This window comes from Nocardioides agariphilus (genome assembly GCF_015352445.1).
In the GTDB taxonomy this organism is placed as follows: Bacteria; Actinomycetota; Actinomycetes; order Propionibacteriales; family Nocardioidaceae; genus Nocardioides; species Nocardioides agariphilus.
Window position 1 is genome coordinate 1 of record NZ_JADKPO010000016.1, and the last position, 110,996, is coordinate 110,996.

Below are 110,996 nucleotides of genomic sequence, written 5' to 3' on the forward strand. Positions count from 1 at the left end.
CGGCAAGGTCGGCCGCCACCTGGTGCGGCACCTCACCGACGACGGTGCCCGCGTCGTGGTGACCGACGTCAACGCCGGGGCCCTGCTACGGGCCAGCGAGGAGCCGCGCGGCTGCCATGACCGTCGGTTGAGGAGGTTGCGCTAGCAACCTCACTCGTTACCCGGGCAAGCGCCCGTCAGACCCGTCTGTCTGCACACCTGGCTTCGAGACAGGCGCCAGCGCGCCTTCCTCGACCAGCGAGGAGCCGCGCGGCTGCAATAGGCTGGAGGCCTCGCACGTGCCTGCGATCCAGGACGGCGAGACCACCACGGACCGACTGCCGCCCACCCGACGCGGCTCCCACGAGAAAGTGGCCCTATGAGTGACGTCTTCGAGCTCGGCTCCGAGCATGAACAGGTCGTCTTCTGCAACGACCCGGCCAGCGGACTCCGCGCCATCATCGCCTTGCACAGCACGGCCCTGGGCCCCGGACTCGGCGGCACCCGCTTCTACCCCTACGGCTCGACCGACGAGGCTCTGCGCGACGTGCTCAACCTCGCGCGGGGGATGACCTACAAGAACGCGCTGGCCGGCCTCGACCTGGGCGGCGGCAAGGCGGTCATCATCGGCGACCCCTCGACCGACAAGTCCGAGGAGCTGCTGCGCGCCTACGGCAGGTTCGTGCAGTCGCTCAACGGCCGCTACCTCACCGCCTGCGATGTCGGCACCTACTCGGTCGACATGGACGTCGTAGCTCGCGAGTCGCGCTTCGTCACGGGTCGCACGGTCGCCAACGGCGGCGCCGGCGACTCCTCGGTGCTCACCGCGTACGGCGTGTTCCAAGGCATGCGCGCATCCGCCGAGGCGGTCTGGGGCGAGCCCACCCTCGCCGGCCGCACCGTCGGCATCGCCGGCGTCGGCAAGGTCGGCCGCCACCTGGTGCGGCACCTCACCGACGACGGTGCCCGCGTCGTGGTGACCGACGTCAACGCCGAGGCCCTGCTACGGGTCAGCGAGGAGTTCCCTGACGTCAAGGGCGTCTCGTCCACCAAGTCCCTGCTCGCGGAGCGACTCGACGTCTACTCCCCCAACGCCCTGGGCGGCGCACTCACCGACGAGGTCGTCGAGACGCTGACGGCCAAGATCGTGTGCGGCGGTGCCAACAACCAGCTCGCGCACGCCGGCGTGGAGAAGCGGCTCGAGGAGCGCGGAATCCTCTACGCGCCCGACTTCTGCGTGAACTCCGGCGGGGTCATCCAGGTCGCCGACGAGCTGCACGGCTTCGACTTCGAACGGGCCAAGCAGCGCGCCAGCGGCATCTTCGAGACCACCCGCAAGGTCTTCGAGGTGGCCCGCACCGACGGCGTACCTCCCGCCATCGCTGCCGACCGTCTCGCCGAGCGCCGGATCCGCGACGTGGGTCGGCTGCGAGGGCTCTACCTCCGCTGAGCCACGCCTGAGCAGTGCCTGCCCAGCAGTCAGGGAGGGTCAGTCGCGCCGGGGCTCGGCGTAGTCAGCCCACTGATCGAGGTCAGGACCGTCGTCCTGCTCGTCGGAGCCCGGGTCGTCGCCGTGTAGCTCCTTGGCCAACGCCCCGAAGTCCGTCTCGTGAGTGCGGTACTTCAGGTCGCGGGCGACCTTCGTCTGCTTCGCCTTGGCACGGCCGCGCCCCATAGGGTCGACCCCCTCGCACTTGGCCGGGGCTCACGCTCGTGCGGGCACACCGGTCTGATCGGTATCTGTCGTGGCCCCAACGCTACCTGGTGCCGGGCTGTTCCTGCACATAGACGTCCGCGAAATCGCTCACAGCCGACTCGCCGCTCGCTGGTCGAGGGCGCCGGCCTACCAACCCGGGTGCTGACCTACCAACGAAACGGTGCCACCGGAGTCACGGTCGGGCGCGGAGGCGACCTCGCCGGCGACCCAGGCGCGTACGTCGTGCTCGGCCAGCGCGGCGACAGCGGCGTCGGCGGCGTCCGGGGCGACGAGGGCCACCATCCCGACGCCGCAGTTGAGGGTGGCCTCGAGGTCGGGCTGGGGTACCTCGCCCACCTGGCGCACCAGGTCGAAGACAGGGCCGGGGGTCCAGGTGGCGCGGTCGATCGTGACCGCGACCTCGACCGGGAGCACGCGGGCGAGGTTGGCGGCCAGGCCACCGCCGGTGACGTGCGACATCGCGTGCACCTGCACCCTGTCGGCGAGGTCGAGGCAGGCCTTGGCGTAGACGCGGGTCGGCTCGAGGAGCTCCTCGCCGAGCGTGCGGCCGAGCCCGGGCACATCGCGGTCGAGGGCCCAGCCAGCACCTGCCTCGGAGAGCAGCACGTGCCGCACCAGGGAGTAGCCGTTGGAGTGGAGACCGCTGGAGGCCATGGCGACCACCACGTCGCCCGGACGCACCCGGTCGGGCCCGAGCAGGCGCGAGGCCTCGACCACTCCCGTCGTGGATCCGGCGACGTCGTACTCGTCGGGCTCCAACAGCCCGGGGTGCTCGGCGGTCTCTCCTCCGATGAGGGCGCAACCCGCCTCGACGCAGGCCTCGGCGATGCCCTTGACGATCGCGGCGATCCGCTCGGGGACGACGCGACCGGTGGCGATGTAGTCGGTGAGGAACAGCGGCTCGGCGCCGCACACCACGAGGTCGTCGACGAGCATGCCGACCAGGTCGAAGCCGATCGTGTCGTGCTTGTCCATCGCCTGGGCGATCGCGACCTTGGTGCCGACGCCGTCGGCGGAGCTCGCGAGCAGGGGCCGGTCGTACTTCTTCAGGGCGCTGGCGTCGAAGAGCCCGGCGAACCCGCCGATGCCGCCGACCACCTCGGGCCGACTGGCCTTCTCGACCCAGGTGCGCATCAGCTCGACGGCCTTGTCACCGGCGGCGATGGAGACCCCGACGGCGGCGTACGAGTCGGTCACTGGCCCATCCTCACGATCAGCCTCACGGGTTGTTGAGCACGGGGAGCGCCGCGGTGTACGACGGTGACACGGACGGGGCCTCCAGCAGGTGCTTGCCCAGCAGCCGCTCGTCGGGCAGCTCGATCGGGTAGCGGCCGGTGAAGCACGCCGAGCAGAGTCGGTCCTCGGTCTGGCCGGTCGCCTCGATCATGCCGTCGAGCGAGATGTAGCCGAGCGAGTCGGCGCCCACACTGGCGGCGATCTCGTCGACGTCGAGGCCGTTGGCGATCAGCTCGGCACGGGTGGCGAAGTCGATGCCGTAGAAGCACGGCCACTTCACCGGCGGTGAGGAGATGCGGACGTGCACCTCGGTTGCGCCTGCCTCGCGGAGCATCCGCACCTGGGCGCGCTGGGTGTTGCCGCGCACGATCGAGTCGTCGACGACGATGATGCGCTTGCCGCGGATCATGTGCTCCAGAGCGTTGAGCTTGAGCCGGATGCCGAGCTGGCGCAGCGTCTGGCTGGGCTGGATGAAGGTGCGGCCGACGTAGGCGTTCTTGACGAAGCCTTGCCCGTAGGGGATGCCGGACTCCTCGGCGAACCCGACGGCAGCCGGCGTGCCGGACTCGGGCACGGGGATCACCAGGTCTGCCTCGACCGGGTGCTCGCGGGCCAGCCGCCGACCCATCTGGACGCGGGCCTCGTGCACGTTGCGGCCGCTGATGGTGGCGTCGGGCCGGGCGAGGTAGACGTACTCGAAGACGCAGCCCTTGGGCTCGGGCTCGGCGAACCGGTGGGAGCGGAGGCCGTTCTCGTCGATCACGAGCAGCTCGCCAGGCTCGACCTCACGGACGACGCTGGCACCGACGGTCGCCAGGGCGGAGTCCTCGGAGGCCACGACCCAACCGCGGGCCAGGCGGCCGAGGACGAGCGGACGAATGCCCTGCGGGTCGCGGGCGGCGTAGACGGTGTCCTCGTTCATCCAGACGAACGAGAACGCACCCTTGAGCTGCGGCAGCACCTCGAGCGCTCGCTGCTCGAGGGTGGTGTCGGGGTGGTGGGCCAGCAGCGCGGTGACCAGGCCGGTGTCGTTGGTGGAGGCGTCGCCGCCCTGTCGCAGGTGCAGGTCCAGCTCGTCCTGCTCCTTGGGCAGCAGCTCGACCATCTGCTTGAGCTCGTGGGTGTTGATCAGGTTGCCGTTGTGGCCGAGCGCGATCGAGCCGCCGTGGCTGGCGCGGAACGTCGGCTGCGCGTTCTTCCAGGAGCTCGAGCCGGTCGTGGAGTAGCGGCAGTGGCCGATGGCGATGTGGCCCACCAGGCTCGACAGCGTGGACTCGTCGAAGACCTGCGAGACCAGCCCCATGTCCTTGTAGACCAAGATCTGCCTGCCGTTGCTGACCGCGATGCCAGCCGACTCCTGGCCCCGGTGCTGCAGCGCGTAGAGCCCGAAGTACGTGAGCTTGGCGACGTCCTCGCCCGGGGCCCAGACCCCGAACACACCGCAGTGGTCCTGGGGCCCCTGGTCCTGCGGGTCGAGTGCCAACGTCAGCCGTCCGTCGCCGCCTCTGCGGCCGGTGGGGTGCACGCGGTCAGTCTAGGCGCCGATACGCGTCGTACTGCATTCGCCACTGCGAGCCCCGTCGACGATGAGGGCCTGGACGCGCAAGGACACCCCGCCACGATGTCTGGTTGTCTGGGCAGGTGCACGCGAATTCCCGGCGACACAGCTACCAGTGCCAGCTCAGGCGCGCCGACCTCCACGGCGACGGCACCGTCGGCAACGTGTTCTACGTCGACTACCTCCAAGAGGCGCGGCTCGCGCTGCTGCGCCACCACGACACCTCCCCGACTCCCAATCCCGGGGAGGGCCTGGTCGTGGTGCGCACGGTGGTCGAGTACGTGCGACCGATGCGGCTCGACGACGCGCCGGTGACCGTCGAGACGTGGGTGACCGAGATCAAGGCCGCGTCGTTCACGATGGGCTACGAGGTGAGCACCGCGGCGGGCACGCACGCGCTGGCGACCACGACCCTGACGCCCTTCGTGTTCGCCGAGTCCCGCCCCCGTCGCCTCGCCCCCGACGAGCGTGAGCGCCTGGCCTCACACCTTGAGGACGCTCCGTTCGAGGACAGCCGCCGTCGGCCCGACCCGTGGAGCGGACCGTCCCACCAGCGGCCGATCCACGTGCGCTTCTCCGACATCGACCTGCTCGGTCACGTCAACAACGTCCGCTACTTCGACTACGTCCACGAGGGCTACGCCGAGGTGCTGACCGGCGTCTTCCAGGAGGCCCGGGTCGAGGGCACGGTCGAGACCGTCGTCGTGCGCAGCGAGATGGACCACCTGCGCCAGGTGGACCTGCGCCCCGAGCCGTACGCCGTGTGGTCGCGGATCGTGGCCGTCGGCCGCACCTCGGTGACGCTGGAGTCCGAGGTCCGCGACGGCGACCAGGTGATGGCCAGGTCTCGCGTCGTCGAGGTCAACGTCGACGCGCAGGGCTCCCCCACCCACTGGCACCCACGCCACCGCGAGCTGTTCGAGGCGCGGCTCAGCCGGTCGGCCTGACCGTGGGGAACGCGCCGCCGTGGGTCGCCAGGACCACCTCGGTGAGGGTCTTGTGCAGGCGGGCGACAGCCTGCGTGCCGACCAGGTTCGCCCACTCGCCCTCGAGCTCACCGTAGATGCCCTCGACCGCGGCCAGGAGCTCGCGGCCCCGCGGCGCGAGGGCGATGGTGCGCTGCCGAGCGTCGGAGGCGGGGGCGACGCGCGTGACGTAGCGGCCTTCGACCATCTGGTCGATCAGCTTGGACGTGGCCTGCTTGCTGACGCCCAGGAGCGCAGCGAGGTCGGTGACCTTGGCATCGGCGTCGCGCAGGGCCAGCAGGACGAAGCCGTACGCCGGTCGGACGTCGTCCCAGCCCCGCTCCGCCAGGCGCCGATGGAGGCCGTCGATCAGCTGCCGGTAGGCGACCGCCAGCAGCCGTGCGATCGGGACCTCGTCGACCGGGTCGCTCATCGAGCCCACGGCGGGGTGAAGCGGCCTTCGGCCGTGACTGCCTCGCCACCGACGGGCAGGCAGCAGAGAAGGCGCAGGACGTGCTCGCCCTCGTTGGCGATCTCGAACGGCACGTCGGGAGGTACGACGATCGCGTCACCGACGCCGGCACGGCCGTGGACTCCGTCGACCGAGGTGGCCGCAGCCCCGTCGAGCACCACGAAGACCTCCTCGCGGGTCAGCGAGTGAGGAGTGGCAGGGACCCCGGGATCGATCTCCACGATCCACACGGAGGTCTCGCTGCTGCCCCGACTCGGCGTCGCCAGGGAGGTGAAACGGGTGCCGCCCAGGTCATGGGTCGGCTGCTCGGGTGCGGTGATGACGCTCATCACGATCCTTTCGTCAACTTGGTTGACGAAAGGCTAGGTGCTCCTCGCGCAATCGTCAACCAAGTTGACGATCGGTCAGCCGAGGTTGCGCAGCAGGAGCGCTTCGGCGAGCAGCACCTTCTCGAACTCCGCGAGGTGCAGGCCCTCGTTGGCGCCGTGGGCACGGGTGTCGGGGTCCTCGACTCCCGTCACCAGCACCGACGCCTGCGGGAACGTCTCCAGGAACTCCGCGATGAACGGGATCGACCCACCCACGCCCATGTCGACCGGCGCGGTGCCGTCCCAGGCCTCGGTGAACGCGGCGCGTGCGGCGTCGTACGCCGGGCCCGTTGCGTCGATCTGCGTGGCCTCGCCGGTGTCGACGGTGGTCATCGACAGCTCGGCGCCCCACGCGACGTGCTTCTCGAGGTGCTCGCGCAGTCGCGCCTCGGCGTTGGCCGTGGTGTCACCGGGCGCGATCCGCATCGAGATCCGGCAGCGCGCAGCGGGCACCAGCGTGTTGGATGCGCCTGCCACCTTGGGGCCGTCGAGTCCGGTGATCGACAGGGCCGGCTTGGTCCAGAGTCTCTCCACGGTCGAGCCGTCACCGATCCACTCGATCGACGCCACCGCTCCGGACTCGGCGCGCAGTCGTGCCTCGGGGTAGTCGACGTCGGCGGCCGGGCCGGAGTGCAGCCCCTCGACGGCCACGTTGCCGCGGTCGTCGTGCAGCGTCGCGATCAACCGGGCCAAGGTCATCAGCGAGTCGGGCACCAGACCGCCCCACATGCCGGAGTGGACCGCGTGGGTCAGCGTGCGGACCTCGACGTCCATGCGCACCAGCCCGCGAAGCGAGGTGGTGAGGGCCGGCTCGCCGATGTCCCAGTTGCCGGAGTCGGCGATCACGATGACGTCGGCCCGCAGGTCCTCGAGGTTCTCGCGCAGCAGTGCGGGCAGGGACTCGGAGCCGATCTCCTCCTCGCCCTCGATGAAGAAGGCGAGGTTGACCGGCAGGTCGTCTCCGAAGATCCGCAGAGCGGCGACGTGCGTTGCGATGCCGGCCTTGTCGTCGGCGGCGCCGCGGCCGTAGAGCCGGTCGCCGCGCTCGGTCGGCTCGAAGGGCGGGGAGTCCCAGTCGGCGTGGTCGTTCTCGGGCTGGACGTCGTGGTGCGCGTAGAGCAGCACCGTCGGGGCCCCGTCGGGACCCTGCTTGTGCGCGATCACCGCAGGGCCGCCACCCTCGGCCGAGGTGATGCGCGCGGTGCAGCCCTCGGCCTCCAGCAACGCGGCCACGGCCTCGGCCGACCGGCGTACGTCGGCTGCCCGCTCGGGGTCGGCGCTCACCGACTCGATGCGCACCAGGTCCTCGAGGTCTCGGCGTACGCCGGGAAGTACCTGCTGCACGCGGGCGCGAAGCTCGTCGATCGTGGGAGTGGTCGCCATGCACCGGACCCTAGCGAGGGCAGGAACACGCCCAGACTTTGTCAGACAATGTTTTGTCTTCCGGGCCGTGCGTGAGCGAGGATGCAACCATGACGAGCACGACGACCGCCCAGTCACTTGCCGGGCGCACGCAGCAACACATCGCCCTCACCGAGCAGTACGCCGCTCACAACTACCACCCGCTGCCCGTCGTGCTCGCCGAGGGCCACGGTGCCTGGGTCACCGACGTCGACGGCAAGCGCTACCTCGACTGCCTGGCCGGCTACTCGGCCCTCAACTTCGGTCACGGCCACCCGCGCCTGCTGGCTCGTGCCCACGAGCAGCTCGACAAGCTGACGCTGACGAGCCGGGCCTTCTTCAACGACCAGCTCGGGCCGTTCGCCCAGGCGCTGGCCGAGCTGACCGGCAAGGACCTGATCCTGCCGATGAACTCCGGCGCCGAGGCCGTCGAGACCTCGATCAAGGTCAGCCGCCGCTGGGGGTACGACGTCAAGGGCGTCGCGGAGGCGCAGGCCTCCATCGTGGTGATGGAGGGCAACTTCCACGGCCGCACCACCACGATCGTCAGCTTCAGCAACGACTCCGACGCGACGGTGGGCTACGCGCCCTACACCCCCGGCTTCCGGATGGTCCCCTACGGCGACATCGCCGCGATGCGCGCCGCGATCGACGAGACGACGGTCGCCGTGCTCCTCGAGCCGATCCAGGGAGAGGGCGGCGTGATCATCCCGCCGGAGGGCTTCCTGCGCGAGGTGCGTGCGCTGTGCACCGAGACCAACGTGCTGATGGTCGCCGACGAGATCCAGTCGGGTCTCGGCCGCTCCGGCACCACGTTCGCCTGTGACCACGAGGGCGTCGTCCCCGACATCTATGTGCTCGGCAAGGCGCTCGGCGGCGGCATCTACCCCGTGTCCGCGATCGCGGCCGACCACGACGTGCTCGACGTGATCACGCCCGGCAGCCACGGCTCCACCTTCGGCGGCAACCCGCTCGCTGCGGCCATCGGCCACGAGGTGGTCGCGATGCTGCAGACCGGCGAGTTCCAGGCAGCCGCCGTGCGCCTCGGTGAGCGCCTCGAGGCAGGCCTCGCGCCGCTCGTGGGCAACGGCTTCGACGCGGTGCGCATCCGGGGACTGTGGTGCGGCATCGACATCACCGACGGCGTGGCCACTGGCCGCCAGGTCACCGAGGCCCTGTTGCAGCAGGGCGTCCTGGCCAAGGAGGCCCACGGCCAGACCGTTCGCCTCGCCCCGCCGCTCGTCGCCACCGACGACGACATCGACACCCTCGTCGAGGCCTTCAAGACGGTGATGGCCGAATTCCGAGCTTGATCCACGCGTGATGTCCGAGTCTGCGGCGCACCTGGTGCGCCTCAGACCCGGACATCCTTGCTAGTCCGAGCCGTCGTCGAACTTGCCGTCGTCGAACATGCCCATCAACACTCCGACGCTGTCGAGACCGAGCTCCGTCACTCTGACGCGATCGCCGATGACCCGGAACAGGCCGCAGTCCTCGAAGTGGAACATCGCGAGATCGAGTCGCTCCTGCCACCCGAGTGCACTCAGTCCACGCAGGCTCGGAGGGCACCGAGAGTCCCACCACTCCCGAACCTCAGCCACGGGGATGGCGTCGTCTGCCAGGGCAGGCATCGCGATCAGACCCAGGAGTGGCTCCACGCGGTAGCTGCCCAGTCGCCTGCACAGGCTCGCGACCAGTGTCAGCCCGAACACCACCCACTCCTCATCCTCCCTCGGCCGCTCCCATGCGGAGTGGGCACGCCGTGAGCCGACCGAGACCATCCCCGTCTCGACCATCGGCCACCACAAGCGGTCGAGTGGCAGACAGTCCCCAGCGCTGTGCCAGGAGTGCAACGCAGCTTCCGCCCTGACGCGGTCAATCTCGGCATCGTCGGGAGTCTGACGCTCGCCGTACGTGAGCCGATCCCACTCGCGTTCCCAGGGCCAGAGGTCGAGCGCGCCGTAAGCCTCGCGCGCGACAGCCGGACGCAGCAGCCCCGCTTGGGTGACGTCTCGTCCAGGTTCCAGCCACTCGGCGAGAGCCAGGCACTGACGTAGGAACGACGACCCCCGCACATCGCGAGCAGACTCTGCGACCACGCCCCGTCGCAACGGGGGCTCGTCGTAGTCATCGTCCGGCAGGTTGTTGACCATCCGGGTCCAGTCCTGACCGCGCGCACTCTTGGGGGAGGCATCGGGCATCAGCCGGAAGCGCTCTTCCTGGGGCAATGCGTTCCAGGCCTCCTGGACCGCGTCCAGCCGTCGCCGCAGTTCGTCGAGGTCGGCGGCGCCGTCGAGCTCGATACCGATCGAGCGCCCGAACTCACCGAGCACCCGGCCTTGCGAGTGCCGCGACGGGTCGTCGTAGGCCTGCGTCATCTTCGGCAACGCCCGTTTCATCTCCTTGCGAAGCTCGGCCGGGCTCGCCGAGCCTGCCGACATCCGACCGGTGGCCCTCAGGAATCCCCACAGGCAGTCCAAGGTCTCGCCGAGCAGCTGGCCGTCCGGAGGGGGCGAGCCGTACGCCGGCCAAGTGACGAGCAGCAGTCGCTCCGCGGCGCCAGGTGGCCAGTCGCCTGTCGGAAGCTCGTCATTGACCCAGCGAAGGTCCAGGATCTGTTCCAGGACGCCCGCATCCAACGGTCGCTTCTTCTTCTCCGCCCAGGCGATCGCGTGCCGAATGAGCAAGTCGTGCTCACCCACGGGTCTGTCCGCTCACCAGGTTGCCGAGAGGCCGGCCGGCGACGTAGCGCTCGAGCTGGTCGCGCAGCAGGGTGCCCATCCGGGGCAGCATCGCCGTCGTACCTCCCGCGACGTGCGGGGTGACGAGCACCCCGGGTGCTGACCAGAGCGGGTGGCCGTCGGGGAGCGGCTCGGGGTCGGTGACGTCGAGCGCGAACCGCAGGCGGTCGGCCTCGGCGATCACCGCGGAGGTGTCGAGCAGTGGCCCGCGGCCGACGTTGACCACCAGGCAGCCGTCGCAGAGACGCGCGAGGAACGCTGCATCGACCAGGTGGTGCGTGGCAGAAGACAACGGGAGTACGACGACCACGACGTGCTGCGCAGCCCAGTCGACGTCGGCGTCGGTGACGACCCGGCCGACGAGGTCGTCGTCGCGCGGAGAGGTCGCGACCGCGGTGACGCGCGCACGGCAGGCCAGCAGCCGAGCGGCCAGCGCGCGTCCGATCGAGCCATAGCCCAACACAGTCACGTTCGAGTCGGCGAGCGAGCGCGTCTCCCGCCCGCGGTGCCAGTGCCCGTGCTCGCGGACCGCCCGGTCGATGCCGCGCAGGGACGCGATGGTCAGACCCAGCGCGAGCTCGGCGGTCGCGTCGTCGTGGACCCCGCGGGCGTTGGCGAGCAGGACCCCGTCAGGCAGGTGCTCGGCGATGCCGTCGACGCCTGCGGTCTGCGTCTGCACGACAGCCAGGGCTGGCAGCGCGTCGAGGCGATCGAGCGTCATCTTGGCGTTGCGGTAGTCGAGGACGACCAGCTCGATGTCATCACGCAGGGGCGACTCGCTGCCGTCCCACACGACGTACTCGACTCCGTCGACTTCTCCCGCCGTCTCGGCGAGGCGGGCGAACGGAACGCTGACCACGACCATCTCAGGCCCCTGACGTCAGCGGGAGGTACGGCGACAGGTCGGCCCGCTCCCCGCTCGCGCGCAGCAGTCCGGCGGCCTCTGCCGCGGTCCAGGACAGGGAGCCCGTCGCCAGCGCTATCCACGTGGAGGCGTCGGTCTCCACGACCGCCGGGGGGGTGCCGCGGGTGTGGCGGACGCCCGGGATCGCTTGCACGGCGGCGTAGGGCGGCACGCGCACCTCGACCGACCTCCCGGGCTCGCGCGCCTCGAGCACCGCCAGGTAGTGCTTGACGAGCAGCCGCGTCTGCTCGTCGCTGCGGGGCGAGGCCGACAGGGCATCGCGAACGGCCTCGGCCGGAGCAGGTCGCAGGCGGGCAGGCACCGCCCCAGCCTAGGACTCCACCTCGGGAGCCGGCTGGAGCACCCAGAGCACCTCGTAGGTGCGGCCCGACTTGGCCTGCTTCTTCTCGCGCCACTCATCGACGAGGTCGTTGATCTCGCCCGCGAGCGCCTTGGCCTCGGCCTTGGTCAGCCGGAGTGCGTGGGTGCTGACCGCGACCGTGACGTCCTTGCCCTTCTCGGGCTGGTCGGCGCGGTCGATCGCAGCGTGGGCCGCGGCGGTCCACGAGCGACGGAACACCGCGACCGCGGCCTTGCCTCCTGACTGTCCCTCGAGGTCCTCGAGGTTGACGCTGAGCCCGCTCTCGTGGACCACTCGCCAGACGCGGTCGCGACCGTCGCGGGCGAGCTCGGGGGCCTCCTCGACCAGCCCGTACTTCGCCAGCTGACGCAGGTGGAAGGACGCCTGGTTGGCCGGGATGCCCAGCCGCTCTGCCACGTCTGCTGCGCGCATCGGCCCCCCGGCGCTCATCTCCTCGAGGATCCGGTTGCGCATCGGGTGGGCGATGCCGCGCAGCATCCGGACGTCGGTGAGCCTGGGGATCTCCCGTGGGGATGCCATGCGCCCATCCTAGCCAGTCCCGCACGATTCATTGCGCACGTGTTCTTGCGCATATGTAGTTGCGCACGTATCGTTGCGCATATGACCGGCTACCGCGAGCTCTCCAAGAACCGCGACTTCACGATCCTCTGGACCGGCCAGACGATCAGCGACCTGGGCAGCCAGGTGAGCTTGTTCGCCTTCCCGCTGGTGACCTACGCGCTCACCGGCTCGGCGCTGTGGGCAGCAGTGGTCGAGGCGGCCTTCCTGATCGGGCTGTGCGGCGCGCTGCTGCCCGCTGGCGTGCTCGCTGACCGGGTCGATCGCAAGCTGCTGATGCGCGCGGCCAGCGGTGGCGGCGCGCTGCTCTACGCATCCTTGGCCGTCGCCGGCCTCCTCGGCACCCTGACCATCCCGCACCTCGTCGCGGTCGGCCTGCTGACCGGTGTCGCCACCGGGCTGTCGGGTCCCGCCGAGATGTCGGCCGTGCGGTCCGTCGTACCCCGCGAGCTGCTGCCCACCGCGTTCAGCCAGAGCCAGGCCCGCCAGCACGTCGGTGCGCTGCTCGGCGGTCCGCTCGGCGGCGTCCTGTACGGCGTCACCCGCTGGCTGCCGTTCGCCTTCGACGCCGTCACGTTCGCGGCGTACTGGCTGCTCGCCGGCCGCCTGCGCACCGACCTCTCGGCGCCCGCCGACCAGCCGCGCCGCAGTCCCCGCCAGGACATCGCCGAGGGCTTCCGGTTCGTGCTGTCGTGGCCCTACTTCCGGGCCCTCATCGTCTGGTCGGCCTCGATCAACCTGCTGGTCAACGCGATGTTCTTCGTGGCGCTGCTACGGCTGGTACAGGAGGGCTTCGACCCGAAGGCCATCGGCCTGGTCTCCACCGCGGCTGGCGTGTCGGGCATCCTCGGCGCCCTGGCTGCTCCCTGGATCATCGACCGGATGGCGACCGGTGCGCTGTTGGTGACCGTGGCGTGGAGCTTCGTGCCGATCGTGGTGCCGATGGTGCTGTGGAACAACCCGGCCGTCGTCGCCGCGGCGCTGGCCTTCGGGCTGTTCCTCAACCCGGCCGGCAATGCGGGCGGTCAGACCTACCGGATCGCGCACACCCCGTCCGAGCTCCAGGGCCGCGCCGCCTCGGCCTCGTCGTTCATGTCTACCTCGGTGATGTGGCTGGCGCCGCTCCTGGGCGGCGTACTCCTCGAGACCGTCGGCGGCCCTGCAGCCGTCGCCGTCATCGGCGGTCTCGTCGCCCTCGTCGCGCTGGTTCCCACGCTGTCCACCAGCATCCGCTCGGTCCCCCGCCCAGCCGTCTGGCAGGCCGAGCTCGCCGGGAGGGACGCCGTCCGTGACGAACGTGCTGTCTCGACGGCCGTTTGACGACACGTTCGTCACTGACGGCGAGGGCAGGTCTCCCGGTACGGCTCGGACGTGAAGGCGTTGCTCCACTCCTCCTGATCGAGGTTGCGGCCGGCGACCCGGCAGGCGTAGGCCAGCCAGGCGCCGGGATCGGTGTCCCAGCGGAACATCTGCCCGCTGGTTGAGGAGGTTGCGCTAGCAACCGTCTCGAAACCAGCTGCCAGCGCTCTCACCTCGACCCCGCTGCTTGACGCCCGTCAAGCATTGCTTTGACGTCTGTCCAGCAGGGTCTGTTCGGGCGCTACCCTGACGCCCGTGACCGCCGCCGTCGAAACTGCTCGGGGCACTCGTCGTACCCCTGCCGACAAGTACGACGAGCGCCGCACCCAGCTGGCGATCTCCGCCCTCGAGACCCTCGGCGAGCTCGGTTACGCGCGCACCTCGCTGCGCGAGATCGCCAACAACTCCGAGTTCTCCCACGGTGTCGTGCACTACTACTTCGCCGACAAGTTCGAGCTGATCACCCACTGCGTGCGCCACTACAAGTCCCAGTGTGTGACGAGGTACGACGGCCTGGTCGCCGAGTCCCGCACGGCCGAGGAGCTGCTCGCGAGGTTCGCCGACAAGCTCGTCGAGACCATGACGACCGAGGCCCCGGTGCACCGCCTGTGGTACGACCTGCGCACCCAGTCGATGTTCGAGGAGCAGTTCCGCCCCGACGTGCTGCTGATCGACGCGACCCTGCAGGAGATGATCGGCCGGGTCGTGACGACGTACGCCGAGCTGGCCGGCCGGCCTCTCACCATGGACGTCGCCACGATCTATGCCCTGCTCGACGGCGTCTTCGAGAAGGGCCTGCTCGCCCACCTGGTCGGCGACCGTGGCGCCTCGTCCGACCTGCGAGCCAGAGTCAGCGACCTCCTGCCGAGGCTCCTGGGTTGACGATCGGCGACTGGCTGAACCAGAGCTCGGGTGACCCCGGCGAGGTAACGGGCCGCTACGACCGGTGGGCGCAGACCTATGACACCGACCTCGCGTCGTGGTCCTACCAAGCACCGGCTCGGGTGGCCACGACCGTGCTCACCCGGCTCCCCGATGCCGAGTCGGTGCTCGACGTCGGCTGTGGCACCGGACTCGTCGGCAGGGAGCTGCGCGCCCGCGGATACGCGGGCCGCCTCGTCGGCCTCGATCTCTCGCAAGCCTCCCTCGATGTCGCCCGCGAGCGCGGCGGCTACGACTCCCTCGAGCGCGCGGATCTCCAGCAGCCACTGGCCCTTGACGACGACGGGTTCGACGCAGTCATGTGCGTCGGCGTGATGACCTACCTCCCGGACGTCGAGTCCGCGTGGCGCGAGTTCGCCCGGCTGGCACGACCCGGCGGCCTCGTGATCGCCACGCAGCGCGAGGACCTCTGGCCGGAGCGGGACTGCCAGGCGATCGTGGATCGGATGGTCGACGACAGCGTGCTCGCGTCCTACGAAGTCGTCGGCCCCGCGCCGTACTTGCCGGATGGGTACGGCGGGACGCCTGCGGTCAGCTGCTACTACCTGGCAGCGGTTGTCAGCTGAGGCGGCGGGATCAGGCCTCGGACTCGTCGCGTCCCGCGGGGTCGTTGAGGCCGTGTCGTCGCAGCAGTGGCTCGATTACGGCGTCGCGTCCGCGGAACTCCCGGTAGGACGCGAGCGGATCGCGCGACCCACCGATGCCGATCACGTACGTCCGGAACCGTTCCCCGTTGGCGCGGGTCAGGCCGCCGTTCTCGGTGAACCACTCGACCGTGTCGGCGTCGAGCACCTCGCTCCAGATGTAGGCGTAGTAGCCCGCGCTGTACTCGGCGCTGGCGAAGATGTGCGCGAAGTACGGCGAGGAGTAACGCGGCGGGACCGCCGCGATGTCCAGCCCGACCGCGGCGAGGGCAGCCGCCTCGAAGGCCGCGACGTCCCCGATGTCCGCGTCGGCAGGGATCTCGTGCCAGGCCAGGTCGAGCAGCGCCGCGGCCAGGTACTCGGTCGTGTGGTACCCCTCGTTGAACGTGCGAGCGGCCTCCAGCCTCTCGACGACGGCGGCCGGGAGCTGCTCGTGGGTCTCGACGTGGACGGCGTAGTTGGCCAGGACCTCGGGCCACAGCATCCACATCTCGTTGACCTGGCTCGGATACTCGACGAAGTCGCGGAAGACCGAGGTGCCGGCTGCCTTCGGGTACCTGACTCGAGCGAGGAGACCGTGGAGGGCGTGGCCGAACTCGTGGAAGAGCGCCTGCGTCTCGTCGTAGGTCAGGAGGGTCGGCTCCCCCTCGGCAGGCTTGGGGACGTTCAGGTTGTTCACCACGACCGCAGTCGGCATGTCAAGCAGCGCGGACTGGTCCACCAGGCTCTCCATCCACACCCCGCCGCTCTTGGAGTCCCTGGTGTAGAGGTCCAGCAGGTAGAGACCCACCGGGCTCCCGTCCTCTTCGCGGACCTCGAAGACCCGGACCTCCGGGTGGTAGCCGACGAGATCGGAGCGTTCGGTGAAGCTGATGCCGAACAGGCTGGTGGCGGCGAAGAAGACGCCGTCGTGCAGCACCCGCTCGGCCTCGAAGTAGGGCCGGATCGCCGCGAGGTCCACGTCGTACTCCGCCTCGCGGACGCGCTCTGCGAAGAACGGCCAGTCCCAGGCCTCGATCGGGAAGCCTGCCTGGCCTTCGAGAGCCCGCTGCTCGGCACGCGCGTTGCGAGCGGCTGGCGCCGCCAGCCGATCCAGGAGATCGCGGACGGCCCGGGGCGCGCCCGCTGTGTTGTCGGCAGTTGTCACCGATGCGTGGTTGGCGAACCCGAGGATCCGAGCGCGCTCGGCGCGCAGGCGCACCATCTGGAGCAGGGTGCCTCGTGTGTCATGGTCGTTGCCTCTGCTGCCCCGCGCCCGCTGCGCCTCGTAGAGGCGGCGCCGGGTCTCACGACTCGTGAGTGCGCCGAGGTAGGGGTGGGCGGTCGGCAGCTGGAGAGTGACGACGTACTTCCCGTCCAGACCACGGTCCCTCGCCGCGGTGGCCGCGGCTGACAGCTCGCCCGCCGTCAACCCATCGAGGTCGGCCGCGGCGTCCACCACCAGCGCCAGGTCGTTGGTGTCGGCGTTCAGGGCCTGCTCGAAACGGGCTTGCAGCGTGGAGAGCTGGGCGTTGATCTCCTTCACCGACTGCTTCTGTTCGGGCGAGAGTCCCGCTCCGGCCAGGGTGAACTCGGTGTGGTACCGCTCGACGAGGTACTGCTGCTCGGCATCGAGCGTCGCGCGATGCTCGTGCACGACGCGGATGCGCTCGAAGAGTGCCGGGCTGAGCCTGATGGCATCCTCGTGTGCAGCGAAGAGAGGGGCGTACGTCGTCTGCAGCTCCTCGATACGGCTGTTGCTGTCCGCCCTTGCCTTGTTGAAGAACACCTTGGTGGCGCGCCGCAGCAACTGCCCGCTGCGCTCCAGCCTCTCGATGGTGTTGGCGAAGGTCGCGCTCTCGGGATCGCCCACGATCGCTTCGACTTCGGCGGCCTGTTCGGCCATGCCGCGGTCGAAGGCAGGAGCGAAGTGCTCGTCGGTGATGTCGTCGAAGGGCGGCAGGCCGAACGGCAGCCCACTGGGAGTGAAGAAGGGGTTGCCCACCCAGCGACTCTAGGCAGCGGAGACGGGCGCGCCTAGGTGGATCCAGCGGCGTCCATCTCGGCGGTGTCCATCGCGCGGTCGCTGACGGCGCTCATGCCGAGCAGCAGGCTGACGCTGGCGAGGGTGCCGATCGCGAACACCCAGCGAAGGCCGAGCGTCTGCCCCAGGACACCTCCGATGGCCGCACCGATGGGCATGCTGCCGTAGGCCACCAAGCGATACCCGGCGTTCACTCGTCCGATCAGGTGCTCCGGAACGATCCGCTGTCGCAGGGAGACCGTGATGACGTCCCAGCACATCTCACCGATGCCGGCGACCGCGAGCACACCGACCACCAGGATCGGCTGGGTGAGCAGCGGCGCCGCGCAGGTCGCCGCAGCCGCCAGCACGCCCAGCCGCAGGAGCCAGGCCCGCCCCACCTTGCGCTGTAGCCGCTGGACGCTGAACGCCCCGATCACACAACCGACCGCCCCGGCCGACAGCAGGAGTCCGAACGCGAACGGTGACAACCCCATCGGTCCCGGATCCACCGCGAACACGGGCAAGACCGAGAGGGCGGCAAACACCGAGAGGTTCATCCCGCCGACCAGGAGGGCCAGGGTTCGCAACAGAGGGCTGTCCCACAGATATCGCAGCCCCACCTGGATGTCGGTGAGCAGCCTGCTCCTCGGGGAGTCGGCGGGCCTCGCCAGGAACCGACCCGTCATCAGCGCGATCGCGAGTGCCGCCAGGAGGTAGCAGACAGCGCTGCTCAAGAACGCGAGCGTGATGGCGATCCCGACGAGGAACCCGCCTACTGGTGGGCCCGCGAACCGGTTGAACAACACCTCCGCCGCGAACAGCCGACTGTTGCCACGAGACAGGCCGGCGCCGGAGACGAGCATCGGCAACGTCGATCCGGCGGCCGTGTCGAAAAGGGTCTCGCAGATCCCGAGGGCGAAGGCCGCGACGTAGAGGACCCAGATCTGCTCGGACTCGTAGGCGGCGATGACGGCGAGCAGCCCGATGAGCGCGAACCGGCCGAGGGAGACGTTGAGCATGATGCGTCGCCGATCGAGCCGGTCGGCCAGCGCGCCCGCGTGGAGCGCGAAGACGAGCCAGGGCAGTCTGGCCGCCAGCACCACGCCCGCGATCGCAGCCGGCGACCTGGTGATCTGCAGGGCCAGCAGGGGCAGGGCCACGACGAACATGCCGTCCGAGAGGTTCGACAGCGCTGTCGCGCTCCACAGGCGCTGGTAGTTGCGACCGAGCGTCATCGAGGCTCTTCGGGGTTGTTGCCGGCGTTCACCCCGGGCATGGCGACACCGTAGCGGCGTCCTCACGGCACGCGGAACACTCACTGAAGGGCGGTGCGCCAGTACGCCCTCGGCGTGGGATAGTTCGCCGTGGCCAGATCGAGGAAGTCCTTGGCGGCCTCGGCCGGCGGATGGTTCCTCGTGGCTCTCCTGGCCGCGGTGGTCGGAACCATCACTGACGGCACGGATGCAGACTGGCTGTCGGAGCTGATGGTCTACCCGGCCGGCTTGGGCGTGGGTTGGGGACTGGTCAACGTCGTCCGGGCGCTGCTGCCGGACCGATGGCGCACAGCCCGGTCTCGACAGGCGCCTGAACATCGGGGATCCGACCCGGGCGAGAACTGACGCAATTCCCCTCTCGGCCCGCCGGCTTCGCTGTGGCATCCTGACCCGAGTCTCGGCCGATCGGGGGAGAAGGTTGATGACGTAAGTACGTGTGGCGGCTGTGCAGGCCACCAATGAGCTCATGGACCGCGAGGCGACGAGATGCCGACTGGTTCGAGCTGTTCGCGGAGAACGCCGTCGCCGTACCCAGCGCGGCGACCGACCGACTCGGCGCCATCGCCAGGGAGCACGGCGTCTGGATGGTCGTCGGCGTCTCTGAGCGCGAGCCCGGCGCCGGCACGATCTACAACACGCTGCTCTACTTCTCCCCCGAGGGGACTCTGGTCGAGAAGCACCGCAAGCTCGTGCCGACGGGGTCCGAGAGGACCGTCTGGGGCATGGGCGACGGGTCGACGCTGCGGGTCGTCGAGACGCCGTTCGGCCGGCTCGGCGGGCTGATCTGCCCTGGGAGAACTACATGCCCCTGGCGCGGTTCCACCTCTACGCCCAGGGGGTCGACATCGGGGTGGCGCCCACGCTCGCCGGCGGGGACGCCTGGGTCGCGACGATGCGCCACCTGGCCCGCGAGAACCGGATGGACGTCGTGGGCGTCAACCCGGTCCTGCACGCCGACCGCGTGCGCGCCGACTTCCCGCACCGCGACCGGCTCCTTCCCGACGCCTACGTCGCCGACTGCAACTCATGGGTCGAGCCCGGCAACACCGTGATCGTCGGCTCGGACGGCGGTGTCGTGGCCGGTCCCGTACGCGAACGGGAGGAGACCCTCATCGCCGACCTCGACGTCGGCGCCGTACGGGCCGCCCGGCGGATGCTCGACCCGGTCGGTCACTACAACCGGCCCGACGTCTTCCGGCTCCACGTCGACACCTCGCCGCGGCCACCCGTCGTCGTGGAGTCGTTCTGACGCTACGGCCCCACGACGTGCCGCCCGGTCAGCCGAGCAGTCCGACCAGGTTCAGGGCGAGGAACCCACCCGCGATGACGAGGGCCACGATGACCGGGGTGCGGCCCTCGGGGTGCCCGTGACCTTGGGCCCGGTGCCCGAGATGCCACACGAGCAAGGTCGGCAGCGCGAACACCAGAGTCGCTGGCAGCCCAGCCATCAAGGCCGTCGCCACCGGTGGGGACGGGTCATCGATGTGTCCCATCGCGGCGAGCAGTCCCTCACCGATGACGAACGCCGCGACCAGGGACGGAGCGAACAGCGCGATCGACCACCAGGCGCGACGCACGTCGCGGTCGTGAGCAGCGGGCGGAACGTGGTGAAGGGACATCGTGCCCACCTCCACTCCCACCGTTCTGCGGCCACGTCGCGACGGCTAGAGGAGTGGGCGGGCAGCAGTCAGGACGTTGGTCCCGGACCTTGCGTCACCCCAGGAGGAGCGCAGGTCACGACTCCGCGTCGTACATGATCTCGCGTACCTCCTGGGCGCACCGGCACGCTGCCGCGATCTTCGCCGCCCAGTCGAGCGCCTCCTCGCGGGTGTCGACCTCGATGATCGAGAAGCCGCCGACCACGGCCTTGGTCTCGGGGAAGGGGCCGTCGGTGATCGACCCGTCGGGTGCTGCGATGCCCGCCTGCTGGCGCTGCACGCCGCCGCCCCAGATCCACTTGCCCTGGTGCTTGAGCTCGCGGACGACAGCACGCGACTCGACGCCCGCCTTGCCCCAGTCCTCCTCGGGGATGTGGTCCATCGAGCCGTCGTCGAACGAGATCAGGTATCGCGGCATGTCTTCCTCCTGGTTGCTGCTCTACGGTGGCGGACGCCGAAGGTCCGTTGAGTCAAGGAGTCCTCATGGTCGAGCCTCGCCCGCCTCTGCCGCCGTTCACCGCTGAGACCGCTGCCCGGAAGGTGCAAGCCGCCGAGGACGCATGGAACACCCGCGACCCCGAGCGCGTCGCGCTGGCCTACACACCCGACTCGGTGTGGCGCAACCGCGACACCTTCGTGCAGGGTCGGTCCGAGATCGTCGCGTTCCTGACGGCGAAGTGGGACAGGGAGCGGGAGTACGCCCTCCGAAAGGCCCTGTGGAGCTTCACCGACAACCGCATCGGCGTCCGCTTCCAGTACGAGTGCCGCGACGCCGACGGGCAATGGTGGCGCAGCTATGGCAACGAGCTGTGGGAGTTCGACGCGAACGGCCTCATGGCGCGCCGCGAGGCGAGCATCAACGACTTGCGCATCGACGAGTCGGAGCGGCGCATCTTCGGGCCCCGCCCCGAGGCCGAGCACGGCGTCGACTTCCCGCTGCACTAAACCTCGGCGCGCACGCGGTTGTGCGGGAACTTGTGGACCTCTTGCGGCCAGCCGACCGCGACCGCGATCCGGCCCGCCCAGTACTTCGCCCGCTCGTCGTCGGCCACGTCGACCACGCAGAAGCCGCCGAGGTGCTCCTTGGTCTCCGCGAACGGTCCGTCGGTGAAGACCGGCTCCCCGCTGCTCGGGTCGACACTGCAGATCGCGGTCGAGGCGTCGATGCCACCGTCGCTGAAGACGAACTCGCCGGCAGCCGTGATCTCCTCGATCACTGCCCGCGCGGCCCTGCCCCGCTCGCGCAGGTCGTCCATCTCCATGATGGGCGTCCACTCGTCGTTGAACATGATCAGGTAGGTCGCCAAGACGGATCCTCTCCTCATGGGCGGCCTTCGTGGCTGCCCGTCATCTCCTCCACGAACAGACCTGCTCCGATCCGACAGGTCCACGGAAGGAATTTCACTCCCAGCCTCCCTGACGACCCTGCTTGGTCGCTCCCCGCCGCTTCTTCTCGGCGAGCCGGCGCTCCTGGCTGCCACGTGTGGGCTTGGTCGGACGGCGCTTGCGGGGCGGCGCCTTGGCTGCCTCTCCGAGAACCTCCACGAGACGCTCGCGCGCGGCTCGGCGGTTGGCCAGCTGCGTGCGGTGCTCGCTGGCGACGATCGTGAGCACGCCGTCGACCAGACGGCCGCTCAGCCGCTCGAGCAACCTCGCTCGCAGGGTCGGTGAGATGCCTGGCGCCTGCGCGACGTCGTACGACAGCTCCACGCGGCTGTCGGCGGTGTTCACGCCCTGGCCACCGGGTCCGCCCGACCGGCTGAACCGCTCGGTCAGGTCCCCCGCCCTCACGACCAGCGAGCTGCTGATCACCAGGTCGTCCACATCCCCATTGTGGACGGCGGCGGGGTACTCCCGTGCGGTTGACGGGTCTACAGGGCGATTTGACCCGTCAACCGCACGGGACTACCCCAGCGCGGCAGGAAGGGTCGAGGTCCAAGCAGTACGTAGCTCATCGAGCGGGATCGAGAACGCGCCCTCGACGGTGAAGGCGTCGCCGCCCGTGGTGCCGATGCGGCGGATGGGCACGCCGAGTGCACCGGCCATGGCCTCCAGTGCGCCCTCCTCGTCGGGGCGGACCGTGACCACGCATCGCGATGCCGACTCTGAGAACAGCTGGACGAACGAGTCGTCGGAGGGGCCGATCGTCACGCCGACGCCGTGGCGCAGCGACGCCTCGGCGAGGGTCTGCGCCAGGCCGCCCTCGGAGATGTCGTGGGCCGAGGTCAGCAGGCCGACCGCATCGTGCAGCAGCGTGGCCAGGGCCCGCTCGGCCATCAGGTCGAGAGCCGGCGGACGTCCGCCGAGGTGGCCGTGCACGACATGGGCCCACTCGGAGCCGGACAGCTCGTCACGGGTCTCGCCGAGCTGGTAGACGGGCTCACCCTCGACCTCGAACGCCGACGGTGTGCGCCGGCGTACGTCGTCGACCACGCCGAGCACGGCGACCACCGGAGTGGGCAGGATCGCCGTCGACCCGGTCTGGTTGTAGAGCGACACGTTGCCGCCGGTCACGGGGATGCCCAGCTCGAGGCAGCCGTCCTTGAGCCCACGGCAGGCCTCGGCGAACTGCCACATCACCGCGGGGTCCTCGGGCGAGCCGAAGTTGAGGCAGTCGCTGACGGCGATCGGCGTCGCGCCGCCGGTCGCCACGTTGCGGTAGGCCTCGGCGAGTGCCAGCTGCGCGCCTGAGTAGGGATCGAGCTTGGCGAAGCGGCCGTTGCAGTCGGTGGCCACCGAGACACCGAGGCCGGTCTCCTCGTCGACGCGGATCATGCCGCTGTCACTGGGCTGGGCGAGCACGGTGTCGCCGCGGACGTAGCGGTCGTACTGGTCGGTGATCCAGGACTTGTCGCACAGGTTCTCGGAGGCGACCATCCGCAGCACGGTGTCCCGCAGGCCGTCGCCGTCGAGAGGACGGGCGAGAGTCTCGGCCGCGTCGGCCTGGAGCGCGTCCTGCCAGTCCGGGCGCTCGAACGGCCGGTGGTACGTCGGGCCGTCGTGCGCCACCGAGCGCGGAGGTACGTCGACCACGCGCTCGCCGTGCCAGTCGATCTGCAGGCGTCCGGTGTCGGTGACCTCGCCGACGACGACCGCCTCGACGTCCCACTTGCGGCAGATCGCGAGAAGGGCCTCGACGTCCTCGGGCTCGACGACGGCCATCATCCGCTCCTGCGACTCGCTCATCAAGATCTCCTCCGGAGCCAGCGAGGAGTCGCGGAGGGGGACGCGGTCGAGCTCGACGTGCATACCGCCGTCGCCGGCACTGGCGAGCTCGGAGGTGGCGCAGGAGAGCCCCGCGCCGCCGAGGTCCTGGATGCCGGTGACGATGCCCGCGGCGAACAGCTCGAGCGTGCACTCGATGAGCAGCTTCTCCATGAACGGGTCGCCGACCTGGACGCTCGGTCGCTTCGCCGGCCCCGTCTCGTCGAAGGTCTCGCTCGCCAGGACGCTGACTCCGCCGATGCCGTCGCCGCCGGTGCGCGCGCCGTACAGCACGACCTTGTTGCCGACGCCGGTCGCCTTGGCGAGATGGAGGTCCTCGTGGCGGAGTACGCCGACGCAGAGCGCGTTCACGAGTGGGTTGCCGAGGTAGGAGGCGTCGAAGACCGCCTCGCCGCCGATGTTGGGCAGGCCCAGGCAGTTGCCGTAGCCGCCGACGCCGGCCACGATCCCGGGCAGCACGCGGTGGGTGTCGGGCTCGCTGAGCGGGCCGAAGCGCAGCGGGTCCATCACCGCGACCGGCCGCGCACCCATCGCCAAGATGTCGCGGACGATGCCTCCGACTCCGGTCGCTGCGCCCTGGTACGGCTCGACGTACGACGGGTGGTTGTGGCTCTCGATCTTGAACGTGACGGCGTACCCCTGGCCGATGTCGACCACGCCGGCGTTCTCGCCGATGCCGGCCAGCATCTTGCCGACGCCCTGGGTCCCGTCGGCGTTGGCCAACGGCGTCTCTTGCGGGATCTCGGCGAACTGTCTGAGGTGCACCTTCGAGGACTTGTAGGAGCAGTGCTCGCTCCACATCACCGAGTACATCGCGAGCTCGCTCGACGTCGGCCGCCGGCCGAGGATCTCGATGATCTCGGCGTACTCGTCGGCCTTGAGCCCCAGCTCCGCCCACGGCTGCTCGCGATCGGGGTCCTTCTCGGCCAGGCCGACGGTGTCCAGCACAGTGCCCAGGCTATCTGTGCGGTTCGTCAGGCCTGTGGAGGGAGCCGCCCGCCGGGATAGTCCCCGACGATCGGAACCCTGATCGGCGCGTTTCGGGGTTCGGTTCGTACCGGACTATCCGGAGGGGCGGACAATTACAACGATGTAGTTACCAGCAACCGGTGTTACTGGTGTGATTGATGTGGTTATGGTGACGTGGCCCGCCCGTCTTCCCCCGGGAGTCCACCATGTTGCACACCCCCCGCGGCTCGTCCCGCGAGATCCGTCGTCGCCCCCCGGCGATGGTGTTCGCGACGGCTGCGCTCATGGTGATGACCAGCTGGGGAGCGGCCGGGATGTCGCTGGGCGCCGCGTCGGCATCTGCAGCCGGCGCGGCGCCAGCGGCGGCGGCAGCGGCCCTTCGCGACGCGAACCCGGTCACCCCTGGCGACTTCACGGGCTACGGCTTCGACCAGTGCCTCGCGCCCACCCAGAGGGCCATGAACCGCTGGTTGTCGTACTCGCCGTTCCTGGCCGTCGGCATCTACATCTCCGGTAACTCCCGCGCCTGCCGCGACCAGCCCAACCTCACGCCGACGTGGATCAGCAAGCAGCTGGCCAAGGGCTGGCGACTGCTGCCGATCACCCTCGGTCCGCAGGCGTCGTGTCAGCCGCGGTTCCCGCGCTACGACGACGACCCCAAGATCAACCCGCAACGCGGCACCAACGGGCTCTACGACAAGGCCCGCAAGCAGGGCACCGCCGAGGCCAGCAAGACCGTGGGCGATGCCCAGGCGCTGGGCATCGTGCCGGGCAGCACGCTGTGGTACGACCTCGAGGGCTTCGACGACACCAACCGCGACTGCCGCGAGTCGGCGCTCGCCTTCCTCTCCGCTTGGACCGACCAGCTCCATGCCCTGGGCTACGTCTCCGGCGTCTACTCCAGCGCCGGGTCGGGCATCGAGATGCTCGACAAGGCCCGCCTCGAGCGACCCGGCAAGTTCACGCTCCCGGACATGATCTGGATCGCCCGCTGGGACCTCAAGGCCGACACCTCGACGAGCTACATCGCCGACGACGGCTGGCTCCCCGGTGGCCGGATGAAGCAGTACCAGGGCGGTCACGACGAGACCTGGGGTGGCGTGCGGATCAACATCGACCGCAACTACCTCGACCTCGGCCTGGGCTCGGTCGCCTCCCGCGAGACCCACTGCGGCGGCGTGCGGATCAGCTACTTCCGCTACCCCCCGCTGGCCCCCGGCTCCACGCACAAGACGGTTCGCGCGCTCCAGTGCCTGCTCAAGGAGAACAACGCGTACGACGGCAAGATCACCGGCGTGTACGACGACGCCACCGTCACCGCGGCCAAGGCCTGGATGCAGGCCCGAGGTCTCGACGTCCAGGCCAGGTTCGCACCGCGGCACTGGGTCTCACTGCTGAGCCAAGGCGCCGCGCCGATCGTGAAGATCGGCTCCGCCGGGCCCGCCGTACGTCGCGTGCAGCGCGCCCTTGCGGCCGCCAACAGCTCCACCCGGCTCAAGGCGACCGGCGTCTTCGACCGGGCGACCGACCAGGCGTTGCGGGACTGGCAGGAGAAACTCGGCCTGCAACGTACGGGCGTGGCCGCGCCCTACGTCTGGCGCAGGCTCGCGATGGGCATGCGCTAAGCGGTTGCCCCTACGAGCGAGGTGAAGAAGCCCAGCCCGTCAGTGCCCGCCCCCGTCAGCGCCTCGACGGCGTGCTCGGGGTGGGGCATCAGGCCGACGACGTTGCCGCGCTCGTTGGTGATCCCGGCGATGTCGTGCAGGGAGCCGTTGGGGTTGACGTCGAGGTATCGAGCCAACACGCGGCCCTCGCCCTCGAGCCGGTCGAGGGTGTCGGCGTCGGCGACGTAGCCGCCCTCGCCGTTCTTCAGCACGATCGTGACCTCCGCGCCTTCGTCGAAGGACGACGTCCACGGCGTGCGGTTGTTCTCGATGCGCAGCCGCTGGTCGCGGCACACGAACTTGCGGTGGTCGTTGCGGATCAGCGCACCGGGCAGCAGGTGGGACTCGCACAGGATCTGGAAGCCGTTGCAGATGCCGAGGACAGGCAGGCCCTGCTGGGCAGCCGCGACGACCTCGGTCATCACCGGCGCGAACCGCGAGATGGCCCCGCACCGCAGGTAGTCGCCGTAGGAGAACCCACCGGGCAGGATCACCGCGTCGACGCCCTGGAGGTCGTGGTCGCCGTGCCACAAGGCGACGGCCTCGTGGCCGACGATGCGTACAGCGCGGCGGGCGTCCTCGTCGTCGAGGGAGCCGGGGAAGGTGACGACGCCGACCCTCACTGGTCACTCCCCTGGGTCTCGAGCTCGACCACCGACACCGAGTAGTCCTCGATCACCGGGTTGGAGAGCAGGGTCTCGGCCATCTTGCGTACGTCGGCGAGCGTCTGGTCTGTCGGCTCACCGTCGACCTCGAGCTCGAACCTCTTGCCCTGACGGACGTCGAGCACCCGGTCGAAGCCCAGCCGGGGCAGGGCCCCGAGGACCGCCTTGCCCTGCGGGTCGAGGATCTCGCGCTTGGGCATCACGTCGACGACATAGCGGGCCACGGCCGAAGTCTTTCACGGCACGTCACCCGGGGCGCGGACGGCTCAGCGGCGTGGTCGCGTCACCACGATCAGCAGCGCCACGCCCAAGCCGGCGACGGCCGGACCGATGACGGCCCAGGTCTCCTCGCCGGTCATCGCGCTGCCCTCCCAGTAGCCCAGGCCCTGGAAGGTCCAGATCAGGCCGACGACCATCAGGGCGAGGGCGAACAGGATCAGTGCGGGCTTCCTGGTCACGCTTCCTCCGGTGGTGGAGCGGCGAGGGCGGCGCTCGCACGTAGGAGATCGGCCTTGATCGTGGCCGGGGCCAGGCGGCCCGCAGCTGCCGCGGCCAGCGCGAAGGCACCACTGCCGCGCACCTTGCCCTCGGCGGTCACCCGGGTGCCGTCACCGACCTTGACGAACCGGAGAGTGAGCAGCCCGTCGACTCCGTGCCAGGTGCCGATCTCCGAGAGGACCCGGTAGGGCACCAGCTCGGTCAGCCGCATCTGCGGCTTGACCCCGACCTTGGTGACGTCGCGCCACCGCATGCCCTCATGGGGCTGGCCCGGATCGACATCGACGACCGCCTTGAGGCTCGACTGCCACTCGGGCCGGTTGCGCGGCTCGGCCAGGTAGCGAAACAGCACCTCCGGCGCGTGCGGCAGGTCAAGAGTCACCGAGAACGTGCCCATGGTCGGCTACCCCTCACCAGGTCTCGCCGGTGAGCAGCTCGTAGGCCTCGATGTAGCGGCTACGCGTGCGGTCCACGACCTCGTCGGGCAACGACGGCGGCGCCTCGCCCGAGGCGCGGTCCCAGCCGGACTCGGGCGAGAGCAGCCAGTCGCGGACGATCTGCTTGTCGTACGACGGCTGCGAGCGGCCGGGCTGCCACTGGTCGGCCGGCCAGAAGCGCGACGAGTCGGGCGTCAGCACCTCGTCGGCGAGCACGGTCGTCCAGTCGGCGCGCCGGCCGAACTCGAGCTTCGTGTCGGCCAGGAGGATGCCGCGCTCGCGGGCGATGGCCTCGGCCTTGCCGTAGACCGCGAGCGTCAGCATCCGCAGCTCAGCGGCCGCGTCGTCGCCGACCTGCTCGGCGACGGTCTCGTAGTCGACGTTCTGGTCATGCTCCCCGAGGGCCGCCTTGGTGGCGGGCGTGAAGATCGGCTCCGGCAGCCGGCTGCCGTCCTGCAGGCCCGCCGGCAGCGGGATGCCGCACACCTCGCCGTACGTCCGGTAGTCGATCAGCCCCGTGCCGGTCAGGTAGCCGCGCGCGACGCACTCGACGGGATACATCTCCAACCGCTCGCAGACCACCGCGCGACCGCGGACCAGGTCCGGCACCTCGGTGGAGACGATGTGGTTGCTGACCAGCCCGGAGAGCTGGTCGAACCACCACAGCGACATCCGGGTCAGGATCTCGCCCTTGTCGGGGATCTCGGTGTCGAGCACGTAGTCGAAGGCGGAGATGCGGTCGCTGGCCACCATCAGCAGATGGCCGTCGGGCAGCTCGTAGAGGTCGCGGACCTTGCCGCTGTGGAGGTGGCTCGCACCCGCGATCTCGGGAGCCGACGGGATGTTGAGGTCCTGGGCAGCCACGCGACGAGCCTATCCGGGGCGGAGCAGGTTGTCGGTCAGCCCGTGATCTCGAAGCGCGTCGACCCTGCCGGCGCCGCCTCACGCACAGCGCAGTCGCGCACGATCGACCCAGGCGGGCCCTTGCGAAGCCACGCCACCATCAGATCGACCGCGGGGGTCTCGCCCTCGACGTGTGCCACCACGCTGCCGTCGGGCTCGTTGCGCACCCACCCGGTCACGCCCAGCCTCAGCGCCTCGTGCTGGGCCTGCCAGCGGAAGGCCACGCCCTGCACGCGACCCGTGACGCGAACCTGCACCGCCGTCACAAGATCCCGCCGGGTGAGTACGCCGCAGCGTCCGGATCGGCTGCGACGACCTGCTCCACCCGGCGTACGACGGCCTCTGTCTGGGCGACCGCCGCGCCGGTGAAGGACAGCGGCTTGGACATCAGGCCGGCGATCTGGTCGTGGGTGAGGCCGAGCCGGTCGTCGGCAGCGAGCCGGTCGACGACGTCGTTGACGGCCGCACCCTGACGCAGGTCGAGGGCCGCACCGACGGCGGCTTCCTTGATCGCCTCGTGGGCGACCTCGCGGCCGACGCCCCGGCGTACGGCCGCCATCAGCACCTTGGTCGTGGCCAGGAACGGCAGGTAGCGGTCGAGCTCGCGCTGGATGACCGCGGGGAAGGCGCCGAACTCGTCGAGCACGGTGAGGAAGGTACGGAAGAGACCATCGGCGGCGAAGAACGCGTCGGGCAGTGCCACCCGACGGACGACGGAGTCGGAGACATCCCCCTCGTTCCACTGGTTGCCAGCCAGCTCGGCGACCATCGAGAGGTGACCGCGCAGCACGACCGCGAGGCCGTTGACCCGCTCGCACGAACGCGTGTTCATCTTGTGGGGCATCGCGCTGGAGCCGACCTGGCCTTCGGCGAAGCCCTCGGTGACCAGCTCCTGGCCGGCCATCAGCCTGATGGTGGTCGCCAGGTTGGCAGGACCGGCCACCAGCTGGACGAGTGCGGAGACGACGTCGAGGTCGAGCGAGCGCGGGTAGACCTGGCCGACGCTGGTCAGGACGCGGTCGCCGAAGCCGAGGTGGTGCGCGATGCGCTCCTCGAGCTCGTGCAGCCGCGCCGAGTCTCCGTCGAGCAGGTCGAGCATGTCCTGGCTGGTGCCCATCGGACCCTTGATCCCGCGCAGCGGGTAGCGGGCCAGCAGGTCGTCGAGCCGCTCGAGAGCGACCAGCATCTCGTCGGCGATCGTGGCGAACCGCTTGCCCAGCGTGGTGGCCTGGGCGGCGACGTTGTGGGAGCGGCCGGCCATCACGGTGGTCTCGTGCTCGGTGGCCAGCCTGGCCAGGCGGGCCAAGGTGGCGACCGCGCGGGCTCGGAGGATCACGAGCGACTGCCGGACCTGGAGCTGCTCGACGTTCTCGGTGAGGTCGCGCGAGGTCATGCCCTTGTGGATGTGCTCGTGCCCGGCGAGGGCCGCGAACTCCTCGATGCGGGCCTTCACGTCGTGGCGCGTCACGCGCTCCCGAGCCGCGATCGACTCCAGGTCGACCTTGTCGATGACGTCGCGGTAGGCCTCCACGACCCCATCGGGTACGTCGACACCGAGATCGCGCTGCGCCTCGAGCACCGCGATCCACAGCCGCCGCTCCAGCACGATCTTGTGCTCCGGCGACCAGATCGCGGCGAGGTCGTCACCGGCGTACCGGGTGGCCAGGACGTTGGGGACCGTCACAACCGGAAGTCTCCCACGCGCCCGACCACCCGCTGGTTGAGGAGGTTGCTAGCAACCGTCTCGAAACCCCGTGGGCCAAGGGTTGACTCACCTGGTTTCGAGACAGGCGCTAGCGCGCCTTCCTCAACCACCGAGAGACGCGCCTTCCTCAACCACCCGTTGGTTGAGGAGGTTGCGCAGCAACCGTCTCGAAACCATGGGGCTGGCATGGTCTGGTTTCGAGACAGGCGCTAGCGCGCCTTCCTCAACCACCGAGAGACGCGCCTTCCTCAACCACCCGTTGGTTGAGGAGGTTGCGCAGCAACCGTCTCGAAACCCCGTGGGCCAAAGGTTGACTCACCTGGTTTCGAGACAGGCGCTAGCGCGCCTTCCTCAACCACCGAGAGACGCGCCTTCCTCAACCACCCGTTGGTTGAGGAGGTTGCGCAGCAACCGTCTCGAAACCATGGGGCTGGCATGGTCTGGTTTCGAGACAGGCGCAAGCGCGCCTTCCTCAGCCACCCAGCGCAGCGATGTCCGTACGCCACTGGGCGCCCGGGAAGGAGATCGAGGCGACTCCCTCGTAGGCCTTCGCGCGGGCGTCGGCGACCGACGTACCGACGGCGGTCACGGCGAGTACGCGGCCGCCGGCGGTGACCAGGCGGCCAGACGCGTCGCGCGCCGTGCCGGCGTGCAGGACCTCGACGTCGGACTCGACGTCGAGGGTCTCGGTGCCGACGATCACGTCGCCGCTCGAGGACGACTCGGGGTAGCCCCGCGAGGCCATCACGACAGCGACCGCAGCGCCGGGCTTCCACTCCAGGGCGGGTACGTCGGCGAGGCTGCCCGCGGCACACGCGAGCAGCAGCGGCGAGAGCGGCGCGTCGAGAAGAGCCAGCAGGGGCTGGGTTTCCGGGTCGCCGAAGCGGGCGTTGAACTCGACCACGCGCACCCCGCGTGAGGTCAGGGCGAGGCCGGCGTAGAGGAGTCCGCGAAACGGCGTGCCCCGTCGCGCCATCTCGTCGACGGTGGGCTGGAGGACTGTGCGCGTCACCTCGTCGACCAGGTCGGCAGGCGCCCACGGCAGCGGCGTGTAGGCGCCCATGCCGCCGGTGTTGGGGCCCTCGTCGCTGTCGTGGATGCGCTTGAAGTCCTGGGCCGGTTGCATCGGCACCGCCGTGGTGCCGTCGCAGAGGGCGAAGAGCGAGACCTCGGGCCCGTCGAGGTACTCCTCGATCACGACCCGGTCGCAGGCGGCCGCATGAGCGAGCGCCTCGTCGCGGTCGGTCGTCACCACGACGCCCTTGCCGGCGGCCAGGCCGTCGTCCTTGACGACGTACGGCGGGCCGAACGCGTCGAGGGCAGCAGCGGCCTCGTCGGGCGTGCGGCACAGCCGGGCCTCGGCGGTCGGCACGCCGGCCGCCGTCATCACGTCCTTGGCGAAGGCCTTGGAGCCCTCCAGCTGGGCGGCCTCGCGCGAGGGTCCGAAGCACGCGATGCCAGCAGCACGGACCGCGTCGGCGACACCGGCGACGAGCGGCGCCTCCGGACCGACGACGACGAGGTCGACCCCGAGCTCGCGCGCGAGCGAGGCCACGGACTCGCCGGACATCGGGTCCACTGCGTGGAGCGTGGCGACCGCGGCGATCCCCGGGTTTCCCGGAGCCGCGTGCACCTCGTCGACCGCTGGGTCTCGAGACAGCGCGAGCGAGAGGGCGTGCTCGCGGCCGCCGGTGCCGATGACGAGAGCCTTCACGTGAGAGGACTCTAGGGGTGGGGTCGAGACCGCCGCTCGATGGAGACGCTGTAGGCGGCCGGGCGGTAGCGCAGGATCGGGTCGTCGCTGAGCTCGATGCCGTCCACGATCCGCGTCGGGTCGAAGACCACGATGTCGCCCTGCTTCTCGCGGTCCTCCTCGATGGTGGTGATCTCGAACCAGCCCGCCACGAACTCGCGGCTGCCGCGCCAGACCGACATCGGGTCATGGGGGTCGTCCTTCGCGCCGGCGACGGTGACGACGAGGTCGTAGCGCACGGGGCCTTGGGCCAGTCGCGCCGCCAGCTCCTCTCGCAAGCGATCACGCCCACTGAAGCGCCCCTCCGGCCGGTCGTGCGGCGTCGCCTTCGGCACCAACCGGTAGCGCACCCAGGTGCCATGGCCGGCGAGCGACTCCCAGAGATACGCGTGGATCGGGTAGTACGTCGCCTCGGCATAGCTGCGCGGCGGCTTCAGCGCCTTGACCCTGGCGTTGTAGGCCAGCGCGATCGCGGTGCTCGGCCTGGTCGCGAGGAACCTCAGGAGCGCTCGCCGGTCGCGGGCCACCTCGGTGAGCCGCACGAAGTCGTCGGGAGTCCGGACCGGGAACCTCGGGACCGTCTGCCCCAAGATGTCGGTCGAGGTGCCGTCGGGCAGCACGAACGACACCGACATGCCGCGCACGTAGGGACGGTTGTCGTTGGCGTCGTGGCGGCCGCTGCCGTGCGACCAGCGGACCAGAACGGGGATCGTGTCGCCTTGCAGGTGCAGGGCCCGACTCAACGGTCGCGCATCGGGGCTGGCGTTGAACGTGCCGGAGCAGAAGACGCCTTTGGCGTGCAGCGTGCGGTGACCCGGCTCGGCCTTCATGACGGCTGCGAGACGGTCGATCGCCTCCTCGGGGGGCAGCATGCAACGACGGTAGGCGTCCGGCGCCGCGCGGGGATAGAGCCGTTCGGCTAATGATCTTCTCGGTGGTCGAGCCCGAGACCCTCTCGGTGGTCGAGCCTGTCGAGACCACGCAGCCGCAGCGACCGGTAGCCCACGCCCAGCGCGAAGACGGCCACCCCCGCCACGACCGCCTCCCACGGCAGCGTCGCGACCAGGACCAGACAGCCCGCGCACCCGGCGTACTGGAGCCAGCGTGGGAACCTGCGCTGTGCCTGCGGTTGCTGCCGAGCGGCGGCGTTGGCGACGAAGTAGTAGAGCAGCACGCCGAAGGACGAGAACCCGATGACCCCGCGCAGGTCGACGAGCAGCACGAGCACGACGACGACGGCCGCCGTGGTGAGCTCAGCGCGGTGCGGCACCTGGAACCGGGGGTGTACGGCGTCCAGCCAGCGCGGCAGGTCCCCCTCGCGCGCCATCGCCAGGCTGGTGCGGCCCAGACCCGCGACGAGCCCGAGCAGCGCACCGGCCGCAGCCAGCGCCGCGCCGACGCGGACGACCGGCTCGGCCCACTGCCGGTCGCCGGCCGCCACCGCATCGGCGAGCGGCTGGGTCGAGGCCGCGGTCGCGTCGGGACCGAGCGCGACGAGGACGGCCACGCCGACGACGGCGTACACGGCGATCGCTCCCGCGAGCGCGCCGACGATGGCGCGCGGGATCACCCGCTCGGGATCGCGCACCTCCTCGCCGAGGGTCGCGATCCGGGCGTAGCCGGCGAACGCGAAGAACAACAGCCCGGCCGACTGCAGGACGCCGTAGACGCCGTGGGGAGCGGCCCAGTCGCCCAGCCCGTTGCTCTCGCCTCCGCCGAGCGCTGCGGCGACCGCGACGGCCAGCGCCACGAGGACCAGGGCGACGATGACCCGCGTCAGCCCGGCGGTCCGGGTAATGCCCGCGCAGTTGACCAGCGCGAGTACGGCGACGACCGCAGCGGCGACGGGCCGGTGCCAGCCGTCTGGCACGGCGTACGCGGCGAACGTCATCGCCATCGCCGCGCAGCTCGCGGTCTTGCCGACCACGAACCCCCAGCCGGCAAGGAAGCCCCACCACTCCCCCAGCACCTCGCGGCCGTAGAGGTACGTGCCGCCAGCGCGCGGGTACGCGGCCGCGAGCTGCGCCGACGCGGTGGCGTTGCAGTAGGCCACGAACGCCGCGAGGGCGAGGCCGACGAGCAGCCATGCACCGGCCGCACGCGCCGCCGGCGCGAACGCCGCGAACACGCCCGCCCCGATCATCGACCCCAGCCCGATCACCGTGGCATCGCCGAGCCCCAGACGCCTCGCCAGCCCCCCGTCGGTCGAGGAAGGCGCGCTAGCGCCTGTCACGAGACCACCGCACTGCACTCACGATGGTTGCGAGACGGTCCGCGGCGCAACCTGCTCAGCCGGCAAGTGGCGGCACTTCCAGGGTCTGCTCGCGCCCGGGGCCGACGCCGACGCCCCAGATGCGGGTGCCGGACATCTCCTCGAGGGCGCGCACGTAGGCCTGGGCATTGACGGGCAGCGAGTCGAACGTGCGGCAGGCCGAAATGTCCTCCCACCAGCCGGGCAGCAACTCGTAGATCGGCTTGGCCCGCTCGAACTCCGACTGCGTCATCGGCATCTCGTCGTGGCGCACGCCGTCGACGTCGTAGGCGACGCAGACAGGTACGCGCTCCCAGGACGACAGCACGTCGAGCTTGGTCAAGAACAGGTCGGTGAGGCCGTTGACGCGCGAGGAGTAGCGCGCGATCACCGCGTCGTACCAGCCGCAGCGCCGGTTGCGTCCGGTCGAGACGCCGACCTCGCCGCCGACCTTCCAGAGCTTCTCGCCGTCCTCGTCGAACAACTCGGTGGGGAACGGCCCCGAGCCGACTCGTGTCGTGTAGGCCTTGATCACACCGATCACCCGGTCGATGCGGGTGGGGCCGATCCCGGCTCCGGTGCAGACACCACCGGCGACCGGCGAGGACGACGTGACGAAGGGGTAGGTCCCGTGGTCGACGTCGAGCATGGTGGCCTGCGCTCCCTCGAAGAGCACCGTCTTGCCGTCGTCGAGGGCGCGGTTGAGCAGCAGCGAGGTGTCGGCGACCATCGGCCGCAACCGCTCGACGTACGACAGCAGCTCCTCGACGACGGCGTCGACCGAGATGGCACGGCGGTTGTAGACCTTGGCCAGCACCTGGTTCTTGACGTCGAGGGAGGCCTCGACCTTCTGACGCAGCAGCTCCTCGTCGAACAGGTCGGCGATGCGGATGCCGATCCGGTTGATCTTGTCGGCGTACGTCGGCCCGATGCCGCGCCCGGTCGTGCCGAGCTTGGCGTTGCCGAGGAAACGCTCGGTGACCTTGTCGATCGTGGCGTGGTAGGACGCGAGCACGTGCGCGTTGGCACTCACCACCAGTGGAGCCAGGTCGACGCCGCGGGCCACCAGCGCGTCGAGCTCGCGGAACAACGCCTCGGGCGAGACGACCACCCCGTTGGCGATCACGCAGACCGAGCCCGGCGTCAGGATGCCGCTGGGCAGCAGGTGGGTCGCGAACTTCTCGCCGTTGACCACGATCGTGTGGCCGGCGTTGTGGCCCCCGCTGGTGCGCACGACGTAGTCGATGGTCTCGGTGGTGGCCAGGAGGTCGGTGGCCTTGCCCTTGCCCTCGTCGCCCCACTGGGCGCCGAGGACCACGATCGCCGGCATGTCGTCTCCGCTCTAGTCGAACCGGTCAGGTCGGGTCGACGTCGCGCCAGAACGCTACTGCAAGGTGTCTTCGCTGGTTGAGGTGCGAGCTTGCGAGCCTCGAAACCGGGTTCGTGGCCGTCCGCTAGTGTCCGCCACGATGGACCCCCTCCTCGTCATCACCAACAAGGACGCCGGCACGGCGGATCAAGAGACGCTCGACGTCGCCTTGGAGATCCTGCGATCCCGGACGTCGGTCGAGGTGGCCGCCACCTCGGACCCGGGTGAGCTCGACGGGGTCCTGCAGCGCGCGGGTAGCCGCCGGATCGTGGTGGCCGGCGGCGACGGCAGCCTGCACGCGGTGATGTCGGCCCTCTACCGCCGCAACCAGCTGGGCGATGCGGTCGTGGCGCTGTTGCCGCTCGGGACGGGCAACGACTTCGCACGCAGCGTCGGGATCCCGCTCGAGATCGAGGACGCCGCGCGCCTGGTCGTCGACGGAGAGGTCCGCAAGACCGACCTGATCATCGACGAGGTCGGTGAGATCGTGGTCAACAACGTGCATGTCGGGGCAGGGGCAGAGGCCAGCCGCAAGGGCCACACCTGGAAGACGCGCCTGGGTTCGATCGGCGTCGGCAAGCTGAACCTCGGCAGGCTGGGCTACCCCATCGGCGCGATCCAGTCGGCGTTCAACAGCGGCGAGCTCCACCTGCGCGTCGAGATCGACGGCAAGGTCGTCAACGACCTGGACCGTCCGGTCCTGATGGTCGCGGTCGGCAACGGCGCCAACATCGGCGGCGGCACCGAGGTGACGCCGCACGCGGATCCGGAGAGCCGCCAGGTGGACGTGATGGTGTCCCGCGCGACCTCGCCGCTGGCCAAGCTCGGCTACACCCTCAAGATGGCGCGCCAGGGCTCGCACCTCGAACGCCCCGACGTCGACTACTACCGCGGCCGGTCCGTGTCGGTCTCCGGCGAGGAGTTCTACTGCTCCGCTGACGGCGAGATCTACGGGCCGGAGCGGCAACGTACGTGGCACATCGAGCCCGCGGCGTACCGCTTCGTGCTCCCTGCCTAGAGCCAGCCCCTCCGCGCCGCCTCGACCCCGGCCTGGAACCTCGTGTCAGCGCCGAGCTCGATCATCACGTCGGCGACCCGCCGGCGTACGGTCCGCAGGCTCAACCCCAGGGTGCGGGCGATCTGCTCGTCCTTGGCACCGGCTGCCAGCTGGCGCAGCACGGAGCCACGTACGTCGACTCGTGGCAGCAGGGCGTCGAGCGCCGGGAGGGCCGTGGCCTGCTCCCAGTACCTCTCGAACAGCAGCGTGAGCGCACCGACGATCGCCGGCTGCCGAACCAGCAGCCGGGGCTCATCGGCGAAGCCGAGCGGCTCGGGCAAGACCGCGTGCGAGCCCTGGATGACGAGCAGGCGCGTGGGCATCTCGTCGATGACGCGCACCTGCTCTCCTTGGCGGGCGCGGGCCTGCAGGACCTCGGGCGCCTCATGCAGGGCGCGAAGCGGGTAGATGGCACGTGAGCGTCGCCCCGATGCCACCGCGCGACCGACGACCACGGAGATCGCACTCTCACGCGGCAGCAGCCACGCGTCGGGGCGCCACCACAGCAGGTCGCCCTTGCTGGTCTCGATCAGCTCGGTCAGCAACGCCAGCGCGTTGCCGCCGGCACTCAGCTCGCCGTCGAGGCCGCCGAGGTTCTCCATCTGGCCGGCGCCCGGTTGGAAGGCGGCTGCGACCAGGTACGGGACGGCGGCCGCCAGCGACCGCAGCTGCTCGCGCGACCGAGCTGCCGCGTCCGCCTCCTCCTGGAGCAGGTGCGCCACGAGCGCCGGGATCGTACGGACCACCAGGCGGTCGCCCTCGACCTCGACCAGGCCACGTCCAGCCAACGGCGAGAGACTCGCCCACAGCCGCGCCTCGGTCAGTCCGACGGCACGCGCGACGTCGGCCAGCGGACCGCCCGAGAGTGGCAGCAGCTGCTGGTAGCGGCGTTCGTCCTCGGTGCTCATGCCGAGGGCCGACAGCACCGAGGTGACGCCGCGTCGGGTGGACCGGGACATGGGTGGCACCTTAGTGCCACCGTCATTCCTTAACCAGGTGGCACGGACCGGACAATGCAACGATGAAGCACGACGTCAGGTGCCTGGCCCTCCCGGGGGCTCGGCACTGGCAGCCCACCCATTGCGGGGGTCGGGTCGGCCGACGTCGACGAGCGCCGGAGTGGTATCAGGGGACAACTCCGGCGCTCTGTCATTTTCGCCTCGCTGCGCTCGGCATGTCGCGTCGCTCTGCAATTTGGCTCGCTCCGCTCGCATGTCGCGTCGCTATGACCTGCGTCCTTCCTCCTCGACTCGCTCGCTGCGCTCGCTTCGCTCGTCGTGCAGGACGCAGGACGCTCCGCGACTTCGCTCAGCCGATGGCTCACTTCGCGACTTCGCTTCGCTCGTCGCTGTTAGAGCAGGGCGTCGGCGGCGGAGGGGCTGGAGTCGCGCAGGAAGCTGGAGCAGCGCTCCCACTCCTCGTGCTCGCCGATGGCGCGTGCGGCCAGCGCCAGCAGGGCAAGGCTGCGCAGGAAGCCGCGGTTGGGCTCGTGCTCCCACGGGACCGGGCCGTGGCCCTTCCAGCCGTTGCGGCGCAGCTGGTCGAGGCTGCGGTGGTAGCCGACGCGGGCATAGGCGTAGACGATCAGGTCATCGGCATCCGCGTCATGCGCCTGCTGGGCCAGGGCCGCCCATGCTGCAGGGGACGCGGGATGACGGCGTACGACCTCTCCGGGTGTCGCTCCACCAGCCAGCTCGGCGTCAGCGGGGTCCTCGGGCAGGCGGGTGGGCGGCGGGCCGGCGAGCAGGTCGGTCATGGCGCCAGCCTAGGCCGGGGCCCCGCCGGGGAATCGCTGTCGGTGGACGGGTGTTGACTGCCGACGTGTCCGAACCCACCGACGACGTCCGCCCCTGGCCCGCTCTGTTCGCGTTGTGCCTCGGGTTCTTCATGATCCTGGTCGACACCACGATCGTGACGGTCGCGACGCCCGCGATCATCGCCGACCTGCATGCCGACGTGAACGAGGTCGTCTGGGTGACCAGCGCCTACCTGCTCGCCTACGCCGTTCCGGTGCTGATCACGGGTCGGCTCGGCGACCGGGTCGGGCCGAAGAAGATCTACATGGTCGGACTGACGATCTTCACCTTGGCCTCGCTGTGGTGCGGTCTGACCTCGTCGGTCGAGATGCTGATCGTGGCGCGGGTCGCGCAGGGCGTCGGCGCCTCCTTGATGACTCCGCAGACGATGGCAGTGATCACCCGCATCTTCCCGGCCACCGAGCGCGGCAAGGCGATGGCGCTGTGGGGCGCGACCGCCGGCGTGGCCACCCTGGTCGGCCCGATCCTCGGCGGCGTGCTGGTCGACGCGCTCGGGTGGGAGTGGATCTTCTTCATCAACATCCCGGTGGGCCTGGTGGCGCTGGTGCTGGCCCTTCGACTCGTCCCTGACCTGCCGACCCACTCCCACAAGTTCGACTGGCTCGGCGTCGCGCTCAGCGGGCTGGGCATGTTCGCGCTGGTCTTCGGCATCCAGGAGGGCCACCAATACGACTGGGGCACCATCACCGGCCCGATCTCCGTATGGGGCCTGATCATCGTCGGGCTGCTCATCCTGGTGGCCTTCGTGGTCTGGCAGGCCCGCAACCGCCAGGAGCCGCTGGTGCCGCTGGGCCTGTTCCGCGACCGCAACTTCTCGGTCTCCAACTTCGCCATCTCCACCATGTCGTTCACCGCGACCGCCATGGGCTTCCCGCTGATGCTCTACCTCCAGCTCGTCCGCGGCATGTCGCCGACCACGGCGGCGCTGACGTTCGTGCCGATGGCGCTGGTCTCGATCGTGATGGCGCCCATCGTCGGTCGCTACACCGACCGCGTCCACCCGCGCACCCTCACCGCCGCCGGCTTCGCGATCACGGCCCTGGCCGTGTGGTGGGTCTCGCTCGAGGTGCGCCCCGAGAGCGCGCTGTGGCAGATCCTGGCTCCGATGGCTCTGCTCGGCTTCGGCATGGCCGGCATCTGGGCTCCGCTCGCAGCCACTGCCACACGCAACCTGCCGCCGCAGTTCGCCGGCGCCGGCTCGGGCGTCTACAACGCCACTCGCCAGGTCGGCGCGGTCCTGGGAGCGGCCGGCATCGCCGTCCTCATCGACTCCCGCCTCGCCGCCAACGGCCTCGGGTCCGGCGGTTCACCAGAGACGGCAGGCGGCCTGCCCGCCTCGGTCTTCGACCCCTTCAGCACCGCCATGTCCCAGGCGCTGCTGCTCCCCGTCGCCGTCCTCGCTCTCGGCTTCCTCGCCTGCCTGTTCTTCGAGCAGATGCGTCACATGGTCGTGCGGCCTGCCGCCGTCGAGCCCGAGGTTCAGGCGGCCGGCTGACCGCTAGGGTGCAGGTTGGTCCGCACGGCGACGCCTCCCCCGCCCAGCCCCGCGCCTGCAGCAGAAGTCCGAGGCGCCCGGCTGTCCTACATGCGCGGTCGATGACCTGGCCATAGCCCAGAGCCGTCCGCCGAGGTCCACCTCCAACTCCCCGTAGGCGACATCCCGGTAGGTCACGCCCAACGTGGCCTGAGCCTTTCGCTGCCGCTCACCTCTCGGAAGACCGTGAGCCCGCTCGACGCGGGCCGCCAGCGCGACATCCAGCACCGCTTCCTCGAACCGGACGCGCGGAGGGCCGAGATTCCATAGGGTCCGCTCGTCGAGGTGCGCCATCCTGCGCACCCCGACGCCAGCCCGGCTTGCGACCTGGCGTCCGATGGCCACAGCAACCTCGATGGGCGACGAGTCGTCTCTCCTGCCCGGACCCTCAGCGATCCGCAGCGCTGACTCGCCGCACAACGCAGCAGGCCAGGCATAGAGCACCGCAGCCCACGCCCGCTGCAACCAGATCGCCAGCCCCAACGAGACGGCTGTGGAGAAGGTCCGGGCCAGCCGGACCGTCAGCCGATCGAGTGACCGGTAGAGCGCAGGTTCGCGCAGGCCTCGAGGACACGGGCGGCCATGCCCGCCTCGGCAGCCTTGCCCCAGGCACGCGGGTCGTAGGCCTTCTTGTTGCCGACCTCGCCATCGACCTTGAGCACGCCGTCGTAGTTGGTGAACATGTGGCCGACAACAGGGCGGGTGAAGGCGTACTGGGTGTCGGTGTCGACGTTCATCTTCACCACGCCGAAGTCGACGGCCGCGCCGATCTCCTCGGCCGTCGAGCCCGAGCCGCCGTGGAAGACCAGGTCGAAGGGCCGCTCGCCCTCGGCCAGCCCGAGCTCCTTGACGATGGTCTCCTGCGCGGTCTTGAGCACTTCGGGACGAAGCTTGACGTTGCCGGGCTTGTAAACACCGTGCACGTTGCCGAACGTCAGGGCCGTCAGGTAGCGACCGTGCTCACCGGTGCCGAGCGCCTTGACCGTCGCGATGGCGTCCTCGGGGGTCGAGTAGAGCTTGTCGTCGATCGCACCGACGACGCCGTCCTCCTCGCCACCCACCACGCCGACCTCGATCTCGAGGATGATGTGGGCCGCCGCGCACTTGGCCAGCAGGTCCTCGGCGATCTCGAGGTTCTCGGCGAGGGGTACGGCGGACCCGTCCCACATGTGCGACTGGAACAGCGGCGCCTCGCCCCGGGCCACTCGCTCCGCGGAGATGTCGAGCAGCGGACGGACGAAGCCGTCGAGCTTGTCCTTGGGGCAGTGGTCGGTGTGGAGCGCGACGTTGATCGGGTAGGACTTGGCGACCTCGGCGGCGAACGCCGCGAAGGCGACCGAGCCGCTGACCATGTTCTTGACGTTGGGGCCCGAGAGGTACTCGGCGCCACCGGTGGAGACCTGGATGATGCCGTCGGAGCCGGCCTCGGCGAACCCGGCGAGGGCAGCGTTGAGGGTCTGCGACGACGACACGTTGATCGCCGGGAAGGCGAAGCCCCGCGACTTCGCGGTGTCCAGCATCTCGGCGTACTTCTCGGGGGTGGCGATGGGCATGTCCGTGCTCCTCGAACGACGTGGGTGAGGCTGAATTCACCCTAGTGCCATCCTCTGGATCGATCGAATGACGCCCAAAGGGGTCCGCTGGTCTCAGCGTGCTGGATGCGGTGCTCGGCGACGCGGCGGGCGACTAGCCTCGCCAGGTGAGCGAGTACCAAGTGACGTACTGGCGCGACCTGCCCTCGATGGTGGTCGCGCGCGATGGTGATGCGGTGACCAAGGGACCGTTGGCCCCGCGGTTCCAGGAGGCCATCGACGAGGCCGCGATGCGGCTGGGGGCGGTCGAGAGCGAGGCCTACCTCGACGGTTGGACCCGCGGCGACTGGACGCCCGCGCAGGGAGATCCGGCCGAGGTGTGCGACCGCGTCGTGGCCGAGCTGGAGAGCCAGTGGCCCGAGGATCGGCTGACCGCCTACCTCGATGCGATCGGCCCCGCCCAGGACCCGGCGTGAACCGGCTGCGACACCTCCTGGGCGACCTGCCCGACGGGCACACCGTCCTTCTCGACGGCGGCATGGGCACCCTGCTCCAAGACAGCGGCCTGGACGATGGCGGATCCGGCGAGCTCTGGAACGTCGAACGGCCCGAGGTGATCGCCGGCATCCACGAGGCGTACGCCGAGGCGGGTGCTCGCCTCCTGACCACGAACACCTTCGGCGGTACCCGCCCCCGGCTCGACATGCACGGCCTCGGCGACCGGGTCCACGAGCTCAACCGGGCCGGCGCCGCGATCGCCACCGAGGTCGCACGTCGCCACGGCGCCCTCGTCGCCGGTGACCTCGGCCCCACCGGTGAGCTGCTCAGCCCGCTCGGCACCATGGAGCCCGACGAGGCTCGCGCGCTCTTCGCCGAGCAACTGACCGGCCTGGCCGACGGGGGCATCGATGTCGTCCTCATCGAGACGATGAGCGACCTCGGCGAGGTGGCGGCAGCGGTCGAGGCCGCACGCCAGGTCGTGCCGGAGCTCCCCGTCATCGCGACGCTCAGCTTCGACACCAACCTGCGCTCCATGATGGGCGTGCGCCCCGCCGACGCCGTGACCGCGCTGGCCGAGCTCGGCGTCGACGCCGTCGGCGCCAACTGTGGGCGTGGCCCGGAGGAGATGGAGGCCATCGCCGCGCAGCTGGCCCAGGCGCGCACCGACGACCTCCTGATCGTGGCGCAGTCCAACGCCGGCCTGCCGGTCCTCGTCGGCGACCGGTTCGCCTACGACGCCCCGCCCGACGAGCTGGCTGCTCACGCCCGCGCCCTGCAGGACCTGGGCGTCGACCTCGTCGGCGCGTGCTGCGGCTCGACGCCCGCCCACATCGCCGCGATGGGTCGCGCGCTGCTCCCCGCTGGTTGAGGAGTGCTCCCCGCTGGTTGAGGAGGTTGCGCAGCAACCCGCGCCCCCCGCTGGTTGAGGAGGTTGCGCAGCAACCGTCTCGAAACCAGGTGAGGACATTCAGTGCTCCTCCGCTGGTTGAGGAGGTTGCGCAGCAATCCGCGCCCCCCGCTGGTTGAGGAGGTTGCGCAGCAACCGTCTCGAAACCAGGTGAGCACATCGGTCGCCGGGTTTCGAGACAGGCGCTAGCGCGCCTTCCTCAGCCAGCGGCTACGACAGGCCGCGCCTTCCTCAGCCAGCGGCTACGAGAGGCCGCGCCTTCCTCAACCAGCGGCTACGACAGGCCGAGGATCGTCCCGTCGTCGGCCAGGTCGATGCGCCGGGCCGCGGGGTCGCGCGGGAGGCCGGGCATCGTCATGATCTCGCCGCACACGGCCACCACGAACCCGGCACCGGCCGAGAGCCGCACCTCGCGCACGTGCAGCTCGTGGCCACTGGGGGCTCCGACCAGTGAGGCGTCAGTGGAGAACGAGTACTGCGTCTTCGCGATACACACCGGCAGGTCGGCGAACCCGTCGCGCTCGAATCTCTGCAGCCGACGCCGGGCCTTGGAGTCCCAGGTGACCTGGCGGGCGCCGTACAGCTTCGTGGCGACGGCCTCCACCTTCTCGGTGAGCGGGAGCTCGTCGGGGTAGGTGAAGGAGAACTCGTACGGCGAGGGCTCGTCGAGGGCTTGCAGCACGCCCTTGGCCAGCTCGAGCGCACCGGCCCCGCCGTCGGCGAAGTGGGTCGCCGGATAGGCCTGCACCCCTTCGGCCGCGACCAGCTCGACGACCTTGTCGATCTCGGCGGTGGTGTCGGTCGGGAAGCGGTTCACGGCGACGACGCACCGGACGCCGTACACGTGACGGATGTTGTGGAGGTGGCGGCGCAGGTTGGCCATGCCGCGCTCGACCGCGCCGAGGTCCTCGGTGCCGAGGTCGGCGAGGGCGACTCCGCCGTGGTACTTCAGGGCGCGGACCGTCGCGACCACTACGGCCAGGTCCGGACGCAGACCCGACTTGCGGCACTTGATGTCGACGAACTTCTCCGCACCGAGGTCGGCGCCGAAGCCGGCCTCCGTCACGACGTAGTCGGCCAGCCGCAGGCCCGCGCGCGTGGCCATGACCGAGCTGCAGCCGTGGGCGATGTTGGCGAACGGCCCGCCGTGCACGAACGCCGGGGCGCCCTCGAGGGTCTGCACCAGGTTGGGTGCGAGCGCATCGCGCAGGAGCACCGACATCGCGCCGTGCGCGTCGAGCTCACGAGCCGTGACCGGGTTGCCGGCGCGGTTGTACCCGATGACGATGTCGCCGATCCGCCTCTTGAGGTCGCCCCACGACTCGGTCAGGCAGAAGATCGCCATCAGCTCGGAGGCGACCACGATGTCGAAGCCCTCGGAGCGGGGGAACCCGTTGCCGTAGCCGCCGAGTGCGACCGTGGTGTCGCGCAGCGCGCGGTCGTTCATGTCCAGCACGCGCTTCCAGGTGACGCTGCGCACGTCGATGTCGAGCTCGTTGCCGTGGTGGATGTGGTTGTCGATGAGTGCGGAGAGCAGGTTGTTGGCCGCCGCGATCGCGGCGAAGTCGCCGGTGAAGTGCAAGTTGATGTCGGTCATCGGCACGACCTGGCTGTAGCCGCCGCCGGCAGCTCCGCCCTTCATGCCGAAGACCGGGCCCATGGAGGGCTCGCGCAGGCAGGCCATGGACTTGTGGCCCAGGCCGAACAGCGCATCGGTCAGCCCGACCGTCGTGGTGGTCTTGCCCTCACCAGGCGGGGTCGGCGACAGCGCCGTCATCAAGATCAGCCTGCCCATCGGGCGGTCGGCGAGCGAGGCCAGGTAGCCGATGTCGACCTTGGCCTTGTAGTGCCCGTAGGGGACCAGGTGGTCCTCGTCGATCCCGAGCGTCTCGGCAGCCACGTCCCTGATCGGGCGCAGCGTCGCGGCGTTGGCGATCTCGATGTCCGACAGCAAGACTTTCTCCCCTCCGTGGCCGAGGCTCGTCACTTTCCCGGGGGCACGCTAGCCTCCCGGGACACGTTGCGGAAGACGCGCCGCGTTGCGTCAGCCGCGCAGCTCAACCTCGCCAGGCATCGCTGCCCGGTGTCAGGTCGGCATGGGTCCGGATCCAGGCGTGCATCGCGATAGCCGCCGCCGCGGAGGCGTTGATGGACCTGGTGGAACCGAACTGCGCGATGGAGAACGTGCCGTCACACGCCTCCCGCGCGGCTTCGGACAGTCCGGGCCCCTCCTGGCCGAACAGGAAGCAGACCCGACGCGGCACCTCCATGGTCTCCAGGTGGGCCGAGCCCGGCAGGTTGTCGATGCCGAGGAGAGCGACGCCAGTGCCTCGCAGGTACGCCGCGAGGTCGGCGACCGAGGCGTGGTGGCGCAGGTGCTGGTAGCGGTCGGTCACCATCGCTCCTCGCCGGTTCCATCGTCGGTTGCCCACGATGTGCACCTCGGCCGCCAAGAAGGCGTTGGCCGAGCGGACGATGGTGCCGATGTTGAAGTCGTGCTGCCAGTTCTCGATCGCGACGTGGAAGTCGTGACGCCTGGCATCGAGGTCGGCGACGATCGCCTCCATCGTCCAGTAGCGGTAGCGGTCCACCACGTTGCGGCGGTCGCCCTCGGCGAGCAAGCGGGCGTCGTACTCGTCGCCCTCGGGCCACGGGCCGACCCACGGGCCGACCCCGACCTCCGGCGGGCCGTGCGGCATCGGGTCGTACGGCGCCCTGGCCGGTTCTGCGGACTCTGCCACGCGCCGACCGTAGCCATCAGTTCACCTGGCGGTCATCATTGCCCAGGTACGCTCACGCCGTGAGTCCGTCAGCCCTCATGGTGCCGCTCCTGTTCGGCATCCAGTGGCTGGACCCCAACTGGCTGCTCGGCCAGTTCGGCACCGCCTTCTTCTGGGTGAGCCTGGTCATCATCTTCATCGAGTGCGGGCTGTTCTTCCCGTTCCTGCCGGGTGACACCCTGCTGGTCGCGATCGGGCTGTTCGTGGCGGGCGAGAAGGTCTCGATCGTGCCCGGCGGCCCGCTGGTCAACCTGATGTTCTCACTGGTCGTGCTGACCGCTGCGGCGTTCGCCGGCAACGTGGTCGGCTACGAGATCGGCCGCAAGATCGGGCCACCGCTCTACGAGCACGACGGCCGGCTCCTCAAGCGCGCGTACTTCGAGAAGACCGAGGCGTTCTTCGAGAAGCACGGCCGCAAGGCGCTGGTCATCGGCCGGTTCGTGCCGTTCGTGCGCACCTTCATCACGGTCGTCGCCGGCGCGACCCGCATGCACCGCGCCAAGTTCATGGTGTGGAGTGCCGTCGGCGCCATCGTCTGGGTGGCCAGCATCGTGTCGCTCGGCTACTTCGTCGGCAAGCGCGTGCCCTGGCTGGCTGAGAACATCGACTACGCGATCCTCGGGCTCCTCGCCCTCTCGGTGCTCCCGCTGGCCTTCGAGTGGTGGCGCCACCGCGGCGCCGACGACGCCGAGACCGAGAACGAGAAGGGCGCGCAGGCGCGGGCCTAGGACCGCACGCCGTCGAGGTCGGCCTTGGTCAGCACCGAGCGGATCTCGAGGCCTACGTCGGCGAGCGGGTTGCCGCCCGCAGGTGACCGGTCGATCGCGCAGATCACCAGCTCGACGTTCGCACCCGCATCGCGCAGCGCGCGGGTGGCGTCGCGTACGGCGCCGCCCGTCGTGATCACGTCCTCGATGAGGACGACGGTGCGGCCCGCCACGTCCGGACCCTCGGCGAGCTTGTTGGTGCCGTAGTCCTTGGCCTGCTTGCGCACGAACAGGGCCGGCAGGCCGGTGTGCGCGCTCAGCGCGGTGACCAGCGGGATGCCGCCCATCTCGAGTCCGCCCAGCAGCTGACCCGCCTCGTCGGGAAGCAGCGTGGCCATCTGGGCAGCCACGCGCGCCAGCAGGGTCGGGTCGGTCTCGAAGAGGTACTTGTCGAAGTACTCGTGCGAGACCTGGCCGGACCGCAACGTGAACTCGCCTGTCAGGCGGCAGCGGGAGTCGACGTCGCGGGCGAGATCAGGATCGGCGGTCACGGGGATCAGTTCAGCATCGCTCGCAGGTCGGGGGCGAACCGGGTGGCTATCTCGTAGCCGCCGAGGGTCCGCTCGTGGCGCGCGTGGGCGTACGTCGCCTCCCAGTCCGCCGGGCGCTCGACGAAGGACTCTGCAAATGCCTCTGCCTGGCGCGCCGCCGTGTCCATGCCGAAACCGGCGAAGGGATCCTGACCGGTGCCGGCGTCGCCCACCAGCGCCCACCCGGGCCCGGCAGGCTGGCGCAGGTAGCTGTCGGTCGGCCTCCCGGTGAACGCCTTGCCGCACCAGGTGACCGACTCGATGCGCTGCGAGAGGCTGGCGTGCTCCCGCAGCCGGCGCGAGAGATGGCCGGCCGGGTCATCGCCGTGGGCCTCGTGGTCCGCGAGCGGGATGCTGATGGCGATGCAGAACAGGTCATCGTCACTCGGGAACACGTAGGCCAGCTCGTCGCCCACCAGCGAGAACTCGGCGCCGACCTCTTCCGGCGAGCGCCAGTCCCTCGCGTAGCGGTAGTACATGGCTCGGGCAGCAGGGTGACGCTCTTGCGTCGAGGCGCCGACGAGCGCGGCCACCCGAGACCGGCGACCGTCAGCGCCGACAACCGTTCCTCGGTGCATCTCGCCCGAGTCGTCGAACACGCCCATCACGTGGCCTTGCTCGCGAACCAGGTCGACGACGCGCGCTCCCGTCCTGACGTCGACGCCGACCTCGGCGCAGCGCCGCAACAGGATCGAGTCGAGCGTGATCCGCCGCACGGACAGGCAGAACCCGACCTCACCGGGATCTTGGGGTGGGCCGGGAGCGGCCGACTCGTCGTCTACGGCGAAGTACTCGCATCGCAGGGGTGGCGCCCCCGTTGCCAGTACCTCGTCGAGCACTCCTACCTCGGCCAGCGAGCGCACCAGGCCATCGCCGCGGAAGAAGTGCGTGGACAGCGTGTCCGACGGGAAGTGGCGCGCCTCCAGGACCCGCACGGCCACCCCGCGGTCGGCGAGCCTGAGGGCGGTCAGCGACCCGGCGATCCGACCGCCCACCACGACGACGTCTGGGCCAGACCTCACCGTCGGAGGATAGGCCCCGACGGGGGAGGGATGGCTACCCTCCTACGGTGCCCGCCCGATCGAATGGCCGCCGCGCGGCTGCCCGCCTCGACGGCATCCCGCCGACCATCTTCTCCACGATGTCCGCACTCGCGGTGCGCACGGGAGCGGTGAACCTCGGCCAGGGCTTCCCGGACGTCGACGGTCCGCCCGAGGTGATCGCGGCCGCCGTGCACGCACTCGAGTCGGGAGCCAACCAGTACGCACCCGGGATCGGCGTACCTGCCCTGCGCCAGGCGATCGCCCGCCACCAGCAGCGTCACTACGGCATCTCGCTCGACCCCGACACGCAGGTCGTGGTGACGACCGGGTGCACCGAGGCGATCGCCGGCGCCCTGCTCGGCCTGGTCGACCCGGGCGACGAGGTCGTCGTGCTGGAGCCCTACTACGACTCGTACGTCGCGATGATCCAGATGGCAGGCGGCGTACGACGGCCGGTCACCCTGCGAGCCCCCGACTTCCGCCTCGACGTCGAGGAGCTGCGCGCCGCCGTCACCGACCGCACCCGCTTCGTGCTGGTCAACAGCCCCCACAACCCGACCGGCACGGTGCTGACGCGCGAGGAGCTGACCGCGATCGCCGAGCTGGCGGTCGAGCACGACCTGGTGGTGATCACCGACGAGGTCTACGAGCACCTGGTCTTCACCGGCCACGAGCACGTCCCGATGGCGACGCTGCCCGGCATGGCCGAACGTACGTTGACGTTGTCGAGCGCTGGCAAGAGCTACAGCTTCACGGGCTGGAAGGTCGGCTGGGCGACGGGCCCGGCCGAGCTGGTCGGTCCCGTGCTCGCGGCCAAGCAGTGGCTGACCTTCACCTCCGGTGCGCCGCTGCAGCCGGCCGTGGCGACCGCACTCGACGAGCTGCCCGACTGGCCGGCCGCGCTCGCCGCCGAGCTGGAGGAGAAGCGAGACCTGCTGTGCAACGGACTCGACACGGTCGGCCTCACCGGCCGGCCGCCGTCCGGCACGTACTTCGCCACCTCCGACATCAGCCACCTGGGCTGGCCCGACGCGATGTCGTTCTGCCTCGCCCTGCCCGAGCGCGCGGGCGTGGTCGCGATCCCGACCCAACCGTTCTACGACGACCCCGACGCCGGCAGGCAACTGGTCCGCTGGGCGTTCTGCAAGCAGCGCCCGGTGATCGAGGAGGCCCTGCGCCGGTTGGCTTCCGCCGACCTCACCTATCGGTAGGCGGCGTCAGTAGCGGTCGCGGAACCACTGGCTGGCATCGCCGAGGCACAGCAGGATGACGACCAGCACGCAGGCCAGGAGCCACAACACCATGAAGAACGCCCCGCCGATCGTCATCAGGAGGCACAGCAGCCCGGCGACGACGGCGGAGATGATCAGCAGGATCCGGGCGACCTTGCCCCGCCGTAGGACCATCACGCCGAGCACGGTGGCGATCACGCACCAGATGGTGAAGACCAGCATGATCGCCACGAACACACCGAAGGCAGCCTCGGCGTCGAAGTCGCCCGTGGCCCCCTGCTCGGCGATGGCCTTGTCGACCTCGGTGAGCACGTCGTCCTTGGCCACGATCAAGGCCAGGGTGAGGAACGCGAACAGCGCGCCGGTCAGGCCGGAGAGCACGATGGTGATCCAGCCGGCCGCCGTCACCGTGCCGGGACGGCCGTCGCTGACGCCGCGGGTGAGCGGGCGGCCGTACATGTCCAGCCCGTCTCCGAGCGGCCCTGCGGGTGGCAGCTGCTGACCGTAGGGCGAGGTGTACTGCCCGTACGGCTGCTGGGGTTGCTGGGGTTGCTGGGGCGCCGCCTGATAGGGGTTGGTCGCCGGCGGCTGGCCGTAGGGGTCGGGCTGTTGCGGCTGCTGGGCGTAGGGGTTCGGCGGGGCCGGCGGTGTGCCGTAGGGGCTGTCGGCCGACGGCTGGCCGTAGGGGTTGTCTGCGGGCGGCGGGGACGCGGGCTGCTGGCCGTAGGGGGTCTCACCCGAGGAGCCACCGTAGGGATTGCTGGGCGGAGGCCCGCCCTGGCTGCTGTCGCTCACGTGAACATCACATCATGCTGCCGCGCTGCCGCGCCTCAACCCGCGCGAGCCAACGCTGGGAGGACGGCTGCAACAACAGCACCGCAGCGGCGGCCGCCAGGACGCCTGGCACCACCAGGGGCGGGGAGACCACCGACCCCGCGATGCAGAACACTGCGACCACGCCGGCCGAGGCAACCAAGGACACCGCTGCCCATCGCATCCGGTTGAACGCGAGCACGGCCAACACACCCGATGCCAGGGCCCACACCAGGCACCCGATGGCGATCGTCCAGGTCAGCGACTCGAGCGTCGACGCCGAGACACCCTGCTCGGCGAGCTCCGGGTTGCGGCGCTGCAGCTCGGCGAAGAGGCCGTCGGCGTCGGTGACGAGAGCGGTGATGAGCGTGAGAGACAGCAGGGCCGTCAGCGCGCAGCAGACCCAGGTGATGGCGCACGCGACGGTGACCGGCGTCGGACGTCGGACGCGACGCGGCGCGTAGGTCACGGCGTACGGCTGGCCGAGGTGGGTGACCGGTGCGCCCCACGGCGTCGGCCCGGACTGCGGAGGCCACGGCGGTGGCTGCTGTGCGGCTGGAGTCGGTGCCACGGGCGGCTGGACGGGCGGCTGGACGGGCGGCTGGACGGGCGGCTGGACGGGCGGCTGGACGGGTTGCTGGGTGGGCGCCTGGGGCGCGGCACTCGCCCAGGGATCGCGCCGGCCCTCGGGCGCGACGCGCGGGGTGGTGCCGGCGAACCAGTGGCGCGACGGCGCCAGCCACAGCATCGCGACGCTCGCCAGCACCACGCTGGCCAGGAATCCGCCCGAGACCAGGCCGCAGAGGAACAGGGGAACGGCGAGGACGCTGAGCCCCACGCGTGCTGCGCGGTTGCGCTTGAGCACGTGCCAGCCGAGGATCCCCGCGGCGGTGGCGAGGCCGGCGGCGGCCATCGACACCGTGCGGATGATCCGCAGCGCCGACTCGTGCCCGAGCCCGAGCTGGCTGCCGGGCGGCTCGCTGAGGAACTGCTCGATCGCCGACCGGGTCTCGAGCGAGCGCAGCTGTCCGAGCTGCTCGAAGACCGAGAGCACCAGCATCGAGGACGCCGCGATCACCAGCCACCCGGCCAGGGTCACCTGGCGCGGGCGCTGGGCTCCCGACTTGTCGGGACGTTCGCCTGGCGCGCTGCTCACGTGGCCAAGTGTCTCAGGCGGGCGTGAGCACCAGCCCGTCTTCCCCCTGGTCGACGCGCACCGTGCCGCCGTCGACGACGTCGCCACTGAGGAGCAGCCTGGCCAGCGGGTCGCCGATCGCACTCTGGATCAGCCGCCGCAGCGGGCGGGCGCCGTACGCCGGGTCGTAGCCGGTGTCGGCCAGCCACCGTCGGGCCGCGTCGGTCACCTCGATCTCGATGCGCCGGGCTGCCAGCCGCTGCTCGAGCAGGCCGAGCTGCAGATCGACGACCTGGGCCAGGTCGTCCTTGGACAGCGCATCGAAGATGACGATCTCGTCGAGCCGGTTGAGGAACTCCGGCTTGAACGAGGCACGCACGACGGAGAGCACCGACTCGCGCTTCTTCTCCGGGTCCAACATCGGGTCGACCAGGAACATCGAGCCCAGGTTGCTGGTCAGGATCAGCAGGGTGTTGCGGAAGTCGACCGTGCGGCCCTGGCCGTCGGTGAGCCGTCCGTCGTCCAGCACCTGCAACAAGATGTCGAAGACCTCGGGGTGGGCCTTCTCGACCTCGTCGAGCAGCACCACCGAGTAGGGACGTCGGCGCACCGCCTCGGTGAGCTGGCCGCCCTCTTCGTAGCCGACGTACCCGGGAGGGGCACCGACGAGCCGGGCGACCGAGTGCTTCTCGGAGTACTCGCTCATGTCGATGCGCACGATCGCCCGCTCGTCGTCGAACAAGAAGTCGGCCAGCGACTTGGCGAGCTCGGTCTTGCCCGTCCCCGTCGGCCCGAGGAACAAGAACGAGCCCGTCGGGCGGTGGGGGTCGGAGATACCCGCACGCGAGCGGCGTACGGCGTCGCTCACGGCCCGCACGGCATCGGCCTGGCCGATCAGCCGGTGGCCGATGACCTGCTCCATCTCCAGCAGCTTGGCGGTCTCGCCCTGCAGCATCTTGCCGGTGGGGATGCCCGTCCAGGCCTCGACGACGTCGGCGATCTGCTGGGCCCCGACCTCCTCGCCGACCAGCGGTTCGACACCCTCGAGGTCCTTCTCGGCCTCCTCGACCTCGGCGATCCGCTTCTCCAGCTCGGGGATGGACTCGTAGCGGATCTTGCTGGCCCCCTCGAGGTTGCCCTCGCGGAGCAGCTTGTCGGCTTCCACGCGCAGGTGGTCCAGCGCACGCCGCAACTCGCCCTCGCCTTCCAGCGTGGCCTTCTCACGCTCCCAGCGCGCCTCGAGCCCGCGCAGCTCCTCCTCGTGGTCGGCGAGGTCGGCGCGCAGCTTGCCCAGACGCTCGACCGACGCCGGGTCGGTCTCCTTGGCGAGCGCGAACTCCTCCATCTTCAGCCGCTCGACCTGGCGACGCAGCTGGTCGATCTCCTCGGGCGAGGACTCGATCTCCATGCGCAGCCGCGAGGCCGCCTCGTCGACGAGGTCGATCGCCTTGTCGGGCAGCTGGCGCCCGGTGATGTAGCGGTCGGACAGCGTGGCCGCGGCCACCAGCGCGGCGTCGGTGATCCGGACTCCGTGGTGGGCCTGGTACTTCTCCTGGATGCCCCGCAGGATCTGGATGGTGTCCTCCACCGAGGGCTCTCCGATGAAGACCTGCTGGAAGCGGCGCTCGAGGGCGGGGTCCTTCTCGATGCGCTCGCGGTACTCGTCGAGCGTCGTCGCGCCGATCATGTGCAGCTCGCCACGGGCGAGCATCGGCTTGAGCATGTTGCCGGCGTCCATGGCCGAGTCGCCTCCGGCGCCGGCTCCGACGACGGTGTGCAGCTCATCGATGAAGGTGATGATCTGGCCGCCCGCGTCCTTGATCTCCTCGAGCACGGCCTTGAGCCGCTCCTCGAACTCGCCGCGGTACTTCGCCCCGGCCACCATCGCGGCCAGGTCCAGGCTGAGCACCCGACGGCCCTTGAGGGAGTCGGGCACGTCGCCGGCGACCACGCGCTGGGCGAGCCCCTCGACGACGGCGGTCTTGCCGACACCGGGCTCGCCGATGAGCACCGGGTTGTTCTTGGTGCGCCGGCTGAGCACCTGGATGACGCGCCGGATCTCGGAGTCACGGCCGATGACCGGGTCGAGACGGCCGTCCTCGGCCGCCTTGGTCAGGTCGACGGAGTACTTCTCCAACGACTCGTAGGTCGACTCGGCACCCTCGCTGGTGACCCGGCGGCTCCCGCGGACGGCGGAGATGCCCTCGCGCAGCACGTCGGCCGTGAGGCCGGCGTCGTCGAGGACCTTCTTGGCACCCGACTCCACGGTGGCCAGCGCGACGAGCAGGTGGTCGGTGGCGACGTAGTCGTCCTTCATGCCGGCCGCCAGGTCCATCGCGGCGGCGAGCACCCGCGTGAGCGCGGCGGACGCGGCGGGTCGCTGCACGGTCGCCCCGGTGGCACTGGGCAGCGCACGGACGGCGGCCTCGGCAGCTGCTGCCAGCGTCGCGACGTCCGTGCCGCACTTGGTGACCAGGCTGCGCGTGGTGCCGTCCTCCTGGCGCAGCGCGGCCACGAGCAGGTGGATCGGCTCGGTGGCGCTGTGCCCGGACGTGGTCGCGAGCACCTGGGCGGTCTCGATGGCCTCGCGGCTGCGGGTGGTGAACTTCTCGGCGGCGAACTGGCTCATACCGACTGGCGTCCCTTTGGGTGTCGTGAAGTTGGGGGTGTTTCCCGGTCCCCCGGAGGGAGACCCACTGGCCTAACGATCCCGAAGTTGAGTCTGTTCCACTCAACTTCAGATATTTCGGTACGGCGCGTCGTCCCGGCTTTCGCGGGCTCCGTGCGGTGGCATGAGGTCCTAGCAGAGTAAAGACCCGGTGCCCGTGACGCCGCCAGAGAGGTAACACCATGAAGAACCCTGGGCAGAAGCTCAAGTCCGGCCTCATCGCACTGGCCGTCGGGATCGTTCTCGTCGCCGCGCTCGACTGGGCCGCGGCGGCCGCCACCGGACGGTCGATGATCCTGGGTCAGTGGAACCAGGCGGACCACTCGACGACTCTGAAGAACACCAAGAGCGGCCCGGCGCTCGACCTGCGGGCCAGTGGTCCGGCGCTGAAGGTGAGCAACGGCAAGAAGATCGCCAAGCTCAACGCCGACCAGCTCGACGGCCTCGACTCCACCGACCTGCAGTCCAACCGCAACGTGACCTACCAGTGGAGCGCCACCAACCACACCGGCGGCTTCACCCAGGCGATCCCGGACCAGCCTGCCGGGAGCTACGTCATCTCGTTCTCGCTGCAGATGAACGGCGCCCAAGGGACCGAAGCGGACCCCAACGTCATCAACTGCCGCATCGACCAGACGACCACCGTCGGTATCGACACGCTCAAGGCGCGCCTGGCCGACACGCAGCTGCCCTCGATCGACACCATCCCGACGCTGAACGGGTCCAACCCCGTCGTGCTGGCCACCGGAGACAAGCTCACCTTGGCCTGCACGATGACCCGCAACGGCTTGTCCTGGACGACTCCGGTCACCCAGCCGATCACCGTCAACCTGCTCCGCGTCGACGGATCGACGGTCACCATGGGCGGGGCGATCCCCAACTGATCGGGTGAGCGGCGCGGCTAGCGACCGCCGCGCCGCCAGACCACGACCTGGCTCGCAGCGTCGGGCCGGCGCAGGACCGGGAGCCTGCTCGGCTGGGCCGGCGCGCGCCGGGAGCGTCCGAGCTCCTGCGCGGCCTCGGCCAGCGCCTGGCGGGTGGCAGCCAGCTCGGCCACGAGCTCCTCGTTGCGCTGGTGCAGCGCGTCGACCTGGTTCTCGAGCTCGAGGATCCGGCGTACGCCCTCGATGCCGGCCCCCGAGGAGGTGAGCTCGGCGATGGTGCGCAGCAGGTCGACGTCGCGCGCGGAGTAGCGGCGACCGCCACCGCCTGTGCGCGTGGGCGCGATGAGACCCATCCGCTCGTAGGCGCGCAGCGTCTGGGGGTGCAGCCCGGTCAGCTCTGCCGCCACGCTGATGACGTAGACGGCCTTGTCGGGCTCGGGCGTGCGGGGGGTCACGACTGGTCGCTCATGCTTGGGCCGCCTCGAACAACCCGGAGCGCAGGGTGCTGCCCTCGGTCGCGGCGCGGTAGTCCTCGACGGCCTGGCGGGCCTGCTCGCTGAGTACGGCGGGTACGTGGACCTGCACCGTCGCGAGCAGGTCGCCGTTGGTGCCGTCCTTCTTCCTTGCACCGCGACCGCGCACCCGGAAGGTACGTCCGTTGGGTGTGCCCGCGGGGATCTTGAGGGTGACCGGTGCACCGCCGAGCGTCGGGATCTTCACGTCGGCGCCCAGGGCGGCCTCGTCGAAGGACACCGGGACCTCGATGGTGAGGTTGTCGTCCTTGCGACCGAACAGCCGGTGCGGGGTGACCTTCACCGTCACGAACAGGTCGCCTGCAGGGCCGGAGTTCTCGCCGGGACCGCCCTTGCCCTTGAGGCGGATCCGCTGGCCGTCCTTGACCCCGGCGGGGATGCGCGCCTGGATGGTGCGCGCAGAGGTGCCGCGACCCGAGCCACCACACGTGGGGCAGGGCTCGTCGTAGACCAGCTGCCGACCTCGGCAGGCGGGGCAGGTCTCGTTGAGGGAGAACGCACCGCCGACGCCCGAGACGATGAAACCCGCACCCTCGCAGGTCGAGCAGATGTGGGGCTTGGTGCCGGGCTTGCCGCCGGTGCCGCGACAGGTCTGGCACGCCGCGTCGGAGGTCAGCCGCAGGCTGATGGTCACGCCCTCGATCGAGTCGGTGAAGGCGATCGTCGCCGTGGACTCCACGTCGTTGCCCCGGACCGGACGCGGCCTGTTCTGGGTCGAGGACCCGCGCCGACCCGCGTTGCCGATGAAGTCGCCGAAGATGTCGCCGAACCCGCCCGCGTGGCCGCGGATGACGTCATCGATGTCGAAGCCACCCGGAGGGCGGAACCCGCCGCCCCCGCCGAAGCCACCCGGGAACGGGCCGCTGGCGACCTGCGAGCGGTAGGTGTCGTAGGCCTCGCGCTTCTCGGCGTCGCCGAGGACGTCGTAGGCCTCGGCGACCGACTTGAAGGTCTCGTGCTTCTTGGTGTCGCCCGGGTTGGAGTCGGGGTGGTGCTCGCGGGCCAGCTTGCGGTAGGCCTTCTTGATGTCGGCCGAGCTGGCGTTCTTGCCGACGCCGAGGACCTGGTAGAAGTCCTTGGTCGCCCAGTCGGCGCGGATCTCCGCTGCCATCCACCCTCACCTCCTTCCGGGGTCGCGTGAGCTGTCTGGTGCTCCGATGGTCACACCTGGGGAGCAGGTGCCTCGGCATGCTCGCCGGGGTCGACCACCAGGACCTGGGCCGCGCGCACGACGCGTTCGCCCATCCGGTAGCCCGCCTTGGCGATCACCTTGCACGTGGTCACCCGCACCTCGGGGTCGGTGCCGATGTGGGACAGCGCCTCGTGGATCGTCGGGTCGAAGGCATCGCCCGGCTCACCGAAGCGCGTCAGGCCCTGGGCTGCCACCACGCGCTCGAGCTGCTCGGCGACACCGCGGAAGCCCTCGTCGAGCGGGCCGTGCTCGCGAGCCCGGTCGATGTTGTCGAGGACCTCGATGATGGGCGTCAACGCGTGGTACGTCGCGTTCTCGCGCACCAGCTCGCGGTCACGGTCGACCCGCCTCTTGTAGTTGAGGTACTCGGCCTGGAGCCGCTGCAGGTCGGCAGTGCGCTCGGCCAGCTGCTGCTCGACCGACGGACCCTCGACCTCGGGCCGGTCTGCTTCGCCGCCCTCGATCTCGGTCTCGTTGGCCATCTCGCCAGCGGCCTCGCCGAACGACCCGGTCAAGGTCTCCTCGACCTCGACCGAGCCGTCCTGCTGCTCCGATGCGGAGTCGGTCACTTGGCGTCCTCGCCGCCCGCGTGACCCGACCCGCCGCTCTGGTCGTCCTCGTCGATGATCTCGGCGTCGACGACGTCGTCGTCGGACTCGCCCGTGCTGCCGTCACTGCCACCCGCAGCGGCCTGGTCGGCCTCGGCGGCGGCGTACATGGCGGCACCCATCTTCTGGCTCGTCTCACCGAGCTTGGTGACGGCGGCCTGGATCTCGTCGGCCGAGGAGTCCTCGTTGTCGAGGAGCTTCTTGAGGGCGTCGAGGTCGCCCTGGACGTCACCCTTGACGTCGTCGGGGATCTTGTCGCCGTTGTCCTCGAGGAACTTCTCGGTCTGGTAGACCAGCGAGTCGGCGTGGTTGCGGGTCTCGACCTGCTCGCGGCGCTTGGCGTCCTCGGCGGCGTACTGCTCCGCCTCGCGCACCATGCGGTCGATCTCGTCCTTGGACAGCGCCGAGCCACCGGTGATCCGCATCGACTGCTCGCGACCAGAGGCCTGGTCCTTGGCCGAGACCTGGACGATGCCGTTGGCGTCGATGTCGAAGGTGACCTCGATCTTCGGGATGCCGCGAGGGGCCGGGGGCAGACCGGTCAGCTCGAAGTTGCCGAGCGGCTGGTTCTGCGCCCACATCTGGCGCTCGCCCTGGGCGACCTTGATCTCCACGGAGGGCTGGTTGTCGTCGGCCGTGGTGAAGATCTCCGAACGCTTGGTGGGGATCGTGGTGTTGCGCTCGATCAGCGTGGTCATCACGCCGCCCTTGGTCTCGATGCCCAGGGACAGCGGCGTGACGTCGAGGAGAAGGACGTCCTTGACCTCGCCCTTGAGCACGCCGGCCTGCAGCGCGGCACCGACCGCGACGACCTCGTCGGGGTTGACGCCCTTGTTGGGCTCCTTGCCACCGAGCAGCTCCTTGACGAGCTCGGTGACCGCGGGCATCCGGGTCGAGCCCCCGACCAGGACCACGTGGTCGATGTTGTCGACCGCGACGCCGCCGTCCTTGAGCACCGACTTGAACGGCTGCTTGGTGCGGTCGAGCAGGTCGCTGGTGAGCTTTTGGAACTCGGCGCGGGTCAGCTTCTCCTCGAAGTGGAGGGGGCCGGACTCGCCGTGGGTGATGTAGGGCAGGTGGACCGTGGTCTCGCTCGAGCTCGACAGCTCGATCTTGGCCTTCTCGGCGGCCTCCTGGAGGCGCTGCTTGGCGATCTTGTCGGTGCTGAGGTCGACGCCGTTGTTGTCCTTGAACTTCTTGACCATCCAGTCGACGATGCGCGAGTCCCAGTCGTCACCACCGAGGTGGTTGTCGCCGGAGGTCGCCTTGACCTCGACGACTCCCTCGCCGATCTCGAGCAGGGACACGTCGAAGGTGCCGCCCCCGAGGTCGAAGACGAGGATCGTCTGGTCGTCGCCCTTGTCGAGGCCGTAGGCGAGCGCGGCCGCGGTCGGCTCGTTGACGATGCGCTGGACGTTGAGCCCGGCGATCTCGCCGGCCTCCTTGGTGGCCTGGCGCTGCGCGTCGGAGAAGTATGCCGGCACGGTGATGACCGCGTCGGTCACGGTCTCGCCGAGGTAGGCCTCGGCGTCGCGCTTGAGCTTTTGGAGCACGAAGGCGCTGATCTGCTGGGGCGTGAAGGACTTGTCGTCGATCTTCACGGTCCAGTCGGTGCCCATGTGGCGCTTGACGGACCGGATGGTGCGCTCGACGTTGGTGACAGCCTGGCGCTTGGCGACCTCGCCCACCAGGACCTCACCGGACTTGGCGAAGGCCACGACCGAGGGCGTCGTACGAGCTCCCTCGGCGTTGGCGATGACGGTGGGCTCTCCACCTTCGAGGACGGCGACGACGCTGTTCGTCGTACCGAGGTCGATGCCGACGGCACGAGCCATGTTGGGTTACCTCCGTTGTGGGAAATGCTTGGGGCCTGCTTGCTGCTCTGCTGCCATCCTGACGACTGCTGCCCGGCTGGCCAAAATCTTGAGTGGATCGGACTCAAGTCTATTCATGGGCTCCAACGCACCCATGGTGGCCCTTGTTCCGGTGTCACCGGGCAATTTTCGACTCTCTGGTAGGTGGTGGTCTGGTCGCTCGGGGGTGCTCGGCGGGGTACTCCCGTGCGGTTGACGGGTCTAGGAGCCGTTTTGACCCGTCAATTGCACGGGAGTACCGAGCCGGGGCCCCCTACCGTGAGCACATGGGCAGGCACCGGGTGCTGATCTCGGCGCACCGGTGCAACTCGGCGGACGCCGTGCGGGAGGCGTACCGGGTCGGGGCGGACTACGCGGAGTTCGACGTACGGCGTGCGGGGGACGGCACGATCGTGGTCGGCCACGACCCGGTGGCGCTGGCCGACCAGGCCCACCGGCTCGACGACGTACTCGCGGCGGTCGCGGAGTCGGGACTGGGCGCCCACGTGGATCTCAAGGGAAGGGACGCCGAGACCTGGGCCGAGGAGCTCGCCGAGCGGTGCGCCCTGGTCCTCGACCTGGACCGTGTCGTCTTCACGACCGGGCGGCAGCCGGCCGCCGCGAAGCTGGCGGCGTGGGCCGCGCGTCAGCAGACGGCGCCCATGGTCGGGCTGACCCTCGGCCAGAGCACCAAGAACCTGCGGTTGCCGGCCGCCGTACGTGCCCGGGTCGGCGAGCTCTATCCCAACCGCCGGTGGGTCGAGAGCGGCGCCGGGGTGCTGGTGGCCCACCACGTGCTGGCCCGGATCAGGCTGCTGCGCTGGGCAAACCGGCGTGAGGTCAGGGTCTTGGTGTGGACCGTCGACCACCCGCGCGTCGTGCGTGCGGCCCTGCGCGACCCGCGCGTGTGGATGGTCACCACCAACCACCCGGCGACGGCCGTCGCCGCTCGCGAGCGAATCAGCAGCTGACCCACTGGCCCGCGCCCGAGTAGGCGCAGGTGTCGACGACCTTGCCGGCGGAGTTCTTCAGCGTCGCCTTGTCGCCGGTGTTGTTCCAGATGTAGGCGCCCTGGCGCCAGAACAGGTGCTGGGTCTTGTTGGTGCCCTTGCCCGTGTGGATCGTCACCGTGATGCCCGGCGCCACCACGAACCCGGTCGGGAACTTGAACCTGAACCCGGTCACGTCGCGCAGCACCCACCCGCTGAGGTTGCGCGACTTGGTGCCGTAGTTGTGGATCTGGACCCATTCCTTGTTGATCTGGGTATTGGTCAGCACGTCGTCGCCCGGCGGGTCGTACTGGATCTTCGACAGCCGCAGCGTCGGGAGTGCCTGCTCCTGGGCTGCTTCTTGGGCTCCCGCCTGCTGCGAGGTCGCCCACAGCGCGATCGGCGCGACCAGCGCACCCACGGCGACCAGCATCGCCCACCTGCGCACCGTTGGAGACGTCATGCCTGTCAGGCTATTCCTGGTTGGCCCGGCCCGGCACCGGTTTGCCGGAAGTACGATCACGCATGCGCGTACTGGTCACCGGGGGCACCGGCCACGTCGGCTCTCACATCGCACTCGCGCTGCTGCGCGACGGACATTCGGTGCGACTCCTCGTCCGCCGGCCCGAGCAGGTCGCCGTCACCTTCGCGCCGTACGACGTGAGGTTCGGGCCGGACGACATCAAGGTCGGCGATGTGCTGGACGCATCCTCGGTGAGGAGCGCGCTGGAGGGCTGCGAGGCCGCCGTCCACGCCGCCGCGCTGTTCACCCTCGACATCCGCAAGGCCCAGGAGATGCTCGACACCAACGCCACGGCCACCCGCATCGTGCTCGACGCGGCGCTCGAGCAGGGGTGCGACCCGGTCGTGCACATCTCCAGCTCGGTGGCGCTGATGCGTCACGGCGGCAGCGGGCCCGACCTACCGCTCGGCGACATCGAGCACGCCTACAGCAAGTCCAAGGTGCTCTCGGAGGTCGAGGCGCGCAAGCTGCAGGACGACGGCAGGCCCGTGGTCACCGTCTACCCCGGGGCCATCTACGGGCCTGGAGACCCGTACGTCGGGTCCAACACCGAGCGGTTCCTCTGGGTGGTGCGCGGGTGGTTCCCGCTGTGGTCCAAGGGCGGTGTGCTGGCCAGCGACGTGCGCGACACCGCCGACGTCGTCGCGGCGGTGATGCAACCGGGCCAGGGGCCGCGGCGGTTCGTCGTACCAGGCATCCACATGAGCGGTGACGACCTCTACGCCGCGGTGGCCAAGGCCATCGGGCGCCGCCGTCCCCACCTCGACCTGCCGGCCAGGCTCGGCCTCTGGACCAGCAAGGCCGTCGACGTCATGCAGGCCCGGTTGCCCGAGCGTCTCCACTACCCCGCCGACAGCGAGGGCGCCGAGATGGCCGTACGCGACACGGTGCTCGACGACTCCCCCGCGCGCATCGAGCTCGGCATCGTGCCGATCCCGTTCGAGCAGTCGATCCGCGACGAGATCGAGTGGGCCGTCGATGCCGGCCACCTGCCCGAGAGGTACCGCCCACGCTGAGGTCCTCCTCGTCGAGGGCCGCTCGGGCGTGCTCGCCGAGGTTCATCGGTCGCGGTTGCGGGGGTGCTGGCGGGCGGCTCGCTCGTTGCCGCGCTTGTCGTTGCCGGTCCAGCGCGCCATCACCTGCTGGGGATCGCCTCCCTCGACCTCGGCGAGGAACTCCGGCGCACGAGGGCCGCGCAGGACCGTGGCGCGCCTGCCGTGGTGGGTGATGACGACGTCCCCGCCGCGTTGGACGTCGTACTCGAAGCCGTGAGGATCGCCTGGCACCCGGTCATCTTGACGTGGGACGTCCGATCGGCGCCCCTGCTTAACCTGGCCGGCCCGGATCGCACGCGTGGTCGCGGCGCAGGGCAACGTCCTGGACGCGTGAGGGCTGCCCTCGTCGATCTGGGCGTCGATAGCGTCGGGCCATGCACGACCGACGCGGCGAGATCCGGGCACGACTGCGACGCATCGTCGACCAGCAACTGCAACCGGCCGTCAGACGGCACGTCTGCGACCTGACCGTCTCCGCGTGGCCGGTCCCACGCGGAGCCGACGGGACGGTCGGCGAGCCGGTCTCCTTCGCGCAGGCCAAGGACCAGGAGTACGACGCGTTCGCGATCGGCGACCCGTGGGGACCCGCGTGGGCGACGACCTGGTTCCGGATGTCCGGCGAGGTGCCGCCCGACCTCGCCCATCCCGAGCTCGTCGTCGATCTCGGCTTCAGCGGAGCGAGTGCCGGCTTCCAGTGCGAGGGCCTGGTCCTGCGACCCGACGGGACCCACGTCAAGGCCCTGAACCCGCTCAACGACTGGGTCCCCGTCGTTCCTGGCGAGCTGGTCGAGATCTATGTCGAGACTGCCGCCAACCCGCAGGTACTCACGTCGTGGAGCCCGACTGTCCTCGGCGACAAGCTCACGTCCGGGCACGACCCGGTCTACCGCTTGGTGACGGCCGCCGTCGTCGAGGTCGACCTCACGATGCGCGAGCTCCTCGCCGACATCGAGGTGCTCGACCAGCTCTCGGCCGAGCTCGGCGAGGACGACTCGCGCCAGGTCGAGATCCTGCTCGCGCTGGAGAGGGCCCTCGACGCCCTGGACCTCACGGACCTAGCCGCGACCGCGGGCACCGCGCGCGGCGAGCTGGCCGCCGTCTTGTCCCGGCCGGCGTACGACGGCGCCCACCGCCTCTCGGCCGTCGGCCACGCCCACATCGACTCAGCCTGGCTGTGGCCGGTGCGCGAGACGGTGCGCAAGGTGGCCCGCACGGTGTCGAACGTCGTGGCGTTGCTCGACGAGGATCCGGATCTCGTCTACGCCATGTCGAGTGCCCAGCAGTGGGAGTGGGTGCGCGTGCACCATCCGGCCCTCTTCGAACGGGTCAAGAAGCACGTCGCGGCCGGGCGGTTCGTGCCGGCTGGCGGGATGTGGGTCGAGTCCGACACCAACATGGTCGGCGGCGAGGCGATGGCCCGGCAGTTCCTCGTCGGCCAGCGGTGGTTCGAGGAGCACCTCGGCCTCACGTGCGAGGAGGTGTGGCTGCCGGACTCGTTCGGCTACACCGCCGCACTCCCGCAGATCGTGACCCTTGCTGGTGCGCAGTGGTTCCTGACGCAGAAGATCTCGTGGAACACCACCAACGTCTTCCCCCACCACACCTTCTGGTGGGAGGGCATCGACGGCACCCGGGTCTTCACGCACTTCCCACCGGTCGACACCTACGAGTCCTCTCTGACCGGACACGAGCTCGCCCACGCCGCACGTAACTTCCGCGACAAGGGCGCGGCCGGCCGGTCGCTGGTGCCGTTCGGGTTCGGCGACGGTGGTGGCGGTCCGACCCGGGAGATGCTCGGTCGCGCCCGTCGTACGGCGTCCCTCGCCGGCTCGCCGGTCGTCGCGCTCGAGTCGCCGACGGCCTTCTTCGAGGCGGCCCATGCGGAGTACGCGGATGCCCCGGTCTGGGCAGGCGAGCTCTACCTCGAGATCCACCGCGGCACCTACACCTCGCAGGCCGCGATGAAGCAGGGCAACCGCCGCTGCGAGCACCTGCTCCGGGAGGCCGAGCTCTGGTCGGCGACGGCCGCAGTGCGCGGGCTGCTCCCTTATCCGGCCGACGAACTCGACGAGCTGTGGCGGATCGTGCTGCTGCACCAGTTCCACGACATCCTGCCGGGCTCATCGATCGCGTGGGTGCACCGTGAGGCGCGGGCGACGTACGCCGAGGTGGCGCGAAGGCTGGAGGAACTCGTCGACGCCGCCCTTGATGCGCTCGCGGGTGAGGGTGAGGACGAGGTGGTGTTCAACGCCGGGCCGGTGGCGCGTGACGGCGTTCCTGCGCTGTCCGGGGGTCTCGTGACGGGACTTCGTCCCTCCTCGACCACCGGAGTTCTCCTCGAGAACGAGCACCTCCGCGTCGAGCTCGTCGACGGCGTGATCCGGTCGGTGCTGGACAAGGCGAACGACCGCGAGGTGCTGCCACCCGGCGGGGCGGCGAACCTGCTCCAGCTGCACCCGGACCACCCCGTCAAGTGGGACGCGTGGGACCTCGACCGCTCCTACCGCGCTCGCGTCACCGACCTGCTCGACGGTGACGTCTCGGTCCACGACGATGCGGTCGTGGTGCGCCGTGAGTTCGGCGGATCCCGGGCCACCCAGCGGGTCTGGCTCGACACCGACCTCGTGCTGTGCGAGACCACGGTCGACTGGCACGAGCGCGAGCAGGTGCTCAAGGCAGCCTTCGACGTCGACGTGCACACCGACCACGCGGCGTACGAGACGCAGTTCGGTCACGTCATCCGGCCTACCCACGAGAACACCACCTGGGACGCCGCCCGCTTCGAGGTCTGCGCGCACCGATGGGTGCGGGTGGGTGACGCCGGGTACGGCGCGGCGCTGGCCAACGACTCCACCTACGGCCACGACGTGACCCGTCATCCGCGCGACGGCGGCGGCACGTACTCCCGGGCTCGGCTCAGCCTGCTGCGCGCGCCGCTGTTCCCCGACCCCGAGACCGACCAGGGCCGGCACGTCTTCCGCTATGCCCTGGTGCCGGGGGCCTCGGTCGCCCGCGCGGCGGAGGCAGGGTACGAGCTGAACCTCCCGCTGCGCTCACGCACCGGTCCACCCGTGGAGCCCCTCGTCCACGTCGAACCGGTCACCGGCCCGGCGTACGTCGAGGCGGTCAAGCTCGCAGCCGATGGCTCGGGCGACGTGGTGGTGCGGCTCTACGAGCCACTCGGCGCACGGGCTCGCGTCCGGGTGGAGGCGTCGTTCGAGCACGTGTCCGTCCACGAGGTCGACATCCTCGAACGTCCCCACGACTGCGGCGCCTGGGACGGCTCGGCGTTGTCGTTGCGGCCCTTCCAGATCGTCACCTTGCGGTTCCGGATCGGTGGGTGACCGCAGGCGGCGGGAGGTGCGAGTCTGGTCGCATGCCGACTCCGCCGATCACGGTCGTCCTCTTCGGGGCTACGGGAGATCTGTCCAAGCGCAAGCTGCTGCCGGGCCTGTTGCACCTGTTCCAGACCGGGCTGCTTCGCGACCTCCAGGTCGTCGGCACCTCGCTCGACCACCACGACCGCGACTCGTTCGTGGAGTTCGCACGGGCCGCGGTCGACGAGTTCGCGTCCTTCGAGGTCAAGGAGGACGACTGGAAGGAGTTCGAGAAGCGGCTGTGGTGGGCAGCGTGGGAGACCGGGCCCGACGGGCTCAAGCAGATCGTCGACGACGCCGATGCTGCTGCGGGCGGGGAGGGTCCGCGTGACCGGCTGCACTACCTGAGCGTGCCGCCGAAAGCCGCCCTCGACGTGGTCACGATCCTCAAGGAGGCCGACCTGGTCTCGCGCAGCAGGATCATCATGGAGAAGCCCTTCGGCGTGGATCTCACGTCGTCGAAGGCGCTCAACAAGCAGCTGCACAAGGTGTTCAAGGAAGACCAGATCTTCCGGATCGACCACTTCCTGGGCAAGGAGGCGGCCCAGAACATCCTCGCCTTCCGGTTCGCCAACGGGCTGTTCGAGCCCATCTGGCACCGCAACCACATCGACCACATCCAGATCGACGTACCCGAGTCCCTCGGTCTGGAGCAGCGCGCGTCGTTCTACGAGTCGACGGGCGCCTACCGCGACATGGTGGTCACCCACCTGTTCCAGGTGCTCGCGTTCACCGCGATGGAGCCGCCGACCGCGCTCGAGCCGTTCGCGATCTCGGAGGAGAAGAACAAGGTCTTCCGCTCGATGCAGGCCATCGACCCGCATGACGTCGTCCGCGGGCAGTACGTCGGGTACCGCGACATCGAGGGCGTCGCGCGGGACTCCGAGACCGAGACGTTCGTCGCCCTCAAGTGCTACGTCGACAACTGGCGTTGGGCGGGCGTGCCGTTCTACCTGCGCACCGGCAAGCGACTGGCTGAAGGCGCGCGCATCATCTCGATCGCGTTCCGCGAGCCCCCGAAGTCGATGTTCCCGGCGGGTTCGGGTGTGGGCGACCACGGCCCCGACCACCTGACCTTCGACCTGGCCGACCAGGCCAAGATGTCGCTCTCGTTCTACGGCAAGAAGCCTGGGCCGGGCATGCAGCTGCAGAAGCTGTCGATGCAGTTCGCGATGCGGGACATGGGCTGGGCGGGCGCGGTTCTGGAGGCCTACGAACGGCTCATCTACGACGCCGTCCGCGGCGACCGCACGCTGTTCACCAGCTCCGATGGCATCGAACGCCTGTGGGAGATCTCCCAGCCGCTGCTGGACAACCCGCCCGTCGTACGTCCCTACAACCCCGGCTCCTGGGGCCCCAACCAGATCCACCAGCTGATCGCACCGTTCGCCTGGCGGCTCCCCTTCGAACGCCAGTGGCGCGACCCCGACGCCTCCGCCAGCTGAAAGCGGAATAACGGGCAGGACGGGCTTGTCATGCCTCCTATGACCGTTCGCGACACTGTCCCGACCTCCGCCCCGACCTCCGTACCGACTATCACGCTCAACGACGGCACCTCGATCCCGCAGCTGGGCTTCGGGGTCTTCCAGGTCGACCCCGACGAGACCCAGCGGGTGGTGGAGCAGGCGCTCGAGATCGGCTACCGCCACCTCGACACCGCGCAGATGTATCGCAACGAGGAGGGCGTGGGTCGTGCGATCGCCGCTTCCGGCCTCGCGCGCGACGACCTCTACGTCACGACCAAGCTGAACAACGGCTTCCACGAGCCCGACCGAGCGCGGCGAGCGTTCGACGACTCGCTGGCCAGGCTCGGTCTCGACCACGTCGACCTGTTCCTCATCCACTGGCCGCTGCCGACGCTCTACGGCGGCGACTTCGAGACGACGTGGCGCACGCTGGCCGAGTTCTCCGCGCAATGGGGCGACGGCCGGGCCACCTCGATCGGGGTGTCCAACTTCGAGCCCGCCCACCTCCAGCGCATCGTCGAGGACAGCGGGCACGTACCCGCCGTCAACCAGGTGGAGGTCCACCCGTACTTCGGCAACGAGGCCGTGCGCGCTGCCAACGCCTCCCACGGGGTCGCCACCGAGGCCTGGTCGCCGATCGCCCAGGGCGCCGTGCTCGACGACCCGACCATCGGCGCCATCGCGCAGCGGCTCGGGCGCACCCCGGCACAGATCACCTTGCGCTGGCACGTGCAGCGCGGCGACATCGTGTTCCCCAAGTCGGTGAACCCCGAGCGGATGCGCGAGAACTTCGCCTTGTTCGACTTCGAGCTGACCGCCGACGACATGTCCGCGATCACCGGGCTCGACCGCGGCGCCGAGGGACGACAGGGCGCCGACCCCACCACCATGGCGTGGGTGCCGAAGGACTAGCCGATCGTCACCGTGACCTCGTTGGAGGTCTGTTCCTTGTCGGTGTCGATGACGCGGAAGCGGTTGGGGCCGGCGCGACCGGTCTGGACGTAGGTCGAGAAGGTGCCGCCGCTGACGGTCACCGTCACCGGGAAGTCGACCCACGAGTCCCCGGGGCCGGTGGCGCGCTGCACCTGGAGCACGGCGCCCTCGCCGCCCACGTAGGTGCCGGTCAGGTCGATGCGCTGCATCGGGCTGACCGTGGTCTGGCCCGCCTGCAGGCTGATGCCGGTGTCGGGGGTCTTGGTGGTGAAGACCGGGCCGGTCGGCTCGCTGGCGGCGGTCTGGGTGGCCTGCGTGCTGGGCGCGCTGGCCGTCGTCTTCTCGGGCTGCGGAAGGTACATGCTCTGCCGCGCCGCCGAGTCGGTGGCGGTCTCAGCGGCGTCCAGGCCCAGGACCCGGGTGGCCACCAGAGCCCCACCCCCCGCGAGGAGGCCGATCGCCAGACCGACGCCGACCAGGGCGACCAGCCCGGCGATGACCGGGTGCTGCTTGCGCTCAGGCTCAGGCACGGCGGGGCGAGATCCTTCGGGTTTCGTCGGTCAGGCGGTCTTGTCGATCCTGGCCATTGTTACCGAGCGACCCCAGGCCGCAGAAATCCCCTGGTGCGTGACGACGCCCGCACCGACCGCAACCTCGGCTCGGCGAGTCGCCCCCTCTATCGCCTCCGAGCCTTCACGCTCACCGACGCCCTACTGCTCTTGCCCACCGTGTCGGTGACGGTCACCCGGACCGTGAAGGTGCCGGTCGTGGTGAACTGGTGCGACGCGAACGGCGAGGTGCCCGTGGTCGGCGAAGAGCCGTCACCCCAGTCGAACGAGTACGACGCGATCGGCCAGGCGTCGAGGTCGGTCGACAGGGCCGCGCTCGCGCTCACCGTGAAGGGCACGTAGCCCGAGGTGGGAGACAGGCTCAGCCTCGCCGTCGGGGCATTGTCGCGGTTGGCCGAGACCGACTGGCTCTTCGTCGACTCCACGTTCCCGGCGACGTCCCAGGCGCGGTACCTGACGGTCACGGACGAGCTGACCGTGAACGGCCCGGTGTACGTCGGGCTGCTCAGGGTCGGCGTCGTCCCGTTGGTCGTGTAGTGGATGCTCGAGATCCCCGAGCCGCCGGTCCCGTCCGACGACGTCAGCGCCACGGTGACCGACAGCGGGTACGCCGTGCTGCACGAGCCGCCGTTGCAGGTGATCGACGTGATGGGTGCGGTGCCGTCGATCTGCACGACCTGCGTCTTGACCGCCTCGGCGTTGCCGCGGTTGTCGACCGCGAAGTAGTTCACGGTCCGGGTGGCGGTGATGCTGAAGGACCCGGTGTACCTCGTGCTCGACGTCGTCGGCGTCGTGCCGTCGGTCGTGTAGTAGATGCCCTCAACGCCGGTGCCCCCCGTGCCGTCGGAGGCACTCAGCGCGATGGTCACCGACGACCGGTACCACCCGGTCGAGCAGGTCGTGCTGTTGCAGGTGATCGACGAGGTCGGTGCGGTCGCGTCGACCGTGACGGTCTGCGACCGGGACGTCTCGGCGTTGCCGGCCTGGTCGACCGAGAAGTAGCGCACCGTGCTGGTCTGGCTCAGCGTGAAGGCGCCGGTGTACCTCGTGCTCGACGTGGTCGGCGCGGTGCCGTTGGTCGTGTAGTAGGTCGCCGACACGCCCGAGCCGCCCGAGCTGTCCGTCGCGGACAGGGTGATCTGCAGACCGGCGCCATACGTCGTCGTGGCGCAGGCTGCGGCGTTGCAGGCGATGGTGGTCGTCGGCGCGGCGCTGTCGATCTGGACCAGCTGCGACCGCACCGCCTCGGGGTTGCCCGCCACGTCGACCGAGAAGAACTTGACCGTCCGCGTCTGGGTGAGGGTGAAGCCGCCGGTGTACCTGTTGCTGGCCGACGTGGGCGTCGAGCCGTCCGTCGTGTAGTAGGTCGCCTCGACCCCGGAGCCGCCGCTGCCGTCGCTCGAAGGCAGCGTGACCGTCACGGCAGCCCGGTACCACGCCGACGAGCAGGCGAGGCCGTCGCAGCCGACCGACGTCGACGGAGCCGTGCCGTCCACCTGGACGACCTGCGACTTCACCGCCTCGGCGTTGCCCGCGAGGTCGACCGAGAAGAACCTCACCGTCGCCGTGCCGGCCAGCGCGAACGGCCCCGTGTAGCGGGTGCTGGCCGTCGTCGGGGTGCTGCCGTCGGTCGTGTAGTACGTCGCGTCGACGCCGCGCCCGCCCTGGTTGTCCTGGGCGGCCAGCGACACCTGCGGCGAGCTGGTGTACCAGCCCGAGCACGGCGTGTCGTTGCAGGCGATCGTGGTCGTCGGCGCCGCGGTGTCCGGCGGCACCGGTGCCGCGTGGCACGAGGTGCTGCCCGCGTCGGTGAAGGTGCCCTCGTCGGGAGCGAACTCCCAGGCGTAGGAGCCGTTGCGCAGCGTCAGCCTCAGTACTCCGTGGGTGGTGGCGTCGAGGGCCTGGGTGACCGCCGAGGCACGGCCCGGTGTGTCGAGTCCGGCGCCGCCGGTGCCGACGATGAACTGCCGGACGCCGTTGACCGCGTCGGCCTGGCCACTGCCGTTGATCGGAGCCGTCCGCTCGTACCAGTGGCGGTCGCCGTTGAGCACCACGTCAACACCCGTGTCGTACAGCGCCTGCCAGATCGCCTGGAACGTGGAGTCGCCGCCGGAGCCCGAGGCCGTCGAGGCCCAGCGGGGGTTCTGGTAGTAGGCCAGGGTGCAGTCGGTCGGGTGCGCGGCGAGGTCCTGACGCAGCCACTGCTCCTGAGCGGAGCCGGCCGCGCAGAACGCTGCGTTGACCTCGCAGGGGGCGGTGTTGATCGCCACGACGTGCCACGAGCCCAGGTCGTAGCTGTAGTAGCCCTTCGCCGGGTCGGCCGCCGCGTCACCGAAGTAGCCGTAGTAGCCGGCGCCCGGCGTCGCCTGGCAGTCGGTGCCACCCGTCGTGGCGTAGTCCTCGTCACCCGGCACCGGTCTGGTGATGGACTTGTAGACGCCCCAGGTCGGGTCGTAGGACTGGGCGAACGCGGCGGGACCGGCGCAGTTGTACTGCACGTCGCCGAGCGGCAGCACCGCGTCGGCTCCCTGCAGCAGGCGCGCGGTGTGCGAGGCGCGGCAGTCCTGGTCGGTGCCGAGGCCGAAGTTGAACGCCGGGGCCGTCGGGTCGCAGGCGATGTCGCCGGCTGCGGCCACCATGGGCTCGGAGCGCGGCGAGGCGAGCACGCTGACGGTCTTGACCGCCTCGGCGTTGCCCATGTTGTCGACCGAGAAGAACTTCAGCGTCGTGTCGCTGGTGACGGTGAAGGCCCGGCCTGCCTTGCGGCTGGTCGTGTCCGGGGTCGAGCCGTCCGTCGTGTAGTAGGTCGCGGCGATACCGGTGCCGCCGGGATCGGTGGCGGCGAAGCCGAGCGTCACCGAGCCGGCGTACGCCGAGGAGCCGCAGGCCGCATCGTTGCAGGAGAGCGTGGTGACCGGCGCCTGGGTGTCAGGACCGTTCATCACCTCGGTGACCGTCTGCACGACGGTGCGTGCAGGCGCACCGCCCGGCTGGCCGCTGAGCTGCAGCCAGTCGAGGAACGCGTTGAAAGTGCTGAGCTCGATCGGACCCCAGTCGCTGATGCAGAAGGAGTAGTTGGCGGGGTCGTACTGCTGCGAGCAGATCTCGTGGAAGACCAGCGGGAGCCAGCCGCCCCCGTGGTCGGCCGTCGCCTGCACCGCCGCCTGCAGGTTCGCCAGGGTCATCGGCGGGACGTTCGGGGGGCTGCCCACCGGCTGGTCGTAGAGCGTGCGCAGCGCGTAGGTGTCCTTCGGCGGGATGGTCTCGGCGTAGACCGGACCGGCACCGACACCGGCGACGTTGATGCCACCGGCCGCACGCCCGCTGGTGTAGCCGCAGGCCTGGACCATCGCCTCGGCCGCGGCGTCGTAGGCGCCCGTCGGGTAGGCGAAGCTGGTCGGGTAGAAGCCGTGGTCGAGCAGGTTCTGGCGGTCCTGGCAGACCTCGTACTGCAGCTGGGCCTGATCGGTCATCCCCTTGATGCTGACGTGGTCGACGGTGTGGCCGCCGATCTCATGGCCGTCGTTGTTGAGTTCGGTCAGCTGCGCCCACGTCATGTGCTGCTCGTCGACGTCGTTGAGGCCGCTGTTGTTGTAGAACGTGCCGAACATCCCGTGGGGCTTGAGCGCGCGCTTGTCCGCGAGCGTGTAGTGGGTGAGCAGGCCGTCGTCGAAGGTGAGCGAGACGATCACCTTGGGCGGGTCCACCACGATCTGCTGCGTCTTGACAGCCTCGGCGTTGCCGGCGAGGTCGGTCGAGAAGTAGCTGACTGTGTAGGTGCCGGGCGTGCCGAGCTTGAACGCCCCGCCGTACACCGTGCTGGACGTCGTCGGGGTCGAGCCGTCGGTCGTGTAGTACGTGGTGTCGACGCCCCAGCCCATCGCGTCGTCCGCCGACAGCGTCACGGAGGTCGAGCCGTTGTAGGTACCGGTGCCGCAGGCCGCGCTGTCGCAGGCGATCGAGGTGGTCGGCGCGATCCCGTCGGGCGGCAGGTCCGCGTCGACGGTCAGGGTGTTGCCCGCCTCCGCGTTGCCCGCGTGGTCCCACGCACGGTAGCGGATCGTCGTCGTGCTCGTGACCGGGATGCGCTTGGTGTAAGTCGGGCTCGACAGCGTCGGCAGCGAGCCGTCGGTCGTGTAGTGGATGGTGTCGACGGCGGAGCCTACGTCGGTGCCGCTGAGGGTGACGTAGACCGTCTGGGTGTAGGTGCTCGACGCGCAGGCCTGGCCGTTGCAGGTCGCGGTCGAGGCGGGCAGGACCGTGTCGGCTCCGATCGCGGCGCCCTTGACCGTGCTGAGCGCAGCGCCCGCCGGGGCGCCGCCGCTCTGCCCCGCGGCGTCCATCCAGTCGAGGAACGCGTTGAGGTCGGCGAGGTCGATCCAGCCGGCGGCCGTCGAGCAGGTGGCGAAGCCGTTGGGGTCCTCCACCTGTGAGCACACCCGCGTCATCACGATCTGGCTCAACCCGCCACCGTTGGCGGCGGCGCCGTTGACGAGCGCCATCATGTTGGCCAGGGTCACCTGGCCACTGGGCGCCCAGGCGCGCGTGGCGTACCAGTCGTTCGGCGGCAACTTCTCGGCATACGTCGGCCCCGTGGGCGACACGGACCCGGCGCTGCGCGCGATGCCGTAGCCGCAGGCCTTCACGATGTCCTTGACGGTCGCGTTGGACGCACCTCCGGGATAGGCGAAGCCGACCGGGTCGAGCCCGTGGTTGCGCAGTGCCGTCCGGTCGTCGCAGACCTGGGCGGTCGGGTTGGGGTCGGTGGTCAGGTTGGTGGCGTTGACCGTCTTGCCGCCGATGTCGTTGCCGTCGGCGGCCAGGTCGGCGACCTGGCTCCAGCTCATGATGTTGCCCGACACCCCGACCGTGCCGGAGTTGAGGTAGAACGTGGCGTTGGCATGGTGCGGCTTGAGAGCCTTGAGGAAGCCCAGCGTGTACTGGCCGACCGTTCCGTTGTCGAAGGTCAGCGCCACCTTCGTGGTGACCGGCACGACGGTGACCTGCTGCTGCTGCACGGCCTCTGCGTTCCCGGCCGTGTCGGTCGAGAAGAACTTCACCGTGTGGGTGCCGGGAGAGTTGAGCACGAAGGGACCGGAGTACGCCGTGCTGGCCGTGGTCGGCGTCGAGCCGTCGGTCGTGTAATAGGTCGCGGCGACGCCGGAGCCGCCGCTGTCGGTCGCCTGCAGGCGGATGGTGACCGTCGCGACGTAGGAGCCGGTGCACGTCGCGTTGTCGCACGTGATCGACGTGCTCGGGGCGACGCCGTCGGTCGGGGCCTGGATCACCTGGGTCTGCACGGCCTCGGCGTTGCCGGCGTTGTCCCACGAGCGGTACTTGACCGTCACCGAGCTCGTCGAGCTGTTGACGTTGAAGGGAGCGGTGTAGGTGGGGCTGGCGAGGGTCGGGTCCGTGCCGTCGACGGTGTAGTGCGTGCTGGCCAGACCGGATCCGTTGTCGCCCGCGGCCAGGGTCACGCTGACCACGTCGGAGTAGGGCGTGCTCGCGCAGGCCGCGCCGTTGCAGGCGATCGTGGTGCTCGGCGCGCTCGTGTCGGCTGTGTTGACGACGTTGCTGAGCTTGGCGAGCGAGGCGACCGCGGGTGCGCCGCCGGCCTGGCCGGCGTTGCCCATCCAGTCGAGGAACGCGTTGAGGTCGGTCAGCTCGACGCGGCCACTGGCGCCGCTGCACGCGGTGTAGTTGGCGGAGTCCAGGGTGCTGGAGCACACGCGGCTGATCACCAGCTGCACCCAGCCCCCGTTGACAGCGGCGTTGTTGACGGCCGTCTGCATGCTCGCCAGCGTCTGGGCGGCGGGAGCGACGGCCTTGGTGGCGAACCAGTTGGCCGGCGGCAGGGACTCGGTGCCGCCCCCTGCGGTGCGGGCGTTGCCGTAGCCGCAGGACTTCACCGCGGCCTGCAGTGCCGCGCTCGTCGCACCGCCGCCGTACGAGTAGCCGACCGGGCTCAGGCCCTTGCTCACCAACAGGGCCTTGTCGGCACAAACGGCGGTGGCCGCGTTGGGGTCGGCCGACAGGTTCGTGCCGACCCGGCCGCCGATGTCGTTGCCGGCCGTCGCCAGGGCACCGACCTGGCTCCAGCTCAGCTGGGCGCCACCGGAGGTGTTCACCACGGAGGCGGAGGTGACGAAGAACGTGCCCTTGGCGTTGTGAGGTTGCAGGGCCTGCTGCCAGGCGAGGTTGTAGAGGGAGCTGGAGGTGTTGTCGAACTCCAGGGAGACGTAGACGGGCCCGGCCGCGCGTGCGGGGGTCGCGAACACGGCCAGGCCGACGACGGCGAGCACCAGGCTCAGCAGCCCGGTGAGTCGGGACCTCGTCGGCCTTTTGGTGGCGTTGGTCGCGAACCGGTTCATGCGTCTCCCCAATTCCCACGTGGACGCGCGCGCGCCGCGATCGACGGCGCGTGCGCTAGCGGCCACGCTAGGAAGCGGCGGCCGGGCGCGACTCCGCCAATCGACGTACGCCCGTTCCCCCGTTTGCCAGGGCATCGCTGCGCGCTGGCAAGTTGGAGCGGCGCGACGGTTGACCGCAGCGGAACGCAGGGCCATGGTCGGGACCATGCGGTGCGGGCGACAGCGGCACCAGACCTGGCCGGCGTTCCTCGTCGGCCTCCTGGCGGTGGCCCTCCTGACCGCGACCCCCTTCCGGGCGTCCGCCGTCGGCCCGCGGGGCGAGGCGCCCCAGCGGGAGGTAACCGTCGCTCCACCGGCCCGCAGTGGCTACTTCTTCCTGAGGAAGGTCGGGGCCTGGCGGACGCTTCCCGGCGGCACCCGCTGCCGCTCACGCGTGCACCACTCCACCTGGGAGCCGCGACCCGACAACGCCGGACCCAACGGCACCAAGCCGAACACGACCAAGGTGCACGCGTCCCTCGCGGCGCGGCCGCTCTCGACCGACGGCAGCTACCGGCGCAAGTGGGACACCTGGCTGCTGCCGAGGGTCGCGGGCAACTACACGGGCACGACCGACGAGATCTTCCAGTGGGCCGCCTGCAAGTGGGGTCTCTCCGACAACCTGCTGCGCGCGATCGCCGTGCGCGAGTCCACCTGGTACCAGTACGAGATCTACCCGTCGGGCCGCTGCGTCATCGACTGGGGCTGTGGCGACATGGTCGACAAGGCGACCAGCGCCACCCGCGCGTACTGCGCCGGGATCAGCAGGGCGGGACACGACTACCAGGCCGACTTCGGGTCGGGGATCTGCCCCGAGACGTTCAGCATCGCGGGCGTAATGTCGTGGCAGGACCCGGACTGGGGGCGGCTGAAGGGCAACCAGAACGGCACCTTCCCGTTCAACCGCAACTCGACAGCCTTCGCCCTGGACTACCTCGGCGCCAACCTGCGCGGCTGCTACGAGGGGTGGGTCTCGTGGCTCTACGACGAGCCAGGACCGGCGGCCTACCGACCCGGTGACCTGTGGGGGTGCGTCGGCTTCTGGTACTCCGGCGAGTGGCGGACCCAGGCCTCGCTCGGCTACCAGGGCCGGGTCCGCAAGGAGCTGCGCAACCGCACCTGGCTCGAGGCCGACTGGCCCGACATCCACCCGGCCTGCTCGCAGGCCTACGGCTGCCCCCGAGGCAGCTGACCCGCCCGTCCCCAGGGAAGTGCGTCACTCACCGCGGGCGGCCCGGCGGGCTCTCTCCGCGGTGGCGTGCTCGTCGGTCCGGGAGTCGTAGCGCCAGAAGTCGTGCAGCCAGGCGGCGGCGAGAGCGACGCCTCCGACGCACGCGATGCCGCCGCTCGCGATCGAGCCGCGCACCGACCAGAGGTCGGCGACCAGGCCGGAGCGCACCTGGCCACCGATCGGCCCGACGGAGTACGACAGCATCTCGATGCCGGCGAGGCGGCCCCGCATGTGCTCGGGGATGGTCTGGTTCCACACCGTGCCTCGGAACACGCCGGAGATCATGTCGGCCGCACCCGCCAGCACCAGGAGAGCCAGCACGACCCAGATCGTGGGCGCGAGTCCGACCAGCCCGATGAACAGGCCGTACGCCGCGGCCGCGAGCACGATCGCCCGCCCGTGGTGGTGGACGCGGGCCGTCCAGCCCGAGAGCACGGTCGCGAGCACGGCACCGATCGTCTCCGCGGTGTAGAGCAGGCCGAGCAGCTGCGGATGCTCGAAGACGTCGGCGGCCAGGGCCGGGAAGAGCACGACGGGGAAGGCCAGCAGCATGCAGACGATGTCGACCAGGTAGGTGCCGAGCAGATCCTTGCGCCGAACGGCGTAGCTCCACCCCTCGCCGATCGCCCGCAGGCTCGGCGGCGTGGTCTCCACCTGGTGGGGGTAGGGACGCATCCGCACGTAGAGGAGCGTCGCGACGGCGAGTCCGGCCACGTCGACCACGAAGCACCAGCCGATGCCGACGTAGGCAGCCAGGAGCCCGCCGACCGCCGGGCCGATCAGCACACCCACCTGGCGCCCGAAGCTGTCGAGGGCGTTGGCCGCAGGGATCTGCTCGTGGCGCACCGTCCGCGGGGCGAGGGCCTCGCGGCTCGGCCGCTGCAGCGCACCGGCAGCGGTGAGCAGGCCGGCCACCACGAAGATCGCCGTGACACTGGGCTCCTCGCGGAAGGCGTTGGCGGCGAGCACCGCCGTCAGGACCGCCTGGGCCAGTCCGGTCAGCACCAGCAGGCGCCTGCGGTCAACGTGGTCGGCCAGCGCGCCGCCGTACAGCCCGAAGACCACCAGGGGAGCCAGCTCGACCAGCCCGATGGCGCCGACCGCGAAGTTGGATCCCGTCAGGTGGTAGATCTGGAAGGGGATCGCGACGTAGGACACCATCCCGCCGAGGTAGAAGACGGTGCCGGCCAGGAACAGCAGCCGGAAGTCGCGCGAGGTGCGCAGTGGGGTCACGTCCATCTGCACCGAGCGCAGCCGCTCGCGCCAGCCTCGTCGCTCGGGCGCTTGCTGGGTCACAAGGGGCCATCGTCGCGCAGCGCCCGGCCGCGCGCACTCGGATTCCGGCTCGTGACGTCAGGCGTGGTGACTCAGACCTGGGCCAGGTCGACGATCTCGTGCACGGGCACGGGGTTGAGCCGTCTGGCCGAGCAGGTCAGCTGGGCGTCGTCACCCTGGGTGGTCCGCACCGCGACGGTCCAGCGCCCGTCGGCCACGGCTAGGTCGACCGTCGTGACGGCACCGTCGCGTCGGATCCCGAGTACTCGCAGGGCCGCCATCTCGGTGACGCCGAGGTGGCGGCGCAGCACGATCTCGGCGGCCTGGGCCGGCATCGACAGGCTGGAGCGCCCGCGCAGGACGTCGAGGGGCAGTCGACCACCCAGCACGTCGCGCGCCGCGGCGACAGCCGACTCGGGTCCGAGCCGGCCCAGGTAGAGGCCGTAGGGCAGCACCAGGGCGTTGCCGGCGAACCGGTCGCCCCCGATGTGCGAGACCTCCCAGGTCTGCTCGGGATGGGCAGCGGTGAGCGCCTCCGCAACCGGCCTCCCCTGCTCGGCGCAGCAGGCGTCGTGCCTGCCGTGGGTGCAGACGCAGAACAGCACGTCCTCGGTGGGCACCAGGCCGGGCGAGCGACCCTCCCCGAGCGCGTGCAGGTCGAGGTCCAAGAGCTCGTGGGGGTCGTCGAGGACCACCGTCTGCAGCCAGCTCTCCTCGAGGTCAGCCCTCGCGGCGTACACCCGGAACCCGGTGCGAGGGGCGCGGCGGTGGAAGCGGCGGATCAGCAGCACGCGCACCCGGGCCCGGGCGGCGGCCTCGCGCAACGGCTGCTTGACGTCGGCGGGCAGCCGGCTGTCGCGCAGCGCGTCGACGCCCCAGGGGCCAGGGTTCTCCACCAGGAGGAAGGAGCGCACGGTCGACGCGGAACCCGCGAGGGACTCGCCTCGCTCGACGCCGGCCGCCGAGCAGCGGAACCTCATGGACGGCGCAGGACTTCGAGCAGGCCCTCGCGCACCAGGCGGCGGGCCAGCACCAGGTTGCTGTCGGCGTCGAGCCCCAGGTCGGCGGGCGTCAGCTGCTCGCGCTCCACGACCACCTCGATGGCGGACGCGATCCGGGCCGGTACGTCGAGGTGCCGATCGCCGATGAGCACGCGGATCTTGTCGCCTCTCGCCGAGGCCACGCACGGGTGGCCGTCACGACGTCGCAGCACGGTGTCGGAGCCGATGCGGTCGATCTCCAGGACGTCGTGGAGCCCGCCACGCAGACGGCTGCCGCGCGAGGTGAGGAACCGCTCCGCCTCGTCGCCGACCGCCGCCTCGGTGTCGACCGTCGCCATCGCGAGCGCCAGCGCCTGCAGCCGGTCGGTCAGGCCCGGGCCGAGCCCGTCGCGCCGCTCCGCCCAGCCGACGGGGAGGTGCCCGTCGTCGACCTCGTCGACCAGCCGGTCCACGGCTCTGCGCACCAGCGCCCGCCAGGTGAGCTGCTGAATGCCGATCGTCACGTGGAGGCTGGCCTCGCCCTCAGCGCGCGCGGCGTGGGGAGTGCCGGTGGGGAGGTACATCGACAGCCCGGGCCGCAGGAGGATGTCGTCGACACGACAGCCAGGCTCGTGGGCCTCGTGCCCGCAGGGACGCCCACCCTCCGGGTGGTGCACCTCCCACTGCTTGGTGCCGTGGGTCTGGAAGACGAAGACGTCGTGCGTGTCGGAGTGCACGTCGAAGCCCTGGGAGCCGGGAGGCGTCAGGTAGGCGTTGGCCTGGCACGGGTGTCCCAGCTCGAGCTCGAGGCGGGAGACCAGGTCGGTAAGGGGCGGGTGGTAGCGGTGCAGTCCCTGGAAGACCACCGTCGCGCCCTCGGCGAAGAGGGCCAGCGCACGCCGCGGGTCGACGAGCCCACTGAGGGCCTGTCCGGCGATGGCGGCGTGCTTGCGGACGTACGCCGACTGGTCGAGGACCCGGCCGTCCTTGGCCACCCGCACGGCCGGCGTACGGATCGCCGAGCCGGTCAGCAGGGCGTCGGCGTCGTCGAGGGAGAGCAGTCCCACCAGCGCGTCCGGCTCCACCTGGTGCACATGCACCAACGACGCCCAGACCTTCGTGGCGAAGGTCTGGGCGTCACCGCTCAGCAGGTCGAGAGCGGAGGGCACGGCGTGAGGGCCCCGAATTCTCAGAGTCCGGTCCCGTCGGTCCCGTCGCCATCGGTGCCGTCGCCGTCGGTGCCGTCGGCGTCTCCACCGTCGGTGCCGTCGGCGTCTCCACCATCGGTGCCGTCGGCGTCTCCACCATCGGTGCCGTCGGCGTCGCCACCTACGTCGAGAGGGTCAGTGCCCGAGGTCGTCATCTCGTCGTCGTCGAGCGGAGCGTCGTCGAAGGTCATGGTGTTCCTCCTCGTGGAGCGGTCGGGTGACGCGTACGACAGCAAGTCAAGCCCCGGGACCAGACGCCGACAAGCATCCCTCGGGGTGACCCCCGGCCGGCACCCTGGCTGCAAGTGGCGTACCTGTGGATAAGCCATCTGGATGAGAGGCCGGTCGCCGGTGCCCGAAGGTCCGCTGACCAGGGCGAATACCCCAGGTTGGGGCGGTCCAGACCTGTGGAAGACCGGCGTTTACTTATTCACAGATCCGCGACCAAGATCGGTTCTGCGCGCCGGGGGGGTCCGGCTCCCGGGGCACCTGGGGGGTGTGGAGCTCGGGCCACCGTGAGGTGGTAGCGATGGCGAGCGCGAGCATGCGACGCGAGGGGGAGCCGACGGCGTCTCGACCACGAGGCGCTCCGATTGCGTCCCTGGTGGTCTGCGACGACCACCGGCTGCTGGTCGAGGCCCTCGCCGTCTCGCTGGTCAAGGAGGGCTTCGTCGTCGACGCGGTCACCCGCCGACCCGGTGAGGCCCTCGCGGCAGTCGCTCGGCACCGCCCGGACATCTTGCTGACGGCCCTGCGCTTCCCGACCGGTGACGCCTTCGACACGGCCCGGCGCGTGGTCGAGGACCACCCCGAGACCCGGGTCGTCATCCTCACCGCGTCGGCCGCGCCCGACGACATCCTCACCGCCGAGCGCCTGGGCGTCGCGGGGTACATCCGCAAGGACGAGCGACTCGATGCGATCGTGGCCGTCCTGCGCCACGTGGCCGACGGGCACCGGCACTTCGACAAGGGACTGCTGCGGCGCCTCGCCTCGGAGAGCGGTCCGCCCGCGCGAAGCGGCCTGCTCGACCGGCTCACGACCCAGGAGCGCGTCGTGCTCTCGTGCCTGTCCGACGGACTCTCGACCTCCGACATGGTCGAGCGGCTCGGCATCAGCAGCACCACCGTGCGCAGCCACATCCAGGCGATCTTGTCCAAGCTCGGTGTGCACTCGCGGATCCAGGCGGTCGCGGTGCTCGCCGAGGAGCAGGGAACCTCGCGCCCCAAGGCGGTGGGCCAGTGACGATGGCTCCCGTGGCGGCGCAGCCACTCCAGCTCGCACTGCTGCATCCCCAGCGCACCTGGGTGGACAGCCTGGAGCGGATGCTGGCGAGCTGGCCCGGCATCGAGGTGGTCACCGCCCACACGACCTTCAAGTGGGCCTGGGCCGCGGTGGCCCGCGGCGCCGTCCAGGTCGTCCTCATGGGACTGGGGGAGGGTTACGAGCCCGAGCACATCGCCGACCTGAGAGCGGCCGGTCACGCGGTCTCCGTCGTCGTCGTCAGCGAGAACGACGACGAGGAGCAGGTGACGGCTGCCATCCGGGCGGGTGCTCGGGGTTGGGTGCGACCCGATGTCGACCCGCAGCAGCTGGTCACCGTCCTGCATGCCGTGCACGACGGCGAGACGTGGATCCCGCCCGACCTGGTCACGGTCGTGATCGACTCGCTGCTCGCTGAGGACGACCGGCGCAGCTCCTCGCGGCAGGCGATGGGCACGCTCTCGGCACGCGAGGTGGAGATCCTCGACTGCCTCGCCCAAGGGATGACCCGGGGTGAGATCGGCGACCGCTACCTGCTCTCGCCGCACACCGTGCGGACCCACATCAACCACGTGCTCCGCAAGCTTGACGTGCACAGCACCCTGGCGGCCGTCTCGCTGGCCAACCATGCCCGGCTGCCCGGCTAGGCCGCACGGGTCCTCGGCGTTCAGGCGCTCGGCGGCAGGGCGGCCAGCTCGGCCGCGACCTCCGGCGCCGCCAGCCACTCCGGCACCGGCGCCCCCTCGCGGAGGAGCTCGCGCAGGCGCGTCCCGGAGATGGTGCGCACGACCGCGTCCGGCGGCACCTCGTCCCTGGCGAGGTACCCGTGGTCCTCGACGTAGACGAGCTCGGGCAGGCACACAGGCGCGATCCCCAGCTCTGCCTGGTGCGCGCCCACCAGTTCCTGGGCGGCGTACTCGGGGTAGAACGGCCGGCCGTGCGAGTCCCGCCCCGGACCGGCGTGGTCGCGACCGACCACGAAGTGCGTCGCTCCGTAGTTGCGCCGCACGAGGGCGTGCCACAGCGCCTCACGGGGACCGGCCATCCGCATCGCGAGCGGGAGCAGGGCCAGCATCGAGCGGTCCTGCGGCATGGTGCGCATCACCGCCTGGTAGCAGCGCGCGCGTACGGCGGCCGGGACGTCGCCGGGCCGGGTCGGGCCGACGACGGGGTGCACGAGAGCGGCGGCTCCGGCCTGGGCCATCGCCCTGGCCACCAGCGCGCGATGGGCGCCGTGCATGGGGTTCCTGGTGTTGAACGCCACGACGCGCTCCCAGCCCCGCCGGGCGATCTCGGACCGGACCGCGCGCGGGTCCCAGACAAGCGGCGGCAGGGTGGGATGCCGCGGGCGGGCGTGCACCCGGATCGGGCCGGACACGTACCACGGGTGGACGGCCGACCGCAGGTGCGTCGCGGACGGGTGCGCCGGGTCGGTGGTGCCGAGGACCGTCTCGGCCTCGGCGAGGAGGTCGGGTCGCCAGGCCTCCGTGAGCGTCATGGTGGCCAGGTCGCGACCGTCGGGGTCACGGAGCACCAGCGAACCGGTCCTGGATGCTGCGGCCAGCGTCTCGCCGGGTACGTCGAGCGTGACGGGCACGGGCCACAGGGCGCCGTCGGCCAGGCGCATCCGATCCAGCACGGACTCGTAGTCCGCCCGCCCCAGGAACGTCGTCAGCGGGGCGAACGCGCCGTTGGCCAGCAGCTCGAGGTCGCACAGCTGCCGCGGGCCCAGCACCCAGATGGCGACCGCCTCAGGCCGCAGCACGACGGGCACCGCGGACGAAGACCCGGTAGGCCGCCTCGGCCCGGGAGCGGGCCTGGTCGAGCCGAGGGTCGGCCCAGGCCTCCTCGAGTGCGGACTTGGCGCGGTCGCGCTCGGCCGACGGCATCCAGGTCCGCTCGCCGCGCGCGGTGGGCAGGACGGTGCGGACGTGCTCCTGCACGGCGGCGAGCGACACCTCGCCGGACTCGAAGCCCAGCAGCACGGGCGACAGCGTCGGGCGGAGCTGGATCAGCCGGGTGCGCCAGTAGGCCTCGTCCGCCCCGTCCCCAGGGATGGCGAACGAGGTCTCGAAGGCGCGGTTCGCCCGGCGTACGACGGCACCGAAGTCGCCGGTCACCTCGGCGAAGTCGGCCACGACGAGGGCGTCTCGGAACGGCAGCAGGAACTCGTGGAAGCGGTGGTAGGCCCAGAGCGCATCGAGCAGGTCGACGCCGGGCTCGCGGACGACCTGGGACAGCACGGCCCCGTGCGGCTCCCTGATCACCATGATGGTCGGCACCCCGCGCCGGGCCGCCGTCATGATCTGCGCGGGTGCGTGCAGGTGGTGGGCCAACGGCACCAGGGGCCGCCCGGCGAGCTGCTGGGCGACCTGGAAGGCATAGACCGCGTAGGTACTGGCCGACCGGGTGAACCCGTCGATGACGACCTGCGTGCCGGACCCGATCACCCGCGGACTCGGCCCGGGGTACTTCCGCCGGGCGAAGGGCAGGTAGACCGCCGGGTGCTCGGTGGCCACCGTGCGGAGCCGATGACGCAGCCGGCGCGCCGGACTCTCCTGTCCCAGGTGTCCGCCGCCCTGTAGGAGCAGGGAGAGCCGGCGAAGCTCGTCCATGGTTCGGCGGTCGCCTCTCAGTCGACGTCGGTGCCCTCGGGCAGGGCGTTCAGCGACACCCGGCCGTCGGTCACGGAGAGACTCGTGAGGGACCCGCGACCGACCGGGATGCGCCAGCTCTCGCCGGTCACTCCGGTGAGGCCGAGCACGAGCAGGCGGATCATCACGGCGTGCGTCACGGCGACGACGGTCTCGCCCTCGTGGCGTCGCCCGATCAGGTCGACCGCCTGCGCGATCCGCGCCTGCGCGTCCGTCAGGCGCTCGCCGGCAGGACACACGGCGACGTCGGGCTCGTTGCGGTACTGCGCGAAGGCCTCGGGGCTGTACATGTTGGCCTCCTCGGCGGTGAGCCCCTCCCAGGCGCCGTAGTCGACGTTGTTGAGCCCGTGCAGGATCCGCAGGTCGGGCACCCGGGCCTCGTCGGCGATGATCTGGGCCGTCGCGATGGTACGGCGCAGGGGGCCCGTGTAGACAGCGCTGAGACCCAGGGGCGAGAGCATCCGGGCGGCGTCGACGGCGTCCTGGTAGCCCTGGGCGTCGAGCGGCACGTCCCGGCGACCGCGGTAGCGGTTCTGCACGTTCAAGGTGGTGGTGCCGTGCCTGACCAGGAACAGTTGACAGGTGTCCTCCGGAGGTCGGGTGTGCGGCAGCTCGACGGTGTCGATCCTCTCGACGAGGGTCATCCTTCACGTCCTTTCTCTTCGGCCCTGTCCGGCCCTGTGAGCCCTGTTCGGCCCGATCGGCACTAGTGCCGCCGGCGCGGCCGCTGCCGCCTGGGGGTCGGGGTCCCGGCCGGCCGGCTCGCGACAAGTACAAGGGCGAGCCCGGTCCCGATGCGTGGTCCAAAGTGCGTATGCGGAGTCATCTTTTGCGTCGTTCACCCGTGCCTGCGGCCTCCCGATACTGGCGAAAGGGCCGGCCGGGACCACCCGGCCGGCCGACGGGTGTGAGAGGGAGGCAGCGCATGGTCCTGGGGGGCGCAGACCTCGCCCAGCTGCTGCTCGCCCTCGGGCTTCTCGTGGTCGTCGCACACGTCGTGGGTCATCTGTTCGTGGTGCTGCGCCAGCCGCGGGTGATCGGCGAGATCGTGGGCGGTCTGCTGCTCGGACCGACCGTCCTCGGCGCTCTCGAGCCCGGCTGGCACGACGCCCTCCTCCCCGACACGGGGCCGACCGCGGCCGTCCTCGGCTGGTCCTACCAGTTGGGCCTGATCCTGCTGATGTTCTGCTCCGGCGCCGAGCTGCGCGCGTCGTTGCGGCCCGGCGAGGGTCGGCTGGTCGGCATCGTGACGGTGCTCGGCGTCACCGTGCCCTTCGCAGCGGGACTGGCGGTCTTCTGGACCGTGGACCCCTCCGGGCTCGAGGGAACGGCGGGCAACCGCACAGCGCTGACCCTCGTCTTCGGCCTGGCGATCGCGGTCACCAGCATCCCGGTCATCTCGCGCATCATGGTGGACCTCGACATCATCCACACCTCGTTCGCGCGCGTGGTGCTCGGCATCGCCGTCCTCGAGGACGTCGTGGTCTACGTCGTGCTCGCCCTGGCCCTGGGCCTGGTGGAAACCCCCGGCCAGCAGACCTTCGGCATCCCGGCCCTGCTCTCCCTGACGTCGGGCAGCAGCGCCGAGCTGACCTTCCACGTGGTCGCGACCCTGACCTTCCTCACGGTCATGCTGCTGGTCGCCCCGCGCCTGTTCGCCCGGCTGCGCGGAGCGAGGTGGAACGTGCTGGCCACCAGTAGCCCGATCGCCTTCCACATCGTCTTCCTCTTCACCGTCACCCTCGCCGCCCTGGCGCTCGGCATCACCGCGATCTTCGGCGCCTTCCTGGCCGGCATCGCGGCGAGCTCGCAGGACGATCCGGGCGCCCGGCAGGTGCGCGAGTCGGTGAAGGGCTTCGCCTTTGCCTACTTCGTGCCGGTGTACTTCGCGATCGTCGGGGTGCAGCTCGACCTGGTCCACGCCTTCGACCCGCTCTTCTTCGGCTGGTTCCTGGTGTTCGCGTGCGGCGTCAAGACCGCGAGCGCCTACCTCGGCGCCCGGCTGGCCGGGGAGCCGGCAACCGGCGCGCGCAACCTCGCCCTGGCCACCAACGCCCGCGGGGGCCCCGGCATCGTGCTCGCCTCAGTGGCGTGGGGCGCAGGCATCGTCAGCGAGAGCTTCTACACCTCGTTGGTCCTGCTGGCGATCGTCACCTCGATGGTCACGGGGAGCTGGCTGGGGCACGTGGTCAGTTCGGGGGCCGAGTTGCGCGCAGAGCCGCCCCCTCCAATCGACGTACACCCGGCGGCCCCATTTGTGGGTGTGCCCCATGACCACTGACCGGCACCGTGGCCGAGTCACCAGACGAGGGGGTAGCGCATGAGTTCGGGCACTGGCACGTCGCGCGACGGGCTGCGCATCGGCATCGCCGGCATCGGCTACTGGGGGTCCAAGCACGTCCGCACGATGCGGTCGCTGGACTCGGTGAGCCGGGTCGTCGTCATCGACCCGAGTGAGGAGCGGGTGGCGAAGCTGCGCCACTCCTTCCCGGAGGTCGACGGCCATCCGGACCTGGAGTCCGCGCTACCCCACATCGACGCACTCGTGATCGCCACGCCGCCGAGCACCCATGCGGACCTGGCCTGCGCTGCCATGGCGGCCGGCAAGCACGTCCTGGTCGAGAAGCCGTTCGCCACCAACCTGGCCGACGCCCACCGCATGGTGGACACGGCGGCCGAGCGCGAGGTCGTCCTCATGGTGGGTCACACCTTCGAGTACCACGCGGCGGTCTGGGCCCTGCGCGAGATGGTTGCCCGTGGCGAGCTGGGAGACCTGTACTACGTCGACACGGCGCGCTTGAACCTCGGCCTCTACCAGCACGACGTCAACGTCCTGCTCGACCTGGCGCCGCACGACATCTCGATCCTCAACTACGTGCTCGGCAGCACCCCGACCAGCGTGGAGTGCTGGGCCTCGCGCCACGCGCACCGCCGCCTCGAGGACATCGCCTACCTGCGCGTCCGCTACGACGAGCCCCACATCGAGGCCAACGTCCACGTCAGCTGGCTCGACCCCTGCAAGGTGCGACGGGTGACGGTCGTGGGCAGCGAGAAGATGGTGGTCTTCGACGACCTGGAGTCGGAGGAGAGGCTGCGGGTCCACAACAAGGGCGTGACCCAGCCGGAGGAGTCCGGGGACCTGAGCCTGCCGCCGATGTCCTACCGCTACGGCGAGGTGGTTGCCCCCTACCTGGTGGTCAACGAGCCGCTGGCCCTGGAGGACGAGCACTTCGTGGACTGCGTGCTGACCGGCATGCGTCCCCTCACCGACGGGCACAACGGGCTGGCCGTCGTCGAGGTGCTCGAAGCCGCCCAGCTGTCGTTGAAGGAGCGTCGTGAGGTCTTCCTCGAGGAGGTGCGCCGCGGGTCGACGAGCCTGGCCCGCCTGCGTCAGCCGGCCGTGGCCCACAGCAGGGAGGCCGTATGAGCCTCACGGAGGTGCGCTCCACTGGACCCAGGGCGCCCACCGACATGCCGACGCGCGTGCCGTTCCTCGACCTCACCGCAGTGACCGAGGCGGTGCGGGCACAGGTGGAGGCCAGGTGGTCGGAGGTCCTGCGCAGCGCGGCCTTCATCGGCGGGGCGGCAGTGGAGGCCTTCGAGCGGGAGCTGGCCGCCTACTGCGGCACCGCTGAGGCCGTCGGGATGGCCAACGGCACCGACGCGCTGCACCTGACCCTGCGCGCCCTGGACATCGGTCCGGGCGACACGGTCGTGGTGCCGGCCAACACGTTCGTGGCGACCGTGGAGGCGATCGTGCTGGCCGGCGCGGCGCCTCGCTTCGCGGACGTCGACCCCGAGACCCTCCTGCTCACCCCCGAGACGGTCGCGGCGGCGGTGCTGCCGTCGACCAAGGCCGTCATCGCGGTCCACCTCTACGGCCAGATGCCGGACATGGTCGCGCTGAGCGCCTGCGCCGACGCACTGGGGCTGCTGCTGGTCGAGGATGCGGCGCAGGCGCAGGGCGCGACGTACGCCGGGCGCCGGGCCGGCGCCTACGCAGTGGCGGGCTGCTTCAGCTTCTACCCCGGCAAGAACCTGGGAGCCTTCGGCGACGCCGGAGCCGTGGTCACCTCCGACCCGCGACTGGCCGCCACCCTGCGGTCGATGCGCGACCACGGCCGGGCGCTGGGCACCCACTACGAGCACGTCGTCCTCGGCACCAACAGCCGGCTGGACGCCCTGCAAGCCGTCGTCCTGAGGGCCAAGCTGGCTCACCTGGACGAGTGGAACGCGTCCCGGGTCGGGCTGATGGCGCAGTACCGAGACCGGCTCGACCCGGGTCGTGCCCGCCTCGTCGCCGACCAGCCCGGTGGCCAGGGAGTCCACCACCTCGCGGTGGCACGGGTCGCAGACCGGGAGCGCGTGCGCAGCGAGCTCGACGCGCGGGGGATCGGCACCGGCGTGCACTACCCCGTGCCGTGCCACGTGATGCCGCCCTACCGCGACTACGCCGACGGCCCGCTGCCCGCTGCCGAGCAGGCCGCGACGGAGGTGCTGTCGCTGCCGATGTACCCGCACCTGGAGCCGGCGGCACTGCTGCGCGTCGTCGCGGCGGTGAACGAGGTGGCCGGGAGGCTGCCGCGGTGACGGTCCAGGCACGCCTCACCGACGTGCGGCCAGAGCTCGACCCCGGGCCGGAGCCGGACGTCGACCCCCACGTGCTGCTCGACTACCGAGCCGACCGCTCCACGGCGGTCCGGCTGGTCCTCGGGGGTGGGGCCCGGCTGCGCAGCGGGACCGTCCTCTACGCCGGCACCACGATCGGTGGGCGCTTCCAGACCGGCCATCACGTCGTGGTGCGGGAGGAGTGCACGATCGGCGACGACGTGTCCATCTGGAGCAACAGCGTGATCGACTACGGCTGCCGCATCGGGGACCGCGTCAAGATCCACACCAACTGCTACGTCGCGCAGTACACCGAGATCCTCGACGACGCCTTCCTGGCACCCGGCGTGACCATCGCCAACGACCTCTACCCCGGTCAGGCCGACTCCGCGCGGCTGATGTCGGGTCCGCGGATCGGGGCCGGCGCCCAGATCGGCGTCAACGTCACCTTGCTGCCGTTCGTGTCGATCGGAGACGGCTGCCTGGTCGGCTCGGGATCGGTGGTGACCCGCGACCTGCCGGACGGCACGGTCGCCTACGGCAACCCGGCGCGCGTCCGCGGTCTGGTCGCCGACCTGACCGACATCGCCGAGCGAGTCGTCCCCGACCCCGGTTCCTCCTCCCCCTACCGAGCCCGGCCGCGGACAAGCGGGCCATGACCGCGCATGCGGCACCAGCCCCCACCTCCTCGGGCACTCGCGCGTACGAGGTGGCCAAGCGCGCCCTCGACCTCACCCTCGCGCTGACCGCGCTGGTGCTCGCCGCGCCCGTGCTGCTCGTGGTCGCGACCGCCGTACGCCTGACCAGCCCCGGACCGGCACTGTTCCGGCAGACGCGCGTCGGCCGCGACGGAGTGCCGTTCACGATGGTGAAGTTCCGCACCATGCGTGACGGCAACGACGACGGCGCGCATCGCGACTACGTGAGCAGGCTGCTGGCGGGCGAGGCGGTGGCGCACGACGGCCTCTACAAGCTGGCAGGCGACCCGCGGGTCACGCCCCTCGGGCGGGTGCTGCGGCGGCTCAGCCTGGACGAGCTGCCGCAGCTGCTCAACGTGGTCGCGGGCAGCATGTCGCTGGTCGGCCCACGGCCCGCACTGCCGTTCGAGGCCGAGCTGTTCCCGGGCTGGGCGTCGGTCCGCTACGCGGTGCCGCCGGGTCTCACCGGCCTGTGGCAGGTCAGCGGTCGCAACCGCCTGACCATGCTCGAGGGTCTCCGCCTCGACGTCGAGTACGTCGACCGGCGCGGCCTGCGCACCGACCTGGCGATCCTGCTCCGCACCGTCCCGGCGGTTCTCGGCCGCGGAGCGCGGTGATGCGGCGCCCCATCGCATCCCCCTCGACCCCGCGCCTCCCCCCGCCGACCGCCAGCGGCGACACGACCAGCCGCGACTCGCTCCTCGTCTCGGCCGGGACCGCGCTGGCCCGGCTGACGGGCGTTGCGCGGGTCGTGGTGATCGGAGCGGTGCTGGGCCCGACGACGTTCGGCAACGCCTTCCAGGTCGCCAACTCCCTGCCCAACCTCGTCTACTACGGGTTCCTGGCCGGGTCGCTGGTCTCCACGCTGCTGGTGCCGACGATGGTCCGGCACCTGGTCGCGCACGAGCCCGCCGAGCTCGAGCTGGTGGCGCGGCGCTTCCTCGGGCTGGTGCTGGCCGGGACTGCCGTGGCCGCACCGATGCTGGTGGGCCTCCTGCCCCAGGTGGTCGCGAGCACCTCGGGCAGCGACCCGGCGAACGCCGACCTGGTGCCCCTGGTCACCGCCCTGGTCGCGATGACGGCCCCGCAGGTCGCCCTCTACGCGGTGGCGGGCACCGGCGCCGCAGTGATGTACGCCCACCGCCGCTTCGCCCTTCCCGCCTGCGCGCCAGCCGTGGAGAACGTCGTCCTCATCGCCGTCTTCGCGGTCGCCGCGACCGTCTACGGCACCGGCCGGGAGGGCGCCGAGGTGCCGACGTCGGAGCTGCTCCTGCTCGGGCTCGGGTCCACCGCCGCCGTCGCCGTGCACGCCGCGATGCAGTGGTGGGGTGCGCGCCGCTGCGGCGTGAGGCTGCTGCCCGCCCGTGGCTGGACGGACCCCGCGCTGCGGGCGGTCGTGAGACGAGCCAGGCACTCGCTGCTCCAGGCCGGGCTGCTCGCCCTGCAGACCGTCGCCCTGCTGGTGGCCATGACGCGCGTGCCCGGCGGGGTCGTCACCTTCCAGATCGCGCTGAACTTCTACTTCCTGCCGGTGGCCCTGGTGGTGACGCCGATCGGCATCGGTGCGCTCCCCCGACTCGCCGAGCTGCACCACGGCGGCGACAGCGCCGACGCCACGGGGTACTGGGAGGCGTACGTGCGCGCCGTACGTCTGGCCCTGTTCCTGGTGGTCCCGGCCACGGCGGGGTACGTCGTGCTGGCCGGCTCGCTCGCGCACGTGGTCGGCGTCGGTGCGCTGTCCCGGCCGGATGACCACCGGATGATCGCGGCGACCCTCGCGGTGCTGTCGCTGGGCCTGGTCGGGCACGCCCTCTTCTTTGTCTCCACCCAGGCGGCCTACGCCCGCGACGACTCGGTCCGTCCGCTGCGCTCGATGGCTCTGCAGGCTGCCGTCTGCCTCGTGGGTGTGGTGCTGGCGGTGCTGGCCGCGGATGCCGACGCGCTCGCACCTGCCGTCGCCGCGGCGTACGCCATCGGCTGCCTGGCCGGTGGCACCCACCTGGCGACGACGCTGGCGCGCGGCGCGCAGCAGGGGTGCGCCGGGTGGCTGCGTCCGCTGCCGCGGGTGCTCGCGTGTTCAGCGGTGACGGCGGCCGCGGTCCTGGGTCTGACGCGTGTCGCGGGCGAGGTGACGCCGGGGCGGCTCGGTGCCGTGCTGGTCGTCCTCGTCGGCGGCCTGGCCGGCGCGGCCGTCTACGCGGCGACGCAGGCTCTCCTCCGAGCACCGGAGCTGGCCTGGCTGCGCGAAGCGGTGCGCCGCCCCGTGGCCGCGAACGGGACGGAAGCGTGATGTCTGCCGCCACCCTGCTGTCCGCCCGCCCCGTGCAGGCCCCGCGTGCGGTCGCGATGACCATATCCACCGTCGTGGCCGCCGCCGGCGTGGGAGCCGCCAGCGCCCTCGCCCCGCCGAGGCTGCTTGCCCTGCTCGCCGCAGCCGTGGTGTTGCCGGTGGCCGTGTGGCGGCGACCGGCCTTGGCTGCGGTCGCCGTCATCGCGCTGACCCCGATCCTGGCGGGCATCGACCGCGGGCGGCTGGTGCCCGCCCTGCGCCCCAACGAGGCCCTGGTGCTGGCGCTCGGGTCGATCCTGGTCCTGCGAGCCGTCGTCCGGCTGCCGACCGGCTGGCGTCCCCGGATCAGGGTGAGCCGCCTGGAGACCGTCCTGGTGCTGCTGGCCGTGTGCAGCTCGGCGCTGCCGCTGCTGCTGATGGCCGTGCGCGGTCGCGCGGTGGAGGCGGACGACATCAGCTACGCGCTGGTGCTGTGGAAGTACCTGATGGTCTACGTCCTGTTCCGGATGGCCGTCCGCACGGAGCGCGAGGTGGCCTGGTGCCTGTGGGCCTCCTTGGCCGCCGGGTGCGTGGTGGCCGTCATCGGCATCCTCCAGGCGCTCGACCTGGCGGGCGTCCGCCAGCTGCTGATGACCTACTGGGTGCCATTCGGTCACGAAGGCGCCCTCGAGCAGCCACGCGGTGGGTCCACCCTCGCGCTGCCGGCCGCGACGGCCGACCTGCTGGTCCTCAACCTCGCCATCGCCGCGGGCTTGTGGCACAAGGATCGCTGTCACGGAGCTGTGCTGGCCGTGGTGGCCGGGACCTGCACCCTCGGCGTACTCGCGGCCGCGGAGTTCTCCAGCGCGCTCGGGCTGGTGGTCGCCGCCTGCTGCGTCGCGCTCGCGCTGGGCAGGCTCGACCTGCTGCGCTACCTGCCCGTCGGCCTCGTCGTGGCCGGCATCGCCGTGTGGCCAGTCGTGCAGCACCGGCTCGCCGGCTTCGAGGGCACCCACGGCGTGCCCGTCAGCTGGACCACGAGGCTGGTCAACCTGCAGACCTACTTCTGGCCCGAGCTGTCGTCGGGCTGGAACCCGCTGATCGGCGTCCGTCCCGCTGCGCGGGTCGTGGTCGAGTACCAGGGGACGGGCTACGTCTGGATCGAGAGCGGCTACACCTGGCTGCTGTGGGGCGGCGGTGTCCCGCTCTTGGCCGCATTCGTGGCGTTCGTCGCGGTCGGCACCCGAACCACCTGGCGAGCCTGCCGCTCGCTCACGACGTACCACTCCGTCGCCGGGCTGGCAGCGCTCGCAGGGATCGTCTCCATCACCGTGCTGATGGTCTTCGACCCGCACCTGACCTATCGCGGGGCGGCCGACTGCCTCTTCGCTCTGCTCGCCATCGTGGCCCTGGACTCCCCGGCACCGGCCGGAGGGGGACCACGAGCGTCGCCGACGGGAGACACCGCATGAACACCGAGAAGTCTCGACGAGGACGCGGCTCCGCGCTGGGCACGGCACCCGGCCTCGTGCGCACCCACTGGTGGCTGATCGCGCTCGCCACCTTGGTCTGCGTCGGCGTGGCCGGACTCGTGGCCGTCACACGACCATCGAGCTACGCGGCGACCGCCGAGGTGGTGGTGTCGCCCGAGGACACCGGCAGCACTCCCCTCCGCCCCGACATGGGCACCGAGCGAGCGATCGCGCGATCGGGCCTCGTGGCCGCCCGCGCCAGCGAGGCACTCGGCATCGCCACCCAGCAGGCGACCGAGGCCGTGACGGTCACGGTCGTGGTGGAGTCGTCGGTGCTGCGCATCAGCTTCGCCGCCACGACGCCGGACGGCGCGGTGCGAGGCGCGGGAGCCTTCGCGGACGCCTACATCGACTACCGCAACTCGCTGGCCGACGAGGACGTGGCCACGCAGGTCACGCCTGCGGGCCTGGACGCCGGGACCCGCTACGCCCTCGCACTGGCCCTCGTGCTCGGCCTGCTGGGGGGACTCTCGCTCGGAGTGGCGGCCGCGTGGACGTGGGACCGCCTCTCCGACCGGCTGCGTCATCCTGAGGAGCTCAGCCGGCGGACGAGGATGCCGGTGCTGATGCGGGTCCCAGGCTTCGACCACAGTCGGCAGGCCGTCCCCTCCTGGGGTCCGGCCCGCGACGCCTTCGCCTACCTGGCCGCCAAGATCGCCTCGCTCACCGAGCACGCGCCCGGCCGCCGCGTCGTGGTGACGAGCCCCCGCGCCGGCGCCGGCACCACGACCGTCGCCTGCGGCGCGGCGGCGGCCCTGGCGGCCCAGGGCACGCCGGTCGTCCTCGTCGCCGCGCACGGCCACGGGCTACTGCCCGAGCAGGTGCACGGGTGCCGTCCCGCGCCCGGCCTGCGGCAGCTGATGGACGGGCGCTGCTCGGTAGACCAGGCCCTGCACCAGACCTCGGTGCGCAACCTCTCGGTGGTGCCGACGGGAGGGGCGCTGGCCGAGGAGGTCGAGTTGCCGGCCCTGCGCCGGGCCCTGGACCGGCTCGCGGCCAGGGGCACCCTGGTCCTGGACGTGCCGCCGCTGCTCGACTCGGCGAAGTCGGTGCTGTTCGCCGAGCTGGCCGACCTGCTGCTGGTGGTCGGCGATCTGCGGTCGGGCACCCGGACCGACGCGATCGACGCGGTCGCGACGATCGAGGGGTTGAGCACGACGAACGCCGGGTGGGTCGCGAACCTGCCCTCACGCCCGGGCCGCCTGCCCACCCTGCCCCCGGTCAGCGCAGCGGTCGGCCCATCGGTCTGCAAGGGAGCGACGACGGAGCTGCCGCGCGAGCCCCTCGCTAGCCGACCGGACGGACCTGCCGCTCCAGACCGGGCCACGCCTCCCCGGAGCCGTGGCGCCGCGCCCGCGAACGGGGTGGACCAGGGTCGGTCGCCGGGCCGACGGCGGCCAGGAAAGAAGGCTCCTGCCGCTCCCAAGAAAGGCTAGCCTCGACGCGACGCCGGCCGGCTCGCGACAGCCGCGAGCGGGTCGGCTCGTGGTCGAGGATCTCGGCGAGCGCCCGCGCCAGCGCGTCCACGTCCCCGGGCTCGGCCAGCAGCGCGGCATCCTCGGCCAGCTTGCGGGTCTCGGGCAGGTCGAAGGCGGCGAAGGGCAGTCCGAAGGACATGTACTCGATGGCCTTGACCGGCGTCACCTCGTGCTGGAGTGAGGTGTCGAGGCCGACGTCGGCCGTCGCCAGGTAGCGGAACACCCGGTCCTCGGGCAGCCAGCCGGTGCAGGTCACCCAGGGCGAGAGTCCACGCGACGTCACCTCGGCACGCAGGGCCTCGAGCCGCTCACCGTCTCCGATGACCGCGAAGCGTACGTCGGTGCGGCCCTGTCCCACCAGGGCCTCGGCCACCTCGACGACGAGCTCCACGCGGTCCTGGACGCCCATCTTGCCGACCCACACGACCAGGTGCGCGCAGCCCTCCCGCAGCTCGGGCGCCGGACGTGCCGCGTCGACGCGCGCGAGCACCGGACCGTTCCACACGACCGAGACCTTGCCGGTCCCGCCCGCGACCTCCAACCGGTCGCGCAGGTGTTCGTTGACGGTGATCGTGTGGTCGACCGCGCGCTGGGTACGCCGCTCGAAGAGGTGCAACAGCCTGGTGACGGCCCGGGGCGCTGACGGATAGCGCGCGGCCAGCAGCTCGGGCATCATGTCGCGCTGGTCGACGACGACGCGTGAGCCGGCTCGGCGCAGCAGACCGGCCAGCGGGAAGTACATGTCGGGCGGCTGGCACAGCTGCACCACGTCGACGCGTCCGCGCGACCTCACCCGCGCCAGCAGGACCACCGCCGCCAGTCCCGACCAGGCGTACTCGACGACCTGTCCGAGCGGCCCCCGGGGCTCGGGGGGCGGCTGGTACTCGACCAGGGTGAGGTCAGCGCGGCTCCGGTAGGGGGCGTTCAGCTCGTGGCGGCTGCACACGACGGTCACCCGGCAGCCGTGCGACAGCAGGGTCTCGACCTGCTTGCGCAGTCGGTGGTCGGCGCCGAGGGGCAGGTTCTCCACGATCGTCACGACGTGCCAGGGCCCCGAGCCGGCGCGTGCCGACGTGCGCCCGCTCACCCGAGGAAGACCCGCACCTGGGCGGACGTCGTGGTGTTGCCGGCGACGTCCGTGGCGACCGCGGTGAGCACGTGGGTGCCGCGCAGGCTGGGCTTCGGCTTCCAGCTCAGGCTGTAGGGCGCCGAGGAGTCGGACCCGATGGATGAGCCGTCGAGGTAGAAGATGACCCCGGCGAGACCCGAGGGTGCGCCGGATCCCGTGCCCGCGTCGCTGGCCGTCACCGCGACCGTCACCGTGCCCTTGCGCGGCAAGGACGACCCGTCGGCCGGTGAGGTGATGGCCACCGACGGGGCGGCCGCATCGACACTCACCACGGTCGAGCGCACCGCCTCGGGGTTGCCCGCGACGTCGACGGAGAAGTAGCGCAGCGTCGTGGTCTGGCCGAGCTCGATCGGGCCGGCGTACTGGGCGCTCGCCGTGGTCGGCGTGGTCCCGTCGGTGGTGTAGTACGTCGCCGCCACGCCCGAGCCGGCGTCGGTGGCGGTGAGCCGGGCCGTGACCGGAGCCGCGCGGTACCAGCCCGTCGAGCAGCTTGCGGAGTTGCAGGTGACCGACGTGGTCGGTGGCGTGGTGTCCGGCGGGGGTGTCAGCGTGGGCGAGGTCGACACCGTGGGGCTCGACCCTGCGTTGTGGCAGGCCTGCGTCCCCGTGTCGGAGTACGTGCCGGTGACGGTCACGAAGCTCCAGTCGTAGCTGTCGTCGTGGAGGGTCATCCGCAGCACGCCGAAGGCATTCTGCCCGGAGTAGAGCACCTGGCTGTTGGCAGCGCGGGTCGAGTTCGGGACCACGAAGCTCTCGCCACCCATGCCCGAGATGATCTGGCGGATGCCGTTGGGGTCGGCCTGACCCGAGGGGTTCTGCAGCCCGAACCGCTCGTACCAGTGCTGGTGACCGTTGAGGACCACGTCGGCGTGGGCGTCGTAGAGGGCCTGCCACAGCGGCTGGTACGTCGAGTCGCCACCGCTGCTGGACCCCGAGTAGAAACGGGGCTTGTGCCAATAGGCCAGCGTGCACGAGGCGGTCGAGTGGGCCGCGAGGTCGGCGCGCAGCCACTGCTCCTGCGGACTGCCGGCCCCGCAGCCACCCACCTTGGCGCACTCGGTGTTCAGCACGACCAGGTGCCAGGCGCCGAGGTCGTAGCTGTAGTAGCCCGTGGCGGGGTCACCGGCCCGGGACCCGAAGTAGGTGTAGTAGCCGGCCGCGTTCGACGAGCAGCCCGTGCCGCCAGACCCCTGGTACTCGTGGTTGCCGGACGCCGGGTAGGTGATCGACTTGTACTGCCCCCAGCTCTTGTCGTAGGACGCGAGGAAGTCGGAGTACCCACCGCAGGCGTACTGCAGGTCGCCCAGCGCGAGCACGGCGTCGGAGCCGGCGAGGAGTGCGGCGGTGTACTTCATCCGGCAGTCGGTCGGGGTGCCGTCACCGTTCTCGAAGCCGCTGTTGAGCGGGTCGCACGCGATGTCGCCGGCAGCGGCGATCACCGGGTCGCCGACGGCCACCGCCGCGTCTCTGCTGCTCGGCAGCTCCACGACGACAGCCGCGCCGGCGAGCAGGACGATGGCGGCGCCGATCAGGCGCGGACGCGCGGGGGTTGTGGGCATCGGGGGTCCTCCGTGGCGCCGGCAGCACGTCGATCGTGGTTCCCCACACCACATCGTGCGGCGCCATCGCCCGCATCGTGCGTTTGAGCGGGGCGGGCTACGCCAACCGGCTGATCCGCTGAGGAGTCGGCCGCACGAGTCGTCTCGTCAGTCGACCAGGCCGCGGCGCCGGGCGATCGCGGCGGCCTCGGTGCGCCCGGAGGCGCCGAGCTTGCCGAGGATGTTGGAGACGTGGACGCTGACGGTCTTGGTGCTGATGAACAGCTGCTTGCCGATCTCGCCGTTGCTGCGCCCGGCAGCGACCAGCTGGAGGATCTCGGCCTCGCGCGGCGTGAGCACATCTGACCCCGCCTCGTGCCGGGCCGGCGCCGAGCCCAGTGCGCGCAGCTGGTCGACGAGCGGGGTCGCGCCGAGCCGACGTGCGGCCTCGCGGGCCAGGTCGGCGACCTCGCGCGCACCAGCCAGGTCGCCGGCCGCCCGGAGCACCGAGGCCAGGACGACACGGGCGCGGGCCAGCTCATAGGTGTCGCCGAAGGCCTCGAACAGCGCGACCACCTCGTGCCAGCCGGCGACCAGCGACTCGACCGACGGCGCGTCGTCGGCACCGGCCAGCCACCGCACGCGCAGCAGCTCGGCGTCGAGGCTGGCCAGCCAGGCGCGGCCCTCGGGCCCCCAGGACTTGCTGAGGTCGGCATAGCGGTCGACCACCGTGTGGCCGTCGTCGTGCAAGGTGTCGGCCAGCGCGAGGAGCGCGGCCCGGTCGCCCGAGGGCGTCGCAGGCATGGCCGCCGCGACGGCTTCGAGGACCAGCGTCGCCATGCGCACGCGACCGTCGAACCAGGGGTGCCAGATCGGGGTGAGCACCTCGACCACCCGCCGATAGGCCGCCAGGGCCCGGCTGACGTCGGCGTCGCCCACCGCCAGCCGGATCTCCTGACCGGCCGCGTGGACGGCGAGCGCTCCGTCCAGGCGCCACATCGGGCGCAGCTCGCGCAGCTCGTCGGCGAGGTCCTCACCGCGAGCCACCCGGACCGCCGCGGCCAGGCCCGCGAGGTTGGCCCGCGCCAAGGGTGGGGCATGCGTCCCGGACAGGTCAGCCAGCTTCAGCACGTCGTCCCAGTCGCCCCTGGTCATCAGCACCCAGATCAGGTGGAACCGCGCACCGGCCGCGTAGGGGGCCCACTCGATGCCGGCAGCGGTGGCCCGCTCGACCGAGCTGCGGAACCAGCGCTCGGCCTGGTCGAGCTCGCCCCAGTCCTGGTAGGAGCGAGCCAGCAGGTAGCGGCCGCGCAGCTCGGCGTGGACGGCTCCGGTCTCGACCGTGCGGTCGATGGCCTCCCCCAGCGCCTCGCGCAGCCGCTCCTTGGTGGCGCCGAGCCGCAGCCCCGACAAGGTGGTGATCACCTCGGCCGCGATGTCGCTGCGGTTGAGCTGGTCGGCCAGCGCCAGCGCGTCGAGTCCCGCCTGCTGGGCCTCTTGGTGGCGCCAGAACATCGCCAGCACATGGGCGTGCGCCGACAGCACGCGGGCACGGGCCAGACGGTCGGTCTCAGGGGTGATCCGCACGGCCTCCTCGGAGATGGCCGGCGGGTCCTCCTCGGTCTCGAACGCCGTCAGCGCGACGGCGCGCGCCGCGAGCATCAGGCCCCGGGACTCCGGTGCGGCGTCGGCCGGTAGCACCGCGAGCTGCTCGGCGAGCAACGCTGCCGCCCGCTCGGGATGACCGCTGGAGCTGAGTGCGTCGGCGGTGTCGACGGCCAGCCGGGTGCGGTCGACGATCGCCTCACCGGCGGCCCCGAGCCCGCTCAGCAGCCGCAAGGCCCGCTCGAAGTGCTGGGCGGCCTCGTCGGGTCCGCCGACCTGGGCGGCCTCGTGCCCTGCTTGGACGCTGGCCTTGAGCGCGGTCTCGTCGTCGTGGGCGAGCGTGGCATGGCGCGCCAGCTCGGCAGCCGTGCCGCGCGCGCGTCCGTCGGCGATGGCCGCCGCGAAGCGCCCATGGAGCCGCACCCGCTCGCCGGGCAGCAGGTCGTCGTAGACCGCCTCGCCCAGCAGGGCGTGGCGGAAGGCGTAGTGGTGGTCGCTGGCGACCAGGATGTTGCGCTCGACCGCGGCCCTGAGGGCCTCGTCGAGCGAGGAGTCGTCGAGCTCCGTAGCGACCGCCAGGAGCTCGTGGGTGACCCGGCGACCCGCCGCGCTGGCCGCGCGCACGACGCGGCGCGCGGTCTCGTCGAGACGGTCGAGCCTGACCAGGAGCACCTCGGCGAGGTCGGCCGGGACCCAGCGCTGGCCAGAGCGATCGGTGTGGTCGTGGGTCGTGACAGCAGCCCCCACGAGCTCCTCGACGAAGAACGCGTTGCCCTCGGCGCGCTCGACCACCATCGCGACCTCGTCGTCGGAGAGGTGGGCGCCCGTGCCCTCGCCGATGCACTCCACCAGCCGCCGCACCTCGGGTGCCGCGAGCGGGTCGAGGGACATGCGGTGCACGGTCTGGAGACGCGACCACTCGGCGAGCTTGGCGCGCAGCGGGTGCTTGCGGTGGAGGTCGTCGGAGCGGTAGCTGGCGACCAGCGCGACGGGCTGGCTGAAGGGCCGCGTGAACAGGAAGCTCAGCAGGTCGCGGGTCGACTGGTCGGCCCAGTGGAGGTCCTCGACGACGACCACCAGCGGCTGCTGCTCGGCGAAGGCCTCGAAGATCGCGTGGACCGCGTCGAACAGGGACGACCGGTCGGTGTTGGGCCCGTCAGCACTGCCGGGAGCGGCCTCGTCCATCATCCGGCGCCCGGGGGCGAGACGGTGGAGGGCGGGGTGGTGGGCGGCGACGGAGGCGACGAGGTCGGGTGAGGAGGCTTGGAGGCGGCCGAGGATCTCGGAGAACGGGAGGTAGGGCAGGGCGCTGTCGGCGAAGTCGAGGCAGTGACCGGCGACGACCTGCCAGCCCAGGTCGAGGGCGCGGTCGCGCAGCGCGGTCAACAGGCGGGTCTTGCCGACGCCGGCGTCGCCGGCGAGGAGGACGGCACGTCGCGAGGAGCCGCCTCCAGCGCGGGCCTCGTCGGACGCGACGATGCCGAGCTGGACAGTGAGATCGTCCAGCTCGGCATCTCGTCCCACGAGGGGCGCTGTGGTGACCGGGGCCATGCAGCCCATCATGTCGGTAGTCACCGACATCGGGCCGCTGGTCTCGGTCGCGGTCGCGGCCATCTCAGCCGATCCAGGTGCTACCGCTCGCAGACTTCGCTGCGTAGCGGGCCTCCTCCTGCCGGCGCTGACGACGGCTGGCGCGACGGGCGCGGATGGGGCGCCAGTCCTCGCGGATGCGGTTGACCCGGTAGTCGAGCTCTGCGTTGATCAGCAGGTCGTTCATGGTGGTTCCCTTCCTCGTTCCGGGCCTGTTTCCCGGTATGAGAAGAGATTCCGCCTCTGAGGTAGACCCGGACATCGGACAGGTGCCCTATCTCTGCTCCGAGGGGCTTGCCTCAGGCCTACCTCAGGCTGGCTGACCTGCTCCTTTGCCGCCTGAGTCAGCCGTCGAGAAGGTGCCCACCGACCCAGGTGGCGAGCACCAGCGGCACTCCGGGCCGGTAGGCGAGGTGCACGTGGCTGGGAGCGTCGAGCAGCACCAGGTCGGCCCGCGCTCCCGGCACCAGACGACCGATGTCGTTGCGGTCGAGGGCCGCTGCGCCACCGGCCGTCGCGGCGTACGTCGCCTCGGCCGGCGTCATCCGCATCTCACGGACGGCGAGGGCGACGCACAGCGGCATCGAGGAGGTATAGCTCGACCCCGGGTTGCAGTCGCTGGCGATGGCCACCGCGACCCCGGCGTCGATCAGGCGTCGCGCATCGGGGTAGGGCTGGCGCGTGGAGAACTCCACGCCCGGCAGCAGGGTGGCCACGGTGCCGGAGTCGGCGAGAGCCGACACGTCGTCGTCCTCGAGGTAGGTGCAGTGGTCGACCGCGACCAGGCCCAGCTCGGCCGCGAGCTGCACGCCGGGGCCGGGACCGAGCTGGTTGGCGTGCAGGCGCCCTCGCAGGCCGACGGCCGCGCCCGCCGCGAGTACGGTCCGTGCCTGGTCCGCGTCGAAGGCTCCCCGCTCGCAGAAGACGTCGATCCAGCGGGCATGGGGCGCGCAGGCCTCGAGCATGGTGCCGGCGACCAGGGCGACGTACTCGTCGGGCTCACTGCCCTCGGGCACGACGTGGGCGCCGAGGAAGGTCGTCTCCTCGGTGAACTGTCGCGCGATCGCCAGGCTGCGGGCCTCGTCGCGGACGGTGAGGCCGTAGCCGCTCTTGATCTCGACGGTCGTGGTCCCCTGGCGGCGCATCTCGGTCACGAGTGCGGCGACCCGGCCCGTGAGCTCCCAGTCGGTGGCGGCGCGGGTGGCGGCGACGGTGGTGCGGATGCCGCCGGCGGCGTACGGCGTGCCGGCCATCCGCGCCGCGAACTCGGGGGCGCGATCTCCCGCGAACACCAAGTGGGCATGGCTGTCCACGAAGCCGGGGATGGCCGCGCGCCCGCCCGCGTCGACGTACGCGTCGGCCTCCGGCGCCTCGGCGGTCGCGCCGACCCAGGCCACCTGCCCGTGCTCGAGCACGACCGCGGCGTCGGCGACCAGACCGAGGATGTCGTCGGCCGTCTGCCGAGCCGGGTCGTTGGTGACCAGCTCGCCGATGTTGGTGATCAGGGTGCTCGTCACGACAGCAGTCTGCCGATCGCCAGGTCCAGCTCGCGGCCGATCTGCTCGTCGTCGCCGCGCCGATAGACGACCTGCCCGTCCGCGACGACCTGGACGACGTCGGCCGCGGAGGAGGCGAAGACCGCGGTGTGCTCGTCGCGGCCCGTGCCCGCGGTGCGCGGCGTCGTGGTGTCGAGGGTGACCAGGTCGGCGCGCTGGCCGACGGCGATCGCGCCCGCGTCGGAGTAGCCGAGGCTGGCGTGGCCGTTGCTCGTGGCCGCCGCCAGCAGCTCTGCGGCCGACCAGTGTCCGCGCTCGCGAGTGGCGAGCCGTTCGTCGAGCTCCACGGCGCGCATCTCCTCGAACAGGTCGATGACGGCGTGGCTGTCGGAGCCGAGGGTCAGCGGGCTCCCGGCCTGGCTGAGAGCGCGGCTGGGTCCGATGCCGTCGCCGAGGTCACGCTCGGTCGTGGGGCAGAAGCAGGCGTGGGTACGTGTGCTGCCCAAGTGGTGCACGTCGTCGTCGGTCAGGTGGGTCGCGTGCACGGCGCTGGTCATCGGGCCGAGGACGCCGTGGTCGGCGAGCAGCTGCGTGGGGGTCGCGCCGTAGGCAGCCACGCAGTCGTCGTTCTCCTTGGTCTGCTCGGAGAGGTGGACGTGCAGCGGCCTGCCGTTGCTGGCTTCCACGATCGTGCGCAGCTGGTCGTCGGGGACGGCTCGCACGGAATGGATGGCGGCTCCTGCTCCTCGCAGGTCGGCCACCCGCTCGGCCCAGGCCGCCGCCGTGCCGTCGGAGAACCTCCGCTGGACCCCTTGTGGCGGCTCGCCGAACCCGCTGGAGAGGTAGCAGGTGTCGAGCAGCATGATCCTCAGTCCGGCCTGGTGTGCGGCCTCCCGAAGCGCATGGCCCATCTCGTTGGGGTCGGCGTACGCCGTCCCGTCAGCCTGGTGGTGCAGGTAGTGGAACTCCCCCACCGCCGTGACCCCGCCGGCCACCATCTCGCGGTACGTCGCCGTCGCCAGTGCCAGGTAGGACTCCGGGTCCAGCCGCTCCGCCACGGCGTACATCTGCTCACGCCACGTCCAGAACGTCCCCCTCTCCCGCTGCGTCCTCCCCCTCAGCGCCCGATGGAACGCATGGCTGTGGCAGTTCGCGAGACCGGGGATGGTGAGGCCGGGGAGCCGGGTGGTTTCCCCGGATGTCCGAGGAAACCCTCGGAGGTCAGGGAAAGCTTCACCTGACCTCCGACGGCTTTCCCTGACCGGTGTGACGTAAGTGAACCGACCGCCCTCGATCTCGACGTACACCTCGTCGCGCACGGCCCCCTCGACCCAGGCGCGTTCGAGCACGTACGCCGTCACGAGGGGTCACCAGCCAGCTCGCCCAGCACGTCGGCGAGGGCCACGACTCCCGCGAGGCAGTCCTGCACGGAGGCCGTCTCGTACGGCGAGTGCGACACCCCGGTCGGGTTGCGGACGAACAGCATCGCCGTCGGGATCCCAGCGGCGGAGAGGATCCCCGCGTCGTGGCCTGCGGCGGTCGGGATGACCGGCCAGCCACGACGGTCGGCCAGCCGGGAGGCGAGCTCGGGAGAGAACGAGACGGCCCCGCTGACCGACTCCGCAGTCACGATGAGCAGTGTCTCGTCGCGCGAGGCCCGCTCGGAGGCCTGCCGCTCGATCGCGCCGACGAGCTCCTCCAACGAGGAAGGAGACGAGGCCCGTGCGTCCAACCAGGCCGTGACCCCCGAGGGCACCGAGTTCGTCGAGTTCGGCGTCACCTCCAGGCGTCCGAACGTCGCCCGTTCTCCCGAGAGACGCGCCTGCTTGTTGGCAGCCAGGGCCGTCATCGCGTAGGTCAGCATCGGGTCGGCGCGGTCCTCCATGCGCGTGGTGCCCGCATGGTCGGCACGGCCGCGGAACTCGTAGCGGTACCTCCCATGCGGCCAGATCCCGCTCGCCACGCCGACCGGGGCGTCACGGTCGACGAGGTCGCGCCCCTGCTCGACGTGCAGCTCGACGAACGTCGCGACCCCGTCGAGCAGCGAGGAGTCGGACGACCCAGGCAGGCCCGCCGATGCGACCGCGTCCGCGAAGTACACGCCGTCGCGATCCTGCAGCTCCTTGGCCCGGGACCACGACACGGCCCCCGTGGCCAGCCGCGACCCCAGGCACGCCAGCCCGAACCGCGACCCCTCCTCCTCGACGAAGACCGATACGCCGAGGGGGCGAGACGGCGAGAACCCCCGAGAAACAAGGAGATCCAGCGCCGCAAGCGCAGAGACCACGCCGAGCGGGCCGTCGTACGCGCCGCCGTCCAGCACCGAGTCCAGGTGCGATCCCGTGACGACCGCGCCGGCATGGTCGGTCGAGCCTGTCGAGACCCCCCACCACGCGACGAGGTTGCCGACGCCGTCGCGTTCGACCGTGAGCCCGCGCGCCCGCGCCTGCTCCTCGAACCACGAGGCCAGCTCGCGCTCGGCGGAGAGGAACGGCTGCCGGAAGTACCCGCCGGACGACGCCGACCGACCGACCGGAGCGAGGGAGGACCACATCGTCTCGAAGTCGTCAGGCATGCTGCCCCACATGGAGTTCCAAGACGTCGTACGCCGCCGCCGGATGGTCCGCGACTACACCACGGACCCCGTCGACCCGGCGGTCCTGGAGCGCGCGTTGCACAACGCCGTCCGCGCGCCCAACGCAGGTTTCAGCCAGGGCTGGGGATTCCTGGTCCTCGACAGCGCCGACGACGTCCGCGCGTTCTGGGGCGCGACCACCGACCCGGGCGAGCTCGCTGAGCCCGACGAGTGGCTGACCGGCATGATGCGGGCCCCGGTGATCGTCGTCCCCTGCTCCAGCAAGGCGGCCTACCTCAAGAGATACGCCCAGCCGGACAAGGGCTGGACCGACGAGGACGAAGCTCGTTGGCCGGTGCCCTTCTGGCACATCGACACGGGAATGGCCACGTTGCTGATCCTGCAGACCGTCACCGACGAGGGCCTCGGCGCCTGCTACTTCGGCATCCCGCCCGCGCGCGTCTCCACGGTCCGCGAGACCTTCGACATCCCGGCCACCTTCGACCCGATCGGCGCGGTCACGATCGGCAACCGGACGGCGTCGCTTGGTGCCGCTGGGTCGCCCAGCAAGCGGCCGCGCAAGGCCCAGGAGGACGTCGTCCACCACGGTCGCTGGAACGCCGAGGAGACCGTGGGACACAGTGCCTAGTCCATCGACCGCGGAGAGCCGGGTCAACGTGCCGGACCACCACGGCAGTCTCGCATCCGAGACGTCACAGATGGGGTGACGTCGTCCCCCCCGCTGGGTAGCGTGCCCAGCACCAGCACGCGAGGGCCCGACCAAGGAGCGCACATGATCCACCAGAGCCCGTTGCCCCCCGTCGAGATCCCCGACCAGCACCTGGTCGACTACATGCTGGCCTTCGCCGACGAGCTCGGCGACAAGCCGGCGCTGGTCGACGGCCCCAGCGGCCGGACGATCACCTACGCCGGTCTGAAGCAGGCCGTGCAAGCCCTGGCCGGCGGGCTCGTCGCCCGCGGCTTCGCTCCTGGCGACACCCTTGCGGTGCTGTCTCCCAACATCCCCGAGTACGCCGTGGTGTTCCACGGAGTCGCCTATGCCGGGGGTGTCGTGACCACGATCAACCCGATGTACACCGAGCGCGAGATCCACCACCAGCTCGTCGACGCCGGCGCTCGCCTGCTGGTCACCGTGGCACCGTTCCTCGAGGTCGCCCGGGCCGCGGCCGAGGGCACCGGCGTCGAGGAGATCTTCGTGATCGGCGACACCGAGGGGGCGACGCCGTTCAGCGCACTGATGGGCACCCCACTCGCCGAGTCAGTCCTCGTCGACCTCGACGCCACCGTCGTACTGCCCTACTCCTCCGGCACCACCGGAGTGAACAAGGGCGTGATGCTCACCCACCGCAACCTGGTCGCCAACGTCGCGCAGACCCTCGGTGCCGCCGAGATGCGCGAGGACGAGACGTTGATCGCCGTCCTGCCGTTCTTCCACATCTACGGCATGCAGGTGCTGATGAACTGCGGGCTGCGCGCGGGCGCCACCGTCGTGACGATGCCGCGCTTCGACCTCGAGCAGTTCCTCCAGATCCACCAGGACTACGGCGTCACCCGGTCGTTCGTGGCGCCCCCCATCGTGGTGGCGCTCGCCAAGCATCCGCTCGTGGACAGCTACGACATGTCCAAGCTCGAGCAGGTCTTCTCCGGGGCTGCGCCACTGTCGGCGGAGCTGGCCATCGAGACCGGCAAGCGGCTCGGCTGCGAGGTGGTCCAGGGCTACGGCATGACCGAGCTCTCGCCGGTGTCGCACCTGACGCCCGTCGGCAGGTTCAAGCCCGGTTCGGTCGGCGTGACCGCGCCCAACACCGAGATGCGCATCGTCGACCCGCTGACCGGTGACGACGTCGACGTCAACGCCGACGGCGAGATCTGGGTGCGCGGACCCCAGGTGATGAAGGGCTACCTCAACAACGAGGCCGCCACGGCCGCGACCATCACCGACGACGGCTGGCTACGCACCGGCGACATCGGCCACATCGACGACGAAGACCACCTGTTCGTCGTCGACCGGCTCAAGGAGCTCATCAAGTACAAGGGCTTCCAGGTCCCGCCCGCCGAGCTCGAGGCCCTGCTCCTGACCCACCCTGCCGTCGTCGACGCGGCCGTCGTCGGGCTGCCCGACGAGGAGGCCGGTGAGATCCCCGCGGCGTACGTCGTGCTGCGCCCAGGTTCTGGGGCCACGGCCGAGGAGATCATGGCGTTCGTCGCCGGTGAGGTCTCCCACTACAAGCAGATCCGCCACCTCGAGTTCATCGACGCCGTGCCGAAGTCCGCCTCCGGCAAGATCCTGCGGCGTGAGCTGAAGGCGAAGGCGGTCGGCTGAGCTGCGCGTTCGGCGCTCGCCGTCCTGCCTGGCATGTATGCTGATCTGCATGCAGAGCACGAGTGTGCGCATTGACCGCGCCACCCACGAGGAGCTCAAGCAGCTGGCCGCTGAGCTGCACACGACTGTCGGGCACACGGTGCACCTGGCCGTCCGCGCACTTCGCCAGGACAAGGTCGGATCAGACCTGCGGACGCCTCTACGAGCCGACGAGAGCGCCTGGCTCGATGCTGCGCTCGGGTGACGTCGTCGACGTCGACCTCGGACTCCCCCGCGGGCGTGAGGCGGGATATCCGCACCCGGGCATCGTCGTGACTGCGCAGAGGGTTCTCGACGCCAAGCCCTCGGTGGTTCACGTCGTCCCACTGACATCCACCCTGCGCGGCTTCCACTCAGAGGTGCACATCCTTCCCGACGACGACAATGGTCTCGACCGGGAGTCAGCCGCCCAATGCCAACACCTTCGGGCTGTCTCGACCGAGCGCGTGCGCTCCGTGCAGGGCCGCGTCGGCCCTGTCGTACTGGCCCAGGTCCGTGACGCCATCGCCCTTCTGCTCGACCTAGATGTGGGAGCGTGAGTGGTGGTCTCGGAGCCGGTAGCCAAGCTCCAGGCCCTCGTCCGCATCCCCACGGTCTCCGATCGTGATCAGGCATTGGTCGACACCGCGGCCTTCGACCGGCTGCTGGCCGAGCACGAGCGGCTGTTCCCCCGGCTCTACGACGCCCTCGAGCTGACCCGCGTCGGCAGCCACGGCCTGCTGTTTCGCTGGGCCGGCGCGAGCGACGACCAGCCGGTCGTGCTGATGGCCCACCTCGACGTCGTACCCGTCGACGAGAGCGCACCCTGGCAGCACCCGCCCTTCGGGGCCGAGATCCACGACGGCGCGATCTGGGGGCGCGGAACCCTCGACGACAAGGGGTGCGTCGTCGCGATCAGCGAGGCGGTCGAGCGCCTGCTGGCGCAGGGCTTCACCCCCGCGCAGGATGTCTGGCTGAGCTTCGGGTCCGACGAGGAGGTCAGCGGTACTGCGGCAGTCGAGGCCGTTGCGGAGCTCACCGGCCGAGGTGTCGAGCCGTGGTTGGTCATCGACGAGGGCGGAGCCATCGCGGGCCAGGCGTTCCCGGGCATCAAGCCCCCGGTCGGCGCGATCGGCGTCACGGAGAAGGGCACGACCAGTGTCGAGCTGCGGGTCGACGGGCGTGGCGGGCACGCCTCGACCCCGGCTCGCAACGGGCCGACCGCCCGCCTGGCCAGGGCGATCCTCAAGGTCGACCGGGCACCGATGCCGGCCAGCATCCCCGCCCCCACGGTGGAGCTGTTCCGCCGGCTCGCGCCGCACGCACCCCGTCCGTTGCGGCCCCTGATGGCCAACGCCGAGCGGCTACGCCCCGCGCTCACCAGGGCCCTGGTCGCCGCCGGGCCGGAGTCGGCGGCGATGACCCGCACGACCTTCGCCACGACGACCCTGTCCGGCTCCCCCGCTCTCAACGTCATCGCCTCCAGCGCGCGAGCCGGCATCAACATCCGGGTGATGGTCGGCGACACCGTCAGTGACGTGATCGCCCATCTCCGCAAGGCGATCGGCGACAAGCAGGTCGAGATCGAGATCCTCGAGCAGGGCGAGGCGAGTCCGGTCTCGCCCTTCGACGACGAGGCCTTCCGCCTGATCGAGTCGACCATCGTCGAGCTGTTCCCCGAGGCGATCCCCGCGCCCTACGTGATGATGGCCGCCACCGACTCGCGTCACTTCACCGCGATCTGCCCGCGCGTCTACCGGTTCGCTCCGTTTCGGATGAGCCAGGCTCAACGCCAGGCCATCCACTCCTACGACGAGCACATCGGGGTGGACGACTTCCTGCTCGGGATCGACTGGTACCAACGGCTCATCGAGAGGCTGCCCACATGAGCACCAGCGTCGGCCACGAGCCTCACGAGAGGATCCTCGGCGCCCACTCGCTCGTCGCGATCGTCGGCTTCCTGGTCTGCGTCGAGCTCGCCAGCGGCGTGCTGCAGGGCTACTACACGCCGATCTTCAGCGATATCGCCGACCACCTCGACATCAGCGATGCCGACGTCAACTGGTTCGAGGCGGCGCAGCTGATCGTGTCGGCGCTCTGCGTGCCGCTGCTGGCGCGGCTCGGCGACATGGTCGGCGCCAAGAACGTGCTGCTCCTCTCGACCGCGATCACGGCGGTCGGCTCGTGGGTGCTGGCCTTCGCGCCGTCGTTCACGACGTTCCTCATCGGCTGGGCGATCCAGGGCGCCTATGTCGTCTGGCTGCCGATGGAGGTCGCGATCGTCTACCGGCGTACTGCGGGCAGCGGACGGCAGAACCGCCTCACCCGTCGCTCGGCCGCGATCCTCGTAGGTGCGCTCGAGCTGTCGGTGATCATCGGCGCGCTGACCAGCGGCGCGATCGTCGAGAGCACCTCGATGACCGTCGTCCTGATGCTGCCCGCGATCGTGGTGACGGTCTGCTTCTTCATCATCTGGTTGGGCATCGAGCGCGACCCCGAGAGGAGGCCCGGGCGGTTCGACGCCGTGGGCTTGTGCCTGATCACCGACGTGATCGGGTTCGTGATGGCCGGCCTGATCCTGGTCCGGCTGCAAGGCCCGGACAGCGTGCTGGCCTGGGCGCTGATCGTCGTAGGCCTGGCGAGCCTGGTGCCCTTCGTGAGGTACGAGCAGCGACAGGCCGACCCGATCATCGACGTCCGGCTGTTCGCGAGCCCGCTCCAGTGGCCGGTGCAGCTGACCGCGTTCCTGTTCGGCATGTCCGTGCTCGGGGCCCAGATCCCCCTCTCGACCTTTGCGCGGACCGACCCCGACACGGCCGGCTACGGCCTCGGCGCCGACGCGTCGTTCGTCTCCACGCTGATCGGCGTCTACGTCGTCTTCCTGGCGATCGGGGCGCTCACGCTGCCACTGACCACTGGACTGCTGGGCGCCCGAGGCGCGCTCATCATGTCCTCACTCCTGGTCGCCCTCGGTTATGCCCTCTGGTTGCCCTTCCACGACTCGACGACCCAGGCACTGGTCAACATGGCAGTGGCCGGAGTCGGTTCGGGCGCGCTGGTGGCGGCCCTGCCGGCGAGCGCCGCGGCAGGGGCACCGCCCGACCGCACGGGCTTCGCCACCGGCATGACCAACGCGACCAAGACCGTCGGCGGCGCCATCGCGTCGTCGATCTTCGCCATCGCGCTGGCCTCCACGGGCTCCCTGGAGGACCCGACCGAAGGACATGCGCCACTGGCGGGCTACCTCACGGTCTGGTCGGTCTGCTCGGTCGCAGCCCTGCTCGCGGCCGTCGGTCTGCTGCTGATGCCCCGGGTCGCCACCACCCTCGAGCGCGAGAGCGAGGCCGCGTGACCTCACGACGTACGCCACTGCGGACCCGGCTGCTGATCCTCGCCTGTGCCGGGCTCGGAGTCCTGCTGCTGCTCCTCGCCTTCAGCAAGCCCTCGGTGGGACGCTTCCTCGCCGCCGGGTTGCTGATCGCCGCCGCCGTGACCGTACGGGTCAACGCCTCGCGACCCGCGGACCCGAGCCGCTACACCCGCGCCGCACAGCTGCGGTCGGTGGCGTGGTCGATCGTGATCGTCGTGGTGTTCGTCGGCGCCTCGTGGCTGCTCAACGAGATGATCACGAGCTGATCCACCCAGGGTTAGCCTGGGTCATGGCCGAGCAGCCCGAGCGCGAGACCAAAGACCACGAACGCGAGCGCGATGACCGCACCGGGAGGTCGGCGGCCGCCCAGCGCATGCAACGCAAGACCGAATGGGTCGAGCAGCAGCTGCGGGTCGCCATGGAACGCGGCGAGTTCGACGACCTGCCCGGGGCCGGCAAGCCGATCAAGGACCTCGGCGCCCAGCACGACCCCGACTGGTGGATCAAGCGACTGATCGAGCGCGAGAAGATCACCGGCGTCCTGCCCCCGGCTCTCCAGCTGCGCAAGGACGACGCCGAGCTCGACGCCAGGCTCGACCGGCACACGGCCGAGTCCGAGGTTCGCCGCGAGCTCGAGGAGTTCAACGCCCGGGTGATCAAGGCGCGCTACACGCCGGTGGACGGACCGCCGCTGATCACCATGCCGCGCGACGTCGACGCCGAGGTGGAGCGGTGGCGCGAACGGATGCGCGCTCTCCGGGAGGCCGCCCGCGCAGAGCGGGCGCGACCCCAGCAGAGCCCACCGAAACCGTCGCGCACCTCGTGGTGGCGGCGCAATGCGAGGCGCTAGCAGCCGTCTCGAAGCCGTTCTCGCTGGTTGAGGCGTGAGCGCAGCCCTGTCGCTGGTTGAGGTGTGAGCGGAAGCCCTGTCGCTGGTTGAGGTGTGAGCGGAGGCCCTGTCGCTGGTTGAGGTGTGAGCGGAAGCCCCGTCGCTGGTTGAGGTGTGAGCGCAGCCCTGCCGCTGGTTGAGGAGGTTGCGCTAGCAACCGTCTCGAAACCTGTCGGGGCGTGCCGGTAGCCCGCCCGTGGTGGTTCTTGGGCGGGTACGGCGGTCGAGGGGTCAGCTGGTGGTTCTCAGGCTGCTGGTGGTGGATGTCGGCGTGGGTGTCGGCGGCGTTGTCTGTCGTGGGACACGTCGGTGGTGCCGGTGTGGTCGCGTAGGTAGTGGTAGCCGTGGGGGCTGGTCCATAGGTAGCTGCCGGGGGTGAGGATCAGGTATCGCCAGCGGCCGTGGGTCTTCAGCCGGTGATGCTTGCGGCACAGGGCCGCGATCTGGCAGGTGCAGGTGGCCCCGCCCTGGGCGTAGGGGACGTTGTGGTCGCAGTCGGCCGCATGCTCGCCGGGTTTCAGTTTCCGGGCTGGTTTCGTGCACCACGGGAACACGCAGGTGTGGTCCCTAAGGGCGACGGGTTCGCTGATCCGGCCGTCGATCTCATAGGCGCCGTGGTGGACGTGCGCTGCCACATCGATCACCGGTTTCACGGTGATCCGGGCCTCGGGGTTGCCGCACCAAGTCCGGATGGTCTCCGCCAGCACCGGGCTGGCGGTGTTCTCCACCCGCCCCACACCCCAGCCACCCATCGAGCCACCCATGGCGCCACCCGTCGAGCCGGTGGTTGAGCCAGCGGTGGTGGCGGCATCGAGCACCGACAGTCCGGGGTCGAGAACGGGCGTGTCAGACCGTCTGTGTAAGGGCGTGACCTCCAACCTGAATCGCAGGAGCGGTTCGAAGTGGAGGAAGTGCCATGGAAGAAGTGCTGGACACTG

Annotated in this window: 101 protein-coding genes and 2 pseudogenes; 41 read left to right on the forward strand and 62 right to left on the reverse strand. The window is 70.7% G+C overall.

Annotation, left to right across the window (positions count from 1 at the left end; genetic code table 11):
* Window positions 1-358 precede the first annotated feature (358 nt).
* Window positions 359-1,429, forward strand: a complete 1,071-nt coding sequence (locus ISU10_RS12905; RefSeq protein ID WP_194696816.1) for a Glu/Leu/Phe/Val family dehydrogenase — start codon at window positions 359-361, stop codon at window positions 1,427-1,429.
* Between the two features lie 39 nt (window positions 1,430-1,468).
* On the opposite strand, the gene ISU10_RS12910 is transcribed toward ISU10_RS12905, so the two are convergent.
* The 3 genes from ISU10_RS12910 to purF all read right to left on the reverse strand — a co-directional run bounded on the left by ISU10_RS12910 (window position 1,469) and on the right by purF (window position 4,457).
* A complete protein-coding gene (locus ISU10_RS12910) occupies window positions 1,469-1,654 on the reverse strand; it encodes a DUF3073 domain-containing protein (RefSeq protein WP_194696817.1) in 186 nt (61 codons plus the stop codon).
* 168 nt (window positions 1,655-1,822) lie between these two features.
* Complete coding sequence (purM, locus tag ISU10_RS12915; RefSeq protein ID WP_194696818.1) at window positions 1,823-2,893, reverse strand: phosphoribosylformylglycinamidine cyclo-ligase; 1,071 nt, start codon at window positions 2,891-2,893, stop codon at window positions 1,823-1,825.
* Between the two features lie 22 nt (window positions 2,894-2,915).
* On the reverse strand, window positions 2,916-4,457 hold the full coding sequence (gene purF / locus ISU10_RS12920; protein ID WP_194696819.1) for an amidophosphoribosyltransferase: 1,542 nt from the start codon (window positions 4,455-4,457) through the stop codon (window positions 2,916-2,918).
* A gap of 116 nt (window positions 4,458-4,573) precedes the next feature.
* On the opposite strand from purF, the gene ISU10_RS12925 reads away from it, so the two are divergent.
* Entirely contained in the window at window positions 4,574-5,437 is an 864-nt protein-coding gene (locus ISU10_RS12925) for a thioesterase family protein (RefSeq protein ID WP_194696820.1), read from the forward strand.
* Here ISU10_RS12925 and ISU10_RS12930 read toward each other — a convergent pair.
* The 3 genes from ISU10_RS12930 to ISU10_RS12940 all read right to left on the reverse strand — a co-directional run bounded on the left by ISU10_RS12930 (window position 5,421) and on the right by ISU10_RS12940 (window position 7,678).
* Window positions 5,421-5,888 carry a MarR family winged helix-turn-helix transcriptional regulator gene (locus tag ISU10_RS12930; protein WP_194696821.1) on the reverse strand — a complete coding sequence of 156 codons (468 nt, stop codon included), beginning with the start codon at window positions 5,886-5,888 and terminating at the stop codon, window positions 5,421-5,423. The two genes, ISU10_RS12925 and ISU10_RS12930, sit on opposite strands and share 17 nt — an antisense overlap.
* The gene (locus tag ISU10_RS12935; RefSeq protein ID WP_194696822.1) at window positions 5,885-6,256 is read right to left on the reverse strand and encodes a cupin domain-containing protein; all 372 of its coding nucleotides are present in this window, start codon (window positions 6,254-6,256) and stop codon (window positions 5,885-5,887) included. The genes ISU10_RS12930 and ISU10_RS12935 overlap by 4 nt, the downstream gene beginning before the upstream one ends.
* Before the next feature lie 75 nt (window positions 6,257-6,331).
* A complete protein-coding gene (locus ISU10_RS12940; RefSeq protein WP_194696823.1) occupies window positions 6,332-7,678 on the reverse strand; it encodes a dipeptidase in 1,347 nt (448 codons plus the stop codon).
* An 89-nt stretch (window positions 7,679-7,767) separates the two neighbouring features.
* On the opposite strand from ISU10_RS12940, the gene rocD reads away from it, so the two are divergent.
* Window positions 7,768-9,009 carry an ornithine--oxo-acid transaminase gene (gene rocD / locus ISU10_RS12945; RefSeq protein ID WP_194696824.1) on the forward strand — a complete coding sequence of 414 codons (1,242 nt, stop codon included), beginning with the start codon at window positions 7,768-7,770 and terminating at the stop codon, window positions 9,007-9,009.
* Window positions 9,010-9,069: 60 nt separating this feature from the next.
* Here the strand turns inward: rocD and ISU10_RS12950 are convergent, their stop codons facing one another.
* The 4 genes from ISU10_RS12950 to ISU10_RS12965 are packed head-to-tail and all read right to left on the reverse strand — an operon-like array spanning window position 9,070 to window position 12,242.
* Entirely contained in the window at window positions 9,070-10,398 is a 1,329-nt protein-coding gene (locus ISU10_RS12950) for a hypothetical protein (protein WP_194696825.1), read from the reverse strand.
* Window positions 10,391-11,302 carry an NAD(P)-dependent oxidoreductase gene (locus tag ISU10_RS12955; RefSeq protein WP_194696826.1) on the reverse strand — a complete coding sequence of 304 codons (912 nt, stop codon included), beginning with the start codon at window positions 11,300-11,302 and terminating at the stop codon, window positions 10,391-10,393. The genes ISU10_RS12950 and ISU10_RS12955 overlap by 8 nt, the downstream gene beginning before the upstream one ends.
* A 1-nt stretch (window position 11,303) precedes the next feature.
* Window positions 11,304-11,663: a sterol carrier family protein gene (locus ISU10_RS12960; protein WP_194696827.1), complete on the reverse strand. Its 360-nt coding sequence runs from the start codon at window positions 11,661-11,663 to the stop codon at window positions 11,304-11,306.
* 9 nt (window positions 11,664-11,672) lie between these two features.
* Window positions 11,673-12,242 (reverse strand): winged helix-turn-helix domain-containing protein, encoded by a 570-nt coding sequence (locus ISU10_RS12965; RefSeq protein WP_194696828.1) that lies wholly within the window; start codon window positions 12,240-12,242, stop codon window positions 11,673-11,675.
* A gap of 81 nt (window positions 12,243-12,323) precedes the next feature.
* Here ISU10_RS12965 and ISU10_RS12970 point away from each other — a divergent pair, with 81 nt between their 5' ends.
* Window positions 12,324-13,601: an MFS transporter gene (locus tag ISU10_RS12970; RefSeq protein ID WP_194696829.1), complete on the forward strand. Its 1,278-nt coding sequence runs from the start codon at window positions 12,324-12,326 to the stop codon at window positions 13,599-13,601.
* A gap of 11 nt (window positions 13,602-13,612) precedes the next feature.
* Here the strand turns inward: ISU10_RS12970 and ISU10_RS12975 are convergent, their stop codons facing one another.
* Window positions 13,613-13,813, reverse strand: coding sequence for a hypothetical protein (locus ISU10_RS12975; RefSeq protein WP_194696830.1), 201 nt, complete (start codon window positions 13,811-13,813; stop codon window positions 13,613-13,615).
* An 82-nt stretch (window positions 13,814-13,895) separates the two neighbouring features.
* On the opposite strand from ISU10_RS12975, the gene ISU10_RS12980 reads away from it, so the two are divergent.
* Window positions 13,896-14,522: a TetR/AcrR family transcriptional regulator gene (locus tag ISU10_RS12980; protein WP_194696831.1), complete on the forward strand. Its 627-nt coding sequence runs from the start codon at window positions 13,896-13,898 to the stop codon at window positions 14,520-14,522.
* Window positions 14,519-15,148: a class I SAM-dependent DNA methyltransferase gene (locus ISU10_RS12985; RefSeq protein ID WP_194696832.1), complete on the forward strand. Its 630-nt coding sequence runs from the start codon at window positions 14,519-14,521 to the stop codon at window positions 15,146-15,148. Before ISU10_RS12980 ends, ISU10_RS12985 begins: the two co-directional genes overlap by 4 nt.
* 10 nt (window positions 15,149-15,158) lie before the next feature.
* Here ISU10_RS12985 and ISU10_RS12990 read toward each other — a convergent pair whose 3' ends face one another.
* Both ISU10_RS12990 and ISU10_RS12995 read right to left on the reverse strand, forming a co-directional pair.
* Window positions 15,159-17,210, reverse strand: a complete 2,052-nt coding sequence (locus ISU10_RS12990; RefSeq protein WP_194696833.1) for a M3 family metallopeptidase — start codon at window positions 17,208-17,210, stop codon at window positions 15,159-15,161.
* 32 nt (window positions 17,211-17,242) lie between these two features.
* The gene (locus ISU10_RS12995; RefSeq protein ID WP_194696834.1) at window positions 17,243-18,466 is read right to left on the reverse strand and encodes an MFS transporter; all 1,224 of its coding nucleotides are present in this window, start codon (window positions 18,464-18,466) and stop codon (window positions 17,243-17,245) included.
* Between the two features lie 129 nt (window positions 18,467-18,595).
* Between ISU10_RS12995 and ISU10_RS13000 the strand changes: the two genes are divergently transcribed.
* The 3 genes and pseudogenes from ISU10_RS13000 to ISU10_RS23580 all read left to right on the forward strand — a co-directional run bounded on the left by ISU10_RS13000 (window position 18,596) and on the right by ISU10_RS23580 (window position 19,754).
* Complete coding sequence (locus tag ISU10_RS13000) at window positions 18,596-18,850, forward strand: hypothetical protein (RefSeq protein ID WP_194696835.1); 255 nt, start codon at window positions 18,596-18,598, stop codon at window positions 18,848-18,850.
* 113 nt (window positions 18,851-18,963) lie between these two features.
* Window positions 18,964-19,233, forward strand: a pseudogene (locus ISU10_RS24145) (nitrilase-related carbon-nitrogen hydrolase); the annotation flags it as partial.
* A 74-nt stretch (window positions 19,234-19,307) separates the two neighbouring features.
* On the forward strand, window positions 19,308-19,754 hold the full coding sequence (locus ISU10_RS23580; RefSeq protein WP_267239161.1) for a nitrilase-related carbon-nitrogen hydrolase: 447 nt from the start codon (window positions 19,308-19,310) through the stop codon (window positions 19,752-19,754).
* A 28-nt stretch (window positions 19,755-19,782) separates the two neighbouring features.
* Here the strand turns inward: ISU10_RS23580 and ISU10_RS13015 are convergent, their stop codons facing one another.
* Both ISU10_RS13015 and ISU10_RS13020 read right to left on the reverse strand, forming a co-directional pair.
* Window positions 19,783-20,124 (reverse strand): hypothetical protein, encoded by a 342-nt coding sequence (locus ISU10_RS13015; RefSeq protein WP_194696838.1) that lies wholly within the window; start codon window positions 20,122-20,124, stop codon window positions 19,783-19,785.
* 115 nt (window positions 20,125-20,239) lie between these two features.
* On the reverse strand, window positions 20,240-20,581 hold the full coding sequence (locus ISU10_RS13020; protein WP_194696839.1) for a YciI family protein: 342 nt from the start codon (window positions 20,579-20,581) through the stop codon (window positions 20,240-20,242).
* Between the two features lie 65 nt (window positions 20,582-20,646).
* Here ISU10_RS13020 and ISU10_RS13025 point away from each other — a divergent pair, with 65 nt between their 5' ends.
* Window positions 20,647-21,108 (forward strand): nuclear transport factor 2 family protein, encoded by a 462-nt coding sequence (locus ISU10_RS13025; protein ID WP_194696840.1) that lies wholly within the window; start codon window positions 20,647-20,649, stop codon window positions 21,106-21,108.
* Here the strand turns inward: ISU10_RS13025 and ISU10_RS13030 are convergent.
* From ISU10_RS13030 to purL, 3 genes are all read right to left on the reverse strand, one after another.
* Window positions 21,105-21,488, reverse strand: coding sequence for a YciI family protein (locus tag ISU10_RS13030; protein ID WP_228500759.1), 384 nt, complete (start codon window positions 21,486-21,488; stop codon window positions 21,105-21,107). The genes ISU10_RS13025 and ISU10_RS13030 overlap by 4 nt on opposite strands.
* A 76-nt stretch (window positions 21,489-21,564) precedes the next feature.
* Complete coding sequence (gene arfB, locus ISU10_RS13035; protein ID WP_370865310.1) at window positions 21,565-21,987, reverse strand: alternative ribosome rescue aminoacyl-tRNA hydrolase ArfB; 423 nt, start codon at window positions 21,985-21,987, stop codon at window positions 21,565-21,567.
* 81 nt (window positions 21,988-22,068) lie between these two features.
* Complete coding sequence (gene purL, locus ISU10_RS13040; RefSeq protein ID WP_194696841.1) at window positions 22,069-24,336, reverse strand: phosphoribosylformylglycinamidine synthase subunit PurL; 2,268 nt, start codon at window positions 24,334-24,336, stop codon at window positions 22,069-22,071.
* A gap of 227 nt (window positions 24,337-24,563) precedes the next feature.
* Here purL and ISU10_RS13045 point away from each other — a divergent pair, with 227 nt between their 5' ends.
* Window positions 24,564-25,982 carry a glycoside hydrolase domain-containing protein gene (locus tag ISU10_RS13045; RefSeq protein ID WP_194696842.1) on the forward strand — a complete coding sequence of 473 codons (1,419 nt, stop codon included), beginning with the start codon at window positions 24,564-24,566 and terminating at the stop codon, window positions 25,980-25,982.
* Here the strand turns inward: ISU10_RS13045 and purQ are convergent.
* The 11 genes from purQ to ISU10_RS13100 all read right to left on the reverse strand — a co-directional run bounded on the left by purQ (window position 25,979) and on the right by ISU10_RS13100 (window position 35,563).
* A complete protein-coding gene (gene purQ / locus ISU10_RS13050; RefSeq protein ID WP_194696843.1) occupies window positions 25,979-26,644 on the reverse strand; it encodes a phosphoribosylformylglycinamidine synthase subunit PurQ in 666 nt (221 codons plus the stop codon). The two genes, ISU10_RS13045 and purQ, sit on opposite strands and share 4 nt — an antisense overlap.
* Window positions 26,641-26,910, reverse strand: a complete 270-nt coding sequence (purS, locus tag ISU10_RS13055) for a phosphoribosylformylglycinamidine synthase subunit PurS (protein WP_194696844.1) — start codon at window positions 26,908-26,910, stop codon at window positions 26,641-26,643. Before purS ends, purQ begins: the two co-directional genes overlap by 4 nt.
* A gap of 42 nt (window positions 26,911-26,952) precedes the next feature.
* Window positions 26,953-27,144, reverse strand: a complete 192-nt coding sequence (locus tag ISU10_RS13060) for a hypothetical protein (RefSeq protein ID WP_194696919.1) — start codon at window positions 27,142-27,144, stop codon at window positions 26,953-26,955.
* Window positions 27,141-27,581, reverse strand: coding sequence for an SRPBCC family protein (locus ISU10_RS13065; protein ID WP_194696845.1), 441 nt, complete (start codon window positions 27,579-27,581; stop codon window positions 27,141-27,143). Before ISU10_RS13065 ends, ISU10_RS13060 begins: the two co-directional genes overlap by 4 nt.
* Before the next feature lie 13 nt (window positions 27,582-27,594).
* Window positions 27,595-28,485 (reverse strand): phosphoribosylaminoimidazolesuccinocarboxamide synthase, encoded by an 891-nt coding sequence (locus ISU10_RS13070; RefSeq protein WP_370865314.1) that lies wholly within the window; start codon window positions 28,483-28,485, stop codon window positions 27,595-27,597.
* Between the two features lie 35 nt (window positions 28,486-28,520).
* Window positions 28,521-28,781, reverse strand: a complete 261-nt coding sequence (locus ISU10_RS13075) for an acylphosphatase (protein ID WP_370865316.1) — start codon at window positions 28,779-28,781, stop codon at window positions 28,521-28,523.
* A 5-nt stretch (window positions 28,782-28,786) separates the two neighbouring features.
* Window positions 28,787-30,208 (reverse strand): adenylosuccinate lyase, encoded by a 1,422-nt coding sequence (purB, locus tag ISU10_RS13080; RefSeq protein WP_194696847.1) that lies wholly within the window; start codon window positions 30,206-30,208, stop codon window positions 28,787-28,789.
* Between the two features lie 493 nt (window positions 30,209-30,701).
* Window positions 30,702-31,943 carry a phosphoribosylamine--glycine ligase gene (purD, locus tag ISU10_RS13085; protein WP_194696848.1) on the reverse strand — a complete coding sequence of 414 codons (1,242 nt, stop codon included), beginning with the start codon at window positions 31,941-31,943 and terminating at the stop codon, window positions 30,702-30,704.
* A gap of 11 nt (window positions 31,944-31,954) precedes the next feature.
* On the reverse strand, window positions 31,955-32,854 hold the full coding sequence (locus ISU10_RS13090) for a catalase (RefSeq protein WP_194696849.1): 900 nt from the start codon (window positions 32,852-32,854) through the stop codon (window positions 31,955-31,957).
* A 47-nt stretch (window positions 32,855-32,901) separates the two neighbouring features.
* A complete protein-coding gene (locus tag ISU10_RS13095) occupies window positions 32,902-34,215 on the reverse strand; it encodes an APC family permease (protein ID WP_370865320.1) in 1,314 nt (437 codons plus the stop codon).
* Between the two features lie 55 nt (window positions 34,216-34,270).
* The gene (locus tag ISU10_RS13100; RefSeq protein ID WP_194696850.1) at window positions 34,271-35,563 is read right to left on the reverse strand and encodes an adenylosuccinate synthase; all 1,293 of its coding nucleotides are present in this window, start codon (window positions 35,561-35,563) and stop codon (window positions 34,271-34,273) included.
* Between the two features lie 139 nt (window positions 35,564-35,702).
* On the opposite strand from ISU10_RS13100, the gene ISU10_RS13105 reads away from it, so the two are divergent.
* Entirely contained in the window at window positions 35,703-36,620 is a 918-nt protein-coding gene (locus tag ISU10_RS13105; protein ID WP_194696851.1) for a diacylglycerol/lipid kinase family protein, read from the forward strand.
* Here the strand turns inward: ISU10_RS13105 and ISU10_RS13110 are convergent.
* Window positions 36,617-37,618: a helix-turn-helix transcriptional regulator gene (locus ISU10_RS13110; RefSeq protein WP_194696852.1), complete on the reverse strand. Its 1,002-nt coding sequence runs from the start codon at window positions 37,616-37,618 to the stop codon at window positions 36,617-36,619. The genes ISU10_RS13105 and ISU10_RS13110 overlap by 4 nt on opposite strands.
* A 392-nt stretch (window positions 37,619-38,010) precedes the next feature.
* Complete coding sequence (locus ISU10_RS13115) at window positions 38,011-38,415, reverse strand: DUF3151 domain-containing protein (protein WP_194696853.1); 405 nt, start codon at window positions 38,413-38,415, stop codon at window positions 38,011-38,013.
* A 65-nt stretch (window positions 38,416-38,480) separates the two neighbouring features.
* On the opposite strand from ISU10_RS13115, the gene ISU10_RS13120 reads away from it, so the two are divergent.
* Entirely contained in the window at window positions 38,481-39,971 is a 1,491-nt protein-coding gene (locus tag ISU10_RS13120; protein ID WP_370865323.1) for a DHA2 family efflux MFS transporter permease subunit, read from the forward strand.
* A gap of 560 nt (window positions 39,972-40,531) precedes the next feature.
* Here the strand turns inward: ISU10_RS13120 and fbaA are convergent.
* A complete protein-coding gene (gene fbaA / locus ISU10_RS13125) occupies window positions 40,532-41,563 on the reverse strand; it encodes a class II fructose-bisphosphate aldolase (RefSeq protein ID WP_194696854.1) in 1,032 nt (343 codons plus the stop codon).
* Between the two features lie 146 nt (window positions 41,564-41,709).
* Here fbaA and ISU10_RS13130 point away from each other — a divergent pair, with 146 nt between their 5' ends.
* Together ISU10_RS13130 and ISU10_RS13135 are read left to right on the forward strand one after the other, a co-directional pair.
* On the forward strand, window positions 41,710-42,018 hold the full coding sequence (locus ISU10_RS13130) for a virulence factor (protein WP_194696855.1): 309 nt from the start codon (window positions 41,710-41,712) through the stop codon (window positions 42,016-42,018).
* On the forward strand, window positions 42,015-42,911 hold the full coding sequence (locus ISU10_RS13135) for a homocysteine S-methyltransferase family protein (RefSeq protein ID WP_370865325.1): 897 nt from the start codon (window positions 42,015-42,017) through the stop codon (window positions 42,909-42,911). The genes ISU10_RS13130 and ISU10_RS13135 overlap by 4 nt, the downstream gene beginning before the upstream one ends.
* A gap of 313 nt (window positions 42,912-43,224) precedes the next feature.
* Here ISU10_RS13135 and ISU10_RS13140 read toward each other — a convergent pair whose 3' ends face one another.
* On the reverse strand, window positions 43,225-44,904 hold the full coding sequence (locus ISU10_RS13140) for a formate--tetrahydrofolate ligase (RefSeq protein ID WP_194696856.1): 1,680 nt from the start codon (window positions 44,902-44,904) through the stop codon (window positions 43,225-43,227).
* Between the two features lie 103 nt (window positions 44,905-45,007).
* Complete coding sequence (locus tag ISU10_RS13145; protein WP_194696907.1) at window positions 45,008-45,649, reverse strand: TrmH family RNA methyltransferase; 642 nt, start codon at window positions 45,647-45,649, stop codon at window positions 45,008-45,010.
* A gap of 101 nt (window positions 45,650-45,750) precedes the next feature.
* On the opposite strand from ISU10_RS13145, the gene ISU10_RS13150 reads away from it, so the two are divergent.
* Window positions 45,751-46,458, forward strand: a complete 708-nt coding sequence (locus ISU10_RS13150; protein WP_370865327.1) for a DedA family protein — start codon at window positions 45,751-45,753, stop codon at window positions 46,456-46,458.
* Here the strand turns inward: ISU10_RS13150 and pyrE are convergent.
* Together pyrE and ISU10_RS13160 are read right to left on the reverse strand one after the other, a co-directional pair.
* Complete coding sequence (pyrE, locus tag ISU10_RS13155) at window positions 46,455-46,988, reverse strand: orotate phosphoribosyltransferase (RefSeq protein WP_194696857.1); 534 nt, start codon at window positions 46,986-46,988, stop codon at window positions 46,455-46,457. The genes ISU10_RS13150 and pyrE overlap by 4 nt on opposite strands.
* 5 nt (window positions 46,989-46,993) lie before the next feature.
* A complete protein-coding gene (locus ISU10_RS13160; protein ID WP_194696858.1) occupies window positions 46,994-48,049 on the reverse strand; it encodes an NAD(P)/FAD-dependent oxidoreductase in 1,056 nt (351 codons plus the stop codon).
* Between the two features lie 47 nt (window positions 48,050-48,096).
* Here ISU10_RS13160 and ISU10_RS13165 point away from each other — a divergent pair, with 47 nt between their 5' ends.
* Window positions 48,097-49,281: a pyridoxal phosphate-dependent aminotransferase gene (locus tag ISU10_RS13165; RefSeq protein ID WP_370865329.1), complete on the forward strand. Its 1,185-nt coding sequence runs from the start codon at window positions 48,097-48,099 to the stop codon at window positions 49,279-49,281.
* A 6-nt stretch (window positions 49,282-49,287) separates the two neighbouring features.
* Here the strand turns inward: ISU10_RS13165 and ISU10_RS13170 are convergent, their stop codons facing one another.
* From ISU10_RS13170 to clpB, 3 genes are read right to left on the reverse strand one after another with little or no spacing between them, the layout of a single operon-like run.
* Window positions 49,288-50,097, reverse strand: a complete 810-nt coding sequence (locus ISU10_RS13170; RefSeq protein ID WP_194696859.1) for a DUF4064 domain-containing protein — start codon at window positions 50,095-50,097, stop codon at window positions 49,288-49,290.
* Between the two features lie 7 nt (window positions 50,098-50,104).
* Window positions 50,105-51,271 carry a hypothetical protein gene (locus ISU10_RS13175; protein WP_194696860.1) on the reverse strand — a complete coding sequence of 389 codons (1,167 nt, stop codon included), beginning with the start codon at window positions 51,269-51,271 and terminating at the stop codon, window positions 50,105-50,107.
* 13 nt (window positions 51,272-51,284) lie between these two features.
* Complete coding sequence (clpB, locus tag ISU10_RS13180; protein ID WP_194696861.1) at window positions 51,285-53,879, reverse strand: ATP-dependent chaperone ClpB; 2,595 nt, start codon at window positions 53,877-53,879, stop codon at window positions 51,285-51,287.
* A gap of 221 nt (window positions 53,880-54,100) precedes the next feature.
* Between clpB and ISU10_RS13185 the strand changes: the two genes are divergently transcribed.
* Window positions 54,101-54,802, forward strand: coding sequence for a hypothetical protein (locus ISU10_RS13185; RefSeq protein WP_194696862.1), 702 nt, complete (start codon window positions 54,101-54,103; stop codon window positions 54,800-54,802).
* Window positions 54,803-54,819: 17 nt separating this feature from the next.
* On the opposite strand, the gene ISU10_RS13190 is transcribed toward ISU10_RS13185, so the two are convergent.
* From ISU10_RS13190 to dnaK, 4 genes are read right to left on the reverse strand one after another with little or no spacing between them, the layout of a single operon-like run.
* Window positions 54,820-55,257: a heat shock protein transcriptional repressor HspR gene (locus tag ISU10_RS13190; RefSeq protein ID WP_194696863.1), complete on the reverse strand. Its 438-nt coding sequence runs from the start codon at window positions 55,255-55,257 to the stop codon at window positions 54,820-54,822.
* Window positions 55,258-55,267: 10 nt separating this feature from the next.
* Complete coding sequence (gene dnaJ / locus ISU10_RS13195; protein ID WP_194696864.1) at window positions 55,268-56,446, reverse strand: molecular chaperone DnaJ; 1,179 nt, start codon at window positions 56,444-56,446, stop codon at window positions 55,268-55,270.
* Window positions 56,447-56,496: 50 nt separating this feature from the next.
* Window positions 56,497-57,096, reverse strand: a complete 600-nt coding sequence (gene grpE / locus ISU10_RS13200) for a nucleotide exchange factor GrpE (protein WP_370865331.1) — start codon at window positions 57,094-57,096, stop codon at window positions 56,497-56,499.
* Entirely contained in the window at window positions 57,093-58,970 is a 1,878-nt protein-coding gene (gene dnaK / locus ISU10_RS13205; protein ID WP_194696865.1) for a molecular chaperone DnaK, read from the reverse strand. The genes grpE and dnaK overlap by 4 nt, the downstream gene beginning before the upstream one ends.
* 305 nt (window positions 58,971-59,275) lie before the next feature.
* Here dnaK and ISU10_RS13210 point away from each other — a divergent pair, with 305 nt between their 5' ends.
* On the forward strand, window positions 59,276-59,959 hold the full coding sequence (locus tag ISU10_RS13210; RefSeq protein ID WP_194696866.1) for a glycerophosphodiester phosphodiesterase: 684 nt from the start codon (window positions 59,276-59,278) through the stop codon (window positions 59,957-59,959).
* On the opposite strand, the gene ISU10_RS13215 is transcribed toward ISU10_RS13210, so the two are convergent.
* Window positions 59,949-60,440: a lamin tail domain-containing protein gene (locus tag ISU10_RS13215; RefSeq protein WP_228500762.1), complete on the reverse strand. Its 492-nt coding sequence runs from the start codon at window positions 60,438-60,440 to the stop codon at window positions 59,949-59,951. The two genes, ISU10_RS13210 and ISU10_RS13215, sit on opposite strands and share 11 nt — an antisense overlap.
* Window positions 60,441-60,502: 62 nt before the next feature.
* Here ISU10_RS13215 and ISU10_RS13220 point away from each other — a divergent pair, with 62 nt between their 5' ends.
* The gene (locus tag ISU10_RS13220; RefSeq protein WP_194696867.1) at window positions 60,503-61,516 is read left to right on the forward strand and encodes an NAD-dependent epimerase/dehydratase family protein; all 1,014 of its coding nucleotides are present in this window, start codon (window positions 60,503-60,505) and stop codon (window positions 61,514-61,516) included.
* A gap of 42 nt (window positions 61,517-61,558) precedes the next feature.
* Here ISU10_RS13220 and ISU10_RS13225 read toward each other — a convergent pair whose 3' ends face one another.
* Window positions 61,559-61,786 (reverse strand): hypothetical protein, encoded by a 228-nt coding sequence (locus ISU10_RS13225; protein WP_194696868.1) that lies wholly within the window; start codon window positions 61,784-61,786, stop codon window positions 61,559-61,561.
* Between the two features lie 143 nt (window positions 61,787-61,929).
* Here ISU10_RS13225 and ISU10_RS13230 point away from each other — a divergent pair, with 143 nt between their 5' ends.
* Genes ISU10_RS13230 through ISU10_RS13240 form a run of 3 tightly spaced genes read left to right on the forward strand, consistent with a single transcriptional unit; the run spans window position 61,930 to window position 67,310 of the window.
* A complete protein-coding gene (locus ISU10_RS13230; protein ID WP_194696869.1) occupies window positions 61,930-64,899 on the forward strand; it encodes an alpha-mannosidase in 2,970 nt (989 codons plus the stop codon).
* Between the two features lie 32 nt (window positions 64,900-64,931).
* The gene (zwf, locus tag ISU10_RS13235) at window positions 64,932-66,377 is read left to right on the forward strand and encodes a glucose-6-phosphate dehydrogenase (protein WP_194696870.1); all 1,446 of its coding nucleotides are present in this window, start codon (window positions 64,932-64,934) and stop codon (window positions 66,375-66,377) included.
* A 39-nt stretch (window positions 66,378-66,416) separates the two neighbouring features.
* On the forward strand, window positions 66,417-67,310 hold the full coding sequence (locus ISU10_RS13240) for an aldo/keto reductase (RefSeq protein WP_194696871.1): 894 nt from the start codon (window positions 66,417-66,419) through the stop codon (window positions 67,308-67,310).
* Here ISU10_RS13240 and ISU10_RS13245 read toward each other — a convergent pair.
* Entirely contained in the window at window positions 67,307-67,861 is a 555-nt protein-coding gene (locus ISU10_RS13245) for a hypothetical protein (protein WP_194696872.1), read from the reverse strand. The two genes, ISU10_RS13240 and ISU10_RS13245, sit on opposite strands and share 4 nt — an antisense overlap.
* Before the next feature lie 146 nt (window positions 67,862-68,007).
* Window positions 68,008-74,271 (reverse strand): chitobiase/beta-hexosaminidase C-terminal domain-containing protein, encoded by a 6,264-nt coding sequence (locus ISU10_RS13250; RefSeq protein ID WP_194696873.1) that lies wholly within the window; start codon window positions 74,269-74,271, stop codon window positions 68,008-68,010.
* A gap of 205 nt (window positions 74,272-74,476) precedes the next feature.
* Between ISU10_RS13250 and ISU10_RS13255 the strand changes: the two genes are divergently transcribed.
* The gene (locus ISU10_RS13255; RefSeq protein WP_194696874.1) at window positions 74,477-75,502 is read left to right on the forward strand and encodes a hypothetical protein; all 1,026 of its coding nucleotides are present in this window, start codon (window positions 74,477-74,479) and stop codon (window positions 75,500-75,502) included.
* A 24-nt stretch (window positions 75,503-75,526) separates the two neighbouring features.
* On the opposite strand, the gene ISU10_RS13260 is transcribed toward ISU10_RS13255, so the two are convergent.
* The 4 genes from ISU10_RS13260 to ISU10_RS13275 form a co-directional block, all read right to left on the reverse strand.
* Window positions 75,527-76,837: an MFS transporter gene (locus tag ISU10_RS13260; protein ID WP_370865333.1), complete on the reverse strand. Its 1,311-nt coding sequence runs from the start codon at window positions 76,835-76,837 to the stop codon at window positions 75,527-75,529.
* Window positions 76,838-76,908: 71 nt separating this feature from the next.
* A complete protein-coding gene (locus tag ISU10_RS13265) occupies window positions 76,909-77,796 on the reverse strand; it encodes a ferredoxin family protein (protein ID WP_194696875.1) in 888 nt (295 codons plus the stop codon).
* On the reverse strand, window positions 77,793-78,965 hold the full coding sequence (locus ISU10_RS13270; RefSeq protein ID WP_370865335.1) for a cupin domain-containing protein: 1,173 nt from the start codon (window positions 78,963-78,965) through the stop codon (window positions 77,793-77,795). Before ISU10_RS13270 ends, ISU10_RS13265 begins: the two co-directional genes overlap by 4 nt.
* A 20-nt stretch (window positions 78,966-78,985) precedes the next feature.
* On the reverse strand, window positions 78,986-79,195 hold the full coding sequence (locus ISU10_RS13275; RefSeq protein ID WP_194696876.1) for a hypothetical protein: 210 nt from the start codon (window positions 79,193-79,195) through the stop codon (window positions 78,986-78,988).
* Between the two features lie 338 nt (window positions 79,196-79,533).
* Here ISU10_RS13275 and ISU10_RS13280 point away from each other — a divergent pair, with 338 nt between their 5' ends.
* Both ISU10_RS13280 and ISU10_RS13285 read left to right on the forward strand, forming a co-directional pair.
* Window positions 79,534-80,247 (forward strand): response regulator, encoded by a 714-nt coding sequence (locus ISU10_RS13280; RefSeq protein ID WP_194696877.1) that lies wholly within the window; start codon window positions 79,534-79,536, stop codon window positions 80,245-80,247.
* 2 nt (window positions 80,248-80,249) lie between these two features.
* Window positions 80,250-80,912 carry a response regulator transcription factor gene (locus ISU10_RS13285; RefSeq protein WP_228500829.1) on the forward strand — a complete coding sequence of 221 codons (663 nt, stop codon included), beginning with the start codon at window positions 80,250-80,252 and terminating at the stop codon, window positions 80,910-80,912.
* Between the two features lie 20 nt (window positions 80,913-80,932).
* On the opposite strand, the gene sat is transcribed toward ISU10_RS13285, so the two are convergent.
* Genes sat through ISU10_RS13300 form a run of 3 tightly spaced genes read right to left on the reverse strand, consistent with a single transcriptional unit; the run spans window position 80,933 to window position 83,563 of the window.
* The gene (sat, locus tag ISU10_RS13290; protein ID WP_194696879.1) at window positions 80,933-82,030 is read right to left on the reverse strand and encodes a sulfate adenylyltransferase; all 1,098 of its coding nucleotides are present in this window, start codon (window positions 82,028-82,030) and stop codon (window positions 80,933-80,935) included.
* Entirely contained in the window at window positions 82,017-82,880 is an 864-nt protein-coding gene (locus ISU10_RS13295; RefSeq protein ID WP_194696880.1) for a hypothetical protein, read from the reverse strand. Before ISU10_RS13295 ends, sat begins: the two co-directional genes overlap by 14 nt.
* 17 nt (window positions 82,881-82,897) lie before the next feature.
* Window positions 82,898-83,563: a histidine phosphatase family protein gene (locus ISU10_RS13300; protein WP_194696881.1), complete on the reverse strand. Its 666-nt coding sequence runs from the start codon at window positions 83,561-83,563 to the stop codon at window positions 82,898-82,900.
* A gap of 281 nt (window positions 83,564-83,844) precedes the next feature.
* Here ISU10_RS13300 and ISU10_RS13305 point away from each other — a divergent pair, with 281 nt between their 5' ends.
* Genes ISU10_RS13305 through ISU10_RS13335 form a run of 7 tightly spaced genes read left to right on the forward strand, consistent with a single transcriptional unit; the run spans window position 83,845 to window position 91,966 of the window.
* Window positions 83,845-85,200: a cation:proton antiporter gene (locus tag ISU10_RS13305; protein WP_194696882.1), complete on the forward strand. Its 1,356-nt coding sequence runs from the start codon at window positions 83,845-83,847 to the stop codon at window positions 85,198-85,200.
* Between the two features lie 39 nt (window positions 85,201-85,239).
* A complete protein-coding gene (locus ISU10_RS13310; protein ID WP_228500764.1) occupies window positions 85,240-86,346 on the forward strand; it encodes a Gfo/Idh/MocA family protein in 1,107 nt (368 codons plus the stop codon).
* Window positions 86,343-87,509, forward strand: a complete 1,167-nt coding sequence (locus ISU10_RS13315) for a DegT/DnrJ/EryC1/StrS family aminotransferase (protein ID WP_228500766.1) — start codon at window positions 86,343-86,345, stop codon at window positions 87,507-87,509. Before ISU10_RS13310 ends, ISU10_RS13315 begins: the two co-directional genes overlap by 4 nt.
* Entirely contained in the window at window positions 87,506-88,186 is a 681-nt protein-coding gene (locus ISU10_RS23585) for an acyltransferase (protein ID WP_370865338.1), read from the forward strand. Before ISU10_RS13315 ends, ISU10_RS23585 begins: the two co-directional genes overlap by 4 nt.
* The gene (locus ISU10_RS13325) at window positions 88,183-88,842 is read left to right on the forward strand and encodes a sugar transferase (protein ID WP_194696883.1); all 660 of its coding nucleotides are present in this window, start codon (window positions 88,183-88,185) and stop codon (window positions 88,840-88,842) included. Before ISU10_RS23585 ends, ISU10_RS13325 begins: the two co-directional genes overlap by 4 nt.
* A complete protein-coding gene (gene murJ, locus ISU10_RS13330; RefSeq protein ID WP_194696884.1) occupies window positions 88,842-90,515 on the forward strand; it encodes a murein biosynthesis integral membrane protein MurJ in 1,674 nt (557 codons plus the stop codon). Before ISU10_RS13325 ends, murJ begins: the two co-directional genes overlap by 1 nt.
* Window positions 90,515-91,966, forward strand: coding sequence for a hypothetical protein (locus ISU10_RS13335; protein WP_194696885.1), 1,452 nt, complete (start codon window positions 90,515-90,517; stop codon window positions 91,964-91,966). Before murJ ends, ISU10_RS13335 begins: the two co-directional genes overlap by 1 nt.
* Window positions 91,967-93,313: 1,347 nt before the next feature.
* Here the strand turns inward: ISU10_RS13335 and ISU10_RS13340 are convergent.
* The 7 genes from ISU10_RS13340 to ISU10_RS13370 all read right to left on the reverse strand — a co-directional run bounded on the left by ISU10_RS13340 (window position 93,314) and on the right by ISU10_RS13370 (window position 103,437).
* A complete protein-coding gene (locus tag ISU10_RS13340; protein ID WP_194696886.1) occupies window positions 93,314-94,591 on the reverse strand; it encodes a glycosyltransferase family 4 protein in 1,278 nt (425 codons plus the stop codon).
* Window positions 94,588-96,192 carry an Ig-like domain-containing protein gene (locus ISU10_RS13345; RefSeq protein WP_194696887.1) on the reverse strand — a complete coding sequence of 535 codons (1,605 nt, stop codon included), beginning with the start codon at window positions 96,190-96,192 and terminating at the stop codon, window positions 94,588-94,590. Before ISU10_RS13345 ends, ISU10_RS13340 begins: the two co-directional genes overlap by 4 nt.
* Before the next feature lie 147 nt (window positions 96,193-96,339).
* The gene (locus tag ISU10_RS23850; protein ID WP_194696888.1) at window positions 96,340-99,390 is read right to left on the reverse strand and encodes a helix-turn-helix transcriptional regulator; all 3,051 of its coding nucleotides are present in this window, start codon (window positions 99,388-99,390) and stop codon (window positions 96,340-96,342) included.
* Between the two features lies 1 nt (window position 99,391).
* Window positions 99,392-99,553, reverse strand: a complete 162-nt coding sequence (locus tag ISU10_RS13355; protein WP_194696889.1) for a hypothetical protein — start codon at window positions 99,551-99,553, stop codon at window positions 99,392-99,394.
* A gap of 157 nt (window positions 99,554-99,710) precedes the next feature.
* Complete coding sequence (hutI, locus tag ISU10_RS13360) at window positions 99,711-100,883, reverse strand: imidazolonepropionase (RefSeq protein WP_194696890.1); 1,173 nt, start codon at window positions 100,881-100,883, stop codon at window positions 99,711-99,713.
* On the reverse strand, window positions 100,880-102,223 hold the full coding sequence (locus ISU10_RS13365; protein WP_194696891.1) for a formimidoylglutamate deiminase: 1,344 nt from the start codon (window positions 102,221-102,223) through the stop codon (window positions 100,880-100,882). Before ISU10_RS13365 ends, hutI begins: the two co-directional genes overlap by 4 nt.
* Window positions 102,220-103,437 carry an allantoate amidohydrolase gene (locus ISU10_RS13370; protein WP_194696892.1) on the reverse strand — a complete coding sequence of 406 codons (1,218 nt, stop codon included), beginning with the start codon at window positions 103,435-103,437 and terminating at the stop codon, window positions 102,220-102,222. Before ISU10_RS13370 ends, ISU10_RS13365 begins: the two co-directional genes overlap by 4 nt.
* Before the next feature lie 10 nt (window positions 103,438-103,447).
* Here ISU10_RS13370 and ISU10_RS13375 point away from each other — a divergent pair, with 10 nt between their 5' ends.
* The 8 genes from ISU10_RS13375 (at window position 103,448) to ISU10_RS13410 (ending at window position 110,019) form a co-directional block, all read left to right on the forward strand.
* Window positions 103,448-104,086, forward strand: coding sequence for a nitroreductase family protein (locus ISU10_RS13375; RefSeq protein WP_194696893.1), 639 nt, complete (start codon window positions 103,448-103,450; stop codon window positions 104,084-104,086).
* 144 nt (window positions 104,087-104,230) lie between these two features.
* Window positions 104,231-105,781, forward strand: a complete 1,551-nt coding sequence (locus ISU10_RS13380; protein WP_194696894.1) for a 4-coumarate--CoA ligase family protein — start codon at window positions 104,231-104,233, stop codon at window positions 105,779-105,781.
* Window positions 105,782-105,830: 49 nt separating this feature from the next.
* Entirely contained in the window at window positions 105,831-106,025 is a 195-nt protein-coding gene (locus ISU10_RS13385) for a hypothetical protein (RefSeq protein ID WP_228500770.1), read from the forward strand.
* Window positions 106,009-106,359 (forward strand): type II toxin-antitoxin system PemK/MazF family toxin, encoded by a 351-nt coding sequence (locus tag ISU10_RS13390; RefSeq protein ID WP_194696896.1) that lies wholly within the window; start codon window positions 106,009-106,011, stop codon window positions 106,357-106,359. The genes ISU10_RS13385 and ISU10_RS13390 overlap by 17 nt, the downstream gene beginning before the upstream one ends.
* Window positions 106,360-107,688 (forward strand): M20/M25/M40 family metallo-hydrolase, encoded by a 1,329-nt coding sequence (locus ISU10_RS13395; protein WP_370865341.1) that lies wholly within the window; start codon window positions 106,360-106,362, stop codon window positions 107,686-107,688.
* On the forward strand, window positions 107,685-109,151 hold the full coding sequence (locus tag ISU10_RS13400; RefSeq protein ID WP_194696897.1) for an MFS transporter: 1,467 nt from the start codon (window positions 107,685-107,687) through the stop codon (window positions 109,149-109,151). Before ISU10_RS13395 ends, ISU10_RS13400 begins: the two co-directional genes overlap by 4 nt.
* Window positions 109,148-109,435 (forward strand): hypothetical protein, encoded by a 288-nt coding sequence (locus ISU10_RS13405; protein WP_194696898.1) that lies wholly within the window; start codon window positions 109,148-109,150, stop codon window positions 109,433-109,435. The genes ISU10_RS13400 and ISU10_RS13405 overlap by 4 nt, the downstream gene beginning before the upstream one ends.
* Window positions 109,436-109,458: 23 nt before the next feature.
* Window positions 109,459-110,019, forward strand: a complete 561-nt coding sequence (locus tag ISU10_RS13410) for a DnaJ family domain-containing protein (RefSeq protein ID WP_194696899.1) — start codon at window positions 109,459-109,461, stop codon at window positions 110,017-110,019.
* 284 nt (window positions 110,020-110,303) lie between these two features.
* Here ISU10_RS13410 and ISU10_RS13415 read toward each other — a convergent pair.
* Window positions 110,304-110,996 (reverse strand): annotated as a pseudogene (locus tag ISU10_RS13415) (hypothetical protein); the annotation flags it as partial.

Excerpts from the sequence above, each read along its gene's own strand:
- ISU10_RS12905 (WP_194696816.1), top strand. The coding sequence starts at position 359 with ATGAGTGACGTCTTCGAGCTCGGCTCCGAGCATGAACAGGTCGTCTTC.
- ISU10_RS12910 (WP_194696817.1), bottom strand. The coding sequence starts at position 1,654 with ATGGGGCGCGGCCGTGCCAAGGCGAAGCAGACGAAGGTCGCCCGCGAC.
- ISU10_RS12930 (WP_194696821.1), bottom strand. The coding sequence starts at position 5,888 with ATGAGCGACCCGGTCGACGAGGTCCCGATCGCACGGCTGCTGGCGGTC.
- ISU10_RS12935 (WP_194696822.1), bottom strand. The coding sequence starts at position 6,256 with ATGAGCGTCATCACCGCACCCGAGCAGCCGACCCATGACCTGGGCGGC.
- ISU10_RS12940 (WP_194696823.1), bottom strand. The coding sequence starts at position 7,678 with ATGGCGACCACTCCCACGATCGACGAGCTTCGCGCCCGCGTGCAGCAG.
- rocD (WP_194696824.1), top strand. The coding sequence starts at position 7,768 with ATGACGAGCACGACGACCGCCCAGTCACTTGCCGGGCGCACGCAGCAA.
- ISU10_RS12955 (WP_194696826.1), bottom strand. The coding sequence starts at position 11,302 with ATGGTCGTGGTCAGCGTTCCGTTCGCCCGCCTCGCCGAGACGGCGGGA.
- ISU10_RS12965 (WP_194696828.1), bottom strand. The coding sequence starts at position 12,242 with ATGGCATCCCCACGGGAGATCCCCAGGCTCACCGACGTCCGGATGCTG.
- ISU10_RS12970 (WP_194696829.1), top strand. The coding sequence starts at position 12,324 with ATGACCGGCTACCGCGAGCTCTCCAAGAACCGCGACTTCACGATCCTC.
- ISU10_RS12995 (WP_194696834.1), bottom strand. The coding sequence starts at position 18,466 with ATGACGCTCGGTCGCAACTACCAGCGCCTGTGGAGCGCGACAGCGCTG.
- ISU10_RS23580 (WP_267239161.1), top strand. The coding sequence starts at position 19,308 with ATGCCCCTGGCGCGGTTCCACCTCTACGCCCAGGGGGTCGACATCGGG.
- ISU10_RS13015 (WP_194696838.1), bottom strand. The coding sequence starts at position 20,124 with ATGTCCCTTCACCACGTTCCGCCCGCTGCTCACGACCGCGACGTGCGT.
- ISU10_RS13020 (WP_194696839.1), bottom strand. The coding sequence starts at position 20,581 with ATGCCGCGATACCTGATCTCGTTCGACGACGGCTCGATGGACCACATC.
- ISU10_RS13025 (WP_194696840.1), top strand. The coding sequence starts at position 20,647 with ATGGTCGAGCCTCGCCCGCCTCTGCCGCCGTTCACCGCTGAGACCGCT.
- ISU10_RS13030 (WP_228500759.1), bottom strand. The coding sequence starts at position 21,488 with ATGAGGAGAGGATCCGTCTTGGCGACCTACCTGATCATGTTCAACGAC.
- ISU10_RS13045 (WP_194696842.1), top strand. The coding sequence starts at position 24,564 with ATGTTGCACACCCCCCGCGGCTCGTCCCGCGAGATCCGTCGTCGCCCC.
- ISU10_RS13065 (WP_194696845.1), bottom strand. The coding sequence starts at position 27,581 with ATGGGCACGTTCTCGGTGACTCTTGACCTGCCGCACGCGCCGGAGGTG.
- ISU10_RS13090 (WP_194696849.1), bottom strand. The coding sequence starts at position 32,854 with ATGCTGCCCCCCGAGGAGGCGATCGACCGTCTCGCAGCCGTCATGAAG.
- ISU10_RS13100 (WP_194696850.1), bottom strand. The coding sequence starts at position 35,563 with ATGCCGGCGATCGTGGTCCTCGGCGCCCAGTGGGGCGACGAGGGCAAG.
- ISU10_RS13105 (WP_194696851.1), top strand. The coding sequence starts at position 35,703 with ATGGACCCCCTCCTCGTCATCACCAACAAGGACGCCGGCACGGCGGAT.
- ISU10_RS13110 (WP_194696852.1), bottom strand. The coding sequence starts at position 37,618 with ATGTCCCGGTCCACCCGACGCGGCGTCACCTCGGTGCTGTCGGCCCTC.
- ISU10_RS13115 (WP_194696853.1), bottom strand. The coding sequence starts at position 38,415 with ATGACCGACCTGCTCGCCGGCCCGCCGCCCACCCGCCTGCCCGAGGAC.
- fbaA (WP_194696854.1), bottom strand. The coding sequence starts at position 41,563 with ATGCCCATCGCCACCCCCGAGAAGTACGCCGAGATGCTGGACACCGCG.
- ISU10_RS13145 (WP_194696907.1), bottom strand. The coding sequence starts at position 45,649 with ATGCCGCACGGCCCGCCGGAGGTCGGGGTCGGCCCGTGGGTCGGCCCG.
- clpB (WP_194696861.1), bottom strand. The coding sequence starts at position 53,879 with ATGAGCCAGTTCGCCGCCGAGAAGTTCACCACCCGCAGCCGCGAGGCC.
- ISU10_RS13185 (WP_194696862.1), top strand. The coding sequence starts at position 54,101 with ATGAAGAACCCTGGGCAGAAGCTCAAGTCCGGCCTCATCGCACTGGCC.
- dnaJ (WP_194696864.1), bottom strand. The coding sequence starts at position 56,446 with ATGGCAGCGGAGATCCGCGCCGACTGGGCGACCAAGGACTTCTACCAG.
- dnaK (WP_194696865.1), bottom strand. The coding sequence starts at position 58,970 with ATGGCTCGTGCCGTCGGCATCGACCTCGGTACGACGAACAGCGTCGTC.
- ISU10_RS13210 (WP_194696866.1), top strand. The coding sequence starts at position 59,276 with ATGGGCAGGCACCGGGTGCTGATCTCGGCGCACCGGTGCAACTCGGCG.
- ISU10_RS13215 (WP_228500762.1), bottom strand. The coding sequence starts at position 60,440 with ATGACGTCTCCAACGGTGCGCAGGTGGGCGATGCTGGTCGCCGTGGGT.
- ISU10_RS13220 (WP_194696867.1), top strand. The coding sequence starts at position 60,503 with ATGCGCGTACTGGTCACCGGGGGCACCGGCCACGTCGGCTCTCACATC.
- ISU10_RS13230 (WP_194696869.1), top strand. The coding sequence starts at position 61,930 with ATGCACGACCGACGCGGCGAGATCCGGGCACGACTGCGACGCATCGTC.
- zwf (WP_194696870.1), top strand. The coding sequence starts at position 64,932 with ATGCCGACTCCGCCGATCACGGTCGTCCTCTTCGGGGCTACGGGAGAT.
- ISU10_RS13240 (WP_194696871.1), top strand. The coding sequence starts at position 66,417 with ATGACCGTTCGCGACACTGTCCCGACCTCCGCCCCGACCTCCGTACCG.
- ISU10_RS13250 (WP_194696873.1), bottom strand. The coding sequence starts at position 74,271 with ATGAACCGGTTCGCGACCAACGCCACCAAAAGGCCGACGAGGTCCCGA.
- ISU10_RS13255 (WP_194696874.1), top strand. The coding sequence starts at position 74,477 with ATGCGGTGCGGGCGACAGCGGCACCAGACCTGGCCGGCGTTCCTCGTC.
- ISU10_RS13265 (WP_194696875.1), bottom strand. The coding sequence starts at position 77,796 with ATGAGGTTCCGCTGCTCGGCGGCCGGCGTCGAGCGAGGCGAGTCCCTC.
- ISU10_RS13275 (WP_194696876.1), bottom strand. The coding sequence starts at position 79,195 with ATGACCTTCGACGACGCTCCGCTCGACGACGACGAGATGACGACCTCG.
- ISU10_RS13280 (WP_194696877.1), top strand. The coding sequence starts at position 79,534 with ATGGCGAGCGCGAGCATGCGACGCGAGGGGGAGCCGACGGCGTCTCGA.
- ISU10_RS13285 (WP_228500829.1), top strand. The coding sequence starts at position 80,250 with ATGGCTCCCGTGGCGGCGCAGCCACTCCAGCTCGCACTGCTGCATCCC.
- ISU10_RS13295 (WP_194696880.1), bottom strand. The coding sequence starts at position 82,880 with ATGGACGAGCTTCGCCGGCTCTCCCTGCTCCTACAGGGCGGCGGACAC.
- ISU10_RS13300 (WP_194696881.1), bottom strand. The coding sequence starts at position 83,563 with ATGACCCTCGTCGAGAGGATCGACACCGTCGAGCTGCCGCACACCCGA.
- ISU10_RS13305 (WP_194696882.1), top strand. The coding sequence starts at position 83,845 with ATGGTCCTGGGGGGCGCAGACCTCGCCCAGCTGCTGCTCGCCCTCGGG.
- ISU10_RS13310 (WP_228500764.1), top strand. The coding sequence starts at position 85,240 with ATGAGTTCGGGCACTGGCACGTCGCGCGACGGGCTGCGCATCGGCATC.
- ISU10_RS13315 (WP_228500766.1), top strand. The coding sequence starts at position 86,343 with ATGAGCCTCACGGAGGTGCGCTCCACTGGACCCAGGGCGCCCACCGAC.
- ISU10_RS13325 (WP_194696883.1), top strand. The coding sequence starts at position 88,183 with ATGACCGCGCATGCGGCACCAGCCCCCACCTCCTCGGGCACTCGCGCG.
- murJ (WP_194696884.1), top strand. The coding sequence starts at position 88,842 with ATGCGGCGCCCCATCGCATCCCCCTCGACCCCGCGCCTCCCCCCGCCG.
- ISU10_RS13335 (WP_194696885.1), top strand. The coding sequence starts at position 90,515 with ATGTCTGCCGCCACCCTGCTGTCCGCCCGCCCCGTGCAGGCCCCGCGT.
- ISU10_RS13345 (WP_194696887.1), bottom strand. The coding sequence starts at position 96,192 with ATGCCCACAACCCCCGCGCGTCCGCGCCTGATCGGCGCCGCCATCGTC.
- ISU10_RS23850 (WP_194696888.1), bottom strand. The coding sequence starts at position 99,390 with ATGGCCGCGACCGCGACCGAGACCAGCGGCCCGATGTCGGTGACTACC.
- ISU10_RS13355 (WP_194696889.1), bottom strand. The coding sequence starts at position 99,553 with ATGAACGACCTGCTGATCAACGCAGAGCTCGACTACCGGGTCAACCGC.
- ISU10_RS13370 (WP_194696892.1), bottom strand. The coding sequence starts at position 103,437 with ATGCCTGACGACTTCGAGACGATGTGGTCCTCCCTCGCTCCGGTCGGT.
- ISU10_RS13375 (WP_194696893.1), top strand. The coding sequence starts at position 103,448 with ATGGAGTTCCAAGACGTCGTACGCCGCCGCCGGATGGTCCGCGACTAC.
- ISU10_RS13380 (WP_194696894.1), top strand. The coding sequence starts at position 104,231 with ATGATCCACCAGAGCCCGTTGCCCCCCGTCGAGATCCCCGACCAGCAC.
- ISU10_RS13385 (WP_228500770.1), top strand. The coding sequence starts at position 105,831 with ATGCAGAGCACGAGTGTGCGCATTGACCGCGCCACCCACGAGGAGCTC.
- ISU10_RS13390 (WP_194696896.1), top strand. The coding sequence starts at position 106,009 with ATGCTGCGCTCGGGTGACGTCGTCGACGTCGACCTCGGACTCCCCCGC.
- ISU10_RS13400 (WP_194696897.1), top strand. The coding sequence starts at position 107,685 with ATGAGCACCAGCGTCGGCCACGAGCCTCACGAGAGGATCCTCGGCGCC.
- ISU10_RS13410 (WP_194696899.1), top strand. The coding sequence starts at position 109,459 with ATGGCCGAGCAGCCCGAGCGCGAGACCAAAGACCACGAACGCGAGCGC.